Below are 115343 nucleotides of genomic sequence, written 5' to 3'. Positions count from 1 at the left end.
TCTTCAACTAACTATGATGAAGCCTAGATTGACAGGCAGTGTAAGGGTGATACTAGGTTAATCGCACTCCTTAATTTAAGGAGTCAGGCGGATGAAACAAGTATTAGATACTTTAATCATCGTTTTAGTAGCAATTACTGCTGTACTAAAATTGATTCGCTCATTCATGTAATGACGAAAACGTAACTAAGGCTACCGACCACCATCGGTAGCCTTTAATATTTGTAGCCCATCATAGGTAAGCCTATATGCGATCTACAGCCTACCAACAGTCAAACCACATCAAGCAACCTTTCATTTGGATCACATCAATAACATAGTGCTGATGCAGCGCTACCCCACGAAATAAAGTTACCTACCACGTAAAATGCACTACACCGCACCCGCCTGCGCGTTTTGGATCTAAACTTTATTTCAGTTTTGAAATTCTACAAAACATATCGCCAAGCCGCGCCAGTGCTAGGGAGTTACCGAAAATCTCAAACTGAAATCTGTGCAAAGAATTTCAATAGATTTCAGTTTTTGGATCACTAAATGGATTGAGCTAAAGACACAATGCAATGAAAGATAAAGGAAAATTCTATTTTACGTGGATTTGATTGGATCGAGAAATGAGCCGCATGATTTCAAAAGGCCTGTAGCTACGCACCTTGAGAAGAATTGAAAAACTGAAAATACTATTAACGTCTAAAAAGTTTCTTAAATAGAACTTTGAGATTAACACTAAACCCCCAAAACCCAGGTTTACATTCAAAAAGCTCATCTTCATTTTTAGGGGCAGTATCTACAGTATTATTAGTTGCTTTTAAATTACGAACACCGTCCAACTTAGCTAAAGTTGTCTGGTTTGTTTTGTTATTGTCTAGTTCAATATTCTCACTGTCTTTAATTTCAAACATAGGCATTAAGATATCCTTTTTAAATTTAAGATGTTACTTACAGCAACCGAAACTATTGAAAATCTAAAACAACCATTACTAGTATAACTGTCAGTATTATTAGTTGCTTTAAATCCATTTACTTTATTGAGCTTTACCCCAGTTTTTACATCGTTAAAGTTAGTACCAGAAACACTTATATTATTAGAATACTCTGCATCTATTCCAACATCTAACCCACTAAAAGAACAATTTGATATTCGAATGTTTGAACTTCCAGAGACTTTTATCCCACAAGACATTAGCTCACCTTGATTGATCGTTATTACATCAACAATGATTGATTATGTACGAAAAAAAATGAATTGCAATTTATCTAAAGAACAAGAAAAGAACTGTATTTAGGGGTTACTTCGGAATTACTCATATGTATAAATCCTTAGAATCAATAGCAGCGGTGAATCTCTGTCGCCATTTCGTCGCCATTGGCTTTTAGATACAAAAAAGCCACTTCGTTAAAAGTGGCTTAATGCGCTGATTTAACAGCTAAAATTTGGTGGCCCCTACTGGACTTGAACCAGTGACCAATCGATTATGAGTCGACTGCTCTAACCAACTGAGCTAAGGGGCCAAAGTGGAGAGGATTATACGTGTAGTTTTAGCTTAGGTCTAGTGTTTCGAAACCGTATGATGAAATTGTGTTCAACCTAGTTACCTTTCTTATAATTCAATGCGATAGCACAGGCTATTACTATCATTCGAACGTCGTTTTTTGCAATTTTAATGAGCCCTGCTATTTTTTATTTAAATCACTTTCTCGCACTTTATCTATATTTAACTCTCACCAATATCAAATTAACAATAAAAACAACATCATAATTGCAATCAATTTTATTAAAAATTCTTTATTCAAACAATTGATATAGAACAATATTTTTTATATTCAAATCTCACAATATGGTCTATAGATAATTCGCATATAGGACAATAATGATGAAAAAAGTACGTGCAGTTCAATATGGTTGCGGAAAAATGGGTAAATTTTTGATCCGTTACTTGCAAGAGCATGGTGCTGAAGTTGTGGCGGCTTTTGATATCAATGAAGCCGTTATTGGCAAAGATATAGGTGAAATTGCAGGAACGACGCCAACAGGGGTAAAAGTACAGCCGCTACATGAAGCGGATAAAACCCTCGAAACCTTAAAGCCTGATGTTGGCATCATCGCAACATTGAGTACCATGGCTGATTTAGAAGACGCATTCTCCCTATTTGCTCGTCATGGTGTAAACGCCATTTCAACCGGAGAAGAAGCTCTTTACCCATGGAATTCATCACCTGAAATTACACAAAAGCTTGATGCATTAGCCAAAGAAAATAATTGTACCCTTGCGGGCAGTGGCTACCCTGATATGTATTGGGGCGTACTTATTGACACCTTAGCAGGCTCCATGCACAAATTGGTGAAAATTAAAGGTTCTAGCTGCTATAACGTTGAAGATTACGGTATCGCTCTTGCTGTCGGTCACGGTGCGGGTTTAACTGTTGATGAGTTCGACAAACAAATTGGTAACTATAATGACTTACCTTACGATGTTATTTCGCAGAAAATCGAAAGCGGTGAATATGCACCACCGTATATGTGGACACAAAACGGCTGGCTATGTAGCCGCCTTGGGTTAACGATCACCAGCCAAACTCAGCGCTGTGTACCGCAAATTGCCCAGCAAGATATTTACTCCGAAACGCTCAAAATGACTGTTAAAAAAGGGGATGTCTTAGGCTTATCTGCGGTGGTGATCACCGAAACCGCAGAAGGTATTACCCTCGAAACAGAGTGTATTGGGAAAATCTTAACAGCGGGTGAGTGTGATAAAAATAGCTGGCAGTTAATTGGTGAACCCGACACCTCAATTGAGGTGAATAACCCAGCAACCGTAGAATTAACCTGTGCAAATTTAGTGAACCGCATTCCTGCACTGATTAATAGCCCAGCAGGCTATACCACCACAGAAAAAATGCCAAATAATGTATTTATGACCAAACCAATGCATGAGTATTTATAGCTAACATTGCCCACCTTCCGGTGGGCTATTTCCCCACACCTAGCCTTAGCGCGGTTTTACCATCAGCCATTCTAAGTGGTGTTTTATCGACGGCCATTCTGACTCGATAATGCTATATATGCAGCTATCACGCAATTCACCCGTTTTAGTTTTCATATGGTTGCGCAAGATACCATCGAGCTTAGCCCCTAAACGTTCAATGGCACGGCGACTTTGGCTATTTAAAAAATGTGTACGAAACTCCACTGCAACGCAGTCTAATTCCTCAAAGGCATGTTTTAACAGCAAATATTTAGCCTCTGTATTTAATGCGGTACGTTGCACCTCTATTCCATACCAAGTGGCCCCAATTTCAACCCGCCTTACTGCATGGTCCACACGGTTATAAGAAGTAATACCCACTGGTTTATCGCTTCGTTTATCGATCACCACAAAAGGTAAGCATTCCTTTTTCTTGAAATTTTCCAGGCGCTTTTCCACATCTTGAGAGAAATATTCAGGCTCAGGCACTAAGGCATACCACAAATTATGCAGCCCATCTCGCCGAATGATATCTGCCAGTTCGACGTCATATTGGTGAGATAGAGGTTCAAGGCGAACGTATTCACCTTCTAAAGTAATAGCTTGGCAAATCTCTTTCATCATGGTTTCCCTATATTGCTCTTTATGCTGTGTGTTTCTTTTTTTAATCTCTTTTTATGACATAAAAACAAAAAAACACCTATTTTTTTATGACACTCAGCTATTTAACCGAAAACATATGATAAAAATCACAAAATTTTAACATCTTTACCAAATTACCCCTTCATTACGCTACAGTTAACTCATCTGACCTGTTAATGAAATCCCGAATGGGAGTATAATAATGAGCAATTTCCCACACCTCTTTACCCCACTTGATTTAGGCCATACCGTCCTAAAAAATCGCATCTTGATGGGTTCAATGCATACTGGGCTTGAAGAACACCCACAAGGCAGTGAGCGACTAGCACATTTTTACCGCCTACGCGCTGAAAATGGTGTCAGCCTCATCATTACCGGTGGTATCGCCCCCAATCCAGAGGGGGCGCTTACCGCTCATGGCGCGGTATTAAACGATAAAAACCAGCTTTCATTTCATCAACAAATCACGGATGCCGTCCACCAAGCAGATGGTAAAATCGCCTTACAAATCTTGCATGCAGGGCGTTATGGGCTGCACCCTAAATTAGTTGCGCCAAGCCCTATTCAAGCAGAAATTATTCCTTTCGCCCCCCGAGAACTTTCAACTGATGAAGTTGAAAAAACGATTGATGACTTCGTGACAACAGCCAAGCTAGCTCAGCAAGCTGGGTATGATGGTGTTGAAATTATGGGTTCCGAAGGTTATTTAATTAACCAATTCATTACCAAGCGTACCAACCATAGAACTGATGAATGGGGTGGGAGTTACATAAACCGAATTCGCTTTCCCATTGAAATCGTGCGACAAATACGGGAAGCCGTTGGGGAAAACTTTATCATTATTTATCGACTTTCCATGTTGGATTTAGTTGAAGAAGGCTCAACATGGGAAGAAGTTGAATTTCTTGCCAAAAAAATTGAAAACGCAGGTGCCAGTATGATCAACACGGGTATTGGTTGGCACGAAGCTCGAGTACCTACGATAGCAACACAAGTTCCCCGTAGTGCGTTTAGTTGGGTTACGCAAAAATTAATGGGAAAAGTGAATATTCCGCTGATAACCACAAATCGCATCAATGACCCCTTTGTTGCAGAACATATTATTGCCAATCATCAAGCAGATATGGTTTCAATGGCTCGGCCGTTTCTTGCTGATGAAGCATTTGTCCGTAAAGCAGCAGAAAATCGAGCTGATGAAATCAATACCTGCATTGGTTGTAATCAAGCCTGTCTCGACCTTATCTTTAGTGGAAAGCTCGCCAGTTGTTTGGTTAACCCACAAGCCGTTAGGGAAATGGATTACCCTAACGAAAAAGCCCCACAGAGCAAATCTGTCGCAATTGTTGGCGCAGGGCCTGCCGGGTTATCTTGTGCAATTTATGCAGCAAAACGTGGGCATCGCGTCACTTTGTTTGAAAAGTCTAACCACATAGGTGGGCAATTTAACCTCGCGAAGCAAATCCCCGGTAAAGAAGAATTCCATGAAACTATTCGTTACTTCTGCCGACAACTGGAACTATTAAATGTTGATGTGCGCCTTGAACAACAAGCCGATGTTGACTGTTTATCTGGATTTGATGAGGTCATTATTGCAACGGGTGTCGTTCCACGAAAGATCCAGCTCGAAGGGGTTGACCACCATAAAGTCATTTCTTATATCGATGTCATCACCAAACAACGTTCAGTGGGGAAAAGTGCCGCCATTATTGGGGCTGGGGGGATTGGTTTTGATGTTGCCGAGTTGCTAACCCAAGAAGGAAAAAGTAGCAGTTTAGATTCATCACTATTTAATAAGGAGTGGAATATTGACACCACGATCCATTCAAAAGGTGGCGTATTTCCCCCACAAAAATCCCTTATGGCATCAGCTCGCCAATTGTACTTATTACAGCGTAAAAACAGTAAAGTCGGGGCGGGTCTTGGTAAAACAACCGGTTGGGTGCATCGCTTATCCCTAATGAAGCGGGGCGTGCAGATGCTAAATGGTGTTGAATATATGCGAGTTGATAACGAAGGACTACATATTCGTTATCAAAATGAAATCCAGTGCCTTCCCGTTGATAATGTGATTTTATGTGCAGGGCAAGAGCCTTACCGCCCATTAAAAGTACAATTAGCAGAACGTGGGATTAATGCCTATGTTATTGGTGGTGCTGATGTCGCCGCGGAGCTGGATGCGCGCCGCGCTATCGAGCAAGGTATGAAAATTGCGTATCAGCTTTAATTTTTCTGCTCCGTTGTTCGGGATTTTCGCTAGGGTTTATCACATATCCCAAAAAAAAGGCAGAGATTGCTTTCACAGTCCCTGCCCTTCTTTTGGTTCACACAATTAATCGCGGTGAGATAACCGTGCTTCAGCGTTAGCCAGTTTTTCATCTTCCGCTATGCACACAGCCGCAGTAAATAACACGTCAGTTGAAGAGTTAAGCGCTGTTTCGACTGAATCCTGTAACACGCCAATCATCACACCAACCGCAACCACTTGCATCGCAATCTCATTTGAAATACCAAACATGTTACAAGCTAATGGGATCAATAACAGTGAGCCGCCCGCAACCCCAGAAGCGCCACACGCACAGACTGCGGCCACTACACTTAATAGTAATGCTGTTGGGATATCAACAGGAATACCTAAAGTGTGTACCGCGGCTAACGTCAGCACTGTAATCGTTACCGCTGCGCCTGCCATATTGATGGTTGCGCCTAATGGGATAGAAACAGAGTAGGTATCTTCGTGCAGATTCATACGACGGCACATCCCCATATTCACAGGAATATTTGCTGCGGAACTACGCGTAAAGAATGCCGTTACCCCGCTTTCACGTAAGCAAGCTAAAACTAATGGGTATGGGTTGCGCTTCATTTTCCAATAGACAATCAGTGGGTTAACAACCAAAGCAACAATCAACATACAGCCAATTAAAACTGCGAGAACGTGGATATAACCTTTTAAGGTTGAAAAACCTGTCGTTGCGATAGTTGAAGCAACCAAGCCAAAAATCCCTAAAGGCGCTAAGCGGATCACAACACGTACCAGCTGTGTTACTGCATTAGAAAAATCATGAACTAAATTTTTTGTGGTTTCATTTGCATGGCGCAGTGCAATACCCAACCCAATCGCCCACGCTAAAATACCAATATAATTGCCCTTAATCAGTGCATCGATAGGGTTCGCAAATATATTGATTAGCAAACCTTTTAACACTTCAGCAATATTTCCCGGAGGATTTAGCTGTGTATCACCGACCACTAACACTAAATTTGATGGAAATAGGAAAGAACCAATAACAGCGACAACCGCGGCAAAAAATGTTCCCAAAATATATAAGACCAGTATGGGTTTGATATTGGTTTTTTGCCCTTGGCGGTGGTTAGCAATGGATGACATCACTAACACCCATACTAATACAGGCGCAACAGCCTTTAATGCACTAACGAATAAATCCCCTAACAACCCGACATTTTTTGCAGCAGATGGCCATAACCATGCAAGCAAAATACCTGCTATCAAGCCAACCAGTATCTGCTTGACTAGACTACCTTGGCTAATAACTCGCCATAACCCTGTTTTATTTGTATCCATAATAGACCTATATTATTTATCTTTATTAGGAATTAAATGTGTTTGCACAGCAAGTATAAGGAATAATAGTCGCCTGAAAAGGCAATTATTCAAAATATACACAATGATTGATTTTGTTTAACAAACATTTTACATAACTGTGATCTCAATAGAGTTTTGTTTCTTATAGTAGAATGAGAGGAGTAAAATGGTTGAGTATTTTCATAGAGTTAAAAAAAATCCCCTACTTTTACAGTAGAGGATTTAAAAGTGAAAAAGTTAAATTAACTTTTTGCTTCGTTACGTTTATTAACAATGGCATTAATGATTAACGTTACGACTAAGATTGACGCAATCACCCCCAACGAAATCGGCGTTGGAATATGAAAAATATCAATTAACAGCATTTTTATACCGATAAAGCTTAAAATCACTGCTAAACCGTATTTTAGCATTGAGAACTTCTCAGCAACCCCAGACAACAAGAAGTACATGGCTCGCAGGCCTAAAATAGCAAATAAATTCGATGTTAAAACAATGAATGGGTCAGTTGTTACCGCAAAAATAGCGGGTATGCTGTCCACTGCAAATATCACATCACTAATCTCAACTAAGATCAGTACTAAAATAAGTGGGGTCGCAAACAGGACACCATTACGTTTAATAAAGAATTTCTCACCATGCAATTCATCCGTCATACGTAAATGAGAACGAACCCATTTTACTAACGGTTTATCCGTAATTGGCGAGTCATCTTCTTTAGCAAAAGCCATTTTCAAACCCGTAAATAGCAAGAACAAGCCAAATACATATAAAATCCAGCTAAATTGTGTGACTAACCAACTACCTGCAAAAATCATAATCGTACGAAGTACGATAGCGCCCAATACTCCATAGACCAACACGCGACGCTGTAAATTGGCTGGGATCGCGAAATAACTAAATAACATTAACCAGACGAATACGTTATCGACAGCTAATGCTTTTTCTAATAAATAACCCGTTAAGAACGCCATGGTTTGGCTATCGGCAAACTCACGTCCTACGTTCTCATTAAGATACCACCAAAAGCCTGCTGCAAAGAGCAGTGAAAGCGTTACCCACACAATACTCCAAGCCGCAGCTTGTTTCATCGACATTGCTTGGCCTTTGTGTTTCCCTTGCCAGAACAAATCAATGAGTAACATAAGTAAAATAATAACGGCAAAACTACCCCATAAAATTGGGTTACCAACTGAGTGCATTTTCCTTTCCCTTAAAAACAAAAAAGCGGCTGATATCCAGAAGACATCAGCCGCTTAAAATTCGTTAACCACAAGTTATTTCTTTTGGTTGTAAATTATGAGCAAACCTCGCCTTCTGGCAAGGTCTCACTTACAACACAAACACCCCGAAAATAGGGAACTGTGGTGCTCGGCTACCGGGTGTAATATGTACACCGTAATGACGATAAACCGACAAGAAGAAGTTACTCCCCTTTGCTATGGCGATAAGATACGGTAAATAGTCTTAAAATGCAATAATTAGCCGTTATTGTTTTATCGTTATTTTTTTACATTAAAAGATAAATTAACCAGTATATTTCGCATACTCTGAGAAAAAAACAGGCTAAAAGCCGTTTTTAAGCACTTTACATCGTTACATACCTCACGATAAATTGTAAAAATAAACCAAAACTTAATTGAATTCTAAAAATAAGCTTAAAATTTGCTGTTTAGTTATTTTCTGTTTTGTTAAAGTGAGCGTGTTTTACACTAACAGCCTGAGGAAACACTACTTTCACTTTGGCATTCACTTAATCCATTTCTCCCTGCCCAACAACAAGTTTGTTGCTGTTATTGCCGTTTAGGAAACATTAATGGAATTAGTTAAAGAACTTTTTTTCGCCCTTTGGCACCAAGATTATGTCACCTTATCTAACCCTGCGTTAGTGTGGTCGATTTACTTCATGCTGTTCGCTATCTTGTTTCTTGAAAATGGGGTATTGCCTGCAGCGTTTTTACCTGGTGATAGCTTATTGATTTTAGTTGGTGTACTCATCGCTAAAGGCGCGTTAAGTTATCCGCTCACCATCGTAATTTTAACCGCTGGTGCCAGTTTAGGCTGCTGGGTTGGTTATATACAAGGGCGATGGCTGGGTAACACACGAATTGTTAAAGGCTGGCTAGCGCACTTACCTGAACACTACCACCAACGTGCTTATGGCTTGTTCCACCGTCATGGCCTTGCTGCCTTATTAATTGGCCGTTTTTTAGCTTTTGTCAGAACACTACTTCCAACTATCGCAGGTCTTGCAGGCTTGCAAAATGGTCGTTTCCAAGTATTTAATTGGTTAAGTGGCTTACTGTGGGTGTTAATTTTGACTGCGATTGGTTATGGCTTTGGTAAAAGCCCTATTTTCCTACAATATGAACATCATATTATGAATATTTTGATGTTGATCCCTGTAGGGCTACTGATCCTTGGCCTAATTGGTAGCATTGCCGTTGTCGTCAAGAAAAAGTTCTCAAATAAAAAAGCAAATTAATCCTCCGTGCGGGAACGCCCTGTTCCCGCATTTTCATTTTTACTTAATTTTACCTCTCAATGTTTCGGTTCATCACGATAAAAATAACCAATTGAAAATAAAGATATTTCTATTAATACTGTTTTTTACATTTTTTCTGAGCCCACAATTTATTGTTGAATAACTCATTGCACTTAATGTAAAAACGGTTATTGTTAATACAGTGAAGTTTCTTTTCTATTGATAGGAGGTTCTACATGTCATCAAATCATTCATCAGAAGACCTACGCGCAGAACTCAAAGCGTTAGCTGACTCTCTTGAAGCTGTATTGAATGATACAGGCGAGAAATCGAAAGAAGAGATTGAAAGCTTGAAATCCAAAGCGAAAGACGCACTTTGCTCATCTCGCGCTAAACTCGGTCAAACGACTGAAAGGATCACTGAACAAACTAAAGAAATTGCGGGCCGCGCAGACAACTATGTCAAAGAAAACCCATGGACTGGTATCGGTATCGGTGCTGCTGTTGGTGTGGTTCTTGGCGTACTTCTCGCGAAACGTTAATGACTTATGGAACAAAATCAACAACGTCAGGGCCCCGGTAAAGGGGTCCTTGAAATACTACAGCGTATCGCGAGTATCACCGTTAATATTGTTGAAACTCGCCTTCAGCTCATTGCTGTTGAGCTTGAAGAAGAAAAAGTTAATTTTATCCAACTGCTATTGTTAGTTGGGCTAGCGCTTCTTTTTACTGCTTTTGGTCTAATGTGTCTAATTGGACTCATTTTTTGGTCTGTAGACCCTGTTTATCGTTATCAAGCCCTGGCGATAACAACAGGATGTTTAGTTCTACTCGCCATTATTTTTGCTATTTGGGCCCTCAAAAAAGCGAAGCAATCTACCTTATTGAGCTCCACACGGGAGCAATTAAGCCAAGATGCAAGTGCATTAGCAGGTAAGGATAATGACCAGAAATAAACGCCAATTACTTGCCGCAAAAAAACAGCGATTACTCAACAGAATTGAGCAGCAACGGAGCGACCTTGCTGCAAGTTCTGAAGATTGGCTACATGTGACAGCCCCTTATGACCGCACATGGAAAACCTTGGTTACCTTCCGCCCTTTATTTATTGCGGCAACAGGCCTGCTTTCAATTTATTCACTGAAAAGACCACAGCGCATACTCCAATTAGGGAAAAAAGCCTTCACGATGTGGGGCATAGCAAGAACAATTCAAAGTACGATCAATGCAGGAAAGAAATAGTTTCAATTAAAATCAATATGTTAAATTAAACCTCTTCACTTTAGCTAGTTCCCCCTCCATCTCCATTCAATTTTTTTGACCATCTTTGTTAATAAGCTTTGCTTTTTATTGAAAAAGCAAATGACTACTATAAGTCCATCAAATGTTTTCTTGCCTATTTGTGCTGAAAACAACATTACAAAGCGACACATATCGCAAATAATTTATATTTAATGGCTTATTAGTCTGGAGAATCTTAATGAAAAATTTAGAAAGTGGTGCGGTATTGTTAGCTCGTATTATGATGCCAATTCTGTTCATTGTTGCTGGGTATGGAAAACTGGGAGATGCATACGCAGGAACACAGCAATACATGCAAGCAATGAGTGTTCCAGGCTTTTTATTACCTTTAACCATTTTATTAGAACTTGGTGGCGGTTTAGCCATTCTATTTGGTTTCTTAACACGAACTGTAGCCCTATTTACTGCAGGCTTTACCGTATTAACGGCGCTACTGTTCCATATCGACTTTAGCGTGGCACCAAATAGCTTAATGTTTATGAAAAACTTTACTATTGCAGGCGGTTTCTTACTGTTAGCTGTGACTGGCCCAGGGAAATTTAGTATTGACCATTTATTAAATAAAAAATGGTAACTCCGATTTCATTACACCCTTATTGATTTAGTTTATTTTTGTCCAATTTGTACCTCCTTCGGGAGGTATTTTTTTGCCTAAAATAAAGGTTTTGGCTCAGCTGAAGGAAATTTATTTGGGTAAGGAGTTCTCAGTTATTGTTTTAGGGGGCTGCATAATCAAACCCTACTCGTAAACTCTAAATAGTTTGAGTTGTAAGTAGGCGGCAAATGAGTCTCAATTTATTTTTTCAGCTACGGGCTAACTTCTAAATAATTCGTGCTACAACTGAGCTAGTTTTACTCTTTTGAATCGCAACCAGCAAACCCTACTCGTAAACTCTAAATAGTTTGAGTTGTAGGTAGGCGGCAAATTGAGTCATCCCGTGAGCATACATAAGTATGTGACTCGGGTGACTCAATAAAGCCAACACCCCTACGGCTCAAAATATAACGAGTTTACACTCTAAATAATTTTGGGATCTCTCGGAGACACCACGACTTAGCCTCCCCCATACTATCTCTACGCCACGCCATAATAATATTCGTCTCATGGCTAAACTCAGCGCCAACCACCTTCAAACGCCCTTCACGAATATCTTGCTCAACCATTGGGTACGGCATCGTCGCAACACCAAGGCCGGCCAACAGTGCATTGTGTTTATCTTCAATCGTCGACACCGTTAATCGTTGTTGCTTATCCAACAACTGCACCGTTATCACAGGCCGCTCACGTGCGGTATCAGCCACTGCGATCCCACGGTACTTCACTCGAGTCGCATCAGATAACGGTTCTGGCTCTTGGTGAATGGGATGATCCGGGCTCGCCACGTAAATATGATTAATGGTATATAACGATTTAGAGTTAATCTCTGAAGATGATCGGAAATGCATATCAGGGGCAATCACGATATCCGCTTTACCACTTTCAAGGCGCTCCCATGCGCCCGCTAAAACCTCAGTAATTAAAGATAACTGTGTTTCTGATTTTTCCGCCAATCGTTCCACCAGCGGAAAAAGAGAATGAGCAGGAACTAGCGCCTCGCACACGATGGTTAAATGCGTTTCCCATCCTTTTGCCAGGGCTTCTGCATCAGATGTTAGCTTATCAGCGGCTTCAAGTAGGATCCTCCCTCTATCAAGTAACATCCTACCGACATTAGTAAACTTAGTTCTATGCCCTGAACGGTCAAATAAAATGACATCGAGCTCTTCTTCTAATTTTTGCATGGTATAACTCAGCGCAGAAGGAACTCGCCCCAATTCTTCAGCGGCTGCAGCAAAACTACCACGGCGGTCGATTGCATCCATAACCCTTAATGATTCAAGTGTTAATGCTCTCTCTTTACTCATGAAGCTTCTCTTTCAGGAAATTTGAATAAGGGAAACAGATTAACTGGCTAACAATTCAACGTCCAGCTATTTATTATAACAATAGATTATTAACTTATTTATTTTCGATAGGGGGTTAACCATTATGATGATACTAAGACCCGCTAATCATTGCGGCAAAGCTGATTATGGTTGGCTACAAGCGCGTTATTCCTTTTCATTTGGTCATTATTTTGACCCAGACTTTATGGGTTTTAAAACACTCAGAGTGCTGAATCAAGAAGTTATCGCGCCACAAAATGCATTACAGCCAAGAACCTACCCACATGTCGATATCTTAAATATCATCCTAAAAGGGCATGCGGAGTATCGTGATAGTTCAGGTAATACTATCCAAGCGAATGAAGGTGAATGTGTGCGTTTTTCACCGCGCCCAGACCTCAGCTACAGTGAACAAAATGTGTGTCCCAAAACACCGCTAACGCGTTTACAGCTCTGGCTAAATGCTTGCCCACAGCAAGAATCGTTACCTTTGCAAAAAATAACCATTAATGAAAATGAGAACAAACTTATCGCATCTCCTGATGGAGAGGAGGAAAGTATTCAATTACGTCAACAAATTTGGATCACCCAAATTCATTTGGCGGCCAATGAATCATCAGCGATAACGCTAAAAGGAAGAAACTCATTCCTTCAATCTATACATGGTGGAGCAACATTGCGTACACCAAAAGGCGAGCAGTTAGGAATGAATTGCAATGACGGGGCGTTTATCCAAGACGATAATCAAGTCATCATTAGTGCAGATAAACCGTTTAGAGGCCTGTTAATCGACCTTGGGGAATAAAAACTCCCCCCTTCCAGCTATAACAGCATGAATTTTGCGAACGGATTCGCAAATTTCATGATTTACATATCCTACATATTGACATGCTTGTGTTAGAGTCCTGCCATTAGCGAGCAAAAAACACGTAATTTTCTTGCTCAAATGCTTTTTTGTTTTGATTTTAAAGGTGTTTCCGTGGCTCTATTCACTCAACAGCGACATAATCAAATTTTTGCTCAAATTCTTAATGAGGTTGTGCCTCAAGACGAATTAGCAAAAAACTTTTCGGTTTCTACTCGAACTATTCGTTCTGATATCAATGAAATCAATGAATTGATACAGCCATATAGTGCACATATTGTGTATGAGCGAGGTCGTGGTTACCGGTTGAAAATTGAAGATGAAGCCCTATTTGCTACTTTTACGCAGCAAAATGATGAAGACAATCATATTCCTCGTACGAGCAAAGAGCGCATTGATGCCCTGTTATTAAAACTCTTAATGCTATCACTCCCCGTAAAGCTTGATGATATCGCTGAAGAGTGGTTTATCAGCCGAGGCACTTTACAACAAGATATGGGCGCGGTGCGAGAACAGCTTCAGAAATACCAAATTGCGTTAGAAAGTATTCCTCATCAAGGCATTCGTTTAAACGGTAGCGAGTGGGCGGTTCGAGCTTGTATGACCGAAACTTTATGGCGTCGTTATTCCGCACAGATAACGCCTGATTTATCCACTTTCCGTCCTGATTGCCTTGATAATTTAGACCTGACATATATCGATAAAGTTTTGCATAACAGTATGAATCGCTTTGATATTCGCATTAGTAATGAAGGGCATTTGTACTTGGTTTTTAATTGTGCAGTCACTATTTTACGCATCACTCGCGGCCATGAACTCACCACTGCTGTCAAAGATGATGACAGTGAAGAAGCGATCCGCAAAGCCTGTGGTGAAATATCTAAAGGATTGATCTACTTCCTTGGTAATGACCTTTCAGGGGCAGAACTTAGCTATTTACATGACCAAATTATCGCCCAACGCATTAGTCACCAAGACTCTAGCACGCAAAAAAATGGAACGCATAATGAGCTATGCGAATATATTTTAAATTATATTAATGAATTATATAATTATGATTTGCGTAACGATGAAAAGCTCAAAAAAGATCTCAATACACATCTCGCTGCGTTAATCACTCGCTTGCAATACCATATTTCCACACCAAATCCATTACTTTCTGATATAAAACAATATTATCCTTTTGCCTATGACGTCACACTAAGCGCATTGACCAGTGCCAGCAAGCAGTTACTCCCTCATCCAATCAGCGAGGACGAATTAGGTTATTTAGCGGTGCATATCGGTGTCAGTCTTGAAAGAAATTATGGCGCAGGCTCAATACGACAAACGGAAGTACTGGTGGTAACAGATGCAGGAAACTCTACGTTTCGCGTGGTTGAATCTAAAATCATGCGTGAATTTCCACAGCTCAAATTTAGCCGAGGGTTAACGTTACAAGAGTACGAGTCCTTGGATGAAGTCTCTGAAGATTTCGTCATTACCACGGTGCGAATTTCAGAGAAAAACAAGCCTGTCATTAAAATCGCGCCTTTTCCGACCCCCTATCAGCTAGAGCAAGTTGGCCGCCTAGCGATGGTTGACCAAACCCGCCCTTACATTATTGAGCGTTTTTTTGATGAACGGTTCTTCATGGTCATTAATGAAAAAATTAGCCAAGAAGCGCTCTTTCAAATGGTTTGCCATAAATTACAGCAAGAAGGCTATGTCACACCCGATTTTTACCCTTCACTGCAAGAGCGTGAGTCAATTGTTTCCACATTGCTCGGGGAAGGCATTGCATTGCCCCACTCTTTAGGGCTACTTGCCAATAAAACGGTAGTTGCAACCGTTGTCGCCCCCAAAGGCATTGAGTGGAATAAAGAAACCAAAGAGAACGCTTATGTCATTTTCTTACTCGCGATAAGTAAAACAGACTATGAAGAAGCAATGGCTATTTATGATTTATTCGTTACCTTTGTAAAAGAAAAAACGACTCGTCGCTTAGTCAGCGTCAAAAATTTCAATGAATTCCAGGTGATAGCTAAAGATAGCTTGGCGCGTATCCTTTAATTTGATAGCAACTTCCACTTTTTAGCGGAAAAGAGGAGGTTGCTGATTTTTACGTGATCCTAACCACAACTCTCGCAAATATTTTCCTATCCTAAACGGCCTGTTTTACACACAAAACGACTAAGTGGAAGCAATTACAACTAATGTGAAATAATTTCCATTTATAATTTCCACTTTCCTTTCCAGTTCATTTTTTTATTTCCATTTTTTAGTTAAAAAAATAATCAATTGATAAATAACATATTTTATTCAAAGTATTGTTATTTTCATCCTTTTCAGAGAGTTGATTAATATCAATTCTTCCACTTAACTTCCAAATAGAACAAAAAACACACCAAATATACACTCATTAGCTTCCAAAAAATTTCCACTTACAAGTGGAAATTCCCTGCCTGCAAAAAATACGAATAAGCGTCTAATGTATAAGACATGAAGGAACAGAGTAGTCTAACTTGCAATATTACTTTGGATTTTAAATAGTTATGAGTGAATCAGTTGTCGTTTTTAAAATGTTAGAACATAACCTTGATATTGATGAGGTGACACAAAAACTGCTAGCAGTGATTACTGACTGGCTCAAGCAGGAGGGCTGCTATACCACAGATGTACAACAACAAATGTTGGAGTCTCATTTACGTGCCATGGTCGGTAGAGCAAAAACGGGTGAAGCCTTACCAGAAGTCGATATCAGCCTATTCGATGAAATTTCTGAACATTCGATTACGCTCGCACAACGGGTCGTTGACACACTTCCCGGTTTAGCACCTGAAGAGACCTATTTACTCTCTGTTCACTTTGAAGTCGCACGTTCAAATGATTAATTACTAATTTTGTAGGATTTGGAGAATATTTTATGAAACAGATAGTTGTTGTTATCGGTGACCGTTTAGGTAAAGGCCAAAAAGTGGCTGCAGGTGTTGAAGCTGCAGGTGGTAAAGCTGTTGTTGTTCCGGGTGTCGCTGCTGACATGAAACTCGGTGATGTCATGAACGCAGAGCAAGCTGATTTAGGTATCTCATTTTGTGGTAGTGGTGGCGCTGGCGCAATTACCGCTCAAACGAAATATGGCTATAAAGCTCGCTATGGGATGCGCTCTATTGAAGAGGGAGAAACCGCGATTGCAGACGGTTGCAATGTATTAGGTTTCGGTTTTATGGACAAGGAAGAGTTAGGCGAGCGCTTGGTAAAAGCATTCAATAAAAAATACGGCAACGCTTAATGAAAAAATCTATCGAAACGGTTGTGCGGGTAACAGGGCAAGGCGACACTAAGCAAAAAGCGATAGCTGACGCCTTAAATTCAATTCAAAAAACCGTACTTAAAAACAGCACAGACATCATCCTACGGATAGAACCAAAGGATGTTGAAGTGATTAGTGCTCACTCTCATTCGCGGACAGAAAAATTTCTCTTTCTCTTTTTGCCACGCAAACGTGAACATTTTCGTGTTGTACTCGACGTTTCGCTGGATGTCACTTTACTTTCTGTCAACGAAATACCATTTACAGAACAATAATAGCAATCAGGTCTGGAGTTAATTCCATGAGTGAAACTGCATCTTTTTTAGAAATATTGGGTATGTCCCTAATCATCGGTGGGCTCTGCGGCTTTGGCTTAGGCGCAGGGGCTGCGCGTATGTTCCACGCGCCAACCATACAGGGCATGGGGGCATTCCGTACATTGGGTGAGCTGAACGCTTGTGAAGGCGATCCCGCATCTCACTTTTCTTTCGGCTTAGGGTTCTTCTTTAACGCATGGGCATCGTCAGTTGCTGCAGGGGCATTTACACAAGACGTTGACCACCGCATCATCCCAAACTGGGGGGCCGCAGCGTTACTAACCAAAAACCGTAGCGTTGCTGACACACTGCATAACCCGAAAAAAATGGCTATCGCTTGTGCCATCATCGGGGCACTCGTTGTTGCCTTCTTGAACACTACCGCTTCTGCAGTTCCGGCTGCTCTGCAAACAACAGCCATTAACGTACTAGTGCCTGCCGCAAACTTGCTCGTTAACACAGTGATGCCAGTTATCTTCTGGTTAGCCGCTATGGATGCAGGCCGCCGTTCAGGTTTCTGGGCAACGCTATTTGGTGGTTGTGCCCAATTAATCATGGGTAATGCCATCCCTGGTTTAGTTTTAGGTATCTTGATCGGTAAAGGCGTTGATGACAACGGCTGGAACCGTATCACTCGCACAATGATGGTAACAGTCGTTCTGCTGTTTGTTCTTAGCGGCTTCTTCCGTGAATTCGACCTGAAGATGATCACCTCTTTCAACCTAGATAAACCATTGTGGCTTGAATACGTCCACGGTCTGCTGAGCGGGAAATAATCATGACAACTGAAATTAACAAACAAGATTTTTGGTATGCAGAGTGGTCCTTCCCGATTTTTGTTGGGCTGTTATCAGCAGGGATCTTCGCAGGTACCCACATGTATGTCGTCTACGGCTTTGGAGCATTTAACGAAGTGGCGTTCGTCGCCATGTTACGTGCGGGCTTAGATACCGGAGTTTATGGTGCGGTTGCCGCATTTGGTGCGAGTTTCCTATTTGCTCGGATTATCGAAGGCTCACTGGTAGGTATTTTAGATATCGGTGGCGCGCTACAAACCGGTATTGGCCTCGGTGTTCCCGCCTTATTTTTAGCCGCGGGTTGGGATTTTTTAGTCACTAACTTCTGGATGTCGTTAATAACTGGCTTATTCCTTGGCGTATTAATCGGCTTACTGATTGTATTTGCACGCAAATTCACGATTGCTCAGGCTAACTCAACCTTTGGTGCTGACGTCATGATGGGTGCGGGTAATACCTCCGGCCGTTTCTTAGGTCCACTAATTATTTTAGCCGCGATGGCCGCATCCATTCCAATCGGAATTGGCTCTTTAATTGGCGCATTGATTTTCTATGTATGGCAAAAACCCGTTGCCGGCGGGGCAATTTTAGGGGCGATGTTGTTCGGTTATTTCTTCCCAATCGTCGCCTAACTCGTATCCTCCCGGAGCATCTGCTCCGGGTTACTAAATAACATCATTAAAAACAGGCTCGAAATAGTTCAAAGAGTAGCATAAGAGTAACCAACAACGCTGCGGTTGACATCATAAAGAGGACAACTATGTACACCCTAATCATCAAGCATGGCAAATGTATCGATGGCACCATAATCGACATTCTTATTAGAGATGGAAAAATCGAAGCGGCAGGCCCTGAGTTAGCGAATAATCAGCAAGCCGAAAAAGTCATTGACCTACAAGGAAAAACTTATGTCAGTGCTGGGTGGATTGACTCTCATGCTCATTGCTTTGTTGAGTCACCTATTTACTTCGATGACCCTGATTTAGCAGGAGCCGCTGGCGGAGTTACCTCACTGGTTGATGCAGGTAGTGTCGGTGCTGATGATATTGATAAATTTTATCAGCTCACCCAGAAATCAAAAACGAATGTCTTTTCTCTACTGAATATTTCGCGTATTGGCATCATTGCACAAAATGAACTGTCCGATATGAACAACATCAATGAAACCTGCTTTCAAGACGCTATCGAACGCCACTCAGGCTTTGTCGTTGGTATGAAAGCCCGTATGAGTAAAAGCGTGGTGGGTGAAAATGGCATTGCCCCACTGGTTAAAGCCAAAGAAATGCAAAAAAAACATCATCTTCCACTCATGGTACACATTGGCAACAACCCACCGGATATCGATGAAGTCGCTGACTTACTGACGCGCGGCGATATCATCACTCACTGCTTTAACGGTAAACCCAATAAAATTTTAGGCGAAGATGGCTATCTAAAACCGTCAATAGCTCGCGCTTTAGCGCGCGGTGTCATATTGGATGTTGGCCATGGTGGTGAAAGTTTCAGCTTTAAAGTTGCCGAACAAGCAATGCGTATCGGCACTTACCCTGACATCATCAGTTCAGATATTTACCACCGCAACCGCGTTAATGGCCCAGTTTATAGTCTCGCTTTTGTGATGACTAAATTCCTGTGTATGGGTTTTAGTGCGGAACAAGTGCTTCGCTGTGTGACCGAAAAAGCGGCCAATTTCTTATCTTTGCCAGCGAAAGGGTATTTAAGACCAGGCTTTGACGCCGACATTACCCTTTTTGACCTCAAAGAAGAGCAAACTGAGCTCACCGATGCAGAAGGCGAACAGCGTATAGGCACACACCGCTTCGTACCGTTGGCCGCTATTGTCGGTGGAAAACACATTATTCATGCACAAGGTGAATCCGAACATGCAATCGATTTATGATAAATATCAGTTAAAACACGTTATTAATGCTTCTGGCCGCATGACAATCCTTGGTGTTTCAACGCCAACGCCAGAAGTTGTCGAACGCGTTGCTTACGGTCTAAATAATTACTTTGAAATTAAAGACTTAGTTAACAAAACTGGCGAATACATTGCTAGTCTATTAAACGTTGAAGCTGCTGTTGTTGTTTCCTGTGCCTCTGCTGGTATTGCACAAGCGGTTGCGGCAGTCATTGTACAAGATGACGATGATTTACTGCTCAATTTGCATTCATCCGACAAAGTGGTTCCACGTGAAATTATTTTACCTAAAGGCCATAACGTTAACTTTGGAGCCCCTGTCGACACAATGGTGAGCTTAGGTGGTGGTAAAGTGGTAGAAGCGGGTTTTGCTAATGAGTGCAACGCTGCTCAATTAGCTGCAAAAATCACCCCCAATACCGCTGCTATTTTGTATATCAAATCGCACCATACCGTACAAAAAAGCATGTTGACGGTTGAACAAGCCGCCAAAGTGGCTCATGACCACCAGCTCCCTCTGATTGTTGATGCTGCTGCTGAAGAAGAGCTCACGGCTTACTACCAAGCTGGTGGTGATATTGTGATTTACAGTGGCGCAAAAGCGATTGAAGGCCCAACAAGCGGCCTTGTTATCGGTAAAAAACAGTATGTTGAGTGGGTAAAACGCCAAAGCCAAGGTATTGGCCGTGCGATGAAAGTGGGCAAAGAAGGTATTTTGGGCCTCACCCTTGCTATCGAACAGTATCTCACTGCGACAAAAGAGACGGGCGCAGAGATGGTCAATCGAATGAGTCAATTCATCAGCGATTTAAATGCGATTAAAGGTATCTCCGCCCAAATCGTCTGGGATGCTGCGGGACGTGATATTGCTCGCACTGAAATTAGCTTTGATGAAAAAACGATAGGCAAAACCACTTACCAAATCATGGCTGAATTAAAGCAAGGTGATACCGCGATTTACTTCCGTGAATACAAAGCCAACGAAGGAAAAGTAGAAGCTGACATTCGTAGTGTCAGTACTGAGCAACTTAATGTTATTTCAAAGAATATTCGTTTGTTAGTAGAAGGAATTTAAGATGAAATTGTCACCGAATTTTTATCGTGACCGTGTCTGTTTAAACGTTTTGGCGGGCAGCCATCAAAATGCAAAAGATATCTATGCCGCAGCAGAAACCTTTGTTGTTGTTGGTGTTTTATCTAAAAATTACCCTGACTTAGAAAGCGCGATTGCTGATATGCGCATTTATGCACAAGAAACGGATAATGCGTTATCTGTTGGCCTTGGTGCTGGCGATCCAAACCAATCCACTATGGTATCGTTGATTTCAAAAGAAGTTCAGCCACAGCACGTAAACCAAGTCTTTACTGGTGCACCGATTAGTCGTGCATTGTTAGGCCAAAATGAAACCTTCGTTAACGCATTGATTTCACCAACAGGTACCGTTGGTATGGTTAAAATTTCTACTGGCCCACTAAGTTCTCAAGCGCCAGATGGCATTGTGCCGATTGAAACTGCCATTATGATGCTTAAAGATATGGGAGCTGACTCTGTTAAATTCTTTAATATGAAAGGGCTAACTTATATTGAAGAATATAAAGCCATCGCCAAAGCGTGTGCTGAATTTGATTTTTCTTTAGAGCCTACAGGCGGTATTGATTTAGATAATTTTGCCGAAATTTTGCAAATTGCCCTCGATGCTGGCGTGAAGAAAATCATTCCTCATATTTATAGTTCAATCATTGATAAAGAATCGGGCAATACTCGCCCAGAAGATGTGCGTCAATTATTGCAGATGGTTAAGCAAGCGGTTAATTGATGCGGTAGTGAGTAGTAAGTAAGAAAATAAATATAAGCGAGACGTTATAATATAAGTCATTGTCACAATGACAGAACAATAAATCCCCCACTCATCAAATATGAGCGGGGGATTTTTTACTATGAGTTAATGACCTATCGTTCTTGCATTCGGTATAATATGAAACCAATAATTATCAGGCACTGGGCTACCCCAAACGCCAAAATACATGGCAATTCCAATGGTTATAAATAAAATTGCTAAGGTTAAAATGGCCATCAGCATACCCGATAACCGAAACTGACGTTTTTTTGTTGGCACTTGCAATGAAAAATCTAGCGTTGATGCAACAGGGCAAGATTCCACGCACGTCATACATCCCGTGCACTCCACTGTTCTTACCGTAATTAACTTGTCGACAGGGATCCGTGACGGGCAATTTTTCGCACATTTTCCACAATCAATGCAGCTTTCCCTATTTCTGCGAATTTTAAACGGTGAAAATAACGAAAATAGCCCTAATAATGCACCATAAGGACATAAATAACGGCACCAAGCGTTACGAATAAACAAGCTTGCCACCACTAAAACGACCACAGTGATAAGCGCAAATAAGCTAATATAGCGAAAGAAATCCAACATTTTTACGTCAATAATGATCCCATAAGGGGACATCATAAAATATTGGATCATCTGCGCAGACATGGAAAATGCAATATAAAGAAAGAAACCTAATAATAAATATTTTAGGCCTCTTAAAGGGATATCGAGCCATTTAGGTAAACTGATTTGGTTTTGATAACGAAAGAGTTTTTTCCCTAACTTACCTGTGTACTCTGATATTGTGCCAATCGGGCACATCCATGAACAGAATGCTTTTTTGAACAGCAAGCTAATCACGATAAAAGAAACTAAAAGAAACATTGAGGCCGCATGAATGACAGGAAAGCTGCCCGTTTCCAACGTATATTTTAAATTCATTAACCCAGCAATCGGCAGCCAGCCTTCAATTCCACCAGGGCGAGGAAGATAAAGCGTTGCCCCACCCGTTTCGTAGTAACGAACCCAGTAATAGAAAGTAATACCGATATAAAGGTTAATTGCTAACAGTGTTACCTGTACAAATTTACGCCAAGTTGACGCGTTTCGCCAATCATTCCAAGGGAGCTTTCCTCCTGTTGTACCGGGGCGACGTTGGTACCTTATACGTGGTTTTTCTATCATGTCCGCACATCTCTTTAACATGCATTATAAATACCACTATTCTATTTACATATTCAGAGAGCGTATTGATTTGCATCAGAGGGTTGTGATGTAGATGGTTTGAGTACAACCAAATGGAAATAATAAGCCTACAACGCATAACAGAATCACAGAATCACAGAATCACAGAATCACAGAATCACAGAATAAATTAATAAGTTAGTAATTAAACAGCTCTAAATAGTTCAGCTTGTAGGTAGGCGGCAAACGAAGATAGCTCTAGGAGCATACACAAGTATGTGACTAGAGTAGCTGAGAGTAGCCAACACCCCTACAAGCTGAAATATGACGAGTAATAAAAAAGGCCTATAGCATTAATATCGCTATAGACCTTTTTTATTTATCTGTGGAGTTGGCCGATAAGCCGGGTTCTGTCATGGACAACCATTCATCTAGGCCAGCACTTGCGCACTGGCTCCAGCAACCTACCCGAGTTCAATGCGGGCCGCACCATATGAACCCCTATTTGGTCTTGCTCCGGGTGGAGTTTACCGTGCCACGAACTGTTACCAGTCGCGCGGTGCGCTCTTACCGCACCCTTTCACCCTTACCTGATCCTGTAAACAGGCCATCGGCGGTTTGCTCTCTGTTGCACTAGTCGTAGGCTCGCGCCTCCCAGACGTTATCTGGCACCCTGCCCTATGGAGCCCGGACTTTCCTCCCCTCTACCCGTCTCCCGAAGGGACTACGATAAAGCAGCGGTTGTCTGGCCAACTCCGCGGCGAATTATAGGCACTTTACTGTGTCTTGTACAGACTCTAACGACTTTCATTTACCACTTATATAAATGAACTCGTCTATTTGCTCAAGAATCATTCATCAGCTTGATTATCAAGTATCAATTTATACAACATATTTTTCTTGAGGCCATAAATTTCAGCCGTGATTGCAGCCGCTTTTTTCGGTGGTAACTCTTTTTGTAATAAATTCAAGGTACGAACCACATCCGGTGAAATTGCAGAATCATCTTCAGGCTTCTTATATCCTTCAACAATTAACACCATTTCGCCGCGGTGACGATTCTCATCTTCTTTTACCCAAGCGAGCAACTCCCCTACGGGGCGGCCTTCAATGGACTCCCACGTCTTAGTGATTTCTCGCGCTAAAACAACATGGCGCTCCGGTCCCCAGACTTCCACCATATCTGCTAAACTGTCTAACAAACGGTGGGTTGATTCATAGAAAATCAGCGTGCGAGTTTCTTGTTCGAGTGATTGTAAAACATCTTTACGGCCTTTTGTTTTTGCGGGTAAAAATCCTTCATAACAAAAACGGTCTGAGGGCAAACCTGCGGCAGATAACGCAGTGATAGCGGCACAAGGCCCCGGTAAAGGTACAACTCGAATACCCGCTTCGCGGCAACGATTGACGAGATGATAACCCGGATCATTAATTAAAGGTGTACCAGCATCGGAGACTAATGCGATACTATCGCCTTGTTGAAGTCGACTAATTAATTGATCTGCCTTTTGCTGTTCATTATGATCATGCAGAGCAAACAACCGTGCATTTATCGCAAAATTCTGTAATAGAATGCCTGAATGCCGAGTGTCCTCTGCAGCAATAAGGTCAACATGTTTAAGAACATCCAACGCGCGTTGCGTGATATCCTTCATATTACCAATTGGGGTAGGAACGATATACAGCGTGGATGCCATAACCACAGCTTGATTAGGTTGGTTCATTGTTTCATCCAAATAGCCGGTTTAAAATTAAGCAATTGAAAAATACACCATTGGATACAGTATGCGTCCTTCAATTTTTTTGCATTTGAAAAAAGGGTTAATGTGCACAGCAATGCTGTCCACATTTGCACTGTCAGGGTGCCAAATTGTCTCGGAATATTTTCCGTCAACCCAAAAAACGCCTGAGCAAAGCACATCTGATAATGCTAGCCATTACCAAGCAATCATCGATGCTGCACAAGGTAAGCCTTCAATGGAGGCGATACGCGCCTACATTAGCCAAGAACCTTTATTAAAAACAGCCGCTGAACGCCAAGCTAATATTGATGGGTTATGGCAGATGTTAACACAGTTAACGCCAGAACAAATTCATGGCGTTGGTGCCGATGAAAATATTCTCCAAGGCTGGGTCGATCTTTTAGATATTTATCAAAATAACCGAGATGACACAGATGCCTTACTCGCTGGCTATAACGATTGGAAAATGCGTTATTCAAATAACCCAGCAGTGACGACAACGCCGACTCTTTTGCAGCAAGCCATGATACCTCAAGTGGGTAAAACCCCTAAGATTGCTTTATTTTTACCCATGAGTGGCCAAGGGCAAGTATTTGGCCAAGCGATCATGCAAGGCTTTATGGATGCGCAAAAAGGCCTACCTCAAGGATCTGCCCCTCAAGCTGCCGTAACACCAGCGAGTAGTGGAAATGATGTCCTCGACCAAATCTATGAACAAGTTGCGGCAACTACAGGTAATGCCCCTACTACTAGCGATAGCGATGTAGTGACATCCGCTTTGCGTATCGATTCCGCCCCTGTGAACACCCAAAGCGTCAAGGTGTTTGATACGACAAACAAGCAAATGCCTGAGCTTATTGAACAAGCAAAAAATGAAGGCTTTAATCTCATTGTTGGGCCATTATTAAAAAGTGATGTTCAAAGCATTACCCAAATGGGGGCACCTGTCAGTGTGCTCGCGCTCAATGAACTTGATGCGAACCAATTACAGCCTCGACCAAATCTTTGCTATTTTTCATTATCGCCAGAAGATGAAGCACAAAATGCAGCGGCTTACATGAAAGCTGAGGGCAAGCAAATGCCATTGGTATTAGTTCCAGCTAATGCTTTCGGTGATAGGATAGCCAAAGCCTTTGCCCAAGGGTGGCAAGAAAAAGGCGGCGGGACCGTTCTAATGCAAACCTTTGGCTCAGTCCCTTCTTTAAAAGAGTCAATTAATCGTGGTGCAGGGATCCGTATGACTGGAACGCCAGTGAATACGGGTACACAGTCGATAGATACACAATCAATAGATCCACAATATATCGATTCAACAGGGGCGATTGACAGCGTTTATATTGTTGCTACTCGTGATGAGCTCACCTTAATCAAGCCAATGATTGAAATGGCGATTAGCTCCCGCTCTCGTCCTGCACTTTATACAAGCTCCCGTAGTAACCAAGCAGGGTCTGGTGCAGACTATCGCTTTGAAATGGATGGCGTTAAATTTAGCGAAATCCCTTTACTCGCAGGCGCAAACAATAACTTACGTAAACAAGCTCAACAAAAGCTGAGTAATGATTACTCTTTATTCCGTTTATATGCCATGGGTATTGATGCATGGTCTTTAGCCAACAATTACGACAAGCTGCAACAATCTGGGCAATTTCGTATCAATGGCGCATCCGGGACCTTAAGCACAACACCAAACTGTGTGGTGTACCGAGAATTACCTTGGCTTCAATTTAAACAAGGTAAAGTGGTTTCGGCGCAATAGCATCATTCAATACTTCACTTTTTTCAGACAAGGACGTCATGAAAATTATGCCAAAAGCCATACAATGGTTAACAGGCCGGTACTATGAGAACCAAGTACTCGCTTTCCTGCAACAACAGGGATTAACATTTGTCGAACGTAATGCAAGGAACCGAGGCGGAGAAATCGACCTCATCATGCGAGATAATACAGGTTGGGTATTTGTTGAAGTTCGTTTTCGCAAAAATTGTGACTATGGAGATGCACTTTTATCAGTAAACTGGCACAAACGTCGAAAACTATTAGCTGCTGCTAAAATTTGGCTCTCAAAAAGACAAGAAAGTTTTGAAACTAGCGCATGCCGTTTTGATATCTGTGCCATCACGGGAAACCGATTTGACTGGGTACAAAATGCATTCAACGAAAATGATGTTTATTAACAGATAAGATAGTCAGCTTTATACACTGTTCATGCAGTCAACAACGCTATAATTCAAATATAATGGTAATACACAAAATGATTTGAATTATATCGAGGCGACAAAGGAAAAACTCGTGCTAGACCGAATAAAAGTTTGCTTTACTGAAAGCATCCAAACTCAAATAGCAGCCGCTGAAGCGCTGCCTGATGCCATTTCAAGAGCCGCGATGATGATGGTTCAGTCTTTACTCAATGGCAACAAAATTTTATGTTGTGGTAATGGCGCTTCCGCTGCTACCGCACAACGTTTTGCTGCGAGTATGATCCATCGCTTTGAAACCGAGCGCCCTAGCTTACCCGCTTTAGCACTTAATACCGATAATGCCGTGTTAACTGCCATTTCGGGTAGTAAGCAACCTTCTGAAATTTATGCGAAACAAGTTAGAGCATTAGGCCAGCATGGCGATGTTTTGATGGCAATTTCAACCCATGGTAATAGCAGTGATATTATTAAAGCTGTTGAAGCTGCAGTCACTAGAGACATGACAATTGTCGCCTTAACAGGCTATGACGGAGGGGAACTCGCGGGTTTACTTGGCCCCCAAGATGTTGAAATTCGTATTCCATCCCAACGAAGTGTTCGAATTCAAGAAGTTCATCTTCTTACTGTAAATTGTCTGTGTGACCTCATAGATAATACTCTTTTCCCACATCAGGACGATTAAGGAGACAAAATGCGATTAATACCAATTTTTGCCATAGTCATCAGTACTGTTCTATTACAAGGCTGTATAGGGGCTGCCGTCGTAGGTTCTGCGGCCGTTGCAACGAAAAGTGCCACAGACCCTCGTACAGTTGGTCAACAAGTTGACGATGGGACCTTAGAAGCTAGGGTTAGTGGACAACTGAATAAAGATAAGGATATCACAGGTAAGGCTCGTATCATTGCGACCGCTTATAAAGGTAATGTGCTGTTAACTGGCCAAAGCCCTGATATGGCTTGGGCTGAACGAGCAAAACAAATAGCCTCTAACGTTGATGGCACCATCGCAGTTTATAATGAAGTCCGTAGTGGAGAGCCCGTTGATTTGGGAACTGCTTCAAAAGACACTTGGTTAACAACCAAAGTGAAATCTAAAATCCTTGCTAGTGATAGTGTTAAATCTGGTAGTGTAAAAGTTATTACTGAAAATGGTGAGGTTTTCTTGCTAGGTGTTTTAACAAGGCAAGAAGGTGATGCGGCGGCTAAAATCGCCAGTGAAACAGATGGTGTTCGTCGAGTAACGACTGCTTTCACTTATCTTAATTAATCATAAACAATAATATATTGTTATAAATACAAAAGCCGTGAGAGAAAAACCATGGCTTTTTTCTTATTCATCCATCAACTGGTTTATTTTCAGATAATTCTTACCTCCTAATAAGTGCATTTGATTCAAGATCCAAGCTTGCCTTTTGAGGACGTAAGAGGATGGGTTTTTTACGCTATATCTATGAGGATTAGGAAGAACCGCAGCTAATAGCGCAGCCTCACTCATTGAGAGCTTGCTAGCAGGCTTATTAAAGAATTTATTTGCAGCCTCTTCAACCCCAAAAACCCCATCACCAAACTCAACTATATTAAGATAAACAGTCAAAACCCTTTGCTTTGACCACAACAGCTCCATAACAGGAGTCATTACTGTCTCTAGGCCCTTTCTTAGCCAGCTTCTCCCATCCCATAACCACAAGTTTTTTACTGTTTGCTGGGAGATAGTTGAAGCCCCTCTAATTGTTTGTTTATTGCTCAAGTTGTGTTTGTAAGCACGCTCGATTGCATCAAGGTCGAAACCCCAGTGATGAGGAAAATTTTGATCTTCCGCAGCAATTACCGCTAAATAAACATACGGAGAAATGTGATTTTCGTCTACCCATTCAGAACGAGATACGTAAGAAAAATTTAAGTTTACCCATGCGGTAATTTGTCGTTCGATCATCACCGCAGAAAAAGGCACTGGTATGTATTTAAATAAAACGACTGAACAAATCCACACCACAAGTAATGAAAATGTGATCTTCTTTAACCAGTGCCATAATTTAGAAACAATAGTTCGCATTCAAATAATCACGCCATTTCCAATACTTTCTTAACAAGCTTATTAATGCCCGTATTTGCTTCAGAAATTGATTGAGCCAGCATATAAGCAGGTGTTGTAACAACTCGGTTAACTTCATCAATTACAATGTCATCAACAGCACATTCAATATGCTTTCCTCCCATAATTTCTATTTGAGCAATCGTTTCACTATCATTACCAATAGTTAGTACTACTGATGTATTTAACATTTTAGGAAGCATCACAGGAGCAATACACATCAGCCCTAGCGGCTTTTTCTGTTGGTGCATTTGGCGTACTAAACTTAATAGTTCTTTATTAATTACACACTCACTTCCTTTAACTGCAAAATCACATAAATTTTTTGCGGCACCAAAACCACCAGGAATTATGAGGGCATCTAGCGTTGAAGCATCAGCTGATGACAAAGGCGATATTTTCCCACGTGTAATACGTGAAGATTCTTCCATTTGATTGCGTTTTTCTGATTTAGACTCCCCAGTCATATGATTAATAACAGTAGGTTGTAGCTCATCAGGTGCAAAAAAGTGAATTTCAGCATTATTTTGACTCAAAGCTAACATAGTTAGCACTGACTCATGGATCTCACTTCCATCAAAAACACCACAGCCACTTAAAATAACCGCAATTGATTTCATATCTTCCTCCATTTGTAGTAAATTATCTCTCAAGCGCTAAGGTGCATAAACATCAATCTTCATCACAGATTTTAATGAATCTTGTAACAGATTCGCTAAATTTTGGTATCTTGATGTTGCCCTTTACAGTGATATACCTAATTTAATGATTTGCAAAAAACAAAAAACACATGCAGATCAACGATTTCCCTGGTGTTGGCGCAGTATTCGCGCACCCCAACTTCGGTTGGGGTTATTTTTTTGTACGTTCATCAACCCAGTTTCTCAAAGTTTCTATATCTGCTTTCCAATCTTGTTTTAGTTCATCCACCCATTCCTGTACATTGTCCCACCATGCTGGTAATTCAGGAGATTGAATCTGTTGTGCTATTTTCTGTAAGTTCTTTAAGCCAACAGAGCCTGCCGCTCCTTTGATTTTGTGGGCTTCCTCAACAATGCCTTTTTGGTCTTTAGCCACCATGTTCGAGTCAAGAATAGCTAAGTAGCCTGGAAGCATTTTTTCAAAGACATCTAGCCCATCATAAATAAGCTTAGGGCCAACTAATTCAATATACTGCTCTAGCATATCGCAATCTAATATTGACTCATCAACACTTGAAGCCTCACGGTCATTCGATGCTTCTTCAGGTTGAACAGATTGCTCACCCCAAAATTGCTCAATAACTTGGGTCAATGCAGGAACTGATAATGGTTTACTCAATACGCCATCCATACCTGCATCAAAGTATTCTTTCTTATCTTTGAGAACATTTGCAGTTAATGCAATTAATGGTGGCAGGTCTTGCTTATCATACTGCTGTTTTAGTTGCCTTGAGATATCTAAGCCTGTCATATCAGGTAATTGAATATCCAATAAAACTAAGTCATATTCCCCAGGGGCAAACATCTCGAGGGCATCTTTACCATTCATTGCCACGTCGACCGTGTTGCCTAAATTTTCTAATACAGAACAAGCAACAACAATATTCAGTTCAATATCTTCTACGAGTAGAATATGCAATGCTGGCAATGGGTAATCGTCTTCAGGATCTTGCTGTTCAATAACATTATTTTCAACAACTGGCGCTGTAATGGATAAAGTAAAAGTGGAACCTTGGCCTATTTCACTTTCAACTTGTATATCGCCTCCCATATTTTGTGCTAAGCGACGAGATACAGAAAGCCCAATCCCCGTCCCCGTAGCGGGTTTACCACCAGCAGAATCTGTTACTTGATAATACATTGCAAAGATTTTATCTAACTCATCTTTCGGTATGCCTATGCCGCTATCCTGAACTCTAAAAAACAATTTATTTTCAGCTTCTTGCCAAATACTAAGCTTCACTTCACCTTTCTGCGTGAACTTAACTGCATTACCAATTAAATTCCATAGGACTTGCCGTAAACGAGTCCCATCGGTTAAAACCGTTTTGGGTAATGCAGGCGCAACGTCCATGACAAATTTAAGCCCTTTTGGCTGTACCAATAACCCACTTAAATTCTCTAAGTCATTCACAAATTCAGATAATGTGATTGGCTGGTTATCTAACTGAACTTTACGGCGTTCAATTTTATCCATCTCAATAATATCATTGAATATATTACCCAAAGTGACGGCACTAACATGAATAGTTTTTAAATAGCTAGATTGTTCCGAAGTTAAATCGGTGTCTAATAAAATTCGACTCAAACCAACAATGCCGTTAAGAGGTGTACGAAGCTCGTGGCTGATTGTAGAAATAAAGGTGGTTTTCTCCCTACTCGCGTTCTCTAACGCTTCCTGATAGCGTTTACGCTCCGTTATGTCACGCCCAAAGCCCATCAGGCCATGTCGTTTGCCAACTCGGTCATAAAAAGGCACTTTACGGAGCTCAAAACAGGCTTTACGGCCATCTGGATATACCAGCCATTGTTCATAAGTGAGAGAAACATTATGACGAAAAACTTTTTCATCGGTTTCCATAACCTTGGAGGCAATTTCAACATCATAAATATCTAATGGCGTTAACCCAACTAAGTGTTTTTCACTTTTCCCAGTCAACAGTTCCATTGCTCGGTTACATCCCGAAAACTCATTATTTTCATTGCGGTAATAGACTAAGTCAGGAGAAGCATCTAAGAATGAACGAAGTAATACAGATTGCTGCTCAAGTTCAATCTGTGTCTGCTCACGGTATTTCATTTCTTGTTTTAATTGCTCAAGGAGCTCTAAGTGAGCGCGCTCGGCCTTTTCTCGTTCGAGAATCTCAAGGTTAAGTTGTTCAATATTTCCCTGCAATTGAATGTTTAAATCCGCATCACGCTTTCGCATAACTTCAAGTTTATCAACCATTCGCGATAAACGCTGCCGAGACTCTTCGAGTTGCTCAACCACCACCGACAAAAAATAGACGGCCAATGGAGTAATGATTAACCCAAAGAAAATTGACCCCACCATGTCGAGGCTATCAACATGCCCTCTTAAAACAATTGTCACTGCCATTTGCATTATCATGGCGAGAACAACCAATGCAGCTGCAAGTAACAGAGAAAAACGCACTAGACCGAGCTTCATCATTAAATCGACATAGTATTGCGCCAGGCCGCGAAGTACTTTCATAACCACCCCTTAGTTAAATTCTCTTTGAATCATATATCAAACAAGGCAGTTTCGGATGATTATTCACTCGAAATGTCGATCCTGCTCATTCAATAGCCATTTTTTACGATTAATGATAAAAAACAATCAGGTATTTTCTTTCTATTAGATAAAGTAAAAGTTCATTTCGGATAACTTTTAATCATAATCACATAAAAATCAAAATAATAGCACTATTGTTCCTTGGGTAAGGCCGCTAAAATCACAGTAAAAGCCCAAGCTATCTCAAGTAAAATCAGACAAAATTCAGTAAGGAATACCATGAGTTCGAATATTTTCGGTCACCAACGTCGCGAACCGCTCAAAAAAGCGCTGGCAATCCGCAAAATAGCGTTTACTGAAATCTATGAGTCCGATAATACCGTTGATGTACAACAGCAAGCGAGCCGCTGCCTCTCTTGTGGTAGCCCTTTTTGTGAATGGAAGTGCCCGTTACATAACCCAATATCAAAGTGGCTCAAACTTGCTGCTGAAGGAAAAATAATTGAAGCGGCTGAATTATCTCATCATACCAATAGCTTACCTGAGATCTGTGGGCGCGTTTGCCCACAAGAAAAACTCTGCGAATTAGCATGTGTACTTCATGATACAACAGGTTCTATCACTATCGGTCATATTGAACGATATGTTAATGATACCGCCTTTGAGATGGGATGGCGTCCAACCTCTTCCCCTATTCGCTCTGTAAACAAATGTGTCGCCATTGTTGGTGCAGGCCCTGCAGGCCTTTCTTGCGCTGATGTACTTATTCGAAATGGTGTAAATGTCGTCGTTTTTGATAAACACCCTGAGATAGGGGGATTACTAACTTTTGGCATTCCCTCATTTAAGTTAGAAAAGAAATTAATGGTCCAAAGACGAGAAATATTTACAGAAATGGGCATTCAGTTTCAATTGAATACCGAGGTGGGTACAGATATCTCTCTAGATGAGCTTCTTTGCACTTATGACGCTATTTTTATTGGTACTGGTACTTACCAAGCAATTCGAGGCAACGTGCCTAAAAAACCGATTCAAGGCGTTTTTGAATCACTCCCCTACCTAATCGCAAATACGCGCCATTTAATGCAACTTCCTACTCCTAATGATGAGCCCTATATCAATTTACACTCAAAAAGCGTTATCGTATTAGGAGGTGGAGATACCGCGATGGATTGTGTTCGTAGCGCTATTCGCCAAGGAGCGAAGCAAGTTAGTTGTCTCTATCGTAGAGATGAACAAAGTCTGCCAGCCTCACGAAAAGAAGTCGTCAATGCATTAGATGAAGGCGCTCAGTTCCACTTTAATTTGCAAGTCACTCAGTTTGTCGTTAATGAGCAACAACAGCTTACAGGGGTTTACGCCACTCGCACACAAAATGGCAAATTAGAAAATGGCCGCTATCAATTAGAACTCATTGATGATTCAACATTTTTTATCGAAGCCGATGCCGTAATTGTAGCTTACGGATTTGTACCTCATGACCAAGTTTGGTTGAATAACGCGTTAATCAAGCGTGATAAGTATGGTCATATTTTAGCAAACCGTAATAGTCCCATCCCTTTTCAAACTTCCCATGAAAAAGTGTTTGCTGGTGGAGATATAATAAGAGGTTCAGATCTTGTTGTGACTGCGATTGATGATGGGCGTAATGCTGCTGAAGGTATTTTGTTATTTCTAGGGGTTTAGTTATCCATTTATTTGAACATAGAGGGAATATAAAAACAGAGGGTTTCCCCCCTGTTCTTAATTTGCTGCTAACCCGTCTAATGAGTTATTTAACAACCCTTAAAGAAGGCCTACCTTTTGGTGGTCGTGGTGGTTCATCCCCTGATGGCTCATGTGACTTTTCATCCACAGATTCAGCTTCATGAACTAGAGTAATGTTGTCTTCAGGTTCTTCAACGTGTTCAAAACCTGCTGATAACTCTGCATCATAAGCAGCTTCAGGCTCAAACATCATTCCAGCCCCATTTTCACGTGCATATACCGCCATAATTGCGGCCATAGGAACATAAACTTGGCGAGGTATTCCACCAAAACGAGCATTAAAACGCACTTCATCATTGGTTATTTCAAAATTACCAACAGCTCTTGGCGCAACATTCAACACAATTTGCCCATCACGGGCAAATTCCATAGGAACGTTAACAGCAGGAACGGTGACATCAACCACCAAATGCGGAGTCATATCGTTATCAAGCAACCACTCATAGTGGGCACGTAACAAATAAGGGCGACGTGGTGACATTGCTGTCATTTCCATCATTCTTTTAGCCTCTTGTAGACAAACGCATTTCGCGCTCAGATTCAGTCAACGATGCTAAGAATGCGTCACGTGCAAACACACGTTGCATATATAACTGCAAGTATTTGCTGCTAGATGGGTTCAATTCAATACCAAGAACAGGTAAACGCCATAATAATGGTGCTAAATAGCAATCTACGAGACTGAATTCTTCACTCATAAAGAATTCCATTTCAGCAAAAACAGGAGAAACAGCGATCAACTCTTCAGACAGCTGACGACGAGCATTTGCGGCTTCTTGCGCACTGCCGTTCTCTATTTTACTCATTAATGAATACCAATCATTTTGAATGCGGTGCATCAATTGACGGCTAGTACCACGCGCAACAGGGTAAACTGGCATTAATGGCGGATGAGGAAAACGCTCATCAAGGTATTCCATGATAATGTGTGGGTCATAGAGAGTCAGGTCACGGTCAACTAATGTTGGAACGCTCTGATATGGGTTGAGATCGATCAGATCTTGAGGCAGATGACCGGGTTCGACATGTTCAATTTCAACACTTACCCCTTTTTCAGCCAGCACGATACGTACCTGATGGCTAAAAATGTCAGTAGGGCCAGAGAACAATGTCATTACCGAACGTTTATTAGGAGCGACAGCCATTAAAACCTCCAAAATACAAAATGGACGAAATGTAATTAATTTTTAATTACCCATTACCCATTTTAAAATCCCCTGTGTTTAACTTTCATTTATCCATATTGAAAGTCAACACAACCCTCCCGCACAGTAAAGGCGAGAAATGTGAAATAAAAAAACAGGGGCATATTCTAACAGATTTTGTACAACTTAGGGGCGGCACATCGAAAAAATCATAGATTTATTTCATAACAAGAAAAAAACAGGAAGAAAACTAGAATTTAATTAAAGATTAAATCAAAAATAAAGAATAAAAACCCTAAAGTTAACTCCATGGTTTGAGTCGTATTCATTAAAGATATGCCAATTCAGTTAACTAATAATTATTTTTAATTTTAGGCTAAACTATTATTTTCTCTTTAAACTATATATTCGTTCTTTTATAAAGCATCATGATTAGACGCAGTTATTCTATCATTAATAATAAAAATATAAGTAAAACAATAGACAATAAAAAACCCGTCATTAAGACGGGTTTTTTCATCAATTTTATACCCAAAGGGTAATAAATTAACGTTTGGAGAACTGTGGACGACGACGTGCTTTGCGCAGACCCACTTTTTTACGTTCAACAGAACGCGCATCACGGGTAACGAAACCAGCTTTACGCAGATCAGAACGAAGAGTCTCATCATAAGCCATCAGTGCACGTGTAATACCGTGACGGATTGCGCCTGCCTGACCTGAAATACCACCACCTTTAACAGTGATGTACAGATCCAATTTTTCCAACATTTCAACCAATTCTAACGGCTGACGAACTACCATGCGCGCAGTTTCGCGACCAAAGTATTGTTCCAGTGTACGTTGATTGATTGTGATGTTACCGCTACCCGGCTTAATAAAGACACGAGCAGATGAGCTTTTGCGGCGACCAGTGCCGTAGTATTGATTTTCAGCCATTGCTATAATCCCGATTAAATGTCAAGAACTTGCGGTTGTTGAGCCGCGTGGTTGTGCTCATTACCTGCGTAAACTTTCAGTTTACGGTACATTGCACGACCCAGAGGTCCTTTTGGCAACATGCCTTTAACCGCGATTTCAAGCACACGCTCAGGACTGCGAGCAATCATTTCTTCGAAAGTTGCTTGCTTGATTCCACCTACATGGCCAGTGTGGCGATAGTAGATTTTGTCTTCGCGTTTATTGCCGGTAACAGCAATTTTTTCTGCATTCAGAACGATGATGTAATCACCAGTATCCACGTGCGGAGTGTATTCCGCTTTATGCTTACCGCGCAGACGGCTAGCAATTTCAGTTGCAAGACGGCCTAAAGTTTTGCCATCTGCATCAACAACGTACCAGTCGCGTTTTACGGTCTCTGGTTTAGCTGTAAAAGTTTTCATTAAAACTTACCCAATATTGAAGTTACACGTTGGTGAACACTCATGTTCATAAGCTTTCTGAGGTTCACACGACTCTTTGTCCAGTAAACCTACCCCTTCGAGCAGCCTAACTGGCATTTATGCGTTATTTTTTGGGAAATAAAAAATAACGCTGTAACGTGGGGTCGCAAGATTATAGAGAAGTCAGAAACAAAAATCGACCCCAAATGCATTTTTTTTACGTTTGCTCGAATAAACATCGCACTTTGTACTTAAATTATGCAATCCAGGTGACTTTTGCTAACAACCCTGTTTGATTACTCACCTTAAGTTAAATGCGGTATTTTCAAGTACTCTTCACTTTGCATTTCTTGTAATCGAGACAAGCAACGCTGGTACTCGAAAGCCAAAAGTTTCCCTTGATACAGCGATTCCATTGGCACTTCCGCATTAATAAACAATTTAACTTTTCGTTCGTAAAACTCATCAATTAATGCCAAAAAACGACGTGCTGGGTTTTCATCTGTTGTTCCCATCACGGGCACATTGTACAACAACACGGTGTGGTAGCAATTTGATAGGTAAATATAATCATTTTGACTACGAGGCTCTTCACACAACACTTTAAACTCGATGGCCAACACCCCTTCCGCTGCATGAATAGCTTGCATCTTACGATGGTTAACCTCTAAGACGGGATGTTGTTCTCCTTTCTTACCTGCCAATTTAATGAAAACCTCATCCAAATGCTGACGGTTTTGAGAATTAATCGGGGATAAAAAAAGATGTGCTTGAGTTAAAGTCCTTAAGCGGTAATCAATGCCTGCATCGACATTCATCACATCACAGTATTTTTTAATTTGCTCAATAGCAGGCAGGAAACGCGCTCGCTGCAAACCGTTACGATAGAGATTATCAGGGATGATATTTGAGGTAGCGACCAGTGTAATGCCTCGAGCAAAGAGCCCTTCAAGCAAAGTGCCAAGGATCATAGCGTCGGTAATGTCTGACACAAAAAACTCATCAAAACACAACACATCTGTTTGTTTTTTAAACTCATCCGCAATAATATCTAGCGGGTTCTCTTGCCCTTGTAATGCTATCAAATCTTCTTGTACTTTTTTCATGAAGCGATGAAAATGTAAGCGAAGTTTACGAGTACCTGGTAAACTTTCGTAAAACATATCCATTAGCCATGTTTTCCCACGCCCTACCCCGCCCCACATATAGAGCCCTTGCACCGGAATAATCGGTGCTGTTGACGTTTTACCTAAAAGACGACTAAAGCGTTGCTTTAAACCTGAAGGCTTATCTTGTAAAGTGGAAGAAGTTGCATTAACAAGCTGCTGATATATTTTATCCAAGCGTTCCACAGCGAGCCTTTGGACGTCATCTGGCTGATAGTTACCATCAGCAAGCGCTTGTTGATAACGCATTGTAGGGGTCATCGGCGACATTAACTGAATAATCCTTAAAAATTTTTCGGTTTTTTTACCGTTATTTGATATACACTGCCTTTATTATAACCAGATTCAGTTATCATTTAACTTTCGGTTAACGAGCCGCTATAGAGTAAGGAAATTCGATTTAAGATTCCACTCTTAATAAGTTGTTGGCTAATTTAACCTGTCGACTTCAAGGCTTGTAGATTTTGTCATCACTTAACTAGTCAGATTACAATATGTTAAGGTGCTTTACTTGACGCTTACATGCAACTTGAATTATTTAAGGTATAGTAACGGTAACAACACTAATTTCTGCGAACATTGAATCTGTGAACATTGAAGTAATGAAGGAGTCAGCATGACCTGGGAGTATGCATTAATCGGATTGATTGTGGGTTTTATCATCGGTGCATTAGTTGTGCGCTATGGCAACCCAAAGCTTCGCCAACAAAAAACAGCGCAAGCTGAGCTAGACAAAAAAAGTACTGAACTCGAAGAGTACCGTAAAGAACTTGTTAGCCATTTTGCTCGTAGCGCAGAATTATTGGATAAAATGGCGCGTGACTACCGTCAGCTATATCAACACATGGCACAAAGTTCATCTGAATTAATGCCTGATATGCCAGCACAAGACAACCCATTTAACTATCGTTTAACCGAATCTGAAGCGGATAACGACCAAGCGCCAGTTAAAATGCCACCAAGAGATTACTCAGATGGTGCTTCGGGTCTTTTCCGTCCTATCGAAGAGAAAGAAAAGTAAATTTTTATCTTTTATCACCAGTAAGCACCACTTACTGGTGATTTTCTATAAAACGCACTAAATTTAGTCACTTTCCGTATGTCTTCCATTATTAAATTTTTATTTAATAATTCTGAACAAGATTTCCATCCAAATATAATTTAACAATTCATTTATATAGTGTATAGAAGTTAAAGTTTCACTTAAAGCACATGTAAATAGATGTAAAAGAGTAGATATTCGCTACCCGTCATGGGAACTTTTGCGCATAATCGGTAGTCATAGTCATCAGTAAAATTGAATCTGATACCAACCAATATTATATCAACGCATTGTGTTTCTTCTAAAATTGCATTCACAGTGAGTTAATAATTTATTCTTGAGAGAATCGACTGAATTATGAAAAGAAAAAACTTTTTTCTTACCGCAGTAGCAATGAGTTTAGGGTTATCTTTAGCGGCTATTCCTGCTGTTAGCAGTGCAGCATTACCCGCCACTTTACCGGCTACAGCACAAAGCCAGAACATGCCTAGCTTGGCCCCTATGCTTGAAAAAGTATTGCCTGCTGTAGTGAATATTCATGTGTCTGGTACTCGCGTACAGAACCAACAAATTCCAGAAGAGCTTAAATTCTTTTTTGGCCCAAATATACCACAGCAACAACAAAGCGTGCGTCCATTTGAAGGTTTGGGCTCTGGTGTCATTATTGACGCCCAGCAAGGTTATATTTTAACTAACAATCATGTAATTGATGGTGCTGACAAAATTCAAATTCAATTAAATGATGGCCGTGAGATTGCGGTTAACTTAATTGGCAAAGACCCACAAACTGATATCGCGTTATTGAAAATAAGCAATGCAAAAGATATCAAAAACTTAACTGCGGTTAGTATTGCAGACTCCGACAAATTACGTGTTGGTGACTTCGCTGTTGCGGTTGGTAACCCATTTGGCCTAGGCCAAACAGCTACATCAGGGATTATCTCTGCGCTGGGGCGTAGTGGCTTAAACCTTGAAGGGTTAGAAAACTTTATCCAAACCGATGCTTCCATTAACCGTGGTAACTCTGGTGGTGCACTCGTTAACTTAAATGGTGAATTAATCGGTATTAATACCGCTATTTTGGCACCAGGTGGCGGTAATATCGGTATCGGTTTTGCGATCCCAAGTAATATGGCTAAAAACCTTAGCGAGCAGTTAATTAAGCATGGTGAAGTAAAACGCGGGATCTTAGGTATCAAAGGTACTGAGATGAACTCCGATATCGCTAAAGCATTTAATATTGATGCACAGCGTGGTGCTTTCGTAAGTGAAGTTTTACCTAAATCATCGGCTGCTAAAGCAGGTATTAAATCCGGTGACGTTTTAGTCTCTGTTGATGGTAAACGCATTAATAGCTTTGCTGAGTTAAGAGCTAAAATCGGTACTAGCCAAATTGGTAAAGAGATCACTATTGGTTTAATTCGCTCAGGCAAACCGATGGAAGTCAAAGTGGTTCTTGAGAACGACGAAGGCTCAGCAACAAAAGCAGAAAAACTGAGTGAATCGTTATTAGGTGCAACAATTTCTAATGCAACCGTTAGCAACACTAAAGGTGTACAAGTTGACAGCGTGGCGCCAAAATCGCCAGCCGCAGCCATTGGCCTCGTAAAAGGTGATTTAATCTTTGGTGTCAATGACGCTCGTGTTGAGACTATTGAGCAATTCCGTAAGATTATCGACGCTAAACCTCCGGTGTTAGCAATGAAAGTATTACGTGATGGTGAAACCTTATATTTACTGATGAAAAATTAATTCATCAAAAAACCTCTGAAAATCAATAAACGGGTACAGTATCACTCTGCTGTACCCTTTTTTTTGTGTTATGCTCAGAACATGTTTAAGCAATAACTAAATATTCTATATCCTATGGTGAAGAAGCTAACTTTATCTGTCATGCTTGGCCTGTTGACTGCATTGATTATTATCGTTGCGGTTCCTTCTTTGCGCCCTCAAGGTTTAGCCGATTTACTATATGGTAAAACAAGCAGTGAACCCGTCAGTTATAACAAAGCTGTACGTCGTGCTGCACCTGCAGTGGTCTATGTTTACAGCAGTTCAAAAGGAAGCTTCTCCCAGTCAGGACGTGAATTAAAGTCTCTCGGTTCAGGTGTGATCATGAGCCAAAATGGCTACATTATCACGAATAAACATGTCGTTGATAACCCAGACCAAATCTTAGTGGCTTTACAAGATGGTGCTATTTTTGATGCCCTATTGGTTGGTTCTGATCCATTAACTGATCTCGCCGTACTGAAAATTGACGCTGATAACCTACCTGTTATTCCAATTAATACACAACGAGTCACTCATGTTGGTGATGTCGTACTTGCAATCGGTAACCCTTACAATATAGGTCAAACTGTTACTCAGGGGATTATCAGTGCAACAGGTCGCGTAGGGCTAAGCTCTACTCGCCGGCAAAATTTCCTGCAAACAGATGCCTCAATCAACTCGGGTAACTCTGGCGGGGCATTAATTAATACCGAAGGTGAGTTAGTCGGAATCAACACGCTTTCTTTCACTGCTGGCCAGGGCATTAGCTCTGAAGGTTTAAGCTTTGCCATTCCTACTGCCCTTGCGACTAAAATCATGGATAAACTAATTCGTGATGGTCGAGTTATCCGTGGTTATATTGGTATTACAGCACGCGAACTGCCTCAAATTAGGTCAAATAACAATAATATTAACCAAATACAAGGGTTACGGGTTTTCCAGGTTGCCCCAAACGGGCCCGCAGCCAAAGCGGGGATATTGCAAGGAGACATCATTTTATCCGTTGATGGCAAACCGGCTATTTCAGCCGCAGAAACCATGGACTTAGTTGCAGAAATCCGCCCTGGAAGCAAAACCGCAGTACAGATTTTACGAGATGGCGAAATTAAAAATATTGATGTGATTATCGAAGAAATTCCTGATGAACAGGCAGGATAATCATTTTAAAACGGTCTTTCGTAAAAAAGGTTGTTCGATATCGAACAACCTTTTTTGATTTATCAAATAGATGAATGAAGCCAACACTTCATTCACCTTTTCAAAGCATTAATCATCTGAATGCACGCGCTGAATATCAGCACCTAAGCCACGTAGTTTATCTTCGATATGCTCATAACCACGGTCAATATGATAAATACGGTCAACTGTTGTTGTCCCTTCAGCAATACAGCCAGCAATAACTAAACTCGCAGAAGCGCGTAAATCTGTTGCCATTACCTGTGCGCTGGTTAATTTTTCAACACCGTGACATAACACAGTATTGCTTTCAATCTCAGCGTGAGCACCCATGCGAATTAGCTCAGGGATATGCATGAAACGATTCTCAAAAATGGTTTCAGTGATCATCCCCGCCCCATCAGCAACAAGATTGAGTAAACTAAACTGTGCTTGCATATCAGTTGGGAACCCAGGGTGTGGTGCTGTACGTAATGTCACCGCTTTTGGACGCTTGCCTTCCATATCTAAGCTAATCCAGTCATCACCGATTTCAATTTTAGCCCCTGCTTCACGTAGTTTAGCTAACACTGCATCGAGTGTATCTGGACGTGCATTACGGCAGATGACTTTGCCACGTGAAACCGCTGCAGCAATTAAAAATGTTCCTGTTTCAATACGGTCAGGCAGTACTTTATAGACACCCCCACCTAAACGTTCAACACCTTCTATAACAATACGGTCAGTACCTGCGCCTGTGATTTTTGCGCCAAGAGTATTTAAGAAGTTGGCTGTATCTTCAATTTCAGGTTCACGTGCCGCATTTTCGATGATTGTGGTGCCTTCAGCTAAGGTCGCAGCCGTCATAATAGAGACTGTCGCGCCCACACTGACTTTATCCATCACAATGCAAGCACCTTTCAAGCGACCATCAACCGTGGCTTTCACATAACCATCTTCTAAAACAATTTTTGCGCCTAATTGCTCTAAACCAGAAATATGTAAATCAACTGGGCGAGCACCAATAGCACAGCCTCCAGGTAAAGAAACTTCACCGTGGCCAAAACGAGCGACCAATGGCGCTAAAGCCCAGATGGATGCACGCATGGTTTTAACGAGGTCATAAGGCGCACAGTATGTCGTTACAGTGCTTGCATCGACGTAAACTGAGCCATTGCGTTTAACTTTAGTACCTAGTTGATTCAATAATTTAATCGTTGTGTCAATGTCCCTCAAATGAGGGACATTCTGTATTTCTACTGGCTTTTCAGCCAATAGAGCAGCGAACAGGATTGGTAATGCCGCATTTTTTGCGCCAGATATAGTGACCTCACCCTGTAAGCGGGTTGGTCCTTTAACTAAAAACTTATCCATTCAAGTATTCTCGTATGTCGAATTTTACAGTCTGTTCGCTTAGGCTTTGAAATCAAAGACCACTAAGTTTACGATCGCGCTCCCATTGCGCAGGGGTATACGCTTTAATAGACAGAGCATGGATGCGGTTATCCGCAATATACTCCATTAAAGGCGCATAAATTGCTTGCTGTTGCTTAACACGGCTCATACCGTCAAACATGTCACCGACAGCAATAACCTGAAAGTGGCTACCATCACCAGTAACAATAGCCTCATTCAGAGACAGTTTTTCCATCAATACTTGCTTAATTTCGTTGGTATCCATAATGACTCAATTTATTAATTATTTGTGATTTATAATTTTACTCTAAATAGTGCAAATTGCATGCATAGCGTACAGAAGCATCCCAATAAGAATACTCAGAGCTTAATCCCCTATCCTAAAGGATTAGGCTCAACACTTAAACCAAAGAAAACGCCTCTCGTGCCGAAAAGCACATAGAGGCGCTTATTTTTACATAACTTGACCCAATTTAGGATGTTTAACCTAATTGAGGATAATCGCTTGAACCCCATATAGTTCAATCAATGTATTCAAGTTATCACTGACACCGATAATATTCAGTGAACGGTTTTTAGCTTGGAGTTCACTTTTTAAGCGAACCAGCATCGCTAACCCTGTTGAGTCCACGTGCTTAAGACCAGAAACATCTATATTTTCAACCTGTTCCAGCGATGAGTTTTTTTTATCCCAAAACGACATTAACGAATCACGGTCTAATGTCCCGGTGAGATACAGTGTTGTTTCATTGAGTTCCCATGCTAACAACTGACTCATATTACTTTTTCTCTTCTAAAGTAATTGGCGCTTTTGCACTGATTTCTAACTGTTTTGTTAAGCCATCGACACCCTGCTTACGTAGAATATCACCCCATTCATTTTGCTTAGTCGTAATCATGCTCACGCCTTCTGCAATCATGTCGTAAGCTTGCCAATAACCTGTTTTGCTATTTTTTCGCCATTGGAAATCTAAACGTACGGGAGGACGACCGTTGGTATCAATAATCGTCACACGGATAGCCACAATGTTTTTATCACCCAGTGGTTGCTCTGGTGCAATTTGATACGTTTGGCCATGATACATCGCCAATGCTTGGCCATAAACTTGCTCAAGGTAATCTTCAAACGCGTTGAAGTAAGCCTCGCGCTGGGCAGGGGTAGCCCCTTTATAATAGGTTCCTAGCACCAAAGCCCCTGCATATTTAACTTGTACATAAGGTAATAGTTCCTCACGAACAATTGTTCTGAGATACTCGGGGTCTTGCTTAATTTTTGGTTGCTCTGATTTCAAGCGGTTAAACGTTTTCGCCGCCGCTTCATCCATTAATTTATAAGGGTTGGTTTGGTCTACTGCCATGGCAAATGGCGCAATTGCCAACATAGCAACCATCATTAAACGTTTAAACATAATTCATTCCTTTATTCTTCAAAGGGAGCATCAAATTACTGTGCAGTTGACTCTGGCTCTGCACCTTGGCTATCACCACTTTTATATAAAAACTGGCCAATTAAGTCTTCTAATACCATAGCTGGCTTCGTATCTTCAAGGCGCCCGCCATTTTTTAAGATTGCGATACCTAATTCTTCATCATCTGGGCCGATATTCATTGCAATATACTGTTCACCCAACAAACCTGATGTGCGAATTGAAAGTGAGCTCGAATCAGGAATATTGTCGTATTCACTCAATAAATCAATTTTCACTTCAGGAACATAATTTTTTTTATCTAATGTGATACTGGCAACTCGACCAATCACCACACCGCCCACTTTGATTGGAGAGCCTTCTTTTAAGCCACCAATATTTTCAAAAGATGCTGATATTTGATAGGTGGATTGGCTTCCTATCGATTTTAAATCAGCGACTTTTAAACATAAAAAGATAATTGCGGCAATCGCCAGCAACATAAAACAACCAACCCATATTTCACTTTTTTTACTTTGCATGACTTAGTTCCCAAACATCAGTGCGGTAAGTACGAAATCCAGTCCTAAAACAGACAATGACGCATGTACAACTGTTCTTGTTGTAGCTTGGCTTATCCCCTCCGAAGTTGGGATGGCATCATAGCCATTAAATAATGCGATCCAAGTAACCGTGATGGCAAAGACTAAGCTTTTGATCACACAGTTGACTAAATCTAGCCGCCAATCAATGGAAGATTGCATTGAAGCCCAAAAAAAGCCTTCATCAATCCCCTTCCAGTCAACCCCAACTAATGCACCACCTAAAATACCGACAGCAACAAAAATTAGAGATAACAATGGCATACTAATAAAACCAGCCCAAAAACGTGGGGCGATGACACGCCTAAGAGGGTCAACTGCCATCATTTCAAGGCTAGAAATCTGTTCAGTCGCTTTCATTAAGCCAATTTCAGCTGTTAACGCTGAACCCGCTCGTCCGGCAAACAACAAGGCAGTCACAACAGGGCCTAGTTCACGCAATAGTGAAAGCGCCACCATCATACCTAAGCTAGCTTCAGCACTAAACGTCGTGAGAACCAAATAACCTTGTAACCCTAAAACCATCCCAATAAATAACCCTGAGACGGCAACGATCAGCAATGACTGCACACCAATGGCGTACAATTGCTTCATCAATAATGGCCATTGTTTACGAAACTCTGGTTTGCCAAGTAAGGCGCGAAACAGCATGTAGCCTGCTCGACCAAACGCGGAAAATATGTCAATCCATCGGCGTCCGAAGGCTGCAATCGCCTTTATTATCATTTTATTTACCCTAATAAATCAGCTAGATAATCATTGGCGGGAAAACGAAATGGAACAGGCCCATCCGCAATACCATCAAGGAATTGTCGCACACGAGGGTCTTGGTTTTCACGCAATTCTTCACCCGTTCCCTGAGCAATGACATGCTGCTGCGCAACAATATAAGCATTATCTGCAATGCTCAATACCTCTGGAACATCATGGGAAACCACGACACAGGTGACACCCAATGCTTGATTAAGCTCATCAATCAATTTAACCAAAACACCCATAGTAATCGGATCTTGACCAACAAAAGGCTCATCAAACATGATTAAATCAGGATCTAGAGCGATAGCACGCGCTAAAGCTGCCCGCCTAGCCATACCTCCCGATAACTCAGATGGCATTAATTTTGCGGCTCCTCGCAAGCCAACCGCCTCTAATTTCATCATCACTGTAGTATGGATCAGCGATTCAGGCAGGTTAGTATGCTCACGCAACGGGAAAGCCACATTATTGAATACGTCCATGTCTGTGAATAACGCCCCCGACTGAAACAGCATGCTCATCTTTTTACGAGACTGATACAGTTTTGAGCGTGACAGTGCAGGAATATTGTCACCATCAAACCAAATTTCACCTTCATTTGGCCGTAATTGCCCACCAATCAAGCGCAGTAATGTGGTTTTACCGATCCCTGACGGCCCCATAATTGCCGTAATTTTCCCACGAGGAACGGTCAGATTAATATTTTCAAATATTTTCCGATTTCCTCGAGTAAATGACATGTTCCGTACTTCAATTAAGTTGTCTGTCTGTGCTTGCATTGTTAAATAACTCGTTATACACCACGCGTAAATATTTTTATCCGTTCAGATGTTACCGAAAGATAAACTGAAAATCGTCAAATATCACAACAAAATAGAATTTATAGTATTATAGCGTCGAAAATATGACTTTTAGTATTACAACTTTGTTTTTACCTAAAGGAAACAGAGAAAAAACAATATAATTTCTTTATAGTCAGCAAAAGCTTTCGCTATTAACAGCAGATAGCTCTTAGAATGCTATGATTTACCTAACTGAGGATACGCGAATTTGCCTATCTTTTTTTGGTTCAAGATGCTAATAAAACCATCTTATACGTATTAAATTCTACATCGAAGTGCCAAAAAATACTTATTAAGTCTAAAACTAACATTAAAAAGTGCTTAACTGACAAAATACTTACTGATACCAAGTATTCGTTATACAATTTGATTTCGCTAATCCGATTAACTTAAAAGCTACGCATGGAACTAGAAATGTCAAACTTCGATTTTCAGAAAGTAGGTAAAGAAGTTCTCCATATCGAACATGAAGGTTTAAAAAACCTAGAACAATATATCAATACTGATTTTGACCGCGCTTGCCAGCTTATTTTTAACTGTGAAGGCAAAGTCGTCGTAATGGGAATGGGGAAATCGGGGCATATTGGGCGTAAAATTGCTGCCACACTAGCGAGCACAGGTACGCCGTCATTTTTTGTTCATCCAGGGGAAGCTAGCCACGGCGACCTTGGGATGATTACGCATAAAGATGTTGTGTTAGCCATTTCAAATTCTGGGGAGTCAGGGGAAATTTTAGCTTTACTCCCTGTTTTAAAAAGAATTAAAGTGCCTTTAATCTGTATGACTAACAACCCTGAAAGTAATATGGGAAAATATGCAGATGTGCATTTGTGCATCAAAGTGCCTCAAGAAGCCTGCCCTTTAGGGCTTGCACCTACCACGAGTACAACAGCAACACTCGTGATGGGAGATGCATTAGCGATTGCCTTATTAACTGCGCGCGGTTTCACGGCTAATGATTTTGCGCTTTCGCATCCGGGTGGCGCACTTGGGCGCAAACTTTTACTCCTCGTTCGTGATTTAATGAATACGGGTGATGATATCCCCCATATTCCTAAAAGCGCGTCTTTACGTGAGGCTTTAGTGGAAATTACCCGCAAAAAACTGGGTATGACAGTCATTTGTGATGATGACATGAATATTGAAGGTATTTTCACTGATGGGGATTTACGCCGTATTTTTGATATGGGTATCGACCTGAATAACGCTAAAATTGCTGATTTAATGACCCCCGGTGGAATTCGGGTATCGCCGACCATGTTAGCGGTTGAAGCGCTCAATTTAATGCAGTCTCGACACGTGACTTCATTATTAGTCGCAAATGATAACAAATTAGTTGGTGTGCTACATATGCACGATCTGCTACAAGCAGGTGTTGTATAACAGAAGGAAATACCATGACGTCTACCTTTTTGGAAACCTGCTATGGCCCTGTTGCCGATACTGTTTTAATCAAAGCAGAAAAAATCAAATTACTGATCTGCGATGTTGATGGTGTCATGTCCGATGGCTTGGTCTATATGGGAAATAATGGCGAAGAACTCAAGGCCTTTAATGTCCGTGACGGCTATGGGATACGTTGCTTATTAACGTCCGGTATTGAAGTCGCCATCATTACAGGAAGAAAAGCGAAGCTTCTTGAAGATAGAGCCCAAACATTAGGCATTACATATCTTTACCAAGGCCAAAGCGATAAGCTTTTGGCGTATCACGAACTGTTAGATACACTACAATTATCAGATGAAGAAATAGCTTATATTGGGGACGACCTGATTGACTGGCCTGTTATGGCTAAAGTAGGCTTATCCGTCGCCGTCGCTGATGCCCACCCTTTGCTATTACCGAAAGCGGATTACGTGACTCGTATTGGCGGGGGAAAAGGTGCAGTCCGCGAACTTTGTGACCTTATTTTGCTTTCTCAAGACAAACTAGAAGAAGCAAAAGGTTTATCAATATAACGAATAGATTGAATTCATGAGCAATGCGAAGAAGTGGTTAATTATTATTTTATCCTTAGTGGTATTAGGACTTATCGGTTGGAATTTAGCGGGTAATGATTCCGACAGCGCAGAGGATAAAGTAATTAATGATGGGCAACCTAATTATCAAACTGATGATTCAGTGACTTTTGTCTATAATCCAACGGGTAATTTAGCGTATAAACTCGTTTCAGATAAAATAGATAACTACACTGAAGGGAAAATCACGTGGTTTTCGAAACCTGTTCTAACCACTTATAACGAAGCCGGTGAGCCTACCTGGACAGTTAAGGCTTTCAAAGCAAGGTTAACGAACGATAGAATTCTCTATTTATATAGCGATGTTCAAGTTGATAGCTTAACTAAAGACTCGCAGATCCAACGAATTACAACTGAGAGTGCAGTTGTCAATTTGACAACACAAGACGTTTCATCTGATGATAAAGTGACCATTGTTGGACAAGGTCTCAATTCTACTGGTATGAAAATGAAGGGAAACCTTCGTACAAGAACGGCTGAATTAATCGAAGATGTAAAAACTCATTATGTGTTACAACCAGAAGAGCATTAAAATGAATCAAGTAACTAAGAAACGTTTTATTCAAGGAGCTGTTGCCAGTGCAATTTTGGCTCTTAGCCTACCTGCGATGGCATTAAAAAGTGATACGCAGCAGCCAATGACGATTAATTCGGTCAAACAATCTCTTGATTTAGAAAAAAACGTCACCACTTTTACAGATGATGTTGTTATTAAACAAGGCTCTATTGATATCAGAGCCAATAAAGTGGTTGTTACACGCCCAAGTAGTGACTCAGATAAAATTGTGATTGAGGCCTTCGGGACCCCAGTTACCTTTTACCAGTTGCAGGATGATGGCAAGCCAATTAAAGGCCATGCCAGTAAAGCCCGTTATGAGGTTGATAAACAACTCGTCACATTAACAGGCAATGCTTATCTTGAGCAATTAGACAGCAATATTCAGGGTGACAAAATTACCTATATTGTGCCAACGCAACAAATGGAAGCATTTAGTGATAAAGGCAAACGCGTCACTACCGTAATACTGCCAGCCCAATTGCAAGAAAAAGGCCCTGCAGCGAATAAAAATTCATCAGAAAGTAAGAGTAAATAACTGTTATGGCGACACTAACCGCTGAGAATCTAGCTAAAGCCTATAAAAAACGTAAAGTCGTTGAAGATGTCAGCCTGGAAGTTAAATCAGGTGAAATCGTTGGCTTGTTGGGACCAAACGGGGCCGGTAAAACAACGACCTTTTATATGGTTGTGGGTATTGTTCAGCGGGATGCTGGCAAAATTATGATTGATGGTGAAGATATCAGCCTTCTACCGTTGCATGAACGTGCACGCCGTGGAATTGGCTATCTTCCTCAAGAAGCCTCCATTTTCCGTCGCCTCAGTGTTTATGATAACCTAATGGCTGTGTTAGAAATTCGCGAAGATTTGAATTCTCAGCAACGTAAAGAGCGTGCTGAAGAGCTGATGGAAGAATTTAGTATTACCCATCTTCGGGACAGCATGGGGCAATCGCTATCCGGTGGGGAACGCCGCCGTGTTGAAATTGCTCGAGCACTTGCAGCTAACCCAAAATTTATTTTATTAGACGAACCTTTTGCGGGTGTTGACCCTATTTCCGTCTTAGATATCAAAAAAATCATTCAGCACTTAAGGGATTACGGCCTCGGAGTATTAATCACCGACCATAACGTGCGTGAAACCTTAGATGTATGTGAAAGAGCCTATATTGTCAGCCAAGGACACTTAATTGCTCATGGGTCACCAACCATGATCTTAGAGAACGAACAAGTGAAACGTGTATACTTGGGTGAAGGTTTCCGGTTATAAATTAGCGTATCGTCATTTTTTAGGGAGAATAAAACAGATTCATGAAGCAAAGCTTGCAGCTTAGAGTCAGTCAACAACTTGCAATGACCCCTCAATTGCAGCAAGCCATTCGCTTGTTGCAGCTGTCTACACTTGAGCTTCAGCAAGAAATTCAACTCGCCTTGGAAACCAACCCACTTCTTGAACAAGAAGAGTTAAATTCCGAGTCTGAATCTATTGACTCCCTAAATGAAAATTCCGATACCAGTGAGCTCGATACCAAAGACGCGCTCGAAAACCATGATATGCCAGATGAACTCCCTTTAGATACTAATTGGGATGAAATATATACGGCAGGAACACCGTCAGGGACCAGTAATGATTATAATTTTGATGAACTCCCTGTTTACCAAGGTGAAACAACGCAAACATTGCAAGATTACCTGACGTGGCAAGCTGAACTGACCCCTTTTACTGATACGGACAGGGCAATAGCCACCGCTATTATTGATTCAATAGATGATTCTGGTTACCTGACAACAGCAGTTTCTGATATACATGAAGGGATTGATAACCCAGAGATTAGTATTGAGGAAGTCATTGCTGTCCTCAAACGTATTCAGCATTTCGACCCACTGGGTGTTGCAGCACAAGACTTAAAAGAGTGTTTATTAATTCAATTGTCACTCTACCCTAAAGAAACTGATGGGCTACAAGATGCGAAGCTCATTATTAGTAACCATATTGATTTACTGGCTAACCGTGATTTTCGCCAGTTAGGTAAATTAACTCGCTTAAAAGAAGATGCGCTCAAAACCGCGATAGACCTGATTTTAACGTTGAATCCAAAACCTGGCCAATCTATCAATACCGGGGAATCGGAATACGTCATTCCTGATGTTTTAGTGAAAAAAATCGCAGGGCACTGGCAAGTTGAGTTAAATACAGATAGCATCCCTAAGCTAAGCATTAATAACCATTATGCTTCGATGCTGAATAATTCAGCGAGTGAAGATGACTCCCAATATATTCGTAGTCATCTGCAAGATGCAAAATGGTTGATTAAAAGCCTTGAGAGCCGCCACGAGACACTATTAAAAGTCGCGACTTGTATTGTAGAACAGCAACAAGAATTCTTTGAGCTGGGAGAGGAGTACATGAAACCGATGATACTGGCCGATATCGCCTATCAAGTGGACATGCATGAATCAACTATCTCACGAGTGACAACTCAAAAGTTTCTCCATAGCCCACGAGGCATTTTTGAGTTGAAATATTTTTTCTCCAGCCATGTTAATACGGACACAGGTGGCGAAGCCTCCTCAACCGCAATTCGAGCATTGGTGAAAAAACTGGTTGCTGCTGAAAACCCAGCAAAACCATTGAGTGACAGTAAATTGACGAGTATGCTGGCTGAACAAGGCATTCAAGTCGCTCGCAGAACTGTTGCTAAGTATCGAGAATCGTTATCCATTCCGCCCTCTAACCAGCGTAAACAACTGGTTTAATTGATAAAATAAGGAAGATTGTATGGAATTTCAGATTACTGGACACAATATTGAAGTTACTCCTGCATTGCGCGAGACTGTTGAGAAAAAACTCAAAAAATTGGAACAATTATTTGATCGTATTAATAATATCCAAGTTGTCTTGAAAGTTGAAAAAGTTCAGCAAATTGCGGAAGCAACCGTGCAAGTCAATGGAGCGGATCTCCACGCATCAGCGGAAGAAAACGATATGTACGCCGCTATAGATATACTCGTAGACAAACTGTCGCGCCAATTAACCAAACATAAAGAAAAACTGAGACAACATTAATACATTGATACGGCTTATTAATGAGCCGGGTAATGTTTCAAACCAGATGGTGGGATACACCATCTGGTTTTGTAGTCCTAAGTGAACAATAAAATGAATAGTGATATAGAAATCCAGTTAAACGTTGTTTTATCATCAGCCTGTACACGTAATAATATTGTGTGCACCAGTAAAAAAAGAGCTTTAGAAATTATTAGTGAGCTGGCTGCCGTTGAATTGGAATTACCTGAAAATACGGTATTTGAAGCGTTATTAACCAGAGAAAAAGTTGGCACAACAGGTATTGGTGGTGGTATTGCCATTCCTCATGGAAAGCTGAACGAAGGTGAAAGTAGCCGTGCTGTCGGTGTCTTTTTGCATTTAGAGGAGCCGATTGCGTTTGATGCAATTGATAATCAGCCTGTTGACTTGTTGTTCGCGTTACTTGTGCCATCAGACCAATGTAAAACGCACTTGCATACATTGTCGCTTATCGCCAAAAAATTAGCCGATAAAACGCTCTGTAAACGCCTACGCAGTGCACAAAGTGATGAAGAGCTATACCGCATAATTACAGAGTAAGTGATAAATTATGTATCTTGCCATATGCAAATGATATTGTTATGGTTTCTAAGTAATATTATTTGGCAAATACTGCTTTTCAAGAAGCACATTATTAGGAAACAAAAGGGAGCAAGCTCATGGTGCTGATGATAGTCAGCGGCCGTTCCGGTTCGGGGAAATCCGTTGCCTTACGTGCGCTGGAAGATATGGGTTTCTATTGCGTAGATAACCTACCGGTTGTATTACTACCGGAGTTAGCGAATTCACTGGCTGATCGTAATATTTCAGCAGCGGTAAGCATCGACGTGCGTAATATGCCCGACAATCCAGAGATTTTCGAAGAAGCGATTGATAAATTACCTTCAACCTTCTCTCCTCAATTATTGTTTCTAGATGCCGATCGTAACACGCTTATTCGCCGTTACAGTGATACTCGTCGACTACACCCGCTTTCAAGTAAAAATCTTTCACTTGAAAGCGCAATAGATGAAGAAAATGAGCTACTTGAGCCTTTACGCTCTCGGGCTGATTTAGTTATCGATACTTCTGAAATGTCCGTTCATGAATTAGCTGAGATGCTAAGAACACGTTTGATGGGCAAACGTGAGCGTGAACTGACAATGGTGTTTGAATCTTTTGGCTTCAAACATGGTATTCCTATTGATGCGGATTATGTATTCGATGTGCGCTTTTTGCCCAATCCGCACTGGGATCCGAAATTGCGTCCAATGACAGGCCTTGATAGACCCGTGGCTGCATTCTTAGATAGGCATACTGAAGTCCATAACTTCATTTACCAAACCCGTAGCTATTTAGAATTATGGTTACCGATGTTAGAAACCAATAACCGTAGCTACTTGACTGTCGCAATTGGCTGTACCGGGGGTAAGCACCGTTCAGTGTATGTCGCTGAACAACTTGCCGACTATTTCCGCTCTCGTGGTAAAAATGTGCAGTCACGCCACAGAACGTTGGAAAAACGCAAGTAACAGCAATGACCGTAAAAGCCACAATAACGCTCAAAAATCGGCTTGGAATGCATGCAAGGCCTGCTATGTTACTCTATGATTTAGTTAAACAATTTAACTCAAGAGTTATTTTGCGTAATAATAATCAAATTGAGGCTGAGGCCGATAGCGTTATTGCGATGTTGATGTTAGACTCAGAACAAGGCAGTAATATTGATATTGAGGTTAGCGGCCCAGATGAAAATCAGGCATTATCCGCAATTATTAACCTGTTCGAAAGTGGGTTTGACGAAGAGTAGTCAATTCAAACCTAACGATAAAAATATCAATCTGTATTTTTTACAAAGGTAGGCTTAGAGATCGTGATCATGATCTCTTCCCTTTAAAGCGTATAGCGCCTAATATTTTAAACAAACTTATTTCTAGCGACACCCCCTACCTTATGGGTGGGGGGTGTTTGCTTTGTATGTCTCTATTGGAGTGTGGTATGACAAAGCCAACAATTATTATCAATGATTTAGATGCTGAACGTTTAGATGCACTGATGGAACAGCCGGCTTATGCGGGCACACCGGTTGCCGATGCGCTCAATGATGAACTTGACCGTGCGGATATTCTGACCCCACAAGAAATGCCTGCTGATGTGGTCACGATGAACAGTACCGTTCGCTTTTTGGATTTAATCAGCAACGAAGAGCGCACACGTACCTTAGTTTACCCGGCGTCACTGAAAGATAGCGCAGAGCAGCTGTCTGTTATGGCACCGATTGGTGCGGCCTTATTAGGCTTGCATGTCAACGATGAAATCAGCTGGGAACTGCCAAACGGCGTTCAAACACGTGTTCGCGTACTTGAAATTGTTTATCAGCCAGAAGCGGCTGGTGAGTTTCACCGTTAATCTCGACAACGGCTGAATTAAGGAAGGCTTAGCGAAAAAAGTTTTATTTAAAAAACTCTGGTAAGTCCTCTAACATATTCAGGCACTCAATTGAGTGCCTTTTTTGTTGCTTTAAAATGAGCAAAGTAGAAAACTATTCTCCCGCAATACTCATTTCAGGGATCAATACCGAACCACACTGAATATTGCTACGAGTTTCAATATCATCAGCGATAGTGACCATATTCGCCCACATATCTTTTAGGTTCCCAGCAATGGTAATTTCACTCACAGGGTATTGAATTTCACCGTTTTCGACCCAAAAACCTGAAGCCCCACGAGAGTAATCCCCCGTAATACCACTAACCCCTTGGCCCATTAATTCAGTAACGATTAGCCCTGTTCCCATTTGTTTCAGCAATGCATCGAAAGAAAGGCCTTGCCCTGCAATACGCCAGTTATGGATGCCACCCGCGTGACCCGTACTTTGCAGACCTAACTTTCTTGCGGAATAGCTGGTCATCAACCACGTTTGCAAAACACCATTTTCAACAATATTGCGTTCACAGGTACGAACGCCTTCGCTATCAAAAGGGGATGACGCCAACCCACCCATTAAATGAGGTTGCTCATTGATAGTTAGCCAGCTTGGTAAAATTTGCTTTCCTAAGCTATCCAATAAAAAAGAGGATTTACGATAAATACTGCTACCGCTAATAGCGCCGACTAAATGACCAAATAGACCAGTTGCCACTTCTGCTGCAAAAATAACAGGGGCTTTCATTGTCGGTAATTTACGTGGCGATAAACGAGATAAAGTACGGCGAGCACACTCCTGCCCAACCCACTCAGGCGACTGTAATGCCCCTAAGCTACGGCCAATCGTATAAGCGTAATCACGCTCCATTTCACCATTTTGCTCAGCAATCACACAGCTCGACATTGAATAACGGCTAGAACAGTAGCTTTGCAACATGCCATGGGAGTTACCAAATACGCGAACCCCATAGTGGCCGTTAAAACTTCCACCTTCCGTATTTACAATGCGTGAGTCTGCATTTAATGCTGACATTTCCGCAATCGACGCTAAGCGGATCGCTTCTTCGGGAGAGAGCTCGCTCGCTTGGAACAGGTTGAGGTCTGGAGCTTCAAAAGCCAGCAAAGATTTGTCTGCTGGCCCTGCACACGGGTCTTCTGAGGTGTAGTTAGCAATATCAATTGCCGCCTGAACAGTCCGTTCAATGGCTTCAGGACTTAAATCTGTTGAAGACGCACTGCCTTTACGTTGTTGATGATAAACGGTGATCCCTAGCGCTCCATCACTGTTAAACTCAACATTTTCGACTTCCCCTTGGTGGGTACTCACACTAATCCCTGTGCTTTTGTTTACTGCGACTTCCGCAGCATCACAACGTGTTTTAGCAAATTCTAATGCGTGTGCGACGGCTTCTTCGAGTTTTTTGCGTTGTTCGGTGACTTGTTCAGTTACACTCATGCTTTAGTCCAATCAATAATGTGGGGGAAACGTGATTTTCTGCCCTAACAAGCAAATGCTAGGTAGTCATAGAGGGGTTTTCCCAGTTACAATATATAATAGATGAATGTTAACACTCACAACACAGTAAATCATATTAATTACGCGTAATTAAACCACTGTGTTCGGTAAAAAGGAAAATCGATATGGCCAAACAGCCTGATGACTGGCTGGATGATATCCCAGCGCCGCAAGACGAAGAAGACGAGGAAATCATTTGGGTCAGTAAAAGCGAAATTAAACGCGATGCTGAGATCCTCAAAAAGTTAGGGGCTGAGCTCGTAGATTTAAGTAAAAGTGAGTTAGAGCGCATCCCGTTAGATACTCAATTACTTGAAGCCATTGAACTTGCCCAAAAAATCAAACGTGAAGGCCGTCGTCGCCAATTGCAACTGATCGGTAAATTATTACGTTCACGTGAAGTTGAGCCAATTACAGAGGCTCTGGATAAGCTTAAAAACCGTCACAACCAGCAAGTGGTCATTTTACATAAACTGGAAGACTTACGTACCCGTTTATTAGATGGCGGTGATGAAGTCATTGAAGACGTGGTTGCCCTGTTCCCACAAACAGACAGGCAACAACTGCGTGCATTAGTCCGTAATGCGAAAAAAGAGCGTGAAGGTAATAAACCACCAAAAGCCTATCGACAAATCTTTCAATACTTGAAAGATCTCTCTGAAATGGCTTAATGAATTATCCCCTATGCTGCGGCTAGGGGATTTTTCTTTGTAAATTAAGCAATAATCTGAAAAACCTAACAGCGTGTTGATAGCGCTGCCGAAACAACCTATCATGCCATTGTTAGTCATACTTTGACCCGTATTATCGCGGCTGCTGAACCCCGATAAATAATGAGGAAGATATGGATAATACCCGAAATAGAGCATGGCGCAGAGCCAAAGCTCGGATCAATAAATCCCGCGATCAACTAAATTCACGCCTAGTTGACTGCTATACACCTGAAAAAAACTGGAAACAGATGTACGGTCGAAGCGAAAAGATGATCCGTGCAGCCCAATTAGGTATGGCATACCCGCAAGTGAGTAATATACAGCTTGCCCGTATTAGCCTTGAAGAGACACACAATAACTCGTGAATATTTTATTCATTTGCAGTAAAAACCAATGGCGTAGTCCAACCGCTGAACAGATCTGGCGCAACCATGAAAGTTGGGTCACCCGTTCGGCGGGAACGAGCCGCAATGCGAGGCGCCCTGTTAATGCGGATTTAATCCGCTGGGCAGATGTAATTTTTGTGATGGAGCAAAAACATAAAAACCGCTTAAGAGCAGATTTCCCCCGCCTTTTGGAATACAAACCGCTTCATGTTCTGGATATTCCTGATAATTACCCCTATATGGACCCAGAGTTGATTGAAATACTCAAAACCAGTGTGTCTAGTATTCTTACCAACCATAACTAGCTAAAATGCGTTTTGATCGTATCAAGTAGTGTTCTGAACTCAGTATAGCCTTCTCTATCAAGAAAATGACCGGCTGAGCCTTCAATAATAACCTGTGTTTTTAAGGCATTAGCCAATGCTTTCGAAGACTCTGGTGACACAATTTCATCATTGGTTGATATAATCGATATTCGATTATTTGCCACTTGTATGAGTTCATCATAATTCAATGGTTCGCTTGTGTGGTGCTGTAATTCAGGCAATGTAGGCTGTTCTTCATCAAACCCTGATACCAATACATAACCCGCTACCGGCTGCCCTGCATTTTGAAGAAATCGTAATACGGTAACGCAACCTAAGCTATGGCCAATCAAAACCGTATTTTCATCAATATCAAAAGGCAAGTGTTGTAAGCGCTGCTGCCATCTTTCAGGGTTGGGGGCTAATGAGTCAGGCATGGTGGGCACGTTAACAAAAGCGCCTAAAGCTTCGAGCTCTGATTTCAACCATGGAAACCAGTTTTTTTCAGGGGATGCGGTATAGCCGTGAACAATCAGGAATTTTTTTTCTTTTAGCGGAAATGCAGTACAGGTAACGTTATTCATCCTAAAGACCCCTATCAGCTCAGTTATCTTATTTAGACTTTACCATGAGTGATAGGAATATTAGTTAGAGCTTTTTGTTATATCTAAAGCAAAAATGAACTCTTCTTCCCACATATCTTGTGCGTCATTCATCACATCAATAACATCTGCGAATTGGATACGTTGTTCCGCAGTCATGTGTGAAAACGTGATAGTTACAGGTAACTCAATGCCTGCGGAAACCATGTCCCACAAGGCATCAAGATTACGACCAAACCAGTCAGGAAGGGAAAATTGCCGAGCAAATTGGTCATAAAAATCATTCAATGAGTTTATCTGCCTGAAATCAAAGCTCACCTGTTTGCTCATCACGATTTTCCTTTAGTTGACTTGTGTAAAGCTCTTATAATGGTCATGCGTCACAAAAATCATCCCATCCGATGAGTATAGCAAACGGTCTGCCCCACGATGACCACAGCGATAATTGATGTCAGCTTCAAACCACTGGCGCCCTTGTGCAATGGGTAACCCTTTCTCACGGTTAGAAAAACGGTCTCCGCCAATCGCTCTTCCTGGTAATACATCGCAAAGATTGCCTTTTTTCGCATCCCATCCAGCTTCACGAGCTTGCTTTTTCGTCATATAAAAAGCGGGAAGTTTTTGATATTTTTCCATAAAACTAACGACATTATCTTGTGCGGTTAGTTTATCAATCGGTTGTGCTGTTTCTTTTGGCGTTATCGCTTCACGAGAAGGTGGATTACTTTGGTTAACCGGTGGCTCAGATGGGGTTTTATCTCCACCATTAAAATACAGGCTAATCACAATCAAAATAGCCATCAACACGACGGGTAAAATACGTTTATTCATAACACCTCAGTTGTTTTGTGCTTTGCAGACACACAAACGCCCTAGTCACAATATCTCCAAGAGTTTGTCACAAGGGCGAGCAAAGCCTAATTTATATCATAACCGTGAAAATTAAGCGGTACCACCAACGGTCAGTTTGTCCAGTTTTAATGTAGGCTGCCCCACACCAACAGGCACACTTTGGCCTTCTTTACCACAAACACCAACGCCTTTATCTAGCGCTAGGTCATTACCGACCATTGAAATCTGCTGCATAGCTTCAACACCAGAGCCGATTAACGTTGCCCCTTTCACAGGAGAAGTAATCTTACCCTTTTCAATCAGGTAAGCTTCTGATGTCGAAAATACAAATTTACCTGAGGTGATATCTACCTGACCACCACCAAAGTTTGGTGCATATATGCCTTTATCCACACTTGCGATGATTTCTTCTGGCGTTGATGCCCCTGCTAACATGTAAGTATTGGTCATACGCGGCATAGGTAAGTGTGCATAAGATTCACGGCGTGCATTACCTGTTGGAGCAACTCCCATCAGGCGTGCATTCAGTTTATCTTGAATATAATTACGTAAAATACCATTTTCTATTAGGACGTTATACTGCCCGGGTACCCCTTCGTCATCAATGGCAAGGGAACCACGACGGCCTGCTATCGTGCCATCATCCACCACAGTGCACAGTGGTGATGCCACTTGTTCACCTATTTGACCTGAAAAAACAGAGGTGCCGCGACGGTTAAAGTCACCTTCTAAGCCATGGCCCACCGCTTCATGTAATAGAACCCCCGGCCAACCAGCGCCCAGCACAACTGGCATCATTCCAGCAGGAGCGGCAATTGCAGACAAGTTCACCAGCGCCATACGCACCGCTTCACGTGCATATTGCTCAGCAACCACTTGCCCTTGATGAATTTCCAAGAAATACTCGTAGCCATAACGGCCACCGCCACCACTCGCACCGCGTTCGCGCTTGCCGTCATGTTCCACCAGCACGCTGACCGATAAACGCACTAATGGGCGAATATCTGCCGCTAAGGTGCCGTCTGTTGCAGCGACTAACACTTGCTCATAAACACCGGTTAAACTGGCATTGACCTCAATGACACGCGGGTCTTCTGCGCGAGCAATTTGGTCAACACGATGCAGTAAATCAATTTTTTGTTCCCGCGATAAGCTTTGCAGTGGATCTGCCATTGAATACAGTTTTTTATATTCAACGTTAGTTAGAATTTGTGATTTACCAGAACCTTGCTCATTCACAATACTGCGTGCAGCAGTCGCACTTTGTGTCAGCGCATGTAGCGAAATTTGGTCTGCGTATGCAAACCCGGTTTTTTCACCACTGACAGCTCTCACACCAACACCTTGGTCGATATTGTAAGAGCCATCTTTGATGATCCTATCTTCAAGCACCCACGATTCATGGAAGCTCGATTGAAAGAACAGATCCGCATAATCCAGATGGCGCTCAGATAACAAACCTAAAATGTCATACAGATTTTCTTGCCCAAGGCGGTTGGCGGCCAGCAAATGTTCGCTGACAGAAGCTAAACTCATATTCGTTACTCTTTGGTTTCTTTTTTAATCAATGATGTCAATTGCGGTCTAAAGCGGTTGTGTTTTACCACTTTAATTTGCTCACGCATGACACTTAAGCTGTCTGTTTTAATATTCAGTACCGTAGAAGCGACTGCATCCACGTTCTTTTTCATCACTTTACCCCACCCATCAACTGCAAGGCTGTGCCCCCATGTGCGACGGGTACCATGCACACCGACTTGAGCAGGCGCTAAAATATAGCATTGGTTTTCTATCGCACGAGCGCGTAATAATGGCTCCCAATGTGCTTGGCCGGTATAACGGGTAAATGCAGCGGGTACAGAGATAATTTCTGCGCCTTGCTCACGTAATGCTTGGAATAAACCAGGAAAACGTAAATCATAACAAATTGTCATGCCAAGGCGACCAACGGGTGTATCAACGACGGTAATATGTTCACCGCGTTGATAAATTACAGACTCGTTATAAGTGCCTTGCTCGTCTTCGATATTGACATCAAACATGTGAATTTTGTCGTATCGTGCTTTAATATTTCCTTCTGAATCAAATAATAAGCTACTACTTGTAATACGCTCAGGATCTTCACGGCTAACCATTGGCATTGAGCCAATTAAAATCCAAACATGATAACGTTTGGCCATTTCGCTGATCGCATTTTGCAAAGGGCCTTTTCCTTGCTCTTCCGCTTGTTTGCGATACGTTGCTGCATCCGCAAATAACAGTGCGTTTTCAGGTGTCAGTACTAACTCAACAGTTTCGGGTAACTGTTTGATTTGTTGTTCTATTTGCGCTAAATTGTGTTTAGTATTATTTCCGCTACATAACTGCAAAAGTGCAACGTTGCCATTTTTCATTACTCTTGAGTCTCCTTAAGTTGACGTAATACCTCATCAATTTTTGGCTCGTCCAAGCTACCAGTTACTCGGTAACGAATAACAGAAACTTTACTCCATAATGGACCGAGCACTTTCGTTGCTGCAAATACCGCAGCCCCAGCAAATGGATTTACCACAAACGCGGTTGCTACTCCTACTGTAGCAGATATTTCTGGTGTGATGACGGCTTCAACGTTAATTTGGCGTTTAACAAGGTCAATTTGACCATCAAATGAAATGTCTGCAACTAAGCCATCAACATAGGTATTTTTCGAAACCAACACACCATTTTTAATCGTCGCATCACCTTTAATCGAGTCAAAATCGAAGTCATTACTAAACGTGTCGCTAAAATCAAATCGTAGTTTACGTAACAAGGCGTCAAAGCTGACTAGACGCAATATTTGCCCTGCCCGGCCACCGCCCATTTGGGCAATCGCACCTTTACCCAATTTCACAGACATTTTACCATTTAAAGAGGCAATATCGGGTGACCAAGGCAAATCGGCCCAATCTAAATCAAATTCAATAGTATAAGGTGATTGGATAATAGGAACTAATATACCAAAATAGGCCGCTGTTTCGTCGAAAGCATCACCCGTTAATGAGCCTGCAACTTGTGTTTTGTTGCCTTTTTTGCTGTCCCAAATAGCATCTAGCTTTAATTTCGTGACACTGTTATCTAGCGTACCGCCCGTCAATTGCAATAATGACCCTTTAGGTTGGATATTCGCGCTAATCTCCCCCAGTTTCTGCCCAGCAACCCAACACTCTTTACAGTGCAACTGTAATTGCGGCCATTGGCTAAAATCAAATTGGGTTGTGGCAAGGTCATTAATTTGGGCGCTCGTAGAAGCACTGGGATTGTAATACAAATAATCAATGGCAACCTGCCAAGGCTGTGAAGCAAATATTTGTAACGAACCTTTCAGGTTTTCACTATTGATATGAACCAGTTGCTCAGCTCGTTGTAGATCATAGGAAAAGTTGACTGCATTCCATTGCTGCCCTACGAGATAAATAGATGGAATATTGACCTCGAGCATGTCAGGTAAGCGAATATTCATACCGCCTTCTCGGCTATGAGAAGACACTAACAGCCCAGCTAATTTCTCCCAGTTCATATCGGTAATAGCTGGCAAATTAACGACAAAAGTCGAGTTTTTAGGTAATTCAGGAATGCCATTACGCCATTGGGCAACATGGGCTTTTAATAAGCTTAAAGGCTTATCACTCAGCCCCCATTGAGTATTAAAACCAATGCGCTTACCAATATCACCACCAACCACCAACTGCTCTGTCGTTCCTTTCGCCTGAACATTGATTTGCCCAAGCTCGGCTAATAGAGCGCTATCAATAGCGGGTAGCTGGCTTTTCAGTTGTTTGAGCCCTGCGGTGACGTCTATTTGTAAACCTACTGGCTCTTTTGCCGTATTTGGAATGGTAATGGCGACTTGGCTTTTCCAGTCAGTGGTTCCTGACACCTTTTGCTTAATCTCAGCAGGCAACATTGCCAATTTATTCACCGCCCAGTTTCCGTTAATATTCACATCCACTAAATAATTTTTTGCTTGGTCTGTGGTGGTGAAGTCGACAGTTATCGGCTGTTCAAACCAATGGCCCCGCAGGTTTTCACCGCGTAAATCGCCATTGTTAAACTCAAAACTGCCCGTTAAAGCGGAAATAGTGCTATCAATCGGCTGAATGTATAAATCATTTTTATTGAGATTGACCTTCCCTTTGGCAACAACGTCCTTACCCGCTACCAGTGGAATAGATAATCCCAACTGCCCATAAACTGTTCCCCCAATTTGTAACTCTTCAAGCGTATCGCCAATTGAGTGGTTCATCGGGGTATGCACAAAATATTGTTGGATTTGTTTTCCTGTCCCACTGATATCCGCATTGATATACAACATTTCTTTAGTGTAATCCGGGATATTAGCATCAAGATTGGTTGCGGTGGCATCCGCCAATTTCACAGTTGGTGCATGCATATATAGCCCTGCACGCCTGAAGTCTAAATCCATATCCAAGTTCAATAACGCAGGCCATTCGCTGTCATATTCAAATGTGGCATCACGCAGAGGGACGTAAACTTGGAATTGCCCATCATTGTCATCATAAGGAAAATGAGCAGGATCACCTTTATAGACTAAAGTCGCGTTATCTACACTACCTGCGATAATCGCTTTCGTCAGGTAATCTGCCACATCTTGGCCCATTAATTTTTGGGGGAAATAACGCCATGCATCCCCCGCATCATCTAAACGAATTCCTGCGAGGATCGCGAGATCCGCATAATTTCCTTTTTTCGCTTTTGCGTAACGAAACTCACCATTTGCCCAAAGAGACTGAGCTTGTACATCTAATGATGGGCTCCACAATTTAAATTCACTGTCATTATTGACCCAATGGAATTGACCTGTTGCCGTTTTTATCAAAAAAGGGGCTTTAAATTCATCACGATAATCCACTTCACTATCTTGTAAGCGAACTGTGGCACCACCACTTTGCATTCCACCAATTAAAGCCCCCGAAAAATGGTTAACCGAAGGTAATTCTTTCCATTTTTTCCAGCTAACATTTTGCCAGTCCATGTTAAATTGTACGTTTTCAGGCAGATTTGGCGTGATATCAAGCGCAAATTCACTCACCACACCCGTTGGTTGGCGGTGTTGCCAATCCTGTACCATTTCAGGGGTTAAAAAGGAAAATGTGGGTAAAACTTCGCTTAAACGTTCAAGTTCAATATCTTTTGCACGGATGCGCCAATGGTCATTATCCTGATATTTCTTGCTGGCAGGCAAATACAAGACAGAGACGCTCCCTTGCGGCCAGATAAACTCATTGGTTTTCAAAGTATCAAGCTCAGGAATGTTAAATAACCACCCATTCCCCTGCCTTTTCATTCGCAAAAGCAAATCATTGACTTGCAAGTTTTGCGCTAATTCGCCCGTTCCCCAGTTAGCTTCACCTTGCCGTAGTTGAATAAGGCCACTATCAATCCGGTTATTTTTCAGGGTTACCCAAGAAGACAAACTAAAATTGGCATCCCGCAATGAGGTATTATCACGCAGCCAGCGGCTAAGCCATGGCTGCATGTCAATATTATCCGCTTGCAAATAAAAAACCCCATCACTTAACACGCCATTTTTATCTAACACATCAAGCTTTACTTGCAGATAACCATGCTGCTTATTAATGGTTTCAAGGCTTACAAAACCTTGAGCACGATGCCGTTCATTGTCATTAAGCCATGAAAGCTCAGGTAAAATCAGCGTTGTTTTTTGTTCAGAAGGTGTGAGAAAGGTTAATTGGCTTTCTTTTAATACGAAATGGTCGAATTGCCTTAAAAATAGATCTTCAATCCCATCTAAAGAGCCGCCTTCCGACGAGTCTCCAAAGCTAAAAGGAATTTTATAATCCACATTTAATTGGTAAAAGGTTAAGTCACGAAAACGCCAGCGTAGAGAAAATAACGAGCTCCAGATATCTAATTCAACCCTAATAGTATTCGCTGTGACATCGATGGCTTGATTCTGTAAAACCACATCAGATAACGTCAGTGCAGGACCAAAAGATTGCCAAGCCCCTTCGATTTTACCAAGCTGCACGGACATATCGGTCTTTTTTTCAACGTAATCGACCAAGTCTTGCCGATAATTATCGATATTTGGCAGAAGAAAACGCAGCCCTGACAACACTAATGCGCACAGCAATAATATAACCGCAGTCGTCACCAGTGCTACACGTGGCAGTCGTCTCACTAATATCTCCTTTATTACATCATCACGACATCAAAACGTTCCTGACTGTAAAGAGGCTCAGTCTGAACTTTAACTTGCTTCCCAACAAAGATTTCAACTTCTGCAAGAGCGTGTGACTCATCCCCTTTAAGGACATCTACCACCGCTTGAGAGGCATAAACCAAGAACCTATCGGCATCTATCGTGCGGTGCACGCGAACTATTTCACGTAAAATTTCATAACATACTGTTTCGACTGATTTAACGGTTCCACGTCCTTGGCAAGTCGGACAGTCATCGCATAACACATGTTCTAAGCTTTCTCTTGTGCGCTTGCGCGTCATTTCGACTAAACCTAGCTGCGAAAAACCATTAATGGTTGTTTTGACTTTATCTTTACTCAATGCCTGCTCTAATGATGCTAGCACACGGCGACGATGCTCTGGGTCAGCCATGTCAATAAAATCAATAATAATAATACCGCCTAAGTTGCGTAAACGCAGCTGCCTTGCTATCGCTTGAGTGGCTTCGATATTAGTGTTGAAGATGGTTTCTTCAAGGTTACGATGCCCAACAAATGCCCCTGTATTGATATCAATAGTCGTCATGGCTTCAGTTTGATCGATAATCAAGTAACCACCTGATTTCAATTCCACTTTTCGATCCATTGCTCGCTGAATTTCGTTTTCAACGTCAAACAAGTCAAATATCGGCTGATTTCCCTGATAGAGTTCGAGCTTAGCTGTCATTTCTGGCACATACTCTTCGATAAACTCTTGTAATTGAGTATAGGTCAAACGAGAATCAACACGAATGCGGTCAAGATGAGCGCCTGCAAAATCACGGATAATACGGAAGGCAAGCGCTAATTCACCATAAATTTTTGTGCGAGTCACATTACGTTTTTTTCGCTCAATCACTTTCGCCCACAGGCGCTTTAAGAATGCAGCATCCTGTTTAACTTCCTCTTCCCCGACCCCTTCTGCTGCCGTACGGATGATAAAACCGCCATTTTCATCACAATACTGTGAAACACAGGCTTTTAAGCGTTCTCTTTCATCTTCACTTTCAATACGTTGTGAAACGCCAACATGGGAAGCCCCTGGCATAAAGACCAAATAGCGAGAAGGAAGAGTAATGTCCGTAGTAAGGCGAGCGCCTTTAGTACCAAGAGGGTCCTTAACGACTTGGACGATTAAATCTTGTCCTTGCTTAACCAGCTCTGCAATATCCCTGACATGAAAGTTTTTCTGCTCATCACCCGCAATACATTCCGTGTGAGGCATAATATCAGACGCGTGCAAAAAAGCCGCTTTATCTAGACCAATATCAACAAAGGCCGCCTGCATTCCTGGTAAGACGCGGCTCACACGGCCTTTGTAAATATTCCCTACTAGCCCTCTTTTCGCTTCTCGTTCAACATGAATTTCTTGTAATATCCCACCATCAATATAAGCAACGCGCGTTTCAGATGGTGTAATGTTCACTAATAGTTCCGCTGTCATGACTTCCCCTTACCATCACTTAACGCTAAAAATCGCTGAATTAGCTCGTCTGTTTCAACCAGTGGTAAACCAACAACCCCATGATAGCTGCCATTAATTTTACGTATAAAACGCCCACCAATTCCTTGTATTCCATAAGCGCCTGCCTTATCCATTGGCTCACCTGACTGTATATAATCCTGTATTTCGAGCAAAGATAACTCGCGGAATGTCACATCTGTCACAATTAGTGACTGCATCGTCTGTTGACGACTGGATAAGGCAATCGCCGTCATGACTTGATGGGTTCTTCCCGATAATGCACTTAGCATCGCTTCTGCGTGCTGGCTATCTTGCGGTTTCTCTAAAATTTTACCTGCGAGAACAACGATAGTATCAGCGCCCAAAACAGGCTGATTATCGGGTGCTATCGCAACACCAGCTAAAGATTTATCTCGTGCAAGACGCTGAACATAGTCTTGAGGCGTCTCCCCCTCTTGCCACTGTTCTTCTACCTCTGGACGCAAAATTTCAAAGGTATAATTAAGTTGCTGAACAAGTTCACGTCGACGGGGTGAACCGGACGCAAGATAAATTAAACACATAAACTGAATTCCCAGTCAAACCGACAACTAGCACTCTAACATACTGAAAATTGCCGGCGAATTTTACGTAAAAGCAAAAATAGCCATGGCCATAGAATACCATTCACTAAGCTATTCCAAAATACTTGCGGATGGAATAATACTTGTGATGATAGAAATTCAGCCCAAAAAACAGCAAGATCTTGAATGATAGTAAGCAACATAATCACCAACGCTTGCTGCCACAACGCCATATTGCGCAACAGCTGGTGCTTATAAGAGACGAGATAACAAATAATACTAAAAGAGAGAGCATGCACTCCTAGTGCGGAGCCCTGAATGGAATCAACGATAATCCCTAAGATAAAGCTTGTGCCAACACTCACTCGGTGTGGTAACGCCATCACCCAATAAGTGAGAATCAACAGAAGCCATGATGGTCGGTAAAAACTGAGTTGCTCCGGCCAAGGCATGACTTGTAAAATCAATGCAATAAAAAATGATAACCAAATAATGGCACGGCCATTTCCACGATACTCATCCATGCTAATTTACTCTCTTGCCCATAACCATACTGTGTTTCCTCTACTTATGGTTGTGACGTCGGAGCCATTGATGGTGGCAATGGAGGCCCCTGAATTTCATTCGGGTTAGGTAATACTTGCGGCAACACTTTCATTAAGCGTTCATTTGCTGCACGATAAACTTCCGAAGGCTGTAGTGGCGTTTTAGGATCGTTATCATTTCCCCATAATAACAGCAGGTAACGTAAACGTTGTAATTCAGCGCTCGGCTTCGCGCTTATGATCGTATAAGCTCGTTGTGTGTCATGTTTTACGGCTGATACCACCCCAACTGGATACCCTTCAGGGAAACGCCCCCCTAACCCCGATGTGACAAGGACATCACCAACACGAATATCGGTATTTTCAGGTAACGGTTCTAATTGTAGATCATCGGCACACCCAGAACCCGCCGCAATAACACGTACATCATTACGTAATACTTGTACAGGTAAGGCATGGGCAGTATCACAAATTAACAAGACACGACTATTAAAGTTACTCACCCCAACCACTTGGCCAACAACGCCTTTATCACTAATAACGGGCTGCCCTTCATACACCCCTTCGTTACTGCCCTTGTCTATAACCACTTGGTCGCGATAGGGTGTATTTGCCCCTGAAATCACTTGCGTTACCATCATGTGTTCATCTTGACGAAGTGGCGAGCCAAGCAACTCCCTTAAGCGCGCATTCTCCTGCTTAAGTTGCTCTAAAAGCAAGTTATCCGCTTTTTTCAGTAATAACTCTTGGCGTAACGCTTTGTTTTCAAATTGCAGTTGGTCCCTTGAAGAGAAACTTTCAGAGATATTATCTAGGAATTGGCGTGGGCCATTCGCTAAAAAATAGAATGGGCTAACCGCCGTGTCTAAGTAGTTACGGACTTTATTGAAAGGCTCGAAACGATGGTCAATCACCACCAGTACAAGTGCAATGATTACCGCAAAAAAAATGCGTAACTGTAGGGATGGACCTCGCCTAAAAATTGGCTTCATGTGTGGCTAAGTTTCGCTAATGTCAGAGGAACAAAAAATAGTCAAAACAGTTGGAGAACCGTCTCCAACTGTTTCTAAAAGGCCATTTAGTCTTCGCTAAACAGGTCACCACCGTGCATATCGATCATTTCTAACGCTTTACCGCCACCACGAGCGACACAAGTTAGAGGATCTTCAGCAACGATAACAGGGATACCCGTTTCTTCCATCAATAGGCGATCTAAATTACGAAGAAGCGCGCCACCACCTGTTAAGACCATACCGCGTTCTGAGATATCTGAGGCCAATTCAGGAGGACACTGTTCAAGTGCTAACATGACTGCACTGACAATTCCTGTAAGCGGTTCTTGCAGTGCTTCTAAAATTTCATTTGAATTCATCTTAAATCCGCGAGGCACACCTTCTGCAAGGTTACGACCGCGAACTTCAATCTCGTAGACTTCATCTGTCGGGAATGCAGAGCCAATCCCATGTTTGATGCGCTCGGCTGTCGCTTCACCGATTAGTGAGCCATAATTACGGCGTACATAGTTAATGATGGACTCATCGAAACGGTCACCACCAATACGTACAGATGAAGAGTAAACAACGCCATTTAGAGAAATAACAGCGACTTCTGTTGTACCGCCACCGATATCAACAACCATTGAACCCGTCGCTTCTGATACAGGCAACCCAGCACCAATCGCCGCAGCCATCGGTTCTTCAATTAAGAAGACTTCACGCGCACCTGCACTTAATGCTGACTCACGAATGGCTTTACGCTCAACTTGTGTTGCACCAACAGGAACACAAACAAGCACTCGCGGGCTTGGGCGTAAAAAACTGTTGCTATGAACTTGTTTGATGAAGTGTTGTAACATTTTCTCTGTCAGGAAAAAGTCAGCGATAACACCGTCTTTCATTGGCCTGATTGCCGAAATATTACCTGGTGTACGTCCCAGCATCTGCTTCGCTTCACCACCGACAGCAGCAACGCTTTTTGGCGATCCAGAGCGGTCTTGACGAATAGCAACTACAGAGGGTTCATTTAATTTTACGCCTTGTCCTTTGACATAAATAAGGGTATTGGCCGTACCCAAGTCAATAGACAGGTCATTAGAAAACATGCCACGAAATTTTTTAAACATAACGAAAGAGTTATCCTGCAAGCTGGGGACGAATTTAAACCCGTCTACTCTACCAACCACTTGAAGCGGTCTCAAGGCGTTAATGAGCTGCTTCTACAAATATGGTTAATTCATCTATTTTTCACGTACCGTACTGTACATGCTTCTTATATAAACGAAGCAGATAAAAACCCCAAAAACAGAGATTAATTGCATTTTTACCGACAGGATAAAATTATACAAAAAAATTTCTACTCTTTGGTTGTTATATACTCCATCTTTTTCTTCCCAGTGTGACAAGCTATTGGGGCAACAAGTTCAAATATTATTTAGTTCTTTTTATTATTGCTACACACTGGCTATTTCCAATACAAATTGGGTGAATTCGCTGAGTGTTCGCTCTATTATCTACCAGAAACGCGGCAAATTTATGTCAATATACAAAATGAATCCGTCAGGATGCGATATTTTGCATGATAAAAGCCTATTTATGCCAGAAAAAAATAAATTTTTACAAATTAATTACAATATTAATAGCTTAAATACTGTTACTACGTCAATGAAATGCACTCAAATTTTAGTAATTTTCAAAATACATATTTAATCATTATATAGGAGTGAAAGATGAAAGCTCTCGTCCTACAACAAACTGACGAAAAAATCGTCTCTGGCATTCAACCATTAACTACAGAAATGCTTCCAGCCGGAGATATTGTAGTCGATATTCATTGGTCCACACTCAATTATAAAGATGGATTAGCCATTTGTGGAAAAGCAGGTGTTGTTCGCCAATATCCAATGGTACCCGGTATCGACTTTTCAGGCGTGATCCATCACAGTGAAGACCCGCGCTTCCAAGTTGGCCAACATGTGCTACTCACTGGATGGGGAGTTGGTGAAACGCATTGGGGAGGCTTAGCCTCTCAAGCCAGAGTCCCGGCCAAATACTTAACACCCCTGCCAGAAAATTTATCTTTAAAGCAAGCAATGATAATTGGCACTGCCGGCTTTACCGCTATGCTCTGCATAAACGCCTTAGAAGACGCAGGTGTGACACCAGATAAAGGTGAAATCATTGTTAGTGGAGCAAGTGGTGGTGTTGGCAGCACCGCTGTGCAAATACTTGCGTTATTAGGTTATGACGTTGTCGCGATTTCAGGTCGAGCAGAAAACAGTAATTACCTAAAAAGTTTAGGTGCCAAGAGGGTATTACCTCGTAGTGATTTCACTCATCCCGCTAAACCATTAGACAAACAGCTGTGGGCCGGTGCAATTGATACTGTAGGCGGTGAGTTACTCGCCAATCTTCTTGCACAAACACATTATAATGGTGCGGTTGCTGCCTGTGGCTTAGCCGGTGGTTTCGATTTACCGACCAGTGTCATGCCATTTATTTTACGTAATGTTCGGTTACAAGGTGTCGATTCCGTTTACTACCCTGCTGCAAATCGTCCTAAAGTATGGCAACGGCTCACGGAACTTCTCCCATCTTCTTTCTATGAGCAAGTCAGCAATGAGATCACGTTAGAAGATTCTGTCGGATATGCAAAAAAACTCTTAAAAAATGAAGTGACTGGGCGTACGCTTGTTAACCTGCGAGGCTAATCACCAATTTGTCGCGGTACTTTCGCCTAAATAGGGATTACCGCACATTTTCCAAAATAAATTCGGGTATTTTCTCTGATAAGACCAGTATTTTGCTGCTATATGTCACGAAATAATTATAATGACGAACCTTGTCAGTAGAAAATCCATTTATTTTTATGATAAAAGATGACAAACGCTTAGCATCGCGTTATGTTGTCGGGCTATTGATAATATCGTCGGAGTTAGCAGCATAATGGCAGAAGATATTCACATTTTACTCTTGAATGGGCCAAACCTAAACCTGCTAGGTACACGGGAACCCGATAAATACGGCAACCAAACTCTTGCCGATATCGTATCCAACCTTGGGGCAGAGGCTAGTCAACTAGGGGTAAAACTGAGTCATTTTCAGTCAAACGCAGAATTTGAACTCATCGATAAAATTCATGCTGCACGTCATGATGTTGATTTTATTCTCATCAATCCGGCTGCGTTCACACATACCAGTGTTGCACTACGTGATGCATTACTCGCGGTGAGTATCCCGTTTATCGAGATCCACCTGTCTAATGTGCACGCTAGGGAATCATTTCGCCAACATTCTTATTTCTCCGATAAAGCAATCGGTGTAATTTGTGGTCTAGGTGCTGATGGTTATAGTTTTGCTTTACAGGCAGCGGTTAACCGTCTGCGCCTAATTAATTCAATCCAAATATAAGAGTACGGAATCATATCCATGGATATTCGTAAAATTAAAAAGCTGATCGAGCTGGTCGAAGAGTCTGGCATTTCTGAACTGGAAATTTCTGAAGGTGAAGAGTCAGTACGTATCAGCCGCGTTTCACCTGCTTCTCAGGTTATGGCTGCACCTCAACAATATTACTCAGCACCGGTTGCACAGCAACCTGCTCTGGCTAATGCGGTTGCACCATCTGAAGCGATGGTAGCGCCAGCTGCACCTGCAGCAGTTGCAGGTCACCAGGTTCGCTCACCAATGGTCGGTACTTTCTACCGCGCGCCAAGCCCAGAAGCGAAATCATTCGTTGAAGTTGGCCAAACGGTCAGCGTTGGTGACCCACTTTGCATCGTTGAAGCGATGAAAATGATGAACCAAATCGAAGCAGATAAAGCAGGCGTTGTTAAAGCCATTCTGTTGCAAAACGGTGATGCAGTAGAATTTGACGAGCCATTAGTTGTCATCGAATAACGAGGCGTTTCCATGCTGGAAAAAATTGTTATCGCTAACCGTGGCGAAATCGCATTACGTATTTTGCGTGCCTGTAAAGAACTCGGCATCAAAACAGTAGCGGTTCACTCTACGGCAGATAGCGATCTAAAACACGTGTTACTGGCTGATGAAACAATTTGTATCGGCCCAGCAGCATCAGCAAAAAGTTACTTAAATATCCCTGCGATTATTTCCGCAGCGGAGATTTCAGGTGCTCAAGCGATTCACCCAGGATATGGTTTCTTGGCTGAAAACGCAGATTTCGCAGAACAAGTTGAAAACTCTGGTTTTGTTTTTATCGGTCCAAAAGCTGAAACCATCCGCCTAATGGGTGATAAAGTTTCTGCGATTAACGCGATGAAAAAAGCTGGCGTACCTTGCGTTCCGGGTTCTGATGGCCCATTAGGGAACGACACTGAAAAAAATAAAGCCATCGCGAAACGTATCGGCTTCCCTGTCATCATCAAAGCATCTGGTGGTGGTGGTGGTCGTGGTATGCGTGTGGTACGCAATGAGAAAGATTTAGAATCTTCTATCAACTTGACGCGTGCTGAAGCGAAATCCGCTTTTAATAATGATATGGTTTACATGGAGAAATTCCTTGAAAACCCACGTCATATTGAAATTCAAGTCATGGCTGATGGCCAAGGCCATGCGGTTTACTTAGCTGAGCGTGACTGTTCAATGCAACGTCGCCACCAAAAAGTGGTTGAAGAAGCACCAGCTCCAGGCATTACGCCGGAAATTCGCCGTAATATCGGTGAACGCTGTGCTAATGCATGTATTGAAATCGGTTATCGCGGCGCAGGTACCTTCGAATTTTTATTCGAAAACGGTGAGTTCTACTTCATTGAAATGAATACCCGTATTCAAGTTGAACACCCAGTCACTGAAATGATCACGGGTGTAGACTTGATTAAAGAGCAACTGCGTGTTGCCTCTGGGTTACCATTATCTGTGAAGCAAGAAGATATCGTGGTACATGGTCATGCTGTTGAGTGTCGTATCAACGCAGAAGACCCGAATACCTTCATCCCAAGTCCAGGTAAAATCACCCGTTTCCACTCACCAGGTGGTTTTGGTGTACGTTGGGAATCTCATATTTACGCAGGCTACACTGTACCTCCGTATTATGACTCAATGATTGGTAAATTAATTACTTATGGTGAAACTCGTGAAATCGCTATTTCTCGTATGAAAAATGCATTAAACGAATTAATCGTCGATGGTATTAAAACCAATATTGAATTGCACCAAATGATTATGAGCGATGAAAACTTCCAAAAAGGTGGCACTAATATCCACTATTTAGAGAAAAAACTGGGGATTGCTGAATAAGTCAGCGATAACCTGTTTGGCTCATCGTCAATCGATACCGTAACGCGCTGCGTTGCGGTATTTTTTTGTGTTAAATACGCTTTATTGCACTTTTCTTCTGGTATTTTTCACACTCAGCCTACGGATTATCGTACAATTGCTGATTATTTTTTTATGGGAATGAAGGGGAAGAACGGGTGGATAAACGTTTTCTTCAATCAAATAAAGAAGCACGCTGGTCATTTTATTTGACTATCGCCTATCTAATTGGCTGGGTTATTAGTGCCTACCTACCGGACAACACGCTTGGAGTTACAGGACTACCACTGTGGTTTGAATGGTCTTGTCTCATCTTACCCATCATTTTTATTTTGCTCTGCATAATGATGGTTAAACTGATTTTTAAAGACATTTCTCTGGAGGAGAATGATGCAGATTGAAGTTCTCCTGCCTCTCGTCGGCTACCTAGCTCTCGTTTTTTTGCTATCCATTTATGCATATAAAAAACGAACAAAAGGCGAGTTCTTAAATGAATACTTTTTAGGTAATCGTTCAATGGGCGGCTTTGTCCTTGCGATGACCATCACAGCGACTTATATCAGTGCGAGTTCATTTATTGGTGGGCCAGGTGCTGCCTATAAATATGGCCTAGGTTGGGTGCTATTGGCGATGATCCAACTGCCTGCGATTTGGCTTTCCCTCGGCGTGCTAGGTAAAAAATTTGCTATTTTGGCGCGTCGCTATAATGCCGTTACGCTTAACGATATGCTGTATGCACGCTATCAAAGCCGGTTTTTAGTATGGTTTGCCAGTGTCAGCCTGCTCATTGCCTTTTTTGGCGCCATGACGGTGCAATTTATTGGTGGGGCGCGCCTATTAGAAACCGCAGCAGGTATTCCATATACTTATGGGTTAATGATTTTTGGGGTATCCATCGCACTCTACACCGCAATTGGCGGGTTTAGGGCCAGTGTCCTAAATGATGCGCTACAAGGGCTTGTAATGCTTTTAGGTACGGTGATCCTGTTAGTCGCGATTATTTACCATGCAGGTGGTTTACCTGCCGCGATAGAAAAAATGCATAGCATAGACCCTAAATTGGTATCGCCTGAAGGTGCAGATGACATTTTAAGCGGGCCATTTTTAGCTTCGTTTTGGGTTTTAGTCTGTTTTGGGGTGATTGGTTTACCTCACACCGCAGTACGTTGTATTTCATATAAAGACAGTAAAGCGGTTCACCGTGGAATTATCTTAGGAACGATCGTCATGGCCATGCTGATGTTTGGCATGCACTTTGCGGGGGCACTCGGTCGCGCAATTTTACCTGACCTGACGATCCCAGACCAAGTGATCCCAACTTTGATGGTGCAAGTGCTGCCACCTTTCGCAGCAGGGATTTTCCTAGCGGCACCAATGGCTGCGATCATGTCGACGATCAACGCACAACTACTGCAATCTTCGGCAACCATCGTAAAAGATATCTATCTAAATACCGTGCCAACACAAATCAAAAATGAAAAGCGTCTTGCGCGCATCTCTAGCCTTTCCACTTTGGTCTTAGGTGCATTGCTTTTAGTTGCAGCATGGAATCCGCCTCAGATGATTATCTGGCTGAATTTACTGGCTTTTGGTGGTTTAGAAGCTGTTTTCTTGTGGCCATTAGTCCTCGGGCTATATTGGGAAAAAGCCAATGGAACAGGCGCTATCAGTGGGATGGTCGTCGGAGGCGTCAGTTATGCCATACTGGCTAGCTTTAAAATTGAGATCATGGGTTTCCATGCCATCGTTCCCTCACTGGTTTTTAGCCTTGTGGCTTTCTTAGTGGGTAACCTTTTCGGTAAAAATCCCGTACAATCGACGCCAATTGAGCAGGTAACTAGCACGCACTAACGCCTATTATAGGCAAGTGATTTTGCTCAACCTGATATAAACGAATAAATAGAGAAAAAATAATGCCTTGGATCCAAATTAAAATTAACTCCACCGCTCAACAGGCAGAAGCGCTTGGCGATGAACTGATAGAAACAGGGGCGGTATCCGTCACTTTTCAAGACAGCCACGACACGCCCGTTTTTGAGCCGCTTCCGGGGGAAACCCGCCTTTGGGGTGATACCGATGTCATTGGCCTATATGACGCAGAAACCGACATGAAAATTGTCGTTGCTCAACTAGAAAATAGTCCTCTATTGAGTGCAGGTTTTATCCATAAAATCGAACAATTAGAAGACAAAGATTGGGAAAGAGAATGGATGGATAATTTTCATCCAATGCGCTTTGGGGAACGTTTGTGGATCTGCCCAAGTTGGCGCGATGTGCCCGACCCGACCGCAGTCAATGTAATGTTAGATCCTGGCCTTGCTTTTGGTACTGGTACGCATCCAACGACCTCATTGTGTCTTCAATGGCTAGACAGTCTTGATCTCGAAGGTAAAACCGTGATCGACTTTGGTTGTGGATCCGGTATTTTAGCGATTGCTGCCTTAAAATTAGGTGCTGCTCACGCGATTGGGATCGACATCGACCCTCAGGCTATCACTGCAAGCCGCGATAATGCGCAGCGTAACGGTGTTTCAGAGCGTTTATCTCTATACCTACCAAAAGACCAGCCTGATGACTTACAAGCTGATGTCGTGGTTGCTAACATCCTTGCTGGCCCATTGCGTGAACTCGCCCCTATGATTAGCGTTCTACCTCGTCCGGGTGGGTTATTAGGACTTTCTGGCGTGCTCGCCACTCAAGCAGAAGGAGTGGCTGATGCTTATCGTTCCACTTTTGAAATCGACCCTGTTGCTGAAAAAGAAGAATGGTGCCGGATTACGGGTGTCAAGCATTTTTAGTGAGTTTTTTTATTAAAATTAGAGAATAATTTCTTTGAAAACAACGCCAGAATAGATTATCTTATAGCTCAAATATTGCTCAATAGCTGGCGATAATCTGTTCTGCACGAGATTTGAACAGCACAACCGTTATTTTAATAAATCGTTATAGGATGAACTTAACTATTTGTTAAATATAACTAATTTTATTTTTGCAAAAATGCAAGATAAAAAAATTAGTGATAAATAACCGTTTGCTCAAAGTTTGTCCTTTCATATCTCGTAAAAAATGCGTAATATACGCGCCCTTGCAGTCACAGTATGGCCCCCATTTAGTTATGCGAATCGGACAATATCAGTTGAGAAACTGTCTTATTGCTGCCCCCATGGCAGGCATTACAGATAAGCCGTTTAGGTCGCTCTGTTATGACATGGGTGCTGGGATGACAGTATCAGAGATGCTTTCTTCTAATCCTCAAGTTTGGAAGACCGACAAATCTAGACTTAGAATGGTTCATCGCGATGAACTTGGGGTTCGTTCCGTGCAAATAGCTGGCAATGATCCCGATGAAATGGCTGCCGCGGCTCAAATTAACGTTGAGAGTGGCGCTCAAATCATTGATATCAACATGGGCTGTCCAGCTAAAAAAGTGAATCGTAAGCTTGCAGGCTCTGCACTGCTACGCTACCCAGAAATCGTGAAATCGATTCTTGAAGGTGTCGTCAAAGCAGTGGATGTGCCAGTTACCCTTAAGATCCGCACAGGCTGGTCACCTGAAGAGCGAAACTGCATAGAGATTGCCAAATTGGCCGAAGATTGCGGCATTCAAGCTCTCACTATTCATGGCAGAACTAGAGCCTGTCTGTTTAATGGGGAAGCTGAATACGACAACATTCGGGCAGTTAAGCAGACTGTTACCATTCCGGTTATTGCCAATGGCGACATTACTGACCCGCTAAAAGCCAGGGCTGTTTTAGACTACACAGGGGCGGATGCCTTGATGGTAGGCAGAGCGGCTCAGGGAAGACCTTGGATCTTCCGGGAAATCCAGCATTATCTGGACACAGGTGAAATATTGCCACCAATGCCAGTGGCAGAGGTAAGGCGTATTATGCTAGCGCATGTACAGGAATTGCACGACTTTTACGGTCAAGGCAAAGGAGCCCGTATAGCGCGCAAACATGTTTCTTGGTATTTAAAAGAACATGCACCTGATGACCAGTTTCGGCGCTCATTCAACACCATTGAGGATGCCAGCGAACAGCTGGAGGTGTTGGAGGCATTTTTTGAAAATTTTTGCGTAAATAAAGATAAGAGCTGACAGAACTATGTTCGAACAACGCGTAAATTCTGACGTACTAACCGTTGCTACTGTAAATTCACAAGATCAAGTAACTCAAAAACCGTTACGTGACTCAGTTAAGCAAGCACTGAAGAACTATTTTGCTCAATTAAATAATCAAGATGTTAATGATTTATATGAGCTGGTATTGGCTGAAGTAGAACAGCCTTTGTTGGACATGGTTATGCAATATACCCGTGGAAACCAGACCCGTGCAGCCCTGATGATGGGTATCAACCGCGGAACTCTGCGTAAGAAACTGAAAAAATACGGCATGAACTAATCCTAGTCGGTTAATGCAGTGTTTTTGTGAGCCCTCACTGTAACGCAGTGAGGGCTTTTTATTTGCAAAAATAATGGCTGGTTGCCAAAATAATGTGCTAGGCCATTTGGGTGGATAAACTGAACTGCTGAACAGCTTGTTGTAATTCTTGCGTTTGCTCCGCTAATGAACTGGCCGCTGTAGCCACTTGCTCAACTAAAGCCGCATTTTGCTGCGTAACACCGTCCATCTGTGTAATAGCGACCCCAACTTGGGCTATCCCTTTGCTCTGCTCTTCTGAAGCCACCGTGATTTGCGCCATAATTGCAGTCACTTCATTGACTCCCTGTAAAATATGCTCCATCGTTTTCCCCATCTCATTCACCAACCCCGTTCCTTTTTGTACGCAAGTTCCTGAATCTGCGATAAGCCGTTCAATTTCCATCGCAGCTTCCGCACTGTGGCTCGCTAACTTGCGTACTTCTGCAGCGACTACCATAAAGCCGCGTCCATGCACACCAGCACGAGCGGCTTCGATGGAAGCATTGAGCGCCAAAATATTAGTTTGGAAACTAATATCGTTAATCATGTTGATAATATCAGCGATTTTCTGTGAGCTTTGAGAGATTTCAGTCATGGTCACGACAACCGAATCAACAATGCTATTCCCTTTATTAGCGGCCACAAACGCTTCGCCTACAAGTTGATTAGCTTGATGTGTGTTTTCCATATTCAGTTGAACTGCTGCGGTAATTTCCTCCATACTCGCAGCTGTCTCTTCCAAAGCAGCGGCCTGCTCTTCTGTTCGTGATGAAAGGTCGCTATTACCATTTGAAATCTCACTTGCTCCCAGATAAATATTTTCACTTCCTTGCCGGATTGAATTGACCGATTCACTTAAGTCTTTTCTCATCCCTTCAAGTATTGGAAACAATTTTCCTACACAACTATTTCCGAATGGCTGTATAGGATGGCTTAAATCGCCTTTGGCGATATCGATAAAATGCTGCCTTAATAAGCCTAATGGTTTTTGCATCATCTCTGCCATATAGCGATCCGTAAAAATGAGCATGAAGATCCCTAATATTGCCGTGATAATCATAACCATTCGCGTAATATCCATCACGTTATCAACATGATTTCGAGCTTGGCTAATCAACTCTTCTGCAGTTTGGTTGAATTTTTGAATTGATGCACCAAACGTTCGGCTCAATGCAGGAGTGACATTGTGGGCGTGAGATAAATATTTATTGGTATCACTTTCCATACTAAGGGTTAATTGAGGTTTTACCCCATCATCAAGTAGTGCTTGCCAGTTATTAATTACCTGTTCTGCTATTTCAGGCGTCATTGGCCCAGGGGAAATCAATTTCATCTGCTCTAAATATTTTTCCATATTGGACATCGCTTCTTTGACTGGGCCATAATCCACCGTTTTCCCTTCACTTTTACTTTCCATTACTCGGGTTAACCGAGTGACAAAACGAAAATATTGGTCATTTCCCTGACTAATTACCGTCATTTGCTGCACTAATTGTCTATCGATGTCATTTCCATCTGCGATACGTGATAGTGACCAACCACTGTATACATTCGTTCCCCCCAAGATCAGGCACAAAATACTTAATAATACGAAGACCACAGTGCGGATTGAGTAATTTCGAAGTTTCTGCATAGAATTTCTCTTTCGCTGGGATAAAATAAGGATATTTAACTTTATCGGCACTATAGAGGAATATTTTAACCACTGTATTTGATTGATTTTTACCCAAAATAAGTAAAAACACTTATATTTCAAAAGGGTTACTATTTGATTTTGGAAATCAAAGAATAATAAAAATTTGAGATTAATATGAGGAATTTGAAGTAGATCGCTAAATGCAAACATCCAACCTGGGTAAATGAACCATCCTTATCGCTATTATCACACCTAACCTAGTGCAAAAATTGCTACCCACTCAATTAGACACTCCGATAAGTCAACAGCTTATTTTCACTTAAATCAAATAATTAGCTACAGAATAAATTTGTTTAAATTAATTGATCTTGAAACTAACAATAATATAATAAGATTGATTATCATTTGCATTATCATTACAAAAGGCAAGCCTACTCCAATGAAAAACATTTCCTCCGTTGGAAACAATATGGTTAAATTTAAGCCAAGTTTTATTTGTTTCATTATTTTATCAACACTTTCTTTTACGACACATGCAGCCAATAAAGAACTTGAATCACCACAACTTCAAGAAACAACTGATGCTATTGAGCTACAAGATAGTTATGCACGACCTGACTATGTTGAAATAGAACGTTTACGAGACACCAAACAAATTATTGTTATTTCAAAAGAAGATATTCAAGGCAAAGGAAACCGCACAATCTCTGATGTGCTTAAATCCGTTCCTGGTATTAGTGTCGATACCTCTGGACAAGGTAATATTGACTTGCGGGGACAAGGGGCTGAAACCTCACAACGTAACCTACAAGTATTACTTGATGGGGCTCCAATTACCACATTAGCAAATCACCCTTATACCACTAACTACGATATTATTCCCGTTGAACAACTTGAGCGTATTGAGATCATTCCCGGTGGTGGAAGCGTTATTTACGGCTCAGGGACTGCCGGTGGCGTCATTAATATCACTTCAAATCTGAGAAGTATGGCTGATCCAAAAACAAGTGTTTTATCTGAATGGAACTCAGAAGGATATCGCTTAAATGCCAATTTGGGCGCTCGGGTTAATGATAAGTTTTCAATTTTAGGTACTGCCAGTAAACTAAATCGTGATCTTTACTATAAAGATACCTACCGTAATTCAGAATATTATTCATTAGGTGGAAGATGGGATCTTACCCCAGATCAAAGCCTCATGTTACGAGGAAGTCATCTCACTGAAAGTTCTCAATACGTGAAAACGCTCACATCACGTAATATCAAAAAGTATGGTAAAGACTACGTTCCACCAGACAAAACCGTCACTGTCGGTATTGATGAGAATGGTAAACTAATTAAAAAAACAATCAGCGGTTATCTGATCGGTGACCGCGAAGTCGATAGCTATAATTTAAGTTACCAAAATGCACTTACTGAAAAACTCAATTTTGCTACAGATGTTTTCTACACTGATGGTTTTTATACTAATAATGCCAACTGGGAACAAAAAGTTAATCAAAAAAGCCATGGAACAAAAATCAAATTAGATATCGGCTATCTCGATGATAGCAATCTACTTTTTGGCGTAGATTATGCAAAACAAAAGGCTTCTATTCATTATATTGGGAGCTATAAAAAAGACAGTAAAGGCCGATATTATGGGGTTCCTCATAATTTTGATTATGATAAAACAACAAAGGCAATTTATGTCCTTAACAGCCTAAAATCAGATCAATTTGTATTTACTCAAGGGTTGAGACGTGAATTGTCGGAATGGTCATTTGATAAAAGTGGCACAGTAAATGGGTCTGGTACTTCAGACCGTTGGAATACCGCAGCTGAACTTTCTCTTGCTTACCTTTATCGCGATACTGGCCGAATTTATGGGCGATACGAACGAGGCTACACCCTTCCCGATGGCTTGCAAATCAGCGACCAATCTGTCGTCAATGGTGAGAAAATTTACACTCCCACTAAGGCCGAAGATGAAAAATATGACTTATTTGAAGTCGGTTTAAGAGACAAATTAGCGTTTAGTACTGTCAATGTCACGTTCTGGACATCCAATACGAATAACCAGCTAAATCGTATTTATCTCACTAGCGTCAATGATGCGAAGACAATGAACTTGTTAAAAACTCGTCGCTGGGGAGCTGATGTTGACTTCCAACAGACACTCGGTGATTTCACTTTCCAAGAATCCTATTCATGGCTCAGAGGGCGTTCTGATTATAACAACCATGGCCGTCAGTTTTTGGAAGAAAACGGCAAAAATACCATTGATTACACAAAAAGTGGTTTAACTAAAGTGCCAGAGCACTCTGTTAAGCTAAAAGTAAAATACGACTTCACCGAAGATTTATCGGGAGATATTCAGTACACCTATTACGGTTCGTACAATAATTTCCTTTCTGATGCCAATAAAGAGGAAGATGGCGTTGTTAAATCACGTGAGCTCATTGACCTCAGTGTTCGTTACACACCAATTGAACATATCGAATTATATGGTGGCGTCACTAACTTAATGAATAAAACTTACTACGACTATGTTACTGCAGGTTATGGTTCATTGATTCCTGGAAATGAGCGCTCATTCTTCGCAGGTATTAAAGCTACCTACTGATTTAAACAGGAAACGTTTCAGTGACTATACACCCGTTTTTTCGTTATAAACTTGCTTTAGCGCTGTCACTCGTTATCCATATCATTGTCATTATGTTTATCGCCCTACAAATAGGTAGGGCGGTACCTATAGTGGAAGGGACGGAAACGATAACTTTATCTCTAGGGGGAGCAATGGGCTCTTCAGGGGGCACAGGAGAACAAAGTAGTAAGAGACAAGCGCAATTACAAGAAGTTGTATCAGAATCCCCCTCGAAGGCTGAAGCTGCTTCCCAACAGAAGCAGGTTAGCAAGTCTCAACCGAATGAAAGTAAAATACCTTCAAAAGCTCAACTTAAAAATTCATTGATTCCAGTGAATGTTCCCGTTGATAACACGATTGAATCGCCTTTACTCACGCAAAAAACAAAAGTAAATACAAAACCGGAAATCAGTCAGTCTGTACAAGGAAAAAAACAAGAAAAGCAAAGTAAATTACTGAACAATAACTCTCGAAATAACACAGAAAATCAACTTATTGCTAATAAGATAAGCCATGAGATGCAACAAGGCTCACAAGAAACGGCTAAAGAAATGCCATCTAATTTAACTGATGAAAATCATTCTTCCGCAAACCCATCCGCTTCAGAGAGTAATCAAAGTGGTAAAGGGAATAATATATTATCTGGTAATAGCCAATTTTCGGATAATGGTGATGGAAGTTATACTGCACTCGGTTCGAGTGGTATTTCCTATACAATTTTACAGGATGCAACCCCTAAGTATCCGAAAGAGGCTCGCTCCTTAGGTTATACAAAAGTGGTTAAAGTACAACTCCGGCTATTAGTTGGATTAGATGGTCAAATTGAGTCCGTTGAAATACTAAATAATAAAATTCCTGATTTAGGTTTTAAAGAAGAAGCGGTTAAAGCGATTAAAAAAATGGTCTTTAAGCCCATTGTTTATCAAGGACAAAATATTAAAATGTATTTTAAAAAAACCGTCATCTTTCAATATTAGCCACAAACCATCGTATCGTTGGATAGGAAAAAAGGTACAGCGAACCCTCACTGTACCTTTGCAGTTATTTTACAGCCTGTGTTTTGAAAAATTAACGGTATATCGGTAACAAATTAAACTGCGCTAACAATTGGCAAATAATGCCGACGACTCCAAAGGCGATAACGGCATAAATTAACCCTTTTCCGCCCCACACTTTGAATCTAGAATCAGGAAAACGTTCTCTTACTTTTAATGCCATAACAGCAGGGCAAATAATTGCCCAGATACATGCAGCCATACCTGCATAAGCTATAGCGATTAAAAAACCATTTGGGAATAACATGCAAAGAATAAGTGGTGGCAAGAAGCATAATAATGCAGATTTCATTCTACCCGATGGGTTGTCCTTAAAATTCAACGAAGCAAGAATATAATCAAATAACCCAATTGCGACGCCTAAGAATGAACAAAATACAGCACTAATAGAGAACCACAGTAAGAATGTTGCGATGTTTTTGCTATTGAGTACTGCATATAGTGATTCAATAAATGCATCTAAATTACCACCTTTATTGATAATAGTTAAAAACTCAGGTCTAGGTAGGTTTCCCATCGTTCCTAATATCCATAGAAAATAGAGAACCAATGCCAAAACACAACCAATAATACAGCTCTTAACAACCTTTCTTTCATTCTCATGGTATAACTTATATAAGCTACAAACGTTACCATGATAACCAAAAGATGTGATTGCATAGGGAATAATAATAAAAACAAATGGTAGTAATGATGCTTGCCCACCTTCTACTGGTGAGGTTAACAGTAAGTCTGTTTTAACAATAAGAAATAGTCCAGAAAAAGCCAGTACAAACAAAATTATTTTGATAAATAAAAATAGTGATGTTAAACGACTTGCCCCGATACCACTCCACCAAATACTCGCGCCTAAGATTAAGGTGAATAAAATAAATATCAATCTTAGATTTATGCTGTATCCGTAAATGGCAGCGGCTTCTTTAATAACTGAACCTGCTGCAGATATATAGGCATATATTAATATATAAAGTACAAATATTAATGCTATATTGGCAATGTAACATGCCCATTTTGGTAATAGTTCTTTAGATATAAAAAAGTAATTCGTTCCTGAACCATATTTTGATATACATTCTAGAATATATATTCCAGAGTGAAACATAAAAAAGCAAACAATTAATAAAATAACTACAGAGTTAATAAACCAAGCTCCTGCCATAATAGTAGGCAAACTAAACATTCCTGCCCCTATCATGGCACCGCCTAGCACAAAACCCCCTACCATTATGGAGGGTTCTTTCTTGGCTGCCGAATTATTCATGGTGTTTACCTTAAGAATAAGGATGAGGTTCCCGCATTGCACGGGAACCATAAGAACAACCTATTATTTAATTGGTTTTAATCTCGCAGTAAAGTGTCTTAATACTGGCGGTTCATATTCGAAGTCTAGCCCTTTTAGGGTTGCAAATTTATCTTTTAAGCCAATCAGAGCATCTGCAATGTAATCCATGTGGTCATTGGTATAAACCCGTCTCGCAATCGTTAATCGCATAAACTCCATATCAGCATGTTTTTGTTTACCCGTTTCAGGATCACGGCCTAATAAGAATGAACCAATTTCAACCGCACGAACACCTGATTCTAAATAAAGTGCGTTAATTACCGCTTGAGCTGGGAACTGATCACCTGGAATATGTGGAACAAGTTTCTTACAGTCAACAAATACCGCATGACCGCCTGTAGGATACTGAATTGAAATACCACCTTCACGTAAACGGTCACCTAAATATTTAACTTGGCCAATACGATAATGCAGATATTCTTCTCCAGCCCCTTCTTCAAGCCCCTGTACCATTGCTGCCATATCACGCCCTGCAAGACCACCATAAGTCACGAAGCCTTCCATTGGTACGCAACGCTGTCTTGCTAAGGTAAAGATTTTTTCGTCATTTTTAATACTGACTAACCCACCAATATTTAATAATGGGTCTTTTTTCGCTGACATTGTTAATGCATCAGCATATTTATACATATCGAGAATGATTTCTTTGATAGTAGAATTTTTATATTTAGGATCACGTTCTTTAATAAAATACGCATTTTCACAGAAGCGCGCAGAGTCCATAACAACAAAAATATTATGTTGTTTTGCAATTTCATAAACTTCTTTTAGGTTAGCCATAGATACTGGCTGACCGCCCGCACTATTACAAGTTACTGTAGAAACGATAGCCACAACGTTTTCTGCACCATGCTTTGCAATATTATCTTTTAATTTTTGAATATCAAAGTTACCTTTCCAGTCATCATAAGTATCCGAGTCATAGGCTTTTTCGGTAACAATATTAATTGCTTTACAACCGTTTAATTCAACGTGCGCTGCGGTTGTATCAAAGTGGAAGTTAGAAATAAATACAGGTTTTTTCGCGCCGCCTTGTTCCTGTTTAACTTTCAATAATACAGGGAACAACATATTTTCAGCACCGCGACCTTGGTGAGCAGGAATGATATAATCATAGTCAAACATCTCTTTCACTTTATCTTTTAAATCATAATAGTTACGAGATCCTGCATATGCTTCATCACCGGTGATCATTGCTGCCCACTGGTGGTCACTCATCGCATTGGTGCCTGAGTCAGTTAATAAATCAATATAAACCGCACTACTTGGCAGTAAAAATGGGTTATATCCAGCTTCTTTTAGCGCTGCTTCGCGTTCTTCTCTTGATGGAATACGGATATTTTCTACCATTTTAATACGGAATGGTTCTACAATTCTTTTAGCCATGATAATACCTTTAATTTTTCATTAAATAATAAATATTAGAGATTTAACCTATAATGAAATAAGTTAAAAAAACTTTAAGGAAAGAAAAAAGAAAGGTTATTTATTTGGAAAGAAGAAGGCTAAGGAAATATCAATATTGAACCATTTCTTCATATAGAAGAAATACCTTGATATAAGTGATTCGTTTAACAAGAACATACTATGACTCCTATCAACGAGGAATTAGTACAACCGACTGCTATTATATATATAACAGTTGTATTACCAAAGTAATCGCCATTGTCATAATATTGTACCTATATCACACTATTCTTGATATAGGCCAGAACAACTTGACTCAAATCACAGTATTAATCTCTATATCAAATTAAGAATTTAATATGATGATTTTTCGCTTAATCACACCAATTAAGATATGCATAAATAATGTAATTAGATAATTAGACAGGTTAATTTAACTTAAATTTATTTCAACTTAAGTTAAATGGGTAAAATATTTTTTATTTTACCCATTATTCAATCAATTAATAATTACTGAGCATCTTTGCCATATTTAGGTGATCTAGGCCCATATAAGATACCATTAGGCTTACCTGCAGATAATAACCTGACACTTGTTATACCCGCAATTGCATAGCTTTTGTCCGTCATTGTATCTACGATTTGGTTAACAACCGCTGAAACTAATGCTCCAATAATACCATTTGAGGAAGAATTATTTTCAGCACTCGATGCCGTCGCGGAGCCACTCCATAATAATGTCCCTGTTCTGGCATCAACCAATTTCGCATCCGCGGTGACACGAGTGTCACTAGAAATGACCTGATAACTTGTACCATACTCAGTAATATTCAAATAAAGTACTGCATCAGTACCAAAAATTTCGCGCAATTTTGCAGGTGGAACAGCCTGAATATCGCCCGCATTTGTTATCCCATTTTGCTTAAATGTTTCTTCAACAACAGCAACAGGGAAAACATAATAACCCGCTTCAGCTAAAGGAAGCGTCGTTTGTGATAATAATCCATGACTGGCTTGTACTTCTGGTGAGCTATTTTGTGGTAACAGCACCAGAATACTTTTGGGCTTACTTTGATTAAATGCCGTGTAATCAACTTTCGTTGGCTGAGCACACCCCGTTAATAACCATGTCATTATCAATCCACAGACTATAAGTAAATGTTTCATTTTACTTTTCCTTTATTCTTCATGAGAAAATCCATGTAAGCCGCAGATTCTGGATACAATGCTTTTTCTGCAGTAAATTCTTGCATTGCAAGATCAATCGCTCCGGTTGTTGAATACAATAACCCTAAATGCGCATGCAGCCCCGGTGGAGTTGCCAAACCATTTGCTTTACTCATTTCCAAATTCTTTTTCAAAGCTTGAATTTGTTCTTGAGGGCCAGTTTCTGTTTGTTGGTAATATTGGTAAACCGTTGTTTGATAACCGTCCCAGTGATATAGCGGTTTTGGTTCATTAGCACAGCCATTTAATAAAATAGTACCGGCTAAAACAGCCAATAATTTAATTTTCATGTTATTCCCTTATTTAGCTGGCTGCCATGCACCACTTTCAATTCCAGAAACTAAGTTATTTACAGCTTCCCTAATTGCTAAATCTAATACTTTGCCATTTAAAGTTGAGTCATAACTGGCTGTGCCACCAAAACCAATCACTTCCCTATTTGATAATTCATATTCACCAGCACCTTGTGAAGAAAATACCACTTCAGATGTTTGAACATTAACAACGTTTAAATTAACTTTGGCATAAGCGACTTGTGATTTTCCACGCCCTAAAATACCGAATAATTGGCGATCTCCTACTTCTTTTCGCCCAAATTCAGTCACATCACCAGTAATCACGTAAGTTGCACCTTTTAACTGTTGCGATTGGCCTTTAATTCCAGCTTCTTCTTTAAGTTCTTGCATATTTGCACGGTCTAATACATTAAAACGCCCCGTTTGCTGCAAATGTGTCATCAAAATAGTTTTAGATTGATTACCTAAGCGATCAACGCCATCAGAGAAAATGCCATTCATATAACTAGAACGATTATCAAATTTCCCTATTGATATTGGGCTTTTAGGACCTGAATATTGCGTGTTATATGTTGCAACTTTTTCTACGGCTAAGGAACGAGAAGATTCTTTAGCACAACCGGTTAATAATGCACTTGCAATAAAAATTGATGCAATGCTGATTTTGGATATATTCATTTAGCTATCTCAATTAAAAGAAAATTAGAATTAGAATTAATTTTTGCATTGTTATTTTGCATTAAATGAAAAACCGAATCTAGTCAAGATTACTTATTTTTTATCTTATATTTAGTTTTACTTTCAATTACTATAGTATTCATAAAGTAACTAGGGTTTACTAAAATGGTTTTCCAAAATAAAATCAACCGTTTGATTATGTATTGATAGATTTAGAGGAAATGATTTAATTAGTAATCTTTAGTGATGATATCTAATATGGCCACGTATAATTAGTAATGTATAGTATTAACTGTATTTATTGGATTCTAATTATAATTTCCTAATTAGCGGTTATATTTCCATATAATAAGTTAAAGTTGTCTATTTTTTCAATGTGTCATTGGAAAGAGACCTTTCTCATCTTGCATGTGCAGATTTACTGCAAACTATATCCATTTCCTGCATTAATTTAACCTTTAATTAACATTAAGCATTGTACTTTACCTTAGAAACGTTGAGTGTAACTAAGTCACCTTGGACTCAAGAAATAGGCTTGTAATTAAAAAAATCAAACCCTCACCATAAGAGAGTTAGCCATGACAATGCAAACAATCGCAGTGAAATCATTTGGTTCTACAAAAACAACATCTAAAGTTTTACTCATTTGTTGGATGAGTATTTTATTTGAAGGTTATGATGTCGGTGTTATGGGGGCTGTTTTACCTACACTTGCTGAATATAAACAGTGGAATTTATCTCCTCTAGAACTAGGTGCTTTGAGTAGCTATGCGCTTGTTGGGATGTTTTTCGGCGCGTTTATCATCGGTACTTTGAGTGAATTGTATGGTCGGCGCCGCATGTTACTCGCTTGTGTTACCTTATTTTCATTGACCATGTTAGGCGCAGCATTCGCACCAACGCCTTGGCTTTTTGGTTTAATGCGTTTTATTGGTGGCATTGGTTTAGGAGGAGTTATTCCTGTTGCAGCGGCACTCACGATTGAATATTCCCCAACAGAAAAACGCTCTTTTAACTATGGAATTATGTATTCAGGATATTCATTAGGTATATTAAGTGCCGCGCTCGTCGCAATGTGGTTATTAGAACACTTTGGTTGGCGTAGCGTGATTGCATTTGGTGCATTACCTCTATTACTTATTTGGCCAATGGCGCGTATTCTGCCTGAGTCATTAGAATATTTGACACACAAGGGCTTACATTCTGAAGCTCAAACTCTCGCTAAAAAACTCGACATTGATTACCAATCATCTTCAGAATCTGTGCAACATAAATCACAAAGTTTTAAAGAGATTGTGGCAGTCGTATTTGCTTGGCGTCATTTGCGTGCCACCGCTTGCTTCTGGGTTGCATTATTCTGTGGGATGTTATTAGTTTATGGGTTAAATACTTGGCTGCCATCTATTATGAGAAAAGAAGGTTATAACCTTGGCTCCAGTTTAACATTTTTAATTGTGTTTAGTTTAGCCTCCGCATTAGGTGGATTATCTCTCGGAAAAATTGCAGATAAATATGGCGTACGTAATTCTGTCGCATTTTTCTTTTTACTGGGTGCAATCGGTGTGGGTTGCTTGATATTCAAGCAAAATATCTATATGAATTACGTTCTCGTGGCTTTTGCAGGTGTTGGAAGTATTTCTGCCGCACTCATATTAACGGGTTATATTGCCAATTATTATCCATCCAATGCACGAGCTTCCGCAACAGGTTGGGCCCTCAGTTTTTCTCGAATTGGCGCAATGACAGGCCCTATGTTTGGTGCTTATATCGCTAGCCTGGGGATTGCCACTAGCTGGAATTTTATTGCTTTTGCTATCGTTGCCGTCATCGCAGCTACTGCTGTTATTTTGTTACCTAAACAACGCGCACTATAATGACAAAAAAGGATAGGGTTTTCCCCTATCCTTCTTGAATGAGAACGCGCTAAACCATCACTAGGTATCAATGCAAAGATTGATAAGAAACTTGCGCTCCCTTAGTTAATTTATCTTCATTCGAATAAGTACTTTCTATTTCAATTAAGGATTGGTCCGCCATATTGTATATTTTGTTATACAAAGGAAACTGAGGACGATAACGGATCTCTTTCGTGGCAAAATCCATCATTAAATATTGTTGCGAACCTCTAACTATATTCGAAACAATTAAACCTTGATTGCCGACTTCTAAGCTGTTCATGTGGTTATAACCGCTTTCTGCCATCACCTCAAAATTACCATTAGTATGAAATTGCATCAAAGAAAATAAGCGACGTGAGGGCTCTTGAGCAACTACAAAAATATCACCATTACGATTTTGTGCTGATTCATTGATCCTGACAGGCAGCCATTTACTGCTAATAACCTGTTTTGTTGGGATATCCATAACAACTTCTAATGATCCCATTTGGTTGCCATAGCTATACCACATCACTATTTTATCTCGATATGTTGCATAAGAAAAATTTGAATTTCCTTCAATTTCTTCAGGATATAATGACTTGGCTAAATCTCGAACATTCATAAAATGTTCCCATGTCATTCCTTTATCAGCACTGATAAAAATATTTTCATTATCCGCAACAACATAGAAAGGAGAGCTTTTAGATAAGTAGATTTTTCCCATAATCAACGTTGAAAATAGCTTGCCAGTTTTTTTACTCCAAGGTGTAAATTCACTCACTGAAAAATCAGTTAAGTTAATTTTTTGATAGCCATCACTGAACATCATTAAACATTGTTTTCTTTCACAAACCGCATTATAGAAACTTTGATCGCTATGAGTAATAAAATGCACGCCATTATTATCTGCAAATAAAATCTGGTTATCATATTCGCTTGAAGGCATATAAGTATTATAAGAAGAGTAATAATAATTAGAACGGCCACTTTTTTTAGCTACAATTAGCATCCCATTTTCTGCTGGAAATGTTGTTGCAAAATCATAACTACCAATCGGGAAGCTATTTTCATTGTGGTTTTTCCACTGCCAATCAACCGTACCAGCACGAATAAAAATAATAAAAGTGAAAGCGAGACTTAGTGCAAACACCAAAGCCAAAAAGAGAAAACGTTTACTCAGAAATGGGTTCATGAGCGCACCTCCGTCACATAATCCGTTTGGCCATTATTACGACGTAAATGCTTCAAAATATATTGCGCTTGATAATACCCACTTCCACGCTGAGATAATTTAAAATATATCGCCACGCACAAAGCAATAAGAAAACTGATACCGAATAAAATCGTTACTGCGAAACTGATAAATAGCACACCTGTATCCACAATATTAACCCAGTCCCAATAATCCCAATATCCGCCTTTCTCTAGGGTTTCGGAAATTGATAACCCTCCGGCCATAAAGACAAAGAACATTAAAAGTAAGCAAATGAACCCCCACAGCCCGAAATAAAAACCTCGTTCTTGAGGAGCCCCCTTACCAATCAAGCTATAGGCAAGTCCGTCTTGGTGATTGTAAATACCAAAAATTACCTGATCTTTTGAATGCGCTTGGATATTTTTATGGAAAACTTCAAGTTCGTCACCTTGAGCAATAAAGAGATTATGGTTGTTAAATAATGGCTCATTAGCTGAAACCAAAACATCCATATGGCTTTTATTAATCTGCAAGCCGACATGATTAAGCTTTTGTTCTGTATCCCCTCTTGCAACGGTTAAGCTAAGGGTTGAGGTAATATTAACCTTCCCACGAGTGGTGAGTAATGACGCTTTATCACGATAATTATCGACTGATTGACGCAATTTACGGGCTTTGGCTTTCGAGGTTTTAATCCCTGGAATGTTAATTTTCTGCTCTTGCTCACTTTTTTGGTATTGCCCATCTATAACCAAATCCAACGCCTTTAAAATTCGCTTTCGTTTTGGACTTAAAATATATTTTGTTTCGGCTAATGCAAGGCCAAACAGAACGATCCCGCCGAAAGCTGCTAAACCTAGAATTGCCACTAGGATGATCATTAAGAAACTATCATCTGCATTAATAAAACAGTAATACACTGCAGGAATTAGCATCATTAACAACAATGAAACTAAATATTGTATTCCTAACTTTCGAGTAAAACCGACTGTTCTGTCAGGCTCTAAACGACCATGCTTTTCATGGTAAACCCATTTAACCCAATAGCTTCCATCGTTCATCTCTTCTGCGCAAATTATCAAAGCGTCACCTTGCTGTATGCGCTCTAAAAAAATTTCGCTATTTGAAAAATCATCCTGATTAAAGAAAAATACTTTTTCACAAGCAATCAGTCTTACCATCCCCATTGGGCTGACATTTCGATAATCACACTGAGTAAGATTGACATGGAAATATTGAGCTCGCATGAATAGTGCCTAATTTGCTAAGTAAATTTAACATTATGATAATAAATAAAGGTATATAGCCCTAGCAAAACTTACCTTATAATAAAATAATTCAGACAATGATTAACGCCTTTAACCGCCAATTATCTTAGGCGTTATACTCTAAATAATTCATGGTGCAGTTAGGCGACAAATGAATGAGACGCTAGGAGCCTACACCAGTAGGTGACTAGTGCGAATGAGTGCAGTCAACAACACGGCAACGTGAAGTATGACGAGTATAACTAGCAAAGCCCATAATTACTGATAAACTGCATTACATACAAAGTTTGTGAGTGAAATGTGGCAATAAAACAATTTTACCACTCCTTCCTTTAACAATAATTTTGAATAACAGCGATGACATCACAACCTGCATATAAGCAAATTCAGTCTTACATTTTACGCAGTATTGATTTAGGAATTTTTAAGCCTGAAACTCAAATTCCCACAGAACTTGAGCTATGCGCTCAATTTAATGTGAGCCGTATGACGGTGAATAAGGCCATTTCCGAGTTAAGCCAAAAAGGGATCTTGAATCGTATTGCAGGAAAAGGCACATTTGTTGCCACTCAAAAACATGAACTCCCCGTTACAAAAGCATTTGATATTTTTGATGAAATTTCAACAAGCGGTAATAAATATAGCGGTCACCAATTACAGCTTAAAATTATTTCGGCATCAGCAGAAATCGCACTACAGCTAGGAATTAGTGAAGGAAGTGATGTGGGTTACTGTAAAGTTCTACATTTTGAAAATGATATTCCTTTAATGTTAGAAGAACGCTATGTTAATCATGCCATTGTGCCTGATTTTGTTAAGCAAAAATATGGTGACACTGAAACGCCGAGCGGTTATTTACAACGCCATTTTCCTGTTAGTGAAATGGAACATACTATTGAAGCCGCATTAGCCACAAAATCCATTGCTCAATCATTATCAATTAAAGAAAACTCACCTTGCTTACAACTTAGCCGTCGCACTTGGACAGGTAGCACTCTAATTAGCTACGTTAATATGATCACAGCTGGCTCGCGTTACAAATTAAAATTACATTCGCGAATTGAGAATTAATGCAAAATAAAAAAATGGGGCAAAATTGCCCCAAAGCGACTGATAAAACAAAAAATATCAAGCACAACTACATCACAACAAATTCGTTTTACATTCCCTGATAAATAGGGCCTTCGCCTCCTTGCGGGGCTGTCCAAGTGATATTCTGTAACGGATCTTTAATATCACAAGCCTTACAATGTAGGCAGTTTTGCGCATTAATTTGCAGTTTTTCTTCGCTCTTATCCTCTACAATTTCATAGACTCCCGCGGGGCAATAACGCGTCTCGGGCGCAGCATATTTCATTAAATTAACTTGGATAGGGACATTAATATCCGCCAATTTTAAATGGCAGGGTTGTTCCTCTTCATGATTCGTATTCGATAAAAACACTGAAGAAGGCTTATCAAAAATTAATTTTCCATCGGGTTTTGGGTAATTTATTGGCGAAAAATTTCGTGCTTCTTTTATTCCTTCATGGTCTGCGTGTTTTAGCTTTAAAGTCCACGGACTACGGCCTTTTAATAACAATTGTTCCGCACCAAATAACATTGACCCAATCACTAACCCTTTTTTCATATAGGGTTTAAAATTGCGTGTTTGATAAAGTTCTTGATATAGCCAGCTCTCTTCAAATAGCTGGCGAAATTGTTTTTTAAACTGTGAATAGTTAACCATTCCATTCTGGTTAGCACTGAACCAGGCTTCTGCTGCTAATAACCCACTTTTCACTGCACAGTGTGTACCTTTAATTCGAGCTGCATTAAGAAAACCTGCATCATCACCGATTAGTACACCACCGGGAAAGCTCAATTCAGGTAACGCGGCCAGCCCACCGGCCACCATCGTTCTAGCGCCATAGCTAATACGCTCTCCCCCTGATAAAAAAGCACTAAACTCAGGGTGGGTCTTTAAACGCTGAAACTCATCAAACGGTGATAAATAAGGGTTTTCATAATTTAACCCGACCACCAAACCCACTGCGACTAAGTTATCTCCATAGTGATAAGCAAAGCCGCCGCCATAGGTGTGGTTATCTAGGGGCCAACCAACAGAATGCACAACCAGCCCTGCTTGGTGTTGCTCTTTGGGAATTTGCCAAATCTCTTTGATGCCCAAGCCATAGGTTTGTTTACCGCTCTCTGCGGCTAAATTAAAATGATTTATCAATCTCTTACCTAGCTGGCCACGGCACCCTTCCGCAAAAAAGGTCATTTTTGCCAGTAAATTCATACCTGGTTGGTACATCGCTGTTGGGTTGCCTGATTTATCCAGCCCCATGTCTCCGGTGGTGACGCCTATTACTTGGTTTTTATCATCAAACAACACGTCAGTGGCAGCAAATCCGGCAAAAACATCAACACCTAATCTTTCAGCCTCAACGGCAAGTGCAGCACTTATCTGCCCTAAGCTACCAATGAGGTTGCCATTATTTTTCAAACAGCTTGGCAATAAGGATAGGGGTAAATGGCTCGCTTTATTTTCTTTCAACCATAAAAAACGGTCATGGTTTACAGGGGTTAAAGAAGCCGACACCTTTTGTTGCCAATCTGGCAGCAATTCATCAAGAGCCCGAGGGTCTATCACCGCGCCAGATAAAATATGAGCACCTATCTGCGCACCTTTATCAATTAAACAAACTGATATCTCTGTGCCTTTCTCTGCTGCTAGCTGCTTTAATCGTATTGCTGCAGATAACCCTGCGGGTCCACCACCGACAATCAGGACATCGAACTCCATCGATTCCCGCTCGGGAGCCTCGTTTATCTTATCAATATTGTCGATAGCCATTTGTCCACCTCTTACGCTAATGCTTTGTCAAATTCCGGTAAGATCTCAAATAGATCGCCAACAATGCCATAATCCGCGACTTGGAAAATCGGTGCCTCAGGATCACTATTAATAGCAACGATCACTTTACTTTCCTTCATACCAGCAACATGTTGAATTGCCCCGGAAATCCCTACTGCGATATATAAATCGGGTGCAACAATTTTCCCTGTTTGTCCTACTTGGTAGTCATTTGGAACAAAACCAGCATCTACCGCAGCACGTGAAGCACCCACCGCAGCGCCAAGTTTGTCAGCTATCGTTTCCAATAACGCAAAGTTGTCACCTGAACTCAAACCTCTCCCCCCTGAAATGACCACTTTTGCAGAACTCAATTCCGCACGGCTTACTTGGGTTAGAGATTGGCTTTTTAACTGACTACGCAAGGGAATATCAGCAAAGGAGACTTTTTCAATTTCAGCATGATTTTGCGCTTCATATCCCCCTGAAAATGCCGAACTACGCACCGTAATGACCACCTGCTGGCCATTATTTTGTACTGTTGCTAATGCATTTCCTGCATAAATAGGCCTAATAAAAGTTTGAGGATCAATAATTTGGGTAATGTCTGAAATTTGTGCGATCCCTAACGTTGCCGCAACCCGTGGAGCAATGTTTTTACCAAATGTCGTCGCTGGAAACAGTAAATGGGTATATTCTTTTGCGATACTTGCCACTGCATGGCCCATCGGCTCTGCAAGTTGGTTTTTAAGGTTATCTGATTGTATTTCTAGGACTTTACTCACGCCCTGTATACTTGCAGCTGACTGAGCGACCTGTTCCGTCTCACTTCCTGCAACTAATAAGTGCAAATGACCACCAGCTGTGAGAAGTTGCTTTGCAGCGTTAATACTATGATAAGTAGATGTTTTTATTGTTTGATTATCATGTTCGACAACCACTAATACCGATATTTGGCTCATAGATATTTTCCTCGATTAAATCACTTCTTTCGCTTGTAATGCACTAACTAGCTCTGTCGCGCTGCTTAACAATGTGCATTGCCCCGCTCGTTTTTTAGGTTCTGAGACACTCAGCGTTTTAATTTGCCCTAATGGCGTAAAATCCATCTCAGCAATATCGATAATATCTAACGTTTTTTTCTTAGCTTTCATGATATTAGGCAAAGTAGCATAACGAGGTTCATTGAGCCGTAAGTCCGTTGTGATAACCGCTGGTAATGGCATCTCTAACGTTTCTAAGCCACCATCAATTTCCCTTGTCACTTGCAATAATTGGCCTTCAAGCTTCACTTGTGAGGCAAATGTTGCCTGCGGGTAGTCCAATAATGCACTAAGCATTTGGCCGATTTGATTACAGTCATCATCAATCGCTTGTTTACCTAATAAAATAAGATCTGGCTGTTCCTTTTGCACAATTTGTTGAAGTAAACGTGCAATATCCAGTGGTTCTAAGGTTAACTCTTCAGGCTTTTGGACTAAAACCCCGCGATCTGCCCCAATCGCCATCGCACTGCGTAATGTATCTTGATAACCAATATCACCAACGGAAACAGCAATAACTTCTGCCGCTTTTCCCGCCTCTTTCAAACGTACAGCTTCTTCGACGGCAATTTCATCGAAGGGATTGATGGCCATTTTGACATTTGCCAGCTCAACTCCTGAACCATCGGCTTTTACTCTTATTTTGACGTTATGGTCTATCACTCGCTTCACTGCGACTAAAATTTTCATAGCAACTCCTATCCCAATTCTTCAGCGATTGGTGGGTATGGTAATGTTCTAAAATCGTTTTTTAGGTTGAGAGAAACCGTAACAGTGATATTCACACTGCTACTGGCTATCTCAATTTTTACTATTTTGAATGCTAATTTTTTATGAAATGGTTATTTACTCGTAGGTAATATCAATCTGTCTGCCACTGACATAGGCCATTTTTTAATCGCCACATAGTAAATAACGCTGGTTGCGACTAAACCCACAATCCATGAGATATCAACCCCGCCCAGTTTTTCGACTAAAGGCCCTGTATAGAAGCCCGTGGAAATAAATGGCAATTGAATCAATACCCCAACGATGTAAGTGATAATCCCAACTTTATTCCAACGTCCATAACGGCCATTTGGATTAGCTAGCTCAGGTACATCGTAGCGGCCTTTAGTGACCCAATAGTAGTCAACGAGATTAATTGCACTCCAAGGGGTGAAAAATGCGAGTAAAAACAGCAAGAAAGCAGAGAATAACTTTAAGAATGAGTGCTGGCCTGCTAACCCTAAAGCAGTCGAGAAACTCACCATCAGAATGATGAAAAATAACCTTTGTCCGCGAGAAATTTGGCTTTTCCCTCGGAAACCACACCAGATCGCTGCCATAGACATAAAGCTACCATAAGCATTCAGTGCAGTTATGGTCACTTTCCCATAAAAAATACTGATGTACAGCAACGCCGCGATTAAACCTGTGCTACCTAACCCTACGATATAAGAGACTTCGTTACCTGCAAATTGATTGCCGGCAAGCGCTGCGGCAAAAACCCCTAAAATCATCGATGCTTGCGTACCAATCACTGTACCTGAACCGACGGCCAAAAAGGCTTTTATTGTCGGGGTTTTAGTCGGTAAATAGCGAGAATAGTCAGCAACATAAGGCCCAAATGCAATTTGCCAAGAAGCGGACAATGACATCGCTAATAGAAAGTTCGTCCAGCTAAAATGGCGGTTTTCGAGTAGTATTGAGACATCATTCATATAAAACAGACGGAAAAATAGATAGAAGAACGTAATTACGCCTATAACGCTCGCCACTTTCCCTAAAATATGGATGATGCGATAACCACAAATTGTGATGCCGATTATCACCACACCAAAAATGATAATTCCCACCCAATCCGTCACATGTAATAACTGACCAACCGCTTGCCCTGCCAGCACAGTACCACTAGCAGAAAACCCGACATACATCATACAAACCAGTAAGATAGGGATAACTGCACCGTATACGCCAAACTGTACACGGCTCGAAATCATTTGTGGTAACCCCAACTTCGGCCCTTGCACTGCATGCAAGGCCATCACCGCACCACCTAATAATTGGCCAATAAATAAGCCTATTAATGACCAGAATACATCGCCACCCAGTACCACAGCCAAGGCACCAGTGACAATTGCGGTTATTTGCAAATTAGAACCAAACCAAAGTGTGAATTGGCTTGATAAGGTGCCGTGGCGCTCGGACTCTGGAATGTAGTCGATGGAACGCGCTTCGATTAAAGGTACATTCTCCTGCCGGGCTTTTTGCCCTGTTGCGATGTCGTTTGAAACTGTCATGGTAACTCCTCTTTAAGCAAGGCTGGCTTAAAGAATGAACCAATTAATCGTAATGGAACCGCAATAACTACCGTTGTAAGGTACAGTTATTAAGCATTACGCTGGGTGATGTTTTATCTGTTATTCACCCTAAATAACTAATTGAAATACATTCTTAAACCTGATTGTTGTTGTGTTTTTAATTCCATGATCCTGTTGTCAGGTAGTGCTTCCTGTGGTGCTCCATAAACCAGTAAACGCCTGTCCCGCTTACTGGCTCAATACTGATAAATAACTTAATGGGCGTCTAAAACGGCACGTGAAATAATAATTTTTTGTATTTCTGACGTCCCTTCAAAAATTCGTAAAATTCGTGCATCCCGCACATAACGCTCGAGAGGCAGGTCACGAATATAACCGTAGCCTCCGTGAAGCTGTAATGCTGCATCCGTAACAAAACCTGCGCATTCAGCTGCAAACAATTTTGCCGTAGCAGATTGCAAACTAAAACGTTCCCCTGAATCACGTAATTCCGCAGCTTGCCAAGTCAACATACGAGCAGCTTCCAATTGCGTGTGCATATCCGCAATACGCCATTGGGTTCCTTGGTAAGCTGCTAATGGCTTTTTACCAATTTGGCGTTCTTTTACCCAGCCTAAAGCACTTTCCATCGCGGCTCGAGCAATACCTAGTGAGGTTGCGGCCACTTCGACGCGCCCTTTATCTAAAACTTCCATGGCGGTATGAAACCCTTTGTTTTCCTCTCCCAGTAATGCAGATTCAGGTAGCCAACAATTCAGTGCTAATTCATAAATGGTGCTACCCCGTAACCCCATGGTTTTTTCAGGTTGAGAAAATGCCACACCTTCCGTGCCTTTAGGGATCATAAATGCGCTGATCCCGCGAGCCCCTGCTTCTACATCCGTTTTCGCATATAACACGATGAAATCAGCTTCTTTGGCGTTAGTAATATAGTGTTTATTACCCCGAATGCGCCAGCCACCATTTTCACGAGTTGCCACGGTTCGCATATCTGCAGGGTTAGAGCCAGCAGCTGGCTCAGTTAAGCCAAATGCACCTAATAATTCCCCAGCTGCGGCTTTTGGTAACCAATGCTGTTTTTGCTCTTCTGTACCGCCAATCAGAATTGAATCTGTCGCTAAAAAATGCGCTGTTAGAGCCGATGAAGTCGAAGCACAAGCCGCTGCAACCGCTTCTACCACCTTACTCATCGCTACACTACCAATACCAAAACCGCCATACTGTTCAGGTAAATTAATTCCCCAACAGCCCATTTCCCCCAACGCTTGTAAACTTTCAGCGCAAAAAGTTTCGGTTTCATCGTATCTTTGTGCATTCGGCTGTAAAATGTCGTGACAGACTTTTTCTATCGCATCCACAACGGCTTGTTCTGTTTCATTAATATCAAAACTCATTGCATCGTCTCCGCATTTTTAATTGTTGTTTTCGCTGGCTTATAAACTGCGTTTGCCTCACCTAATTTCGGGGCCCGGTGGGTCGAATGAGGTTTCTTTCCATTAAAAAAAACCGGTTGAGAAACCAATGGCGTTCCTCCGTCATTCAGGTGTGTTAGCACTTGCCTCACTTGGGCATGCTCACTTTGTGTGGCTTGGTATAAATTATGGATTGGTGAGGCAGGCACACCCGCGTTTAATAATATGTCGCATACCTCTTCAACGGTTTTTTGGCATGTCCAACTTTCGATTTCTTCTCGAAGCTCAGCTTGGTGCTGTGTTCGACTCGGGTCATTAAGGTAACGTGGGTCGTGGCATAACTGCGGTTTTTCCATACACTCGCAAAAGCGTTGAAATAACTTTTCACTGGCAATCGCGATAACCACTAAACCGTCTTTTGCTTGATAGGTATCGAATGGCGTGGATACTGGATGGCGGTTCCCCACTAAGCTCGGGGCCTTATCATTCGCAAATAAGTTTGAAAGCCCAGTTAACTGCATGCTTAATAAGACATCCACCATCGCCACATCAATATACTGTGCCGCTTCGCCATGACGCTCTCGCGCAAATAACGCACTGCTTATCGCCCATGATGCAAACATCCCTGCACATACATCGCCAATTGACTCACCGCTACGTGTTGGCCCCGTTTCTGGGAAACCCGTGACACTCATAAGGCCCGACATCGCTTGTGCCACGATGTCATAAGCGGGATAACTGGCTAATGGGCTATTTTGTCCAAAACCAGAAATACTGGCGTAGATTAATTGGGGGTTGTGCTGCTTCAAGCTATCGAAATCGATACCAAGTCGTTGAGTCACACCAGGGCGAAAGTTTTCAACTACCACATCACTTTCTTGGATTAATTGGAATAGAATAGCTCGGTCTTCATCCGCTTTAAGATCCAATTCAATACTGCGTTTACCTCGGTTAATCAAACCGTAATAAACACTTTCACCATCAATGAATGGCCCTAAATGGCGGCTATCATCACCGTGGTTGGGAACTTCGATTTTGATCACTTCAGCACCGAGATCGGCCATCATACCCGTGCAATAAGGGCCGGCTAACACACGGCTTAAATCGATCACTTTGATCCCCGCCAGTGGCCCTTGTCTTTTCTGAGTTAACGCAGCATTCATACTGAATTCCTTCTATTTCAGAAAGATGCCAGCTCAATTTCAGCTGGCACACGACATTACTTCACCATAGGCAAATTAAGCCCTTGCTCTTTCGCACAGTTAATGGCGATGTCATAACCTGCATCTGCATGGCGCATAACACCTGTTGCAGGGTCATTATGTAAAACACGCGCTAAACGTTTATCTGCAGCATCGGTTCCATCACACACAATGACAACCCCAGAGTGCTGTGAGAACCCCATTCCAACACCACCACCATGATGTAAACTGACCCATGTTGCACCACCAGCGGTATTTAGCAGTGCATTCAATAAAGGCCAGTCTGATACGGCATCAGAGCCATCTTTCATGGATTCCGTTTCACGGTGTGGGCTTGCAACAGAGCCTGAATCTAAGTGATCACGACCAATGACAATCGGGCCCTTTAACTCGCCACTTTTCACCATTTCGTTGAAAGCACGCCCCAATCTTTCTCTGTCTTTTAAGCCTACCCAACAAATACGAGCAGGAAGCCCTTGGAATGCAATACGTTCACGTGCCATATCGAGCCAATTATGTAAGTGTTTGTCATCGGGTAATAATTCTTTTACTTTTTGGTCTGTTTTATAGATATCTTCTGGGTCACCTGATAACGCAACCCAACGGAATGGGCCAACACCTTCACAAAATAGTGGGCGGATATAAGCAGGAACAAAACCAGGGAAATCAAAGGCATTGCTAATCCCCTCATCTTTTGCCATTTGGCGAATATTGTTGCCGTAGTCAAAAGCCGCTGAGCCTCGTTTTTGCATCGTTAGCATCGCATCCACTTGTACGGCCATACTTTTTTTCGCCGCTGTGGTTACCTCGGCAGGTGCAGTTTGCTGTTTTTCACGCCATTGGGCGAGCGTCCAGCCCTGTGGTAAGTAACCGTGTACTGGGTCATGGGCACTCGTTTGGTCGGTGACTGAATCAGGGGTAATATTGCGTTTCACCAGTTCACTGTAAACATCAGCCGCATTACCTAATAGCCCAACAGAAACGGGTTGGCCATTGGCTTTGGCTTCTTCGATATATTGCAGGGCTTCATCAAGCGAAGTCGCTTTTTTGTCTACATAACGGGTTCTTAGGCGAAAATCGATACGGCTTTCATCACATTCGACCGCTATCATGCTAAAACCCGCCATGGTTGCTGCTAACGGCTGCGCCCCGCCCATCCCACCAAGGCCACCAGTTAAGATCCAGCGCCCTGCAGCGTTACCATTAAAGTGCTGTTTAGCAAGCGAAACAAAGGTTTCATAGGTGCCTTGAACGATCCCTTGAGAGCCAATATAGATCCAAGAACCAGCCGTCATTTGGCCGTACATCATTAAGCCTTTGCGGTCTAACTCATTAAAGTGATCCCAATTCGCCCAGTGAGGAACAATATTTGAATTTGCAATCAATACACGCGGCGCATCTGGATGGGTAGGGAACACACCGACGGGCTTACCTGACTGCACTAGCAAAGTTTGGTCATCTTCCAACGTTGTTAGCACATCTAAAATTTTGTCATAGCATTCCCAATCACGTGCCGCACGGCCGATGCCGCCATAGACCACTAAGCTTTGAGGGTGCTCAGCAACATCCGGGTCTAAATTATTTTGGATCATGCGGTATACCGCTTCTGTCAGCCAGCTTTTACAGGTTTTCTCACTGCCACGTGGTGCGCGGATCACTCGAGTTGAGTCAGTACGATTTAACATGGTTGTATCCCCTATCATCCATTTTTAATTAACTTTAAATTAACAATTTTATTTATAATAATCTGCGAGATACCTAGTTAGTGGCGATGCACCTGCGTCTTCAAACCAATTAATTGATTATAAATCAACTAATTAATTTTCTATCAACTTGCTCGAGACTATCTATTCATTGAGAGTGTTTATCGATGATTTAAATATATATACATTTACTTCACAAAGTATATACATTTAAATTTGAAATTTTGTAGGAAGTGTGAAGGTTGGAATACCAAGGGAGTTATACAACAACAAGTAGATCCCTGTTTCTAGAGAAAAAGTTGTATATACATTTAATTTTTCACATAGAAACAAGCAAATAGCTGAAATGGGAGATACCTCACATTCTAGAAAAGTAGAAAAGTTAACAGTTAAAATGACTAAAACTCGTCTTCATAAGATTATCACCTGCCATACCATCGTATCATCCCCTGATTAGGTACTATCTATTTATGCAATAATTTATTATCCCAGTGAGATACCCTAACCTGAACTTAAATATACCTCTAAGTGAGCTTTCATGACTAAAATTAATAACAATATGCTTTACTCTACGAAAAACCCTCAAACAATAAATAGTAAAACACCGAATAAAAATCGATTCGCCCGTTTTATCTGCCGAATTAATACAGCATTAGAACCATTTTGGAAATTATTCAAATCGCCAATAAAAAATAGAAAACGCGAATTAAATTTAGAAAATAATATTGTTTTTATTAAAGAATATTTCAGCATTAATAATAAATATAAAAAAGAAATCATTCATGATGAAAAATCAACTTCTATTATATTGAGAACAAAAATAGCAGGATTCAAACCGAACAAGGACGATAGTTATACATCTACTCATCTTGGTCACATTTATGAATCTAATGAATTTACTTTTGATAAAGAACTATCTGATAAATTCAACAAAGATTTCAATAGAATGAATATTTATTTACACACACCATACCGCCAAGAAAACTCAGTAGAAATAAAAGATGCAAAGTTTCTCAGTGCAAAATTCGGGTTGAAGAATGCCCAGCTGATATCGCAAATTGCTCATCAAGGCTTTCTTGCAGAACCAACAATTCTTTTACATCAAATAAATAAAAATGAGCATTACAATATAGGTGTAAGGGCGACTCAAGAGTCTAAAAATAACAGTTCAATTGAGAGTATGAGAACCAATTTTACTATTAAAGAAACAGAGAATGGAAGTTGTATTATTACAGCAAATAAAAACTTTGAATATATAAACACAGGTGATGAATTTGGTAGTCCATTACCAGATCTTTCAATTTCAGTAGAACGAAAAACACATTTAAATAAAGAAAATAAAAACGAAACCAAATCAAATAATTATAAAAATATTTTTAAGCTTACAAATAATAAGAAAGATGAGCTTAAAATCAAAATCACAAAAAATAATATAGAAAATATTGAGCAATGAATACTGCGAGCTATAGTTATCTATAGTTCGCAGTATAGCATTTTTAACTATCCACCCAAATACGCGCTTCTTACCGCTTCATTGGCTAAAAGCGCCTTTCCACTATCTTCCAACACAATATGCCCATTTTCCAACACATAGCCACGGTCTGCGAGTTTCAACGCTTGATTGGCGTTTTGTTCGACAAGGAAAATCGTCATACCTTCCTCGCGTAGCTGTTGAATTGTATCGAAAATTTGCATAATAATAATGGGGGCAAGGCCTAGGGACGGCTCATCAAGCAACAGCAGCTCTGGCTGGCTCATTAAAGCACGGCCTATCGCTAGCATTTGTTGCTCCCCACCTGACATCGTTCCTGAACGTTGACTTCGGCGCTCATACAGCCTTGGAAACAGCTTATAAACCCGCTCAATACGTTCTTGGTACTGTTGGCGATTTGCAAAAAAGCCCCCCATTGCGAGGTTCTCTTCCACTGTCATACGAGAAAAGACACGTCGCCCTTCTGGCACTATTGCAATGTCTTCACGCATAATTTTGGACGTTGGCAATTGAGTAATATCCACACCTCGGTAGATGACTTGGCCTTCCGATGCACGCGGGTCGCCACAAAGGGTACTGAGCAACGTTGTTTTCCCTGCGCCATTTGCTCCGATTAAGGTCACAATCTCACCTTTTTGGATATTCAAGCTAATTTCATGTAACGCTTGTATTTTTCCATAATGGGTAGAAACTTTTTTAAATTCAAGCATCAGTAAGCTTCCCCCAAATAGGCTTTTATCACATCAGGATGTTGACGAATTTCACTTGGTGTCCCATTTGCCAATGGCGTTCCTTGATTCACGACATAAATGCGATCTGAAATCCCCATGACTAATTTCATATCATGTTCAATTAATAGAATTGAAACATTATGATGTGCACGTAATTCGGCAATTAAATCATCCAAATCATTGGTTTCTTTAGGGTTAAGTCCCGCAGCAGGTTCATCTAACATTAAAATTTCAGGGCGAGTGACCATACAGCGAGCAATTTCTAACCGACGCTGCTGCCCATAGGCCAAATTGCCAGCCTGCCGGTTTGCAAAGGGTAGTAAATCTATGCGCTCCAGCCATTTTACTGCATTATCAAGCGCTTCTGATTCCGCACGACGAAATGCAGGCGTTTTCAATAACCCAGAAAAAATGCCACTTTTTAAATGTTGATGTTGTGCCACGAGTAAATTTTCAATCACCGTCATTTCTTTAAACAACCGCACATGCTGAAATGTTCGGATAACACCAAGGCGTGCAATTGCCTGCCCGGTCAGTCCCTCAAGATGTTTTTCTCGATATAAAATCGTGCCACTGGTCGGCTTATAAAAACCGGTTAAACAGTTAAAAATGGTGGTTTTACCCGCCCCATTTGGGCCAATCAGTGAGACGATTTCCCCTTGATTAATAGTTAACTCAACATTATTGACGGCAAGTAACCCACCAAAACGCATTGTTAAGCCATTCACTTGTAACAAAGGCGTGGTTATATGGCTCATACGCCCTCCCCTTCAGGGACTTTTTTCACCTGCATTTGACGACGTTTCATCGGTAATAGGCCTTGTGGTCGCCAGATCATCATCAGCACCATCAGCGCCCCTAATAACAGCATGCTGTATTGGTTAAGGTCACGCATCATTTCCCGTGATACAACTAAGATAATTGCGGCTAAAATTACAGAAGTTTGTGAGCCCATTCCCCCTAAAACAACAATGGCTAACACAAATGCTGATTCCACAAAGGTAAAGGACTCAGGGCTGATAAACCCTTGCCGTGCAGCAAATAACGTCCCTGCAAACCCCGCAAAAGCCGCACTAATAGTAAATGCGGTTAATTTTATTCGAGTTGGACTTAGCCCTAATGAGCGGCAGGCAATTTCATCTTCGCGTAATGCTTCCCACGCACGACCTAGTGGCATACGCAGTAACCGATTGATAACAAACAAAGTTAAAACCACTAATAACAAAGCGACAAAATACAGGAAGATAATTCGGTCACCTGGGCTGTAATCTAAGCCGAAAAAGTTATGGAAAGTGTCCCAGCCATCTTTTGCAGTACGGCTAAATTCCAAACCAAAAAAAGTCGGTTTCGGTAATTGGCTGATCCCATTTGGCCCACCAGTGATTTCGGTATTATTCAGTAATAAAATACGAACAATTTCCCCAAACCCAAGCGTCACTATTGCGAGATAGTCCCCGCGTAGCCTTAGAACAGGGAACCCCAATAAAAAGCCCGCTAATGCAGCGGTTAACCCTGCAATGGGTAGACTTTCCCAGAACCCAAAACCATAGTAATGATTTAATAAACCAAAAGTATAAGCCCCTATCGCATAGAAGCCTGCGTAGCCTAAAACCAATAAGCCGGATAACCCAACCACCACGTTTAAGCCTAGCCCTAACATCACGTAAATTAGCGTTAAGGTTGCAATATCCACACTTCCACGAGAAACAATAAACGGCCAAATAATTGCAGCAATAATAATTATAACCGCAAGGATTTTTTGCTTAGTTGTCGAACCATCAAAATCAGGAATAGCCCACGCTTTCTTAGGCACCCCTTGCCACACTTTTCTTAAGGTTGGACGAACCAACTGGTACACAAAGATCACAACAATGCCGGCAATGATCCAGTTCCAACGCACGGAGTCCCCAACCGTCACAACCAGTTTCGTGCCATCCAGTGCGAGCTGCAGCCCCATCATAAACAGTGCCAATACGAAAAAAGTCACTGAAGCCACAATGGCATTAATCCAATTTTCTTTTCTCATACTTTTTCGACCTCCGGGCGTCCCAGAATGCCGGTTGGCATGATCAATAACACACCAATCAATAAACCAAATGACACAACATCTTTATATTCTGTACTTAAATATGCAGAGGTCATCGCTTCTGCGACACCTAAGATTAAGCCGCCCAACATAGCACCGGGAATACTCCCAATTCCCCCTAATACCGCCGCAGTAAATGCCTTCATTCCTGCCATAAAGCCAATGTACGGGTTAATCACACCATAAAATTGCCCCAGCAATACACCGGCTACAGCAGCCATTGCCGCACCGATAACGAAGGTCAATGAAATAACGCGATCCGTGTTAATACCTAATAAACTGGCCATTTTAAGGTCTTCTGCGCATGCTCGGCAGGCTCTACCCATTTTTGAATAGCGAATAAATAACGTCAAAGCTAACATCGCAAGCACGGTAACCACCCAGATGGTCAACTGCATCTTAGTCACCGTGGCTTCAAAACCATCGCTTTCACCCAGAACCCATTGCCCAGTGATCAAACTCGGTAGGGCTAAATCACGCGAACCTTGTGACAGGCTGACATAATTTTGTAGGAAAATAGACATCCCGATCGCTGAGATCAGTGCAATCAAACGTTTAGAATGACGTACTGGCCGATAAGCAACCCGCTCAATACTCCAACCATAGGCGCTAGAGACCACGATCGCGGCAATAAAGGCAGCAGCAACAAGGATCCAGCCGATATCGATCCCAAGCATCATCAAGCCTGCGATCACAATAAAAGAGACATAGCTGCCTATCATATACACTTCGCCATGGGCAAAGTTAATCATCCCAATGATGCCATATACCATCGTATATCCAATGGCTATCAATGCATAGGTACTGCCGAGGGTTAAACCATTCAGAAGCTGCTGAATAAAATAGAGAATTTGATCTGACATAAGACTATCCTTTCGAACTACTTGTCCTATATAGAGAACAGAAGCCGGAAGCAAGTTACTCACTTCCGGTTCTTATTCACTATGCTGGAACACTGCTGAGTACTATTTTACAGAGGTGGATGTCCCATCTTTGTGCCACTCAAATACGCCGAACTCAAACCCTTTCAGGTCACCGTTTGGCTGCCAGCTTAATGTTCCCATAACGGTTTCGACTGGATTTGCTTTCAGGTCTTTCACCAAATCTTCAGGCTCGATGCTGCCAGTACGCTCCATTGCTGTTGTTAAACCTTGGATAGCAGCATAAGTTGTCCAAACAAATGGGCCCGTTGGGTCTTCTTTCTTCGCTTTGATGGCATCAACAATCGGTTGGTTAGTCGCGACTTGGTCATAACGTTTTGGTAAAGTTACCAACATGCCCTCAGAGGCATCGCCTGCAATATTTGATAATGAAGAGTTACCGACGCCTTCAGGCCCCATAAAGCGAATATTCAACCCAGCTTGTTTCGCTTGGCGTAAAATTTGCCCCATTTCTGGGTAATATCCCCCGAAGTAAACAAAATCCACGTTCTCTTTCTTCAATTTTGCCACTAAAGCGGAAAAGTCTTTGTCTCCCGCGGTTACCCCTTCAAACATGACCTCTTTAACGCCCGCTTTATTGAGGCTTTCACGCACAGAACGGGCTAAACCTTCCCCATACTGTTGTTTGTCATGCACAACAGCAATACGAGTTGGTTTGATATCTTCCATAATAAATTTAGCTGCAGTTGGTCCTTGGTCTGAATCCAAACCTGTTGTACGAAGCACCATCTGGTAGCCACGCGTGGTTAAATCCGCATTAGTGGCTGCAGGGGTGATCATAATGACACCTTCATCTTCATAAATATCGGATGCAGGCTGTGTTGAAGAGGAACATAAATGCCCAATGACATGGCGAATACCATCGTTAATGACTTTATTTGCCACCGCAACCGCTTGTTTCGGGTCACAGGCATCGTCATATTCAACTGCCACTAATGTGTTTCCATTAATGCCACCTTTAGCATTAATGTCTGCTATCGCTTGGCGTGCCCCTGTAAATTCCATATCACCATATTGCGCCACAGGCCCTGACATCGCGCCAACAACCGCTATTTTAATTTCCTTTGCCCATCCTGCAGAACTGAACGCCATCGCAATACAGCCCGCCAATAATGCTTTATTCATATTCTTCATTTTATCGTCCCCGTCTTCATGGTTCTGAGTGTTTGTGTTTGATTTGTAGTAGATTATTATGGTTGACAGGTACAATGCCTGATATTTCAAAATACAGCGAATAAGGCTATATATTTCATAACATTAAACAAGATAATTATGCTAAATAGCAAATGGATATGGTAGGTTTTTACATTAGAAGCAGAATAAAAAACTGATGTGTTAAAGTGGTTTTTTTGTAAATACTAGTGTTATATTCGGGTTAAATTTAAATTAATCCGAGTGAAATTCGGAAAATTCAGTATCACCAAATTTTTCTCTCTAAAATCAAAAAATCGGTTGTAGATCACTCTGGCAGGATGAGTAACTGCAACTCTTACAGGGAAACAAACAAAATATCATGAGACTCACTATTATCCCGCTGGTCAATCCTACTGAGCAACAATATCTGGACTTACATAAAATCTGGCCTGACCAGAGCCCTTTTGAACTGGCAAAAATGTACAAAGCAGGTCAGCAATTTTACGCTGCGCGCTTTAATGACCGACTTCTTGGTGCCGCAAAAATTACCGTGGATCATAACGCAGCCACTTTGCACGATTTTTGTGTACGAGAGGTTACTCGCCGACGAGGTGTTGGCTCATATTTATTAGAAGAAATTTGCCAAGCCATCCCTGACATTACACTATGGAAATTTGATATTAGCGGGGTAGCGCTACAAGAAAAAGAAGTGATGCAACTATTCTTGGCGGCTAATGGCTTCAATGCCACCACACAACCTGATATATGGACAAAACAGCATGAAGTTAAATAAAATTCATCATGTTGCTGTTATAGCATCCAATTTTGAAATCAGTAAGGATTTTTATTGCCGTATTTTGGGTTTAAATTTACTTGAAGAACATTACCGCCCAGCGAATAATTCGTGGAAAGCGGACTTAGCCTTTGGTGAACATTACCAAATTGAGTTATTCAGTTTTGTTAACCCGCCAGCAAGGCTGAGTTACCCCGAAGCCACAGGGCTGCGTCATTTAGCCTTCAGTGTCGATGATTTAGATAAATGGGTCGCTTATTTAACTGAGCAAGGAGTGGCCTGTGAAGCAGTACGGGTTGACCCCTATACACAAAAGCGTTTTACATTTTTCACAGACCCAGATGGCTTACCGCTAGAGTTATACAGTGATTAATTGAACAATCAAAAATATAAAAGTAGAAATGATTATCTGCATTTATCCACCGCTTAATGGGTAATAAATGCAGATAATTTTAGTGAACAACGAATTGGCCAGTAATAAATCACATTTCGCTGTCTTCGTCTTCTTCCATCGCCAAACGTAACTTCTTCATGGCGTTCTTCTCAAGCTGACGAACACGCTCTGCAGAAACACCGTATTTATCAGCAAGTTCTTGCAACGTCGTTTTGTTGTCATCATCTAGCCAACGAGCTCGAATGATATCCTGACTGCGCTCGTCTAAAGAGTCTAATGCCTCTGTAAGGCGGTCAGTTGCATGGCTTTCCCAATTATCATCTTCAATTGAGCCGGCAAAGTCTGATGCTTTGTCTTGTAAGTATAAGACCGGGGCTACTGGGCCACCAAAATCACTGCTGTCGTCGTCATCTGACATATCAAATGCCATGTCTTGTGCAGCCATACGTGATTCCATTTCACGCACATCTTTAGTACTTACACCTAACTCTTGGGCAACCATATCGACTTCATCTTGGTTAAACCAACCAAGACGTTTTTTATTCTTTCTTAAATTAAAGAATAGCTTACGTTGCGATTTTGTCGTCGCGACTTTCACAATACGCCAGTTACGTAGAACGTATTCATGAATTTCAGCTTTGATCCAGTGAACCGCAAAGGAAACAAGGCGAACGCCAACCTCAGGATTGAAACGACGTACCGCTTTCATCAGGCCGATATTACCTTCCTGAATTAAATCAGCTTGCGGCAAACCATATCCTGCATAACTACGAGCAACATGAATAACAAAGCGCAAATGCGATAAGATCAGTTGCTTTGCAGCATCCAGATCACCATGGTAATGCAGCCGTTCAGCAAGTTCCTTTTCTTCCTCAGCGGTAAGCATCGGGTAAGCATTAGCGGCCCGAACATAGGCTTCAATACTTCCTTGTGGAACAAGAGCTAATGATTGCATGTCTTTGGTCATTCAGATCCTCAATAAAATAATAGGAAACAGATTAGTTTGTATTGATAACCGCATTGGTTAACCATGAGGTAAACACTTTAAGTCTACCAGTTTAACCGCGTTAAATAAATTATATACAAAATTTGTTAACAGTAGGTCAATGTAGGACAAAACAATTCAGACTAAGTTCATTTTTAACGCAAATTTGCAATAGAATCAAAGAGTCATGATATAATAAAATCATAACTCTTTAATAAAAATGACAAAAAACAACGCATTACTCAGGTGTAAAGTGTCGTAAATGTTGAAGTGTTGCCAACCATGCCGCTATCCAACCAACCATAGCGGATAATAATAGGATCAATAAAGACTCTTCCCATAACAACCCTTCAATCTGAAATTGTGTACCGAATACACTGGCCACTTTTGCCACACCGTCTGCTAACTGCCAAACAAGTAGAAAGGTCATAATCAAGGAAATAATGGCACCTAATGCGCCTAATACAAGACCACCATTTAAAAATGGCCTCATGATAAACCCATCAGTAGCACCAATTAGTTTCATCACATTAATTGTATCGCGGCGAGCAAAAATGTTGAGCCGAACGCTATTACCTATCACAAGGAACAGTGACACAATCATTAAAATCCCAATGACAGAAGCGACTTTCCCAACCAAGCCCGTGAGTGCGGCTAAACGCGCAAACCAGCTATCATCCATGCGAACTTCTTCAATTCCATCGACTTGGCTGACTCTATCACGCAGTGTTGTTAATACATCAGAACCTTCAAAATCAATTTTAGGTGTAATTATTGCGACTGCAGGCAGTGGGTTTTCCTCTAGCATATCGAGTGCGGTACTAAAACCAGACCAACTGCGAAACTCACTCATGGCTTGGTCACGAGAAAGGTAATTCACATGGTCAATGCCATCAAGAGCCTGTAATTGTGTTACCACATTTTGCCCACCTTGTTCATCAAGAGATTTATCTAAATAAACAGTGAGTTGAGGTGTTGGGTACCATTGTTCCGCGGCTTGCGAAACATTTTTCCACACAATATAACAAAGGCTCGGTAATGTGAGTGAAATCGCAATAACCATGATTGTCAAAAAAGTGGCTAAAGGCTGCCTAAGCATATCAGCGAGCGCATTCAACCACGAATAACGCCACTGCTCTTTCCAACCGCCTTTTAATGCTTTACTTTTCGATTGCTTGGCTCGTTCCGGCTTGCTTTTACGGACATTCTTAGCCATGTTGACCTCCAAGCATACGGCCTTCACTTAATGTAAGAACACGGTAGTTACGACGCTCAATCAATGCAATATCATGGGTCGCCATTAAAACAGTCACCCCCACACGGTTGAACTCTTCGAATAAACGCATTATCCCTTCAGACAATTCACCATCAAGGTTACCTGTTGGCTCATCCGCTAATAACATCGTTGGCTTATTCACCACCGCTCGGGCAATACCGACACGCTGTTGCTCCCCACCAGATAACTGAATTGGAAAGTTTTTAGCTTTGTCCAATAACCCGACTTTATCTAATGCCGCAGAAACTCGCCGACGAATATCTTCGGTACTGGCACCAGAAATGATTAGCGGCATTGCGACATTGTCATATACCGTTCGATCAAAAAGCAGGTGATGATCCTGAAAAATCATCCCGATCTGCCGGCGCAGAAATGGGATCTCTCGATTTTTCAAGCGGCTGATATCATGACCATTGAATAAAATATGACCCGCACTTGGGCGTTCAATACCACAAATCAGTTTAAGTAATGTACTTTTACCTGCGCCTGAGTGGCCTGTTAGAAATGCCATTTCTCCAGGTTGAAGATGAAAATCAACCCCTTGGAGTGCTTGGCGGCCACCGCGATAAGCTTTACTAACGTGTTCAAAGCGAATCATCGAAAATTATTCCTCTCGGGCAAATAGAGCCTCGATAAAGTCATCTGCTTTAAATGGACGTAAATCTTCAATACCCTCACCAATACCAATATAACGAATTGGAATACCAAATTGGTCGGCAATAGAGAAAATTACGCCACCTTTTGCTGTGCCATCTAGCTTAGTCAATGTAATACCTGTCAGACCGACCGCATCATCAAAAAGTTTTGCCTGACTTACCGCATTTTGTCCAGTGCTTGCATCTAGCGTTAACATAATTTCATGGGGAGCATTTTCATCGAGTTTTTTCATTACCCGGACAATTTTTTTCAGCTCTTCCATCAAGTGCGATTTATTTTGTAAGCGCCCAGCGGTGTCTGCAATTAAAACATCAACCCCTTTCGCCTGCGCTGATTGGATCGCATCAAAAATAACCGATGCGGGATCTGCGCCAGTATGTTGGGCTACCACAGGGATTTTATTGCGCTCACCCCATACTTGAAGTTGCTCAACAGCTGCCGCACGGAAAGTATCCCCCGCGGCTAACATGACGCTTTTTCCTTCTGATTGATATTGACGTGCTAATTTACCAATTGTTGTCGTTTTTCCGACCCCGTTAACACCAACCATAAGAATAACATAGGGTTTTTTGTCTTCGATCACGAGTGGTTTATCCACTTTCGCTAAAATATCAGACATTTCCTCACGCAATTTGCCATATAACGCTTCTGCATCTTTGAGTTCTTTACGGCTCGCATGTGCCGTTAAGTTGTCAATGATTTTGCGCGTGGTATCAACCCCGACATCCGCTATCAATAACTGTTCTTCGAGCTCTTCGAATAAGTCATCATCAATTTTTTTACCTGAGAACAGCCCAAAAAAGCCTGAACCTAAATTCTGTCGAGTTTTTAATAGCCCTTTCTTTAGCCTAGCAAAGAAACCTGCTTTTTTAGGTTTTTCTTGCTCTGTTGGCGAATTATTTTTTTCTTCTTCTAAACGTAAACGCTCAGCTTCAGCTTCTTCCTCTGCAATTCTCGCTTCTTCAGC

Annotated in this window: 114 protein-coding genes, 1 tRNA gene and 1 other RNA gene; 55 read left to right on the top strand and 61 right to left on the bottom strand. The window is 41.3% G+C overall.

Annotated elements, in window-relative coordinates:
- Positions 1 to 680 precede the first annotated feature (680 nt).
- From PR800_RS02985 to PR800_RS02975, 3 genes are all read right to left on the bottom strand, one after another.
- Positions 681 to 905, bottom strand: coding sequence for a hypothetical protein (locus PR800_RS02985; RefSeq protein ID WP_272530166.1), 225 nt, complete (start codon positions 903 to 905; stop codon positions 681 to 683).
- Positions 905 to 1198 carry a NosD domain-containing protein gene (locus tag PR800_RS02980; RefSeq protein WP_272530205.1) on the bottom strand — a complete coding sequence of 98 codons (294 nt, stop codon included), beginning with the start codon at positions 1196 to 1198 and terminating at the stop codon, positions 905 to 907. Before PR800_RS02980 ends, PR800_RS02985 begins: the two co-directional genes overlap by 1 nt.
- Before the next feature lie 234 nt (positions 1199 to 1432).
- A tRNA-Ile gene (locus tag PR800_RS02975) sits at positions 1433 to 1509 on the bottom strand.
- A gap of 359 nt (positions 1510 to 1868) precedes the next feature.
- On the opposite strand from PR800_RS02975, the gene PR800_RS02970 reads away from it, so the two are divergent.
- Positions 1869 to 2942, top strand: coding sequence for an NAD(P)H-dependent amine dehydrogenase family protein (locus PR800_RS02970; protein WP_210843460.1), 1074 nt, complete (start codon positions 1869 to 1871; stop codon positions 2940 to 2942).
- A gap of 45 nt (positions 2943 to 2987) precedes the next feature.
- Here PR800_RS02970 and PR800_RS02965 read toward each other — a convergent pair whose 3' ends face one another.
- Entirely contained in the window at positions 2988 to 3584 is a 597-nt protein-coding gene (locus tag PR800_RS02965) for a GNAT family N-acetyltransferase (protein WP_272530204.1), read from the bottom strand.
- Between the two features lie 223 nt (positions 3585 to 3807).
- Between PR800_RS02965 and PR800_RS02960 the strand changes: the two genes are divergently transcribed.
- On the top strand, positions 3808 to 5829 hold the full coding sequence (locus PR800_RS02960) for an NADPH-dependent 2,4-dienoyl-CoA reductase (protein WP_272530163.1): 2022 nt from the start codon (positions 3808 to 3810) through the stop codon (positions 5827 to 5829).
- A 105-nt stretch (positions 5830 to 5934) separates the two neighbouring features.
- Here PR800_RS02960 and sstT read toward each other — a convergent pair whose 3' ends face one another.
- Together sstT and PR800_RS02950 are read right to left on the bottom strand one after the other, a co-directional pair.
- Positions 5935 to 7188 (bottom strand): serine/threonine transporter SstT, encoded by a 1254-nt coding sequence (gene sstT, locus PR800_RS02955; protein WP_102137892.1) that lies wholly within the window; start codon positions 7186 to 7188, stop codon positions 5935 to 5937.
- A 263-nt stretch (positions 7189 to 7451) separates the two neighbouring features.
- Positions 7452 to 8411 (bottom strand): TerC family protein, encoded by a 960-nt coding sequence (locus PR800_RS02950; RefSeq protein ID WP_109911701.1) that lies wholly within the window; start codon positions 8409 to 8411, stop codon positions 7452 to 7454.
- Positions 8412 to 9025: 614 nt separating this feature from the next.
- Between PR800_RS02950 and PR800_RS02945 the strand changes: the two genes are divergently transcribed.
- The 5 genes from PR800_RS02945 to PR800_RS02925 all read left to right on the top strand — a co-directional run bounded on the left by PR800_RS02945 (position 9026) and on the right by PR800_RS02925 (position 11570).
- Complete coding sequence (locus tag PR800_RS02945; RefSeq protein ID WP_210843462.1) at positions 9026 to 9694, top strand: DedA family protein; 669 nt, start codon at positions 9026 to 9028, stop codon at positions 9692 to 9694.
- A gap of 236 nt (positions 9695 to 9930) precedes the next feature.
- Positions 9931 to 10236, top strand: a complete 306-nt coding sequence (locus PR800_RS02940) for a DUF883 family protein (RefSeq protein WP_102137895.1) — start codon at positions 9931 to 9933, stop codon at positions 10234 to 10236.
- Positions 10237 to 10242: 6 nt separating this feature from the next.
- Positions 10243 to 10650, top strand: coding sequence for a phage holin family protein (locus PR800_RS02935; RefSeq protein ID WP_166264347.1), 408 nt, complete (start codon positions 10243 to 10245; stop codon positions 10648 to 10650).
- Complete coding sequence (locus PR800_RS02930) at positions 10637 to 10936, top strand: YqjK-like family protein (RefSeq protein WP_102137897.1); 300 nt, start codon at positions 10637 to 10639, stop codon at positions 10934 to 10936. The genes PR800_RS02935 and PR800_RS02930 overlap by 14 nt, the downstream gene beginning before the upstream one ends.
- Before the next feature lie 238 nt (positions 10937 to 11174).
- A complete protein-coding gene (locus tag PR800_RS02925) occupies positions 11175 to 11570 on the top strand; it encodes a DoxX family protein (protein ID WP_272530162.1) in 396 nt (131 codons plus the stop codon).
- Between the two features lie 437 nt (positions 11571 to 12007).
- On the opposite strand, the gene PR800_RS02920 is transcribed toward PR800_RS02925, so the two are convergent.
- Complete coding sequence (locus tag PR800_RS02920; RefSeq protein WP_102137899.1) at positions 12008 to 12901, bottom strand: LysR family transcriptional regulator; 894 nt, start codon at positions 12899 to 12901, stop codon at positions 12008 to 12010.
- A 124-nt stretch (positions 12902 to 13025) separates the two neighbouring features.
- On the opposite strand from PR800_RS02920, the gene PR800_RS02915 reads away from it, so the two are divergent.
- The 10 genes from PR800_RS02915 (at position 13026) to dagF (ending at position 21931) form a co-directional block, all read left to right on the top strand.
- Positions 13026 to 13727, top strand: a complete 702-nt coding sequence (locus tag PR800_RS02915) for a pirin family protein (RefSeq protein ID WP_166264343.1) — start codon at positions 13026 to 13028, stop codon at positions 13725 to 13727.
- 141 nt (positions 13728 to 13868) lie between these two features.
- Complete coding sequence (locus PR800_RS02910) at positions 13869 to 15839, top strand: BglG family transcription antiterminator (protein WP_210848197.1); 1971 nt, start codon at positions 13869 to 13871, stop codon at positions 15837 to 15839.
- A 482-nt stretch (positions 15840 to 16321) separates the two neighbouring features.
- A complete protein-coding gene (locus tag PR800_RS02905) occupies positions 16322 to 16660 on the top strand; it encodes a transcriptional antiterminator (RefSeq protein ID WP_102137902.1) in 339 nt (112 codons plus the stop codon).
- Positions 16661 to 16692: 32 nt separating this feature from the next.
- Positions 16693 to 17058, top strand: a complete 366-nt coding sequence (locus PR800_RS02900; RefSeq protein ID WP_004258177.1) for an SFCGS family glycine-rich protein — start codon at positions 16693 to 16695, stop codon at positions 17056 to 17058.
- Positions 17058 to 17354: a DUF4312 family protein gene (locus tag PR800_RS02895; RefSeq protein ID WP_004258180.1), complete on the top strand. Its 297-nt coding sequence runs from the start codon at positions 17058 to 17060 to the stop codon at positions 17352 to 17354. Before PR800_RS02900 ends, PR800_RS02895 begins: the two co-directional genes overlap by 1 nt.
- A 26-nt stretch (positions 17355 to 17380) precedes the next feature.
- Entirely contained in the window at positions 17381 to 18172 is a 792-nt protein-coding gene (locus tag PR800_RS02890) for a DUF4311 domain-containing protein (RefSeq protein ID WP_102137903.1), read from the top strand.
- A gap of 2 nt (positions 18173 to 18174) precedes the next feature.
- A complete protein-coding gene (locus PR800_RS02885; protein ID WP_206276423.1) occupies positions 18175 to 18825 on the top strand; it encodes a DUF4310 family protein in 651 nt (216 codons plus the stop codon).
- 128 nt (positions 18826 to 18953) lie between these two features.
- Entirely contained in the window at positions 18954 to 20093 is a 1140-nt protein-coding gene (locus tag PR800_RS02880) for an amidohydrolase/deacetylase family metallohydrolase (RefSeq protein WP_166264337.1), read from the top strand.
- A complete protein-coding gene (locus PR800_RS02875) occupies positions 20077 to 21189 on the top strand; it encodes a DgaE family pyridoxal phosphate-dependent ammonia lyase (protein ID WP_166264335.1) in 1113 nt (370 codons plus the stop codon). Before PR800_RS02880 ends, PR800_RS02875 begins: the two co-directional genes overlap by 17 nt.
- A 1-nt stretch (position 21190) precedes the next feature.
- Positions 21191 to 21931, top strand: a complete 741-nt coding sequence (gene dagF, locus PR800_RS02870; protein ID WP_102137907.1) for a 2-dehydro-3-deoxy-phosphogluconate aldolase — start codon at positions 21191 to 21193, stop codon at positions 21929 to 21931.
- Between the two features lie 126 nt (positions 21932 to 22057).
- Here the strand turns inward: dagF and PR800_RS02865 are convergent, their stop codons facing one another.
- The 3 genes from PR800_RS02865 to rsmI all read right to left on the bottom strand — a co-directional run bounded on the left by PR800_RS02865 (position 22058) and on the right by rsmI (position 24858).
- Positions 22058 to 23134 (bottom strand): 4Fe-4S binding protein, encoded by a 1077-nt coding sequence (locus PR800_RS02865; RefSeq protein ID WP_206276421.1) that lies wholly within the window; start codon positions 23132 to 23134, stop codon positions 22058 to 22060.
- Between the two features lie 383 nt (positions 23135 to 23517).
- Positions 23518 to 23891, bottom strand: an RNA gene (gene rnpB / locus PR800_RS02860) — RNase P RNA component class A.
- A gap of 94 nt (positions 23892 to 23985) precedes the next feature.
- Entirely contained in the window at positions 23986 to 24858 is an 873-nt protein-coding gene (rsmI, locus tag PR800_RS02855; RefSeq protein WP_272530157.1) for a 16S rRNA (cytidine(1402)-2'-O)-methyltransferase, read from the bottom strand.
- A 61-nt stretch (positions 24859 to 24919) separates the two neighbouring features.
- Between rsmI and PR800_RS02850 the strand changes: the two genes are divergently transcribed.
- From PR800_RS02850 to dolP, 4 genes are all read left to right on the top strand, one after another.
- Positions 24920 to 26632 carry a penicillin-binding protein activator gene (locus PR800_RS02850; protein ID WP_272530156.1) on the top strand — a complete coding sequence of 571 codons (1713 nt, stop codon included), beginning with the start codon at positions 24920 to 24922 and terminating at the stop codon, positions 26630 to 26632.
- A 38-nt stretch (positions 26633 to 26670) separates the two neighbouring features.
- Positions 26671 to 27051 (top strand): YraN family protein, encoded by a 381-nt coding sequence (locus PR800_RS02845; RefSeq protein ID WP_102137911.1) that lies wholly within the window; start codon positions 26671 to 26673, stop codon positions 27049 to 27051.
- Between the two features lie 115 nt (positions 27052 to 27166).
- Positions 27167 to 27757: a DnaA initiator-associating protein DiaA gene (diaA, locus tag PR800_RS02840; RefSeq protein ID WP_004908326.1), complete on the top strand. Its 591-nt coding sequence runs from the start codon at positions 27167 to 27169 to the stop codon at positions 27755 to 27757.
- 9 nt (positions 27758 to 27766) lie between these two features.
- Complete coding sequence (gene dolP, locus PR800_RS02835; RefSeq protein ID WP_102137912.1) at positions 27767 to 28342, top strand: division/outer membrane stress-associated lipid-binding lipoprotein; 576 nt, start codon at positions 27767 to 27769, stop codon at positions 28340 to 28342.
- Between the two features lie 63 nt (positions 28343 to 28405).
- Here dolP and mtgA read toward each other — a convergent pair whose 3' ends face one another.
- The 3 genes from mtgA to arcB all read right to left on the bottom strand — a co-directional run bounded on the left by mtgA (position 28406) and on the right by arcB (position 32365).
- The gene (gene mtgA, locus PR800_RS02830) at positions 28406 to 29128 is read right to left on the bottom strand and encodes a monofunctional biosynthetic peptidoglycan transglycosylase (protein ID WP_210848200.1); all 723 of its coding nucleotides are present in this window, start codon (positions 29126 to 29128) and stop codon (positions 28406 to 28408) included.
- A gap of 8 nt (positions 29129 to 29136) precedes the next feature.
- Positions 29137 to 29787, bottom strand: a complete 651-nt coding sequence (elbB, locus tag PR800_RS02825) for an isoprenoid biosynthesis glyoxalase ElbB (protein WP_102137914.1) — start codon at positions 29785 to 29787, stop codon at positions 29137 to 29139.
- A gap of 232 nt (positions 29788 to 30019) precedes the next feature.
- Positions 30020 to 32365: an aerobic respiration two-component sensor histidine kinase ArcB gene (arcB, locus tag PR800_RS02820; RefSeq protein WP_102137915.1), complete on the bottom strand. Its 2346-nt coding sequence runs from the start codon at positions 32363 to 32365 to the stop codon at positions 30020 to 30022.
- 300 nt (positions 32366 to 32665) lie between these two features.
- On the opposite strand from arcB, the gene PR800_RS02815 reads away from it, so the two are divergent.
- Positions 32666 to 34072 carry an FAD-dependent oxidoreductase gene (locus PR800_RS02815; RefSeq protein WP_272530153.1) on the top strand — a complete coding sequence of 469 codons (1407 nt, stop codon included), beginning with the start codon at positions 32666 to 32668 and terminating at the stop codon, positions 34070 to 34072.
- An 85-nt stretch (positions 34073 to 34157) separates the two neighbouring features.
- Here PR800_RS02815 and sspB read toward each other — a convergent pair whose 3' ends face one another.
- From sspB to zapE, 5 genes are all read right to left on the bottom strand, one after another.
- On the bottom strand, positions 34158 to 34649 hold the full coding sequence (gene sspB, locus PR800_RS02810; protein ID WP_181490174.1) for a ClpXP protease specificity-enhancing factor: 492 nt from the start codon (positions 34647 to 34649) through the stop codon (positions 34158 to 34160).
- Positions 34650 to 34656: 7 nt separating this feature from the next.
- The gene (gene sspA, locus PR800_RS02805; RefSeq protein WP_004258227.1) at positions 34657 to 35298 is read right to left on the bottom strand and encodes a stringent starvation protein SspA; all 642 of its coding nucleotides are present in this window, start codon (positions 35296 to 35298) and stop codon (positions 34657 to 34659) included.
- Positions 35299 to 35844: 546 nt separating this feature from the next.
- Complete coding sequence (gene rpsI / locus PR800_RS02800) at positions 35845 to 36237, bottom strand: 30S ribosomal protein S9 (protein WP_004258235.1); 393 nt, start codon at positions 36235 to 36237, stop codon at positions 35845 to 35847.
- Between the two features lie 14 nt (positions 36238 to 36251).
- A complete protein-coding gene (gene rplM, locus PR800_RS02795; protein WP_004258237.1) occupies positions 36252 to 36680 on the bottom strand; it encodes a 50S ribosomal protein L13 in 429 nt (142 codons plus the stop codon).
- Between the two features lie 305 nt (positions 36681 to 36985).
- Positions 36986 to 38116, bottom strand: a complete 1131-nt coding sequence (gene zapE, locus PR800_RS02790; RefSeq protein ID WP_272530151.1) for a cell division protein ZapE — start codon at positions 38114 to 38116, stop codon at positions 36986 to 36988.
- A gap of 346 nt (positions 38117 to 38462) precedes the next feature.
- Between zapE and zapG the strand changes: the two genes are divergently transcribed.
- From zapG to degS, 3 genes are all read left to right on the top strand, one after another.
- Positions 38463 to 38867 carry a Z-ring associated protein ZapG gene (gene zapG, locus PR800_RS02785; RefSeq protein ID WP_004908297.1) on the top strand — a complete coding sequence of 135 codons (405 nt, stop codon included), beginning with the start codon at positions 38463 to 38465 and terminating at the stop codon, positions 38865 to 38867.
- Positions 38868 to 39245: 378 nt separating this feature from the next.
- A complete protein-coding gene (locus PR800_RS02780; RefSeq protein WP_102137919.1) occupies positions 39246 to 40640 on the top strand; it encodes a Do family serine endopeptidase in 1395 nt (464 codons plus the stop codon).
- 114 nt (positions 40641 to 40754) lie between these two features.
- Positions 40755 to 41819 (top strand): outer membrane-stress sensor serine endopeptidase DegS, encoded by a 1065-nt coding sequence (degS, locus tag PR800_RS02775; RefSeq protein ID WP_195697720.1) that lies wholly within the window; start codon positions 40755 to 40757, stop codon positions 41817 to 41819.
- A gap of 108 nt (positions 41820 to 41927) precedes the next feature.
- On the opposite strand, the gene murA is transcribed toward degS, so the two are convergent.
- The 7 genes from murA to mlaF form a co-directional block, all read right to left on the bottom strand.
- Entirely contained in the window at positions 41928 to 43190 is a 1263-nt protein-coding gene (murA, locus tag PR800_RS02770; RefSeq protein ID WP_102137921.1) for a UDP-N-acetylglucosamine 1-carboxyvinyltransferase, read from the bottom strand.
- A gap of 52 nt (positions 43191 to 43242) precedes the next feature.
- Positions 43243 to 43497, bottom strand: a complete 255-nt coding sequence (gene ibaG, locus PR800_RS02765) for a BolA family iron metabolism protein IbaG (protein WP_004258269.1) — start codon at positions 43495 to 43497, stop codon at positions 43243 to 43245.
- A gap of 222 nt (positions 43498 to 43719) precedes the next feature.
- Positions 43720 to 44010, bottom strand: a complete 291-nt coding sequence (gene mlaB, locus PR800_RS02760; protein WP_102137922.1) for a lipid asymmetry maintenance protein MlaB — start codon at positions 44008 to 44010, stop codon at positions 43720 to 43722.
- 1 nt (position 44011) lies between these two features.
- Positions 44012 to 44641: a phospholipid-binding protein MlaC gene (mlaC, locus tag PR800_RS02755; protein WP_102137923.1), complete on the bottom strand. Its 630-nt coding sequence runs from the start codon at positions 44639 to 44641 to the stop codon at positions 44012 to 44014.
- Between the two features lie 35 nt (positions 44642 to 44676).
- Entirely contained in the window at positions 44677 to 45180 is a 504-nt protein-coding gene (mlaD, locus tag PR800_RS02750; RefSeq protein ID WP_102137924.1) for an outer membrane lipid asymmetry maintenance protein MlaD, read from the bottom strand.
- A 3-nt stretch (positions 45181 to 45183) separates the two neighbouring features.
- Positions 45184 to 45966, bottom strand: coding sequence for a lipid asymmetry maintenance ABC transporter permease subunit MlaE (mlaE, locus tag PR800_RS02745; protein WP_102137925.1), 783 nt, complete (start codon positions 45964 to 45966; stop codon positions 45184 to 45186).
- A 5-nt stretch (positions 45967 to 45971) separates the two neighbouring features.
- Entirely contained in the window at positions 45972 to 46775 is an 804-nt protein-coding gene (gene mlaF, locus PR800_RS02740) for a phospholipid ABC transporter ATP-binding protein MlaF (protein WP_102137926.1), read from the bottom strand.
- 477 nt (positions 46776 to 47252) lie between these two features.
- Here mlaF and kdsD point away from each other — a divergent pair, with 477 nt between their 5' ends.
- The 11 genes from kdsD to rnk all read left to right on the top strand — a co-directional run bounded on the left by kdsD (position 47253) and on the right by rnk (position 54887).
- Positions 47253 to 48221, top strand: a complete 969-nt coding sequence (gene kdsD / locus PR800_RS02735) for an arabinose-5-phosphate isomerase KdsD (RefSeq protein WP_166264319.1) — start codon at positions 47253 to 47255, stop codon at positions 48219 to 48221.
- Between the two features lie 14 nt (positions 48222 to 48235).
- Positions 48236 to 48796, top strand: a complete 561-nt coding sequence (kdsC, locus tag PR800_RS02730) for a 3-deoxy-manno-octulosonate-8-phosphatase KdsC (RefSeq protein WP_102137928.1) — start codon at positions 48236 to 48238, stop codon at positions 48794 to 48796.
- A 16-nt stretch (positions 48797 to 48812) separates the two neighbouring features.
- The gene (gene lptC / locus PR800_RS02725; RefSeq protein WP_102137929.1) at positions 48813 to 49388 is read left to right on the top strand and encodes an LPS export ABC transporter periplasmic protein LptC; all 576 of its coding nucleotides are present in this window, start codon (positions 48813 to 48815) and stop codon (positions 49386 to 49388) included.
- A 1-nt stretch (position 49389) separates the two neighbouring features.
- Positions 49390 to 49950, top strand: coding sequence for a lipopolysaccharide ABC transporter substrate-binding protein LptA (gene lptA, locus PR800_RS02720; RefSeq protein ID WP_102137930.1), 561 nt, complete (start codon positions 49390 to 49392; stop codon positions 49948 to 49950).
- A 5-nt stretch (positions 49951 to 49955) separates the two neighbouring features.
- Positions 49956 to 50681: an LPS export ABC transporter ATP-binding protein gene (gene lptB, locus PR800_RS02715; protein WP_166264317.1), complete on the top strand. Its 726-nt coding sequence runs from the start codon at positions 49956 to 49958 to the stop codon at positions 50679 to 50681.
- 41 nt (positions 50682 to 50722) lie between these two features.
- Complete coding sequence (gene rpoN, locus PR800_RS02710) at positions 50723 to 52168, top strand: RNA polymerase factor sigma-54 (protein ID WP_102137932.1); 1446 nt, start codon at positions 50723 to 50725, stop codon at positions 52166 to 52168.
- 22 nt (positions 52169 to 52190) lie between these two features.
- On the top strand, positions 52191 to 52478 hold the full coding sequence (gene hpf / locus PR800_RS02705) for a ribosome hibernation promoting factor (protein ID WP_102137933.1): 288 nt from the start codon (positions 52191 to 52193) through the stop codon (positions 52476 to 52478).
- Positions 52479 to 52571: 93 nt separating this feature from the next.
- On the top strand, positions 52572 to 53039 hold the full coding sequence (gene ptsN, locus PR800_RS02700) for a PTS IIA-like nitrogen regulatory protein PtsN (protein WP_102137934.1): 468 nt from the start codon (positions 52572 to 52574) through the stop codon (positions 53037 to 53039).
- Positions 53040 to 53158: 119 nt separating this feature from the next.
- Positions 53159 to 54010, top strand: coding sequence for an RNase adapter RapZ (gene rapZ, locus PR800_RS02695; RefSeq protein ID WP_004258318.1), 852 nt, complete (start codon positions 53159 to 53161; stop codon positions 54008 to 54010).
- A 5-nt stretch (positions 54011 to 54015) separates the two neighbouring features.
- Positions 54016 to 54288, top strand: coding sequence for a PTS phosphocarrier protein NPr (gene npr / locus PR800_RS02690; RefSeq protein WP_102137935.1), 273 nt, complete (start codon positions 54016 to 54018; stop codon positions 54286 to 54288).
- Between the two features lie 188 nt (positions 54289 to 54476).
- Positions 54477 to 54887 carry a nucleoside diphosphate kinase regulator gene (gene rnk / locus PR800_RS02685; RefSeq protein WP_102137936.1) on the top strand — a complete coding sequence of 137 codons (411 nt, stop codon included), beginning with the start codon at positions 54477 to 54479 and terminating at the stop codon, positions 54885 to 54887.
- A gap of 133 nt (positions 54888 to 55020) precedes the next feature.
- On the opposite strand, the gene pmbA is transcribed toward rnk, so the two are convergent.
- Positions 55021 to 56361: a metalloprotease PmbA gene (pmbA, locus tag PR800_RS02680; protein ID WP_272530149.1), complete on the bottom strand. Its 1341-nt coding sequence runs from the start codon at positions 56359 to 56361 to the stop codon at positions 55021 to 55023.
- A 185-nt stretch (positions 56362 to 56546) separates the two neighbouring features.
- On the opposite strand from pmbA, the gene yjgA reads away from it, so the two are divergent.
- The 3 genes from yjgA (at position 56547) to PR800_RS02665 (ending at position 57825) form a co-directional block, all read left to right on the top strand.
- Positions 56547 to 57092, top strand: a complete 546-nt coding sequence (gene yjgA, locus PR800_RS02675; protein WP_004258329.1) for a ribosome biogenesis factor YjgA — start codon at positions 56547 to 56549, stop codon at positions 57090 to 57092.
- A gap of 173 nt (positions 57093 to 57265) precedes the next feature.
- A complete protein-coding gene (locus tag PR800_RS02670) occupies positions 57266 to 57499 on the top strand; it encodes a hypothetical protein (protein ID WP_102137938.1) in 234 nt (77 codons plus the stop codon).
- Complete coding sequence (locus tag PR800_RS02665; protein ID WP_272530148.1) at positions 57496 to 57825, top strand: low molecular weight protein tyrosine phosphatase family protein; 330 nt, start codon at positions 57496 to 57498, stop codon at positions 57823 to 57825. The genes PR800_RS02670 and PR800_RS02665 overlap by 4 nt, the downstream gene beginning before the upstream one ends.
- On the opposite strand, the gene PR800_RS02660 is transcribed toward PR800_RS02665, so the two are convergent.
- From PR800_RS02660 to PR800_RS02610, 11 genes are all read right to left on the bottom strand, one after another.
- A complete protein-coding gene (locus PR800_RS02660; RefSeq protein ID WP_166264313.1) occupies positions 57822 to 58409 on the bottom strand; it encodes an RBBP9/YdeN family alpha/beta hydrolase in 588 nt (195 codons plus the stop codon). The two genes, PR800_RS02665 and PR800_RS02660, sit on opposite strands and share 4 nt — an antisense overlap.
- A 60-nt stretch (positions 58410 to 58469) precedes the next feature.
- A complete protein-coding gene (locus PR800_RS02655) occupies positions 58470 to 58757 on the bottom strand; it encodes a barstar family protein (protein WP_102137941.1) in 288 nt (95 codons plus the stop codon).
- Positions 58758 to 58769: 12 nt separating this feature from the next.
- Positions 58770 to 59258: a ribonuclease domain-containing protein gene (locus tag PR800_RS02650; protein WP_102137942.1), complete on the bottom strand. Its 489-nt coding sequence runs from the start codon at positions 59256 to 59258 to the stop codon at positions 58770 to 58772.
- 111 nt (positions 59259 to 59369) lie between these two features.
- On the bottom strand, positions 59370 to 60815 hold the full coding sequence (tldD, locus tag PR800_RS02645; RefSeq protein WP_102137943.1) for a metalloprotease TldD: 1446 nt from the start codon (positions 60813 to 60815) through the stop codon (positions 59370 to 59372).
- 5 nt (positions 60816 to 60820) lie between these two features.
- Positions 60821 to 61672 (bottom strand): deaminated glutathione amidase, encoded by an 852-nt coding sequence (nit1, locus tag PR800_RS02640; protein WP_166264311.1) that lies wholly within the window; start codon positions 61670 to 61672, stop codon positions 60821 to 60823.
- Positions 61672 to 65463: an AsmA2 domain-containing protein YhdP gene (gene yhdP / locus PR800_RS02635; RefSeq protein WP_272530147.1), complete on the bottom strand. Its 3792-nt coding sequence runs from the start codon at positions 65461 to 65463 to the stop codon at positions 61672 to 61674. The genes nit1 and yhdP overlap by 1 nt, the downstream gene beginning before the upstream one ends.
- Positions 65464 to 65477: 14 nt before the next feature.
- On the bottom strand, positions 65478 to 66947 hold the full coding sequence (gene rng, locus PR800_RS02630; RefSeq protein WP_102137946.1) for a ribonuclease G: 1470 nt from the start codon (positions 66945 to 66947) through the stop codon (positions 65478 to 65480).
- Positions 66944 to 67531: a Maf family protein gene (locus PR800_RS02625; RefSeq protein ID WP_102137947.1), complete on the bottom strand. Its 588-nt coding sequence runs from the start codon at positions 67529 to 67531 to the stop codon at positions 66944 to 66946. The genes rng and PR800_RS02625 overlap by 4 nt, the downstream gene beginning before the upstream one ends.
- A gap of 35 nt (positions 67532 to 67566) precedes the next feature.
- On the bottom strand, positions 67567 to 68055 hold the full coding sequence (mreD, locus tag PR800_RS02620) for a rod shape-determining protein MreD (protein ID WP_004258382.1): 489 nt from the start codon (positions 68053 to 68055) through the stop codon (positions 67567 to 67569).
- Positions 68056 to 68099: 44 nt separating this feature from the next.
- Positions 68100 to 69068 (bottom strand): rod shape-determining protein MreC, encoded by a 969-nt coding sequence (gene mreC / locus PR800_RS02615; protein WP_102137948.1) that lies wholly within the window; start codon positions 69066 to 69068, stop codon positions 68100 to 68102.
- A gap of 86 nt (positions 69069 to 69154) precedes the next feature.
- The gene (locus PR800_RS02610) at positions 69155 to 70198 is read right to left on the bottom strand and encodes a rod shape-determining protein (protein ID WP_004908213.1); all 1044 of its coding nucleotides are present in this window, start codon (positions 70196 to 70198) and stop codon (positions 69155 to 69157) included.
- A 603-nt stretch (positions 70199 to 70801) separates the two neighbouring features.
- Here PR800_RS02610 and acuI point away from each other — a divergent pair.
- From acuI to fis, 9 genes are all read left to right on the top strand, one after another.
- Entirely contained in the window at positions 70802 to 71782 is a 981-nt protein-coding gene (acuI, locus tag PR800_RS02605) for an acrylyl-CoA reductase (NADPH) (protein ID WP_210843482.1), read from the top strand.
- Between the two features lie 235 nt (positions 71783 to 72017).
- Positions 72018 to 72482: a type II 3-dehydroquinate dehydratase gene (gene aroQ / locus PR800_RS02600; RefSeq protein ID WP_102137950.1), complete on the top strand. Its 465-nt coding sequence runs from the start codon at positions 72018 to 72020 to the stop codon at positions 72480 to 72482.
- Positions 72483 to 72500: 18 nt separating this feature from the next.
- Complete coding sequence (accB, locus tag PR800_RS02595; protein ID WP_102137951.1) at positions 72501 to 72971, top strand: acetyl-CoA carboxylase biotin carboxyl carrier protein; 471 nt, start codon at positions 72501 to 72503, stop codon at positions 72969 to 72971.
- 12 nt (positions 72972 to 72983) lie between these two features.
- Entirely contained in the window at positions 72984 to 74330 is a 1347-nt protein-coding gene (gene accC, locus PR800_RS02590) for an acetyl-CoA carboxylase biotin carboxylase subunit (protein WP_102137952.1), read from the top strand.
- Between the two features lie 176 nt (positions 74331 to 74506).
- The gene (locus PR800_RS02585; protein ID WP_102137953.1) at positions 74507 to 74749 is read left to right on the top strand and encodes a DUF997 family protein; all 243 of its coding nucleotides are present in this window, start codon (positions 74507 to 74509) and stop codon (positions 74747 to 74749) included.
- On the top strand, positions 74739 to 76199 hold the full coding sequence (panF, locus tag PR800_RS02580; protein ID WP_102137954.1) for a sodium/pantothenate symporter: 1461 nt from the start codon (positions 74739 to 74741) through the stop codon (positions 76197 to 76199). The genes PR800_RS02585 and panF overlap by 11 nt, the downstream gene beginning before the upstream one ends.
- A 62-nt stretch (positions 76200 to 76261) precedes the next feature.
- Positions 76262 to 77146, top strand: a complete 885-nt coding sequence (gene prmA, locus PR800_RS02575; RefSeq protein WP_102137955.1) for a 50S ribosomal protein L11 methyltransferase — start codon at positions 76262 to 76264, stop codon at positions 77144 to 77146.
- A gap of 317 nt (positions 77147 to 77463) precedes the next feature.
- Positions 77464 to 78447, top strand: a complete 984-nt coding sequence (gene dusB, locus PR800_RS02570) for a tRNA dihydrouridine synthase DusB (protein ID WP_102137956.1) — start codon at positions 77464 to 77466, stop codon at positions 78445 to 78447.
- 7 nt (positions 78448 to 78454) lie between these two features.
- On the top strand, positions 78455 to 78751 hold the full coding sequence (gene fis / locus PR800_RS02565; RefSeq protein WP_004258438.1) for a DNA-binding transcriptional regulator Fis: 297 nt from the start codon (positions 78455 to 78457) through the stop codon (positions 78749 to 78751).
- Positions 78752 to 78848: 97 nt separating this feature from the next.
- On the opposite strand, the gene PR800_RS02560 is transcribed toward fis, so the two are convergent.
- A complete protein-coding gene (locus PR800_RS02560) occupies positions 78849 to 80405 on the bottom strand; it encodes a methyl-accepting chemotaxis protein (protein WP_166264301.1) in 1557 nt (518 codons plus the stop codon).
- Positions 80406 to 80877: 472 nt separating this feature from the next.
- Here PR800_RS02560 and PR800_RS02555 point away from each other — a divergent pair, with 472 nt between their 5' ends.
- Both PR800_RS02555 and PR800_RS02550 read left to right on the top strand, forming a co-directional pair.
- On the top strand, positions 80878 to 83013 hold the full coding sequence (locus PR800_RS02555) for a TonB-dependent receptor (RefSeq protein ID WP_229597481.1): 2136 nt from the start codon (positions 80878 to 80880) through the stop codon (positions 83011 to 83013).
- 173 nt (positions 83014 to 83186) lie between these two features.
- Entirely contained in the window at positions 83187 to 84011 is an 825-nt protein-coding gene (locus PR800_RS02550) for an energy transducer TonB (protein ID WP_168222869.1), read from the top strand.
- 91 nt (positions 84012 to 84102) lie between these two features.
- On the opposite strand, the gene PR800_RS02545 is transcribed toward PR800_RS02550, so the two are convergent.
- The 5 genes from PR800_RS02545 to PR800_RS02525 form a co-directional block, all read right to left on the bottom strand.
- Positions 84103 to 85350: an aromatic amino acid transporter gene (locus PR800_RS02545; protein WP_102137960.1), complete on the bottom strand. Its 1248-nt coding sequence runs from the start codon at positions 85348 to 85350 to the stop codon at positions 84103 to 84105.
- Positions 85351 to 85413: 63 nt separating this feature from the next.
- Entirely contained in the window at positions 85414 to 86817 is a 1404-nt protein-coding gene (locus tag PR800_RS02540) for a tryptophanase (protein WP_102137961.1), read from the bottom strand.
- Positions 86818 to 87348: 531 nt separating this feature from the next.
- A complete protein-coding gene (locus PR800_RS02535; RefSeq protein WP_102137962.1) occupies positions 87349 to 88005 on the bottom strand; it encodes a DUF799 domain-containing protein in 657 nt (218 codons plus the stop codon).
- Positions 88002 to 88355, bottom strand: a complete 354-nt coding sequence (locus PR800_RS02530) for a DUF4810 domain-containing protein (RefSeq protein WP_102137963.1) — start codon at positions 88353 to 88355, stop codon at positions 88002 to 88004. The genes PR800_RS02535 and PR800_RS02530 overlap by 4 nt, the downstream gene beginning before the upstream one ends.
- 9 nt (positions 88356 to 88364) lie before the next feature.
- A complete protein-coding gene (locus PR800_RS02525) occupies positions 88365 to 89039 on the bottom strand; it encodes a CsgG/HfaB family protein (RefSeq protein WP_102137964.1) in 675 nt (224 codons plus the stop codon).
- Between the two features lie 578 nt (positions 89040 to 89617).
- Here PR800_RS02525 and PR800_RS02520 point away from each other — a divergent pair.
- Positions 89618 to 90913: an MFS transporter gene (locus PR800_RS02520; protein WP_272530144.1), complete on the top strand. Its 1296-nt coding sequence runs from the start codon at positions 89618 to 89620 to the stop codon at positions 90911 to 90913.
- A gap of 67 nt (positions 90914 to 90980) precedes the next feature.
- Here the strand turns inward: PR800_RS02520 and PR800_RS02515 are convergent, their stop codons facing one another.
- Together PR800_RS02515 and PR800_RS02510 are read right to left on the bottom strand one after the other, a co-directional pair.
- Positions 90981 to 92111, bottom strand: coding sequence for a hypothetical protein (locus PR800_RS02515; protein ID WP_272530142.1), 1131 nt, complete (start codon positions 92109 to 92111; stop codon positions 90981 to 90983).
- Positions 92108 to 93361 (bottom strand): hypothetical protein, encoded by a 1254-nt coding sequence (locus tag PR800_RS02510; RefSeq protein WP_231067975.1) that lies wholly within the window; start codon positions 93359 to 93361, stop codon positions 92108 to 92110. Before PR800_RS02510 ends, PR800_RS02515 begins: the two co-directional genes overlap by 4 nt.
- Positions 93362 to 93739: 378 nt before the next feature.
- On the opposite strand from PR800_RS02510, the gene PR800_RS02505 reads away from it, so the two are divergent.
- Positions 93740 to 94453 (top strand): UTRA domain-containing protein, encoded by a 714-nt coding sequence (locus tag PR800_RS02505; protein ID WP_102137967.1) that lies wholly within the window; start codon positions 93740 to 93742, stop codon positions 94451 to 94453.
- 88 nt (positions 94454 to 94541) lie between these two features.
- Here PR800_RS02505 and PR800_RS02500 read toward each other — a convergent pair whose 3' ends face one another.
- The 7 genes from PR800_RS02500 to hutU form a co-directional block, all read right to left on the bottom strand.
- On the bottom strand, positions 94542 to 96224 hold the full coding sequence (locus PR800_RS02500) for an electron transfer flavoprotein-ubiquinone oxidoreductase (RefSeq protein WP_272530140.1): 1683 nt from the start codon (positions 96222 to 96224) through the stop codon (positions 94542 to 94544).
- Between the two features lie 11 nt (positions 96225 to 96235).
- Positions 96236 to 97186: an electron transfer flavoprotein subunit alpha/FixB family protein gene (locus PR800_RS02495; protein WP_206276875.1), complete on the bottom strand. Its 951-nt coding sequence runs from the start codon at positions 97184 to 97186 to the stop codon at positions 96236 to 96238.
- A 15-nt stretch (positions 97187 to 97201) separates the two neighbouring features.
- Entirely contained in the window at positions 97202 to 97957 is a 756-nt protein-coding gene (locus tag PR800_RS02490) for an electron transfer flavoprotein subunit beta/FixA family protein (protein ID WP_102137970.1), read from the bottom strand.
- Positions 97958 to 98109: 152 nt separating this feature from the next.
- Complete coding sequence (locus PR800_RS02485) at positions 98110 to 99549, bottom strand: purine-cytosine permease family protein (protein WP_102137971.1); 1440 nt, start codon at positions 99547 to 99549, stop codon at positions 98110 to 98112.
- 275 nt (positions 99550 to 99824) lie between these two features.
- Entirely contained in the window at positions 99825 to 100964 is a 1140-nt protein-coding gene (locus PR800_RS02480) for an acyl-CoA dehydrogenase family protein (protein ID WP_166264284.1), read from the bottom strand.
- Positions 100961 to 102145, bottom strand: a complete 1185-nt coding sequence (locus tag PR800_RS02475; protein WP_231067976.1) for a CaiB/BaiF CoA transferase family protein — start codon at positions 102143 to 102145, stop codon at positions 100961 to 100963. The genes PR800_RS02480 and PR800_RS02475 overlap by 4 nt, the downstream gene beginning before the upstream one ends.
- A gap of 56 nt (positions 102146 to 102201) precedes the next feature.
- On the bottom strand, positions 102202 to 103869 hold the full coding sequence (gene hutU / locus PR800_RS02470) for a urocanate hydratase (RefSeq protein WP_166264280.1): 1668 nt from the start codon (positions 103867 to 103869) through the stop codon (positions 102202 to 102204).
- 556 nt (positions 103870 to 104425) lie between these two features.
- Here hutU and PR800_RS02465 point away from each other — a divergent pair.
- Entirely contained in the window at positions 104426 to 105340 is a 915-nt protein-coding gene (locus PR800_RS02465) for a hypothetical protein (protein ID WP_102137975.1), read from the top strand.
- Between the two features lie 47 nt (positions 105341 to 105387).
- Here the strand turns inward: PR800_RS02465 and livF are convergent, their stop codons facing one another.
- From livF to PR800_RS02440, 5 genes are all read right to left on the bottom strand, one after another.
- On the bottom strand, positions 105388 to 106089 hold the full coding sequence (livF, locus tag PR800_RS02460; RefSeq protein ID WP_102137976.1) for a high-affinity branched-chain amino acid ABC transporter ATP-binding protein LivF: 702 nt from the start codon (positions 106087 to 106089) through the stop codon (positions 105388 to 105390).
- On the bottom strand, positions 106089 to 106868 hold the full coding sequence (gene livG / locus PR800_RS02455; RefSeq protein WP_102137977.1) for a high-affinity branched-chain amino acid ABC transporter ATP-binding protein LivG: 780 nt from the start codon (positions 106866 to 106868) through the stop codon (positions 106089 to 106091). The genes livF and livG overlap by 1 nt, the downstream gene beginning before the upstream one ends.
- A complete protein-coding gene (locus PR800_RS02450; RefSeq protein ID WP_102137978.1) occupies positions 106865 to 108136 on the bottom strand; it encodes a high-affinity branched-chain amino acid ABC transporter permease LivM in 1272 nt (423 codons plus the stop codon). The genes livG and PR800_RS02450 overlap by 4 nt, the downstream gene beginning before the upstream one ends.
- Complete coding sequence (gene livH, locus PR800_RS02445; protein ID WP_004258523.1) at positions 108133 to 109059, bottom strand: high-affinity branched-chain amino acid ABC transporter permease LivH; 927 nt, start codon at positions 109057 to 109059, stop codon at positions 108133 to 108135. Before livH ends, PR800_RS02450 begins: the two co-directional genes overlap by 4 nt.
- Before the next feature lie 102 nt (positions 109060 to 109161).
- The gene (locus PR800_RS02440; protein ID WP_004908157.1) at positions 109162 to 110271 is read right to left on the bottom strand and encodes a branched-chain amino acid ABC transporter substrate-binding protein; all 1110 of its coding nucleotides are present in this window, start codon (positions 110269 to 110271) and stop codon (positions 109162 to 109164) included.
- Between the two features lie 379 nt (positions 110272 to 110650).
- Between PR800_RS02440 and panM the strand changes: the two genes are divergently transcribed.
- Together panM and gloA2 are read left to right on the top strand one after the other, a co-directional pair.
- On the top strand, positions 110651 to 111064 hold the full coding sequence (gene panM, locus PR800_RS02435) for an aspartate 1-decarboxylase autocleavage activator PanM (RefSeq protein WP_272524534.1): 414 nt from the start codon (positions 110651 to 110653) through the stop codon (positions 111062 to 111064).
- A complete protein-coding gene (gene gloA2, locus PR800_RS02430; RefSeq protein ID WP_206276528.1) occupies positions 111051 to 111437 on the top strand; it encodes an SMU1112c/YaeR family gloxylase I-like metalloprotein in 387 nt (128 codons plus the stop codon). Before panM ends, gloA2 begins: the two co-directional genes overlap by 14 nt.
- Before the next feature lie 109 nt (positions 111438 to 111546).
- Here the strand turns inward: gloA2 and rpoH are convergent, their stop codons facing one another.
- From rpoH to ftsY, 4 genes are all read right to left on the bottom strand, one after another.
- Positions 111547 to 112425: an RNA polymerase sigma factor RpoH gene (gene rpoH / locus PR800_RS02425; RefSeq protein ID WP_166264272.1), complete on the bottom strand. Its 879-nt coding sequence runs from the start codon at positions 112423 to 112425 to the stop codon at positions 111547 to 111549.
- 256 nt (positions 112426 to 112681) lie between these two features.
- Positions 112682 to 113659: a permease-like cell division protein FtsX gene (gene ftsX, locus PR800_RS02420; RefSeq protein WP_166264270.1), complete on the bottom strand. Its 978-nt coding sequence runs from the start codon at positions 113657 to 113659 to the stop codon at positions 112682 to 112684.
- Positions 113652 to 114317: a cell division ATP-binding protein FtsE gene (gene ftsE, locus PR800_RS02415; RefSeq protein ID WP_004258545.1), complete on the bottom strand. Its 666-nt coding sequence runs from the start codon at positions 114315 to 114317 to the stop codon at positions 113652 to 113654. Before ftsE ends, ftsX begins: the two co-directional genes overlap by 8 nt.
- A 6-nt stretch (positions 114318 to 114323) precedes the next feature.
- Positions 114324 to 115343: signal recognition particle-docking protein FtsY (gene ftsY / locus PR800_RS02410; RefSeq protein ID WP_272530138.1), on the bottom strand; the 1020-nt coding region annotated here is incomplete at its 5' end.

It is taken from the genome of Providencia sp. PROV205 (assembly GCF_028479505.1).
GTDB classification, from domain to species: domain Bacteria; phylum Pseudomonadota; class Gammaproteobacteria; order Enterobacterales; family Enterobacteriaceae; genus Providencia; species Providencia huaxiensis.
The sequence above is the reverse complement of the archived record's forward strand: the minus strand, read 5'-3'. Positions and strand labels throughout refer to the sequence as shown.

Coding starts and splice junctions, on each gene's coding strand:
- PR800_RS02985 (WP_272530166.1), bottom strand. CDS start 905: ATGCCTATGTTTGAAATTAAAGACAGTGAGAATATTGAACTAGACAAT.
- PR800_RS02970 (WP_210843460.1), top strand. CDS start 1,869: ATGATGAAAAAAGTACGTGCAGTTCAATATGGTTGCGGAAAAATGGGT.
- PR800_RS02965 (WP_272530204.1), bottom strand. CDS start 3,584: ATGAAAGAGATTTGCCAAGCTATTACTTTAGAAGGTGAATACGTTCGC.
- PR800_RS02960 (WP_272530163.1), top strand. CDS start 3,808: ATGAGCAATTTCCCACACCTCTTTACCCCACTTGATTTAGGCCATACC.
- sstT (WP_102137892.1), bottom strand. CDS start 7,188: ATGGATACAAATAAAACAGGGTTATGGCGAGTTATTAGCCAAGGTAGT.
- PR800_RS02950 (WP_109911701.1), bottom strand. CDS start 8,411: ATGCACTCAGTTGGTAACCCAATTTTATGGGGTAGTTTTGCCGTTATT.
- PR800_RS02945 (WP_210843462.1), top strand. CDS start 9,026: ATGGAATTAGTTAAAGAACTTTTTTTCGCCCTTTGGCACCAAGATTAT.
- PR800_RS02940 (WP_102137895.1), top strand. CDS start 9,931: ATGTCATCAAATCATTCATCAGAAGACCTACGCGCAGAACTCAAAGCG.
- PR800_RS02935 (WP_166264347.1), top strand. CDS start 10,243: ATGGAACAAAATCAACAACGTCAGGGCCCCGGTAAAGGGGTCCTTGAA.
- PR800_RS02930 (WP_102137897.1), top strand. CDS start 10,637: ATGACCAGAAATAAACGCCAATTACTTGCCGCAAAAAAACAGCGATTA.
- PR800_RS02925 (WP_272530162.1), top strand. CDS start 11,175: ATGAAAAATTTAGAAAGTGGTGCGGTATTGTTAGCTCGTATTATGATG.
- PR800_RS02920 (WP_102137899.1), bottom strand. CDS start 12,901: ATGAGTAAAGAGAGAGCATTAACACTTGAATCATTAAGGGTTATGGAT.
- PR800_RS02915 (WP_166264343.1), top strand. CDS start 13,026: ATGATGATACTAAGACCCGCTAATCATTGCGGCAAAGCTGATTATGGT.
- PR800_RS02910 (WP_210848197.1), top strand. CDS start 13,869: ATGCTTTTTTGTTTTGATTTTAAAGGTGTTTCCGTGGCTCTATTCACT.
- PR800_RS02905 (WP_102137902.1), top strand. CDS start 16,322: ATGAGTGAATCAGTTGTCGTTTTTAAAATGTTAGAACATAACCTTGAT.
- PR800_RS02900 (WP_004258177.1), top strand. CDS start 16,693: ATGAAACAGATAGTTGTTGTTATCGGTGACCGTTTAGGTAAAGGCCAA.
- PR800_RS02895 (WP_004258180.1), top strand. CDS start 17,058: ATGAAAAAATCTATCGAAACGGTTGTGCGGGTAACAGGGCAAGGCGAC.
- PR800_RS02890 (WP_102137903.1), top strand. CDS start 17,381: ATGAGTGAAACTGCATCTTTTTTAGAAATATTGGGTATGTCCCTAATC.
- PR800_RS02885 (WP_206276423.1), top strand. CDS start 18,175: ATGACAACTGAAATTAACAAACAAGATTTTTGGTATGCAGAGTGGTCC.
- PR800_RS02880 (WP_166264337.1), top strand. CDS start 18,954: ATGTACACCCTAATCATCAAGCATGGCAAATGTATCGATGGCACCATA.
- PR800_RS02875 (WP_166264335.1), top strand. CDS start 20,077: ATGCAATCGATTTATGATAAATATCAGTTAAAACACGTTATTAATGCT.
- dagF (WP_102137907.1), top strand. CDS start 21,191: ATGAAATTGTCACCGAATTTTTATCGTGACCGTGTCTGTTTAAACGTT.
- PR800_RS02865 (WP_206276421.1), bottom strand. CDS start 23,134: ATGATAGAAAAACCACGTATAAGGTACCAACGTCGCCCCGGTACAACA.
- rsmI (WP_272530157.1), bottom strand. CDS start 24,858: ATGAACCAACCTAATCAAGCTGTGGTTATGGCATCCACGCTGTATATC.
- PR800_RS02850 (WP_272530156.1), top strand. CDS start 24,920: ATGCGTCCTTCAATTTTTTTGCATTTGAAAAAAGGGTTAATGTGCACA.
- PR800_RS02845 (WP_102137911.1), top strand. CDS start 26,671: ATGAAAATTATGCCAAAAGCCATACAATGGTTAACAGGCCGGTACTAT.
- dolP (WP_102137912.1), top strand. CDS start 27,767: ATGCGATTAATACCAATTTTTGCCATAGTCATCAGTACTGTTCTATTA.
- mtgA (WP_210848200.1), bottom strand. CDS start 29,128: ATGCGAACTATTGTTTCTAAATTATGGCACTGGTTAAAGAAGATCACA.
- elbB (WP_102137914.1), bottom strand. CDS start 29,787: ATGAAATCAATTGCGGTTATTTTAAGTGGCTGTGGTGTTTTTGATGGA.
- arcB (WP_102137915.1), bottom strand. CDS start 32,365: ATGAAAGTACTTCGCGGCCTGGCGCAATACTATGTCGATTTAATGATG.
- PR800_RS02815 (WP_272530153.1), top strand. CDS start 32,666: ATGAGTTCGAATATTTTCGGTCACCAACGTCGCGAACCGCTCAAAAAA.
- sspB (WP_181490174.1), bottom strand. CDS start 34,649: ATGGAAATGACAGCAATGTCACCACGTCGCCCTTATTTGTTACGTGCC.
- sspA (WP_004258227.1), bottom strand. CDS start 35,298: ATGGCTGTCGCTCCTAATAAACGTTCGGTAATGACATTGTTCTCTGGC.
- rpsI (WP_004258235.1), bottom strand. CDS start 36,237: ATGGCTGAAAATCAATACTACGGCACTGGTCGCCGCAAAAGCTCATCT.
- rplM (WP_004258237.1), bottom strand. CDS start 36,680: ATGAAAACTTTTACAGCTAAACCAGAGACCGTAAAACGCGACTGGTAC.
- zapE (WP_272530151.1), bottom strand. CDS start 38,116: ATGTCGCCGATGACCCCTACAATGCGTTATCAACAAGCGCTTGCTGAT.
- zapG (WP_004908297.1), top strand. CDS start 38,463: ATGACCTGGGAGTATGCATTAATCGGATTGATTGTGGGTTTTATCATC.
- PR800_RS02780 (WP_102137919.1), top strand. CDS start 39,246: ATGAAAAGAAAAAACTTTTTTCTTACCGCAGTAGCAATGAGTTTAGGG.
- degS (WP_195697720.1), top strand. CDS start 40,755: ATGGTGAAGAAGCTAACTTTATCTGTCATGCTTGGCCTGTTGACTGCA.
- murA (WP_102137921.1), bottom strand. CDS start 43,190: ATGGATAAGTTTTTAGTTAAAGGACCAACCCGCTTACAGGGTGAGGTC.
- ibaG (WP_004258269.1), bottom strand. CDS start 43,497: ATGGATACCAACGAAATTAAGCAAGTATTGATGGAAAAACTGTCTCTG.
- mlaB (WP_102137922.1), bottom strand. CDS start 44,010: ATGAGTCAGTTGTTAGCATGGGAACTCAATGAAACAACACTGTATCTC.
- mlaC (WP_102137923.1), bottom strand. CDS start 44,641: ATGTTTAAACGTTTAATGATGGTTGCTATGTTGGCAATTGCGCCATTT.
- mlaD (WP_102137924.1), bottom strand. CDS start 45,180: ATGCAAAGTAAAAAAAGTGAAATATGGGTTGGTTGTTTTATGTTGCTG.
- mlaE (WP_102137925.1), bottom strand. CDS start 45,966: ATGATAATAAAGGCGATTGCAGCCTTCGGACGCCGATGGATTGACATA.
- mlaF (WP_102137926.1), bottom strand. CDS start 46,775: ATGCAAGCACAGACAGACAACTTAATTGAAGTACGGAACATGTCATTT.
- kdsD (WP_166264319.1), top strand. CDS start 47,253: ATGTCAAACTTCGATTTTCAGAAAGTAGGTAAAGAAGTTCTCCATATC.
- kdsC (WP_102137928.1), top strand. CDS start 48,236: ATGACGTCTACCTTTTTGGAAACCTGCTATGGCCCTGTTGCCGATACT.
- lptC (WP_102137929.1), top strand. CDS start 48,813: ATGAGCAATGCGAAGAAGTGGTTAATTATTATTTTATCCTTAGTGGTA.
- lptA (WP_102137930.1), top strand. CDS start 49,390: ATGAATCAAGTAACTAAGAAACGTTTTATTCAAGGAGCTGTTGCCAGT.
- lptB (WP_166264317.1), top strand. CDS start 49,956: ATGGCGACACTAACCGCTGAGAATCTAGCTAAAGCCTATAAAAAACGT.
- rpoN (WP_102137932.1), top strand. CDS start 50,723: ATGAAGCAAAGCTTGCAGCTTAGAGTCAGTCAACAACTTGCAATGACC.
- hpf (WP_102137933.1), top strand. CDS start 52,191: ATGGAATTTCAGATTACTGGACACAATATTGAAGTTACTCCTGCATTG.
- ptsN (WP_102137934.1), top strand. CDS start 52,572: ATGAATAGTGATATAGAAATCCAGTTAAACGTTGTTTTATCATCAGCC.
- rapZ (WP_004258318.1), top strand. CDS start 53,159: ATGGTGCTGATGATAGTCAGCGGCCGTTCCGGTTCGGGGAAATCCGTT.
- npr (WP_102137935.1), top strand. CDS start 54,016: ATGACCGTAAAAGCCACAATAACGCTCAAAAATCGGCTTGGAATGCAT.
- rnk (WP_102137936.1), top strand. CDS start 54,477: ATGACAAAGCCAACAATTATTATCAATGATTTAGATGCTGAACGTTTA.
- pmbA (WP_272530149.1), bottom strand. CDS start 56,361: ATGAGTGTAACTGAACAAGTCACCGAACAACGCAAAAAACTCGAAGAA.
- yjgA (WP_004258329.1), top strand. CDS start 56,547: ATGGCCAAACAGCCTGATGACTGGCTGGATGATATCCCAGCGCCGCAA.
- PR800_RS02670 (WP_102137938.1), top strand. CDS start 57,266: ATGGATAATACCCGAAATAGAGCATGGCGCAGAGCCAAAGCTCGGATC.
- PR800_RS02660 (WP_166264313.1), bottom strand. CDS start 58,409: ATGAATAACGTTACCTGTACTGCATTTCCGCTAAAAGAAAAAAAATTC.
- PR800_RS02655 (WP_102137941.1), bottom strand. CDS start 58,757: ATGAGCAAACAGGTGAGCTTTGATTTCAGGCAGATAAACTCATTGAAT.
- PR800_RS02650 (WP_102137942.1), bottom strand. CDS start 59,258: ATGAATAAACGTATTTTACCCGTCGTGTTGATGGCTATTTTGATTGTG.
- tldD (WP_102137943.1), bottom strand. CDS start 60,815: ATGAGTTTAGCTTCTGTCAGCGAACATTTGCTGGCCGCCAACCGCCTT.
- nit1 (WP_166264311.1), bottom strand. CDS start 61,672: ATGAAAAATGGCAACGTTGCACTTTTGCAGTTATGTAGCGGAAATAAT.
- rng (WP_102137946.1), bottom strand. CDS start 66,947: ATGACAGCGGAACTATTAGTGAACATTACACCATCTGAAACGCGCGTT.
- PR800_RS02625 (WP_102137947.1), bottom strand. CDS start 67,531: ATGTGTTTAATTTATCTTGCGTCCGGTTCACCCCGTCGACGTGAACTT.
- mreD (WP_004258382.1), bottom strand. CDS start 68,055: ATGGATGAGTATCGTGGAAATGGCCGTGCCATTATTTGGTTATCATTT.
- mreC (WP_102137948.1), bottom strand. CDS start 69,068: ATGAAGCCAATTTTTAGGCGAGGTCCATCCCTACAGTTACGCATTTTT.
- PR800_RS02610 (WP_004908213.1), bottom strand. CDS start 70,198: ATGTTTAAAAAATTTCGTGGCATGTTTTCTAATGACCTGTCTATTGAC.
- acuI (WP_210843482.1), top strand. CDS start 70,802: ATGAAAGCTCTCGTCCTACAACAAACTGACGAAAAAATCGTCTCTGGC.
- aroQ (WP_102137950.1), top strand. CDS start 72,018: ATGGCAGAAGATATTCACATTTTACTCTTGAATGGGCCAAACCTAAAC.
- accB (WP_102137951.1), top strand. CDS start 72,501: ATGGATATTCGTAAAATTAAAAAGCTGATCGAGCTGGTCGAAGAGTCT.
- accC (WP_102137952.1), top strand. CDS start 72,984: ATGCTGGAAAAAATTGTTATCGCTAACCGTGGCGAAATCGCATTACGT.
- panF (WP_102137954.1), top strand. CDS start 74,739: ATGCAGATTGAAGTTCTCCTGCCTCTCGTCGGCTACCTAGCTCTCGTT.
- prmA (WP_102137955.1), top strand. CDS start 76,262: ATGCCTTGGATCCAAATTAAAATTAACTCCACCGCTCAACAGGCAGAA.
- dusB (WP_102137956.1), top strand. CDS start 77,464: ATGCGAATCGGACAATATCAGTTGAGAAACTGTCTTATTGCTGCCCCC.
- fis (WP_004258438.1), top strand. CDS start 78,455: ATGTTCGAACAACGCGTAAATTCTGACGTACTAACCGTTGCTACTGTA.
- PR800_RS02560 (WP_166264301.1), bottom strand. CDS start 80,405: ATGCAGAAACTTCGAAATTACTCAATCCGCACTGTGGTCTTCGTATTA.
- PR800_RS02555 (WP_229597481.1), top strand. CDS start 80,878: ATGGTTAAATTTAAGCCAAGTTTTATTTGTTTCATTATTTTATCAACA.
- PR800_RS02550 (WP_168222869.1), top strand. CDS start 83,187: ATGGGCTCTTCAGGGGGCACAGGAGAACAAAGTAGTAAGAGACAAGCG.
- PR800_RS02545 (WP_102137960.1), bottom strand. CDS start 85,350: ATGAATAATTCGGCAGCCAAGAAAGAACCCTCCATAATGGTAGGGGGT.
- PR800_RS02540 (WP_102137961.1), bottom strand. CDS start 86,817: ATGGCTAAAAGAATTGTAGAACCATTCCGTATTAAAATGGTAGAAAAT.
- PR800_RS02535 (WP_102137962.1), bottom strand. CDS start 88,005: ATGAAACATTTACTTATAGTCTGTGGATTGATAATGACATGGTTATTA.
- PR800_RS02530 (WP_102137963.1), bottom strand. CDS start 88,355: ATGAAAATTAAATTATTGGCTGTTTTAGCCGGTACTATTTTATTAAAT.
- PR800_RS02525 (WP_102137964.1), bottom strand. CDS start 89,039: ATGAATATATCCAAAATCAGCATTGCATCAATTTTTATTGCAAGTGCA.
- PR800_RS02520 (WP_272530144.1), top strand. CDS start 89,618: ATGACAATGCAAACAATCGCAGTGAAATCATTTGGTTCTACAAAAACA.
- PR800_RS02515 (WP_272530142.1), bottom strand. CDS start 92,111: ATGAACCCATTTCTGAGTAAACGTTTTCTCTTTTTGGCTTTGGTGTTT.
- PR800_RS02510 (WP_231067975.1), bottom strand. CDS start 93,361: ATGCGAGCTCAATATTTCCATGTCAATCTTACTCAGTGTGATTATCGA.
- PR800_RS02505 (WP_102137967.1), top strand. CDS start 93,740: ATGACATCACAACCTGCATATAAGCAAATTCAGTCTTACATTTTACGC.
- PR800_RS02500 (WP_272530140.1), bottom strand. CDS start 96,224: ATGGCTATCGACAATATTGATAAGATAAACGAGGCTCCCGAGCGGGAA.
- PR800_RS02495 (WP_206276875.1), bottom strand. CDS start 97,186: ATGAGCCAAATATCGGTATTAGTGGTTGTCGAACATGATAATCAAACA.
- PR800_RS02490 (WP_102137970.1), bottom strand. CDS start 97,957: ATGAAAATTTTAGTCGCAGTGAAGCGAGTGATAGACCATAACGTCAAA.
- PR800_RS02485 (WP_102137971.1), bottom strand. CDS start 99,549: ATGACAGTTTCAAACGACATCGCAACAGGGCAAAAAGCCCGGCAGGAG.
- PR800_RS02480 (WP_166264284.1), bottom strand. CDS start 100,964: ATGAGTTTTGATATTAATGAAACAGAACAAGCCGTTGTGGATGCGATA.
- PR800_RS02475 (WP_231067976.1), bottom strand. CDS start 102,145: ATGAATGCTGCGTTAACTCAGAAAAGACAAGGGCCACTGGCGGGGATC.
- hutU (WP_166264280.1), bottom strand. CDS start 103,869: ATGTTAAATCGTACTGACTCAACTCGAGTGATCCGCGCACCACGTGGC.
- PR800_RS02465 (WP_102137975.1), top strand. CDS start 104,426: ATGACTAAAATTAATAACAATATGCTTTACTCTACGAAAAACCCTCAA.
- livF (WP_102137976.1), bottom strand. CDS start 106,089: ATGCTTGAATTTAAAAAAGTTTCTACCCATTATGGAAAAATACAAGCG.
- livG (WP_102137977.1), bottom strand. CDS start 106,868: ATGAGCCATATAACCACGCCTTTGTTACAAGTGAATGGCTTAACAATG.
- PR800_RS02450 (WP_102137978.1), bottom strand. CDS start 108,136: ATGAGAAAAGAAAATTGGATTAATGCCATTGTGGCTTCAGTGACTTTT.
- livH (WP_004258523.1), bottom strand. CDS start 109,059: ATGTCAGATCAAATTCTCTATTTTATTCAGCAGCTTCTGAATGGTTTA.
- PR800_RS02440 (WP_004908157.1), bottom strand. CDS start 110,271: ATGAAGAATATGAATAAAGCATTATTGGCGGGCTGTATTGCGATGGCG.
- panM (WP_272524534.1), top strand. CDS start 110,651: ATGAGACTCACTATTATCCCGCTGGTCAATCCTACTGAGCAACAATAT.
- gloA2 (WP_206276528.1), top strand. CDS start 111,051: ATGAAGTTAAATAAAATTCATCATGTTGCTGTTATAGCATCCAATTTT.
- rpoH (WP_166264272.1), bottom strand. CDS start 112,425: ATGACCAAAGACATGCAATCATTAGCTCTTGTTCCACAAGGAAGTATT.
- ftsX (WP_166264270.1), bottom strand. CDS start 113,659: ATGGCTAAGAATGTCCGTAAAAGCAAGCCGGAACGAGCCAAGCAATCG.
- ftsE (WP_004258545.1), bottom strand. CDS start 114,317: ATGATTCGCTTTGAACACGTTAGTAAAGCTTATCGCGGTGGCCGCCAA.